Annotated in this window: 66 protein-coding genes and 3 pseudogenes; 46 read left to right on the top strand and 23 right to left on the bottom strand. The window is 71.6% G+C overall.

Annotated elements, in window-relative coordinates; genetic code table 11:
• Together ACIBNA_RS37425 and ACIBNA_RS37420 are read left to right on the top strand one after the other, a co-directional pair.
• Positions 1-1,010, top strand: a 1,010-nt coding sequence (locus ACIBNA_RS37425) for a hypothetical protein (protein ID WP_399169675.1), incomplete at its 5' end; no start/stop codon positions are given.
• On the top strand, positions 902-1,633 hold the full coding sequence (locus ACIBNA_RS37420; protein ID WP_399169674.1) for a tetratricopeptide repeat protein: 732 nt from the start codon (positions 902-904) through the stop codon (positions 1,631-1,633). The genes ACIBNA_RS37425 and ACIBNA_RS37420, both read left to right, overlap by 109 nt.
• A 66-nt stretch (positions 1,634-1,699) precedes the next feature.
• Here ACIBNA_RS37420 and ACIBNA_RS37415 read toward each other — a convergent pair whose 3' ends face one another.
• Entirely contained in the window at positions 1,700-2,992 is a 1,293-nt protein-coding gene (locus ACIBNA_RS37415) for a DUF1015 family protein (RefSeq protein WP_399169670.1), read from the bottom strand.
• Between the two features lie 72 nt (positions 2,993-3,064).
• Between ACIBNA_RS37415 and ACIBNA_RS37410 the strand changes: the two genes are divergently transcribed.
• From ACIBNA_RS37410 to ACIBNA_RS37395, 4 genes are all read left to right on the top strand, one after another.
• Positions 3,065-4,096 (top strand): HAD hydrolase-like protein, encoded by a 1,032-nt coding sequence (locus ACIBNA_RS37410; protein WP_399169669.1) that lies wholly within the window; start codon positions 3,065-3,067, stop codon positions 4,094-4,096.
• A 107-nt stretch (positions 4,097-4,203) separates the two neighbouring features.
• Complete coding sequence (locus tag ACIBNA_RS37405; RefSeq protein ID WP_399169667.1) at positions 4,204-5,247, top strand: FecCD family ABC transporter permease; 1,044 nt, start codon at positions 4,204-4,206, stop codon at positions 5,245-5,247.
• Positions 5,244-6,284 carry a FecCD family ABC transporter permease gene (locus tag ACIBNA_RS37400; protein ID WP_399169666.1) on the top strand — a complete coding sequence of 347 codons (1,041 nt, stop codon included), beginning with the start codon at positions 5,244-5,246 and terminating at the stop codon, positions 6,282-6,284. Before ACIBNA_RS37405 ends, ACIBNA_RS37400 begins: the two co-directional genes overlap by 4 nt.
• Positions 6,281-7,132: an ABC transporter ATP-binding protein gene (locus tag ACIBNA_RS37395; RefSeq protein WP_399169665.1), complete on the top strand. Its 852-nt coding sequence runs from the start codon at positions 6,281-6,283 to the stop codon at positions 7,130-7,132. Before ACIBNA_RS37400 ends, ACIBNA_RS37395 begins: the two co-directional genes overlap by 4 nt.
• Here the strand turns inward: ACIBNA_RS37395 and ACIBNA_RS37390 are convergent.
• Positions 7,125-7,472 (bottom strand): SCP2 sterol-binding domain-containing protein, encoded by a 348-nt coding sequence (locus ACIBNA_RS37390; RefSeq protein WP_399169664.1) that lies wholly within the window; start codon positions 7,470-7,472, stop codon positions 7,125-7,127. The two genes, ACIBNA_RS37395 and ACIBNA_RS37390, sit on opposite strands and share 8 nt — an antisense overlap.
• 42 nt (positions 7,473-7,514) lie before the next feature.
• Here ACIBNA_RS37390 and ACIBNA_RS37385 point away from each other — a divergent pair, with 42 nt between their 5' ends.
• The 5 genes from ACIBNA_RS37385 (at position 7,515) to ACIBNA_RS37365 (ending at position 12,778) form a co-directional block, all read left to right on the top strand.
• Complete coding sequence (locus tag ACIBNA_RS37385) at positions 7,515-7,811, top strand: hypothetical protein (protein WP_399169663.1); 297 nt, start codon at positions 7,515-7,517, stop codon at positions 7,809-7,811.
• Positions 7,812-7,818: 7 nt separating this feature from the next.
• The gene (locus tag ACIBNA_RS37380; protein ID WP_399169662.1) at positions 7,819-8,634 is read left to right on the top strand and encodes a TlyA family RNA methyltransferase; all 816 of its coding nucleotides are present in this window, start codon (positions 7,819-7,821) and stop codon (positions 8,632-8,634) included.
• Positions 8,631-9,536, top strand: coding sequence for an NAD kinase (locus ACIBNA_RS37375; RefSeq protein WP_274815293.1), 906 nt, complete (start codon positions 8,631-8,633; stop codon positions 9,534-9,536). Before ACIBNA_RS37380 ends, ACIBNA_RS37375 begins: the two co-directional genes overlap by 4 nt.
• Positions 9,537-9,702: 166 nt before the next feature.
• Positions 9,703-11,421 carry a DNA repair protein RecN gene (gene recN, locus ACIBNA_RS37370; protein WP_399169673.1) on the top strand — a complete coding sequence of 573 codons (1,719 nt, stop codon included), beginning with the start codon at positions 9,703-9,705 and terminating at the stop codon, positions 11,419-11,421.
• Positions 11,422-11,632: 211 nt separating this feature from the next.
• Complete coding sequence (locus ACIBNA_RS37365; protein WP_399169661.1) at positions 11,633-12,778, top strand: glycosyltransferase family 4 protein; 1,146 nt, start codon at positions 11,633-11,635, stop codon at positions 12,776-12,778.
• 55 nt (positions 12,779-12,833) lie between these two features.
• On the opposite strand, the gene ACIBNA_RS37360 is transcribed toward ACIBNA_RS37365, so the two are convergent.
• Entirely contained in the window at positions 12,834-14,477 is a 1,644-nt protein-coding gene (locus ACIBNA_RS37360) for a PucR family transcriptional regulator (RefSeq protein ID WP_399169660.1), read from the bottom strand.
• A 104-nt stretch (positions 14,478-14,581) separates the two neighbouring features.
• On the opposite strand from ACIBNA_RS37360, the gene ACIBNA_RS37355 reads away from it, so the two are divergent.
• A complete protein-coding gene (locus tag ACIBNA_RS37355) occupies positions 14,582-15,538 on the top strand; it encodes an LLM class F420-dependent oxidoreductase (protein ID WP_399169659.1) in 957 nt (318 codons plus the stop codon).
• Here the strand turns inward: ACIBNA_RS37355 and ACIBNA_RS37350 are convergent.
• Complete coding sequence (locus ACIBNA_RS37350) at positions 15,525-16,907, bottom strand: FAD-binding oxidoreductase (RefSeq protein ID WP_399169658.1); 1,383 nt, start codon at positions 16,905-16,907, stop codon at positions 15,525-15,527. The two genes, ACIBNA_RS37355 and ACIBNA_RS37350, sit on opposite strands and share 14 nt — an antisense overlap.
• A gap of 70 nt (positions 16,908-16,977) precedes the next feature.
• Positions 16,978-18,780 (bottom strand): glycoside hydrolase family 15 protein, encoded by a 1,803-nt coding sequence (locus tag ACIBNA_RS37345; protein ID WP_150480027.1) that lies wholly within the window; start codon positions 18,778-18,780, stop codon positions 16,978-16,980.
• A gap of 520 nt (positions 18,781-19,300) precedes the next feature.
• Here ACIBNA_RS37345 and ACIBNA_RS37340 point away from each other — a divergent pair.
• The 10 genes from ACIBNA_RS37340 (at position 19,301) to ACIBNA_RS37295 (ending at position 32,072) form a co-directional block, all read left to right on the top strand.
• On the top strand, positions 19,301-20,959 hold the full coding sequence (locus ACIBNA_RS37340) for a CTP synthase (protein WP_399169672.1): 1,659 nt from the start codon (positions 19,301-19,303) through the stop codon (positions 20,957-20,959).
• Positions 20,960-21,075: 116 nt separating this feature from the next.
• The gene (locus ACIBNA_RS37335) at positions 21,076-21,702 is read left to right on the top strand and encodes an NUDIX hydrolase (RefSeq protein ID WP_274815289.1); all 627 of its coding nucleotides are present in this window, start codon (positions 21,076-21,078) and stop codon (positions 21,700-21,702) included.
• A 579-nt stretch (positions 21,703-22,281) separates the two neighbouring features.
• Positions 22,282-24,366 carry a tetratricopeptide repeat protein gene (locus tag ACIBNA_RS37330; RefSeq protein ID WP_399169657.1) on the top strand — a complete coding sequence of 695 codons (2,085 nt, stop codon included), beginning with the start codon at positions 22,282-22,284 and terminating at the stop codon, positions 24,364-24,366.
• A gap of 136 nt (positions 24,367-24,502) precedes the next feature.
• The gene (gene ald / locus ACIBNA_RS37325) at positions 24,503-25,627 is read left to right on the top strand and encodes an alanine dehydrogenase (protein WP_399169656.1); all 1,125 of its coding nucleotides are present in this window, start codon (positions 24,503-24,505) and stop codon (positions 25,625-25,627) included.
• Positions 25,628-26,039: 412 nt separating this feature from the next.
• Positions 26,040-27,167 carry a ParA family protein gene (locus ACIBNA_RS37320; RefSeq protein ID WP_078602950.1) on the top strand — a complete coding sequence of 376 codons (1,128 nt, stop codon included), beginning with the start codon at positions 26,040-26,042 and terminating at the stop codon, positions 27,165-27,167.
• Complete coding sequence (locus ACIBNA_RS37315; RefSeq protein ID WP_399169655.1) at positions 27,152-27,733, top strand: hypothetical protein; 582 nt, start codon at positions 27,152-27,154, stop codon at positions 27,731-27,733. The genes ACIBNA_RS37320 and ACIBNA_RS37315 overlap by 16 nt, the downstream gene beginning before the upstream one ends.
• Before the next feature lie 486 nt (positions 27,734-28,219).
• Positions 28,220-29,236 (top strand): segregation and condensation protein A, encoded by a 1,017-nt coding sequence (locus ACIBNA_RS37310; RefSeq protein ID WP_399169671.1) that lies wholly within the window; start codon positions 28,220-28,222, stop codon positions 29,234-29,236.
• Positions 29,233-29,919, top strand: a complete 687-nt coding sequence (scpB, locus tag ACIBNA_RS37305; RefSeq protein WP_399169654.1) for an SMC-Scp complex subunit ScpB — start codon at positions 29,233-29,235, stop codon at positions 29,917-29,919. The genes ACIBNA_RS37310 and scpB overlap by 4 nt, the downstream gene beginning before the upstream one ends.
• Entirely contained in the window at positions 29,919-30,980 is a 1,062-nt protein-coding gene (locus ACIBNA_RS37300) for a pseudouridine synthase (RefSeq protein ID WP_399169653.1), read from the top strand. Before scpB ends, ACIBNA_RS37300 begins: the two co-directional genes overlap by 1 nt.
• A 72-nt stretch (positions 30,981-31,052) precedes the next feature.
• The gene (locus ACIBNA_RS37295) at positions 31,053-32,072 is read left to right on the top strand and encodes an ADP-ribosylglycohydrolase family protein (protein WP_399169652.1); all 1,020 of its coding nucleotides are present in this window, start codon (positions 31,053-31,055) and stop codon (positions 32,070-32,072) included.
• Here ACIBNA_RS37295 and ACIBNA_RS37290 read toward each other — a convergent pair whose 3' ends face one another.
• Together ACIBNA_RS37290 and ACIBNA_RS37285 are read right to left on the bottom strand one after the other, a co-directional pair.
• Positions 32,073-32,765, bottom strand: coding sequence for a DNA polymerase beta superfamily protein (locus ACIBNA_RS37290; RefSeq protein ID WP_399169651.1), 693 nt, complete (start codon positions 32,763-32,765; stop codon positions 32,073-32,075).
• A gap of 22 nt (positions 32,766-32,787) precedes the next feature.
• On the bottom strand, positions 32,788-33,216 hold the full coding sequence (locus tag ACIBNA_RS37285; RefSeq protein ID WP_399169650.1) for a Rieske (2Fe-2S) protein: 429 nt from the start codon (positions 33,214-33,216) through the stop codon (positions 32,788-32,790).
• A gap of 178 nt (positions 33,217-33,394) precedes the next feature.
• Between ACIBNA_RS37285 and aroH the strand changes: the two genes are divergently transcribed.
• The 5 genes from aroH (at position 33,395) to der (ending at position 37,861) form a co-directional block, all read left to right on the top strand.
• Complete coding sequence (gene aroH, locus ACIBNA_RS37280) at positions 33,395-33,757, top strand: chorismate mutase (RefSeq protein WP_274815279.1); 363 nt, start codon at positions 33,395-33,397, stop codon at positions 33,755-33,757.
• Complete coding sequence (locus tag ACIBNA_RS37275) at positions 33,754-34,839, top strand: prephenate dehydrogenase (protein ID WP_399169649.1); 1,086 nt, start codon at positions 33,754-33,756, stop codon at positions 34,837-34,839. The genes aroH and ACIBNA_RS37275 overlap by 4 nt, the downstream gene beginning before the upstream one ends.
• A gap of 117 nt (positions 34,840-34,956) precedes the next feature.
• Positions 34,957-35,637: a (d)CMP kinase gene (gene cmk, locus ACIBNA_RS37270; protein ID WP_399169648.1), complete on the top strand. Its 681-nt coding sequence runs from the start codon at positions 34,957-34,959 to the stop codon at positions 35,635-35,637.
• Complete coding sequence (locus ACIBNA_RS37265; protein ID WP_399169647.1) at positions 35,634-36,284, top strand: lysophospholipid acyltransferase family protein; 651 nt, start codon at positions 35,634-35,636, stop codon at positions 36,282-36,284. The genes cmk and ACIBNA_RS37265 overlap by 4 nt, the downstream gene beginning before the upstream one ends.
• Positions 36,285-36,364: 80 nt before the next feature.
• Entirely contained in the window at positions 36,365-37,861 is a 1,497-nt protein-coding gene (der, locus tag ACIBNA_RS37260) for a ribosome biogenesis GTPase Der (RefSeq protein ID WP_399169646.1), read from the top strand.
• Between the two features lie 59 nt (positions 37,862-37,920).
• Here der and ACIBNA_RS37255 read toward each other — a convergent pair whose 3' ends face one another.
• Positions 37,921-38,310 carry a hypothetical protein gene (locus ACIBNA_RS37255; protein WP_274815274.1) on the bottom strand — a complete coding sequence of 130 codons (390 nt, stop codon included), beginning with the start codon at positions 38,308-38,310 and terminating at the stop codon, positions 37,921-37,923.
• Positions 38,311-38,395: 85 nt separating this feature from the next.
• On the bottom strand, positions 38,396-39,178 hold the full coding sequence (locus ACIBNA_RS37250; protein WP_399169645.1) for a hypothetical protein: 783 nt from the start codon (positions 39,176-39,178) through the stop codon (positions 38,396-38,398).
• A 545-nt stretch (positions 39,179-39,723) separates the two neighbouring features.
• Here ACIBNA_RS37250 and ACIBNA_RS37245 point away from each other — a divergent pair.
• Positions 39,724-40,365: a transglycosylase family protein gene (locus ACIBNA_RS37245; RefSeq protein WP_399169644.1), complete on the top strand. Its 642-nt coding sequence runs from the start codon at positions 39,724-39,726 to the stop codon at positions 40,363-40,365.
• 70 nt (positions 40,366-40,435) lie between these two features.
• Here ACIBNA_RS37245 and ACIBNA_RS37240 read toward each other — a convergent pair whose 3' ends face one another.
• From ACIBNA_RS37240 to ACIBNA_RS37230, 3 genes are read right to left on the bottom strand one after another with little or no spacing between them, the layout of a single operon-like run.
• The gene (locus tag ACIBNA_RS37240) at positions 40,436-41,077 is read right to left on the bottom strand and encodes an ABC transporter ATP-binding protein (protein ID WP_399169643.1); all 642 of its coding nucleotides are present in this window, start codon (positions 41,075-41,077) and stop codon (positions 40,436-40,438) included.
• On the bottom strand, positions 41,074-43,998 hold the full coding sequence (locus tag ACIBNA_RS37235) for an ATP-binding cassette domain-containing protein (protein WP_399169642.1): 2,925 nt from the start codon (positions 43,996-43,998) through the stop codon (positions 41,074-41,076). The genes ACIBNA_RS37240 and ACIBNA_RS37235 overlap by 4 nt, the downstream gene beginning before the upstream one ends.
• Before the next feature lie 9 nt (positions 43,999-44,007).
• A complete protein-coding gene (locus ACIBNA_RS37230) occupies positions 44,008-44,496 on the bottom strand; it encodes a hypothetical protein (protein ID WP_399169641.1) in 489 nt (162 codons plus the stop codon).
• Positions 44,497-44,639: 143 nt separating this feature from the next.
• Between ACIBNA_RS37230 and ACIBNA_RS37225 the strand changes: the two genes are divergently transcribed.
• Genes ACIBNA_RS37225 through ACIBNA_RS37215 form a run of 3 tightly spaced genes read left to right on the top strand, consistent with a single transcriptional unit; the run spans position 44,640 to position 47,541 of the window.
• Positions 44,640-45,200 (top strand): hypothetical protein, encoded by a 561-nt coding sequence (locus ACIBNA_RS37225; RefSeq protein WP_399169640.1) that lies wholly within the window; start codon positions 44,640-44,642, stop codon positions 45,198-45,200.
• Positions 45,175-46,461 carry an ABC transporter substrate-binding protein gene (locus tag ACIBNA_RS37220; protein WP_399169638.1) on the top strand — a complete coding sequence of 429 codons (1,287 nt, stop codon included), beginning with the start codon at positions 45,175-45,177 and terminating at the stop codon, positions 46,459-46,461. The genes ACIBNA_RS37225 and ACIBNA_RS37220 overlap by 26 nt, the downstream gene beginning before the upstream one ends.
• A gap of 39 nt (positions 46,462-46,500) precedes the next feature.
• Positions 46,501-47,541 carry a helix-turn-helix transcriptional regulator gene (locus ACIBNA_RS37215; RefSeq protein ID WP_399169637.1) on the top strand — a complete coding sequence of 347 codons (1,041 nt, stop codon included), beginning with the start codon at positions 46,501-46,503 and terminating at the stop codon, positions 47,539-47,541.
• Between the two features lie 43 nt (positions 47,542-47,584).
• Here the strand turns inward: ACIBNA_RS37215 and ctaD are convergent.
• A pseudogene (gene ctaD, locus ACIBNA_RS37210) lies at positions 47,585-49,111 on the bottom strand (cytochrome c oxidase subunit I); the annotation flags it as partial.
• 430 nt (positions 49,112-49,541) lie between these two features.
• Between ctaD and ACIBNA_RS37205 the strand changes: the two are divergent.
• Positions 49,542-49,757, top strand: coding sequence for an I78 family peptidase inhibitor (locus tag ACIBNA_RS37205; protein WP_086604522.1), 216 nt, complete (start codon positions 49,542-49,544; stop codon positions 49,755-49,757).
• A 101-nt stretch (positions 49,758-49,858) separates the two neighbouring features.
• Here the strand turns inward: ACIBNA_RS37205 and ACIBNA_RS37200 are convergent, their stop codons facing one another.
• The gene (locus tag ACIBNA_RS37200; RefSeq protein ID WP_399169636.1) at positions 49,859-50,848 is read right to left on the bottom strand and encodes a phosphatase PAP2 family protein; all 990 of its coding nucleotides are present in this window, start codon (positions 50,846-50,848) and stop codon (positions 49,859-49,861) included.
• Positions 50,849-51,075: 227 nt separating this feature from the next.
• Positions 51,076-52,272 (bottom strand): hypothetical protein, encoded by a 1,197-nt coding sequence (locus tag ACIBNA_RS37195; protein ID WP_399169635.1) that lies wholly within the window; start codon positions 52,270-52,272, stop codon positions 51,076-51,078.
• A gap of 263 nt (positions 52,273-52,535) precedes the next feature.
• On the opposite strand from ACIBNA_RS37195, the gene ACIBNA_RS37190 reads away from it, so the two are divergent.
• Both ACIBNA_RS37190 and ACIBNA_RS37185 read left to right on the top strand, forming a co-directional pair.
• Positions 52,536-54,137, top strand: a complete 1,602-nt coding sequence (locus ACIBNA_RS37190; protein ID WP_399169634.1) for an MFS transporter — start codon at positions 52,536-52,538, stop codon at positions 54,135-54,137.
• Between the two features lie 428 nt (positions 54,138-54,565).
• The gene (locus tag ACIBNA_RS37185; RefSeq protein ID WP_399169633.1) at positions 54,566-55,756 is read left to right on the top strand and encodes an acyl-CoA dehydrogenase family protein; all 1,191 of its coding nucleotides are present in this window, start codon (positions 54,566-54,568) and stop codon (positions 55,754-55,756) included.
• 51 nt (positions 55,757-55,807) lie between these two features.
• On the opposite strand, the gene ACIBNA_RS37180 is transcribed toward ACIBNA_RS37185, so the two are convergent.
• Positions 55,808-56,245 carry a cell division protein SepF gene (locus ACIBNA_RS37180; RefSeq protein WP_114251168.1) on the bottom strand — a complete coding sequence of 146 codons (438 nt, stop codon included), beginning with the start codon at positions 56,243-56,245 and terminating at the stop codon, positions 55,808-55,810.
• 289 nt (positions 56,246-56,534) lie between these two features.
• Here ACIBNA_RS37180 and ACIBNA_RS37175 point away from each other — a divergent pair, with 289 nt between their 5' ends.
• The 3 genes from ACIBNA_RS37175 to ACIBNA_RS37165 all read left to right on the top strand — a co-directional run bounded on the left by ACIBNA_RS37175 (position 56,535) and on the right by ACIBNA_RS37165 (position 60,406).
• The gene (locus ACIBNA_RS37175) at positions 56,535-57,755 is read left to right on the top strand and encodes a DUF5685 family protein (protein ID WP_399169632.1); all 1,221 of its coding nucleotides are present in this window, start codon (positions 56,535-56,537) and stop codon (positions 57,753-57,755) included.
• 261 nt (positions 57,756-58,016) lie between these two features.
• Positions 58,017-58,922, top strand: coding sequence for a S1 family peptidase (locus ACIBNA_RS37170; RefSeq protein WP_399169631.1), 906 nt, complete (start codon positions 58,017-58,019; stop codon positions 58,920-58,922).
• 401 nt (positions 58,923-59,323) lie between these two features.
• Complete coding sequence (locus ACIBNA_RS37165) at positions 59,324-60,406, top strand: S1 family peptidase (RefSeq protein WP_399169629.1); 1,083 nt, start codon at positions 59,324-59,326, stop codon at positions 60,404-60,406.
• Between the two features lie 271 nt (positions 60,407-60,677).
• Here ACIBNA_RS37165 and ACIBNA_RS37160 read toward each other — a convergent pair.
• Positions 60,678-61,007, bottom strand: a pseudogene (locus ACIBNA_RS37160) (DUF3533 domain-containing protein); the annotation flags it as partial.
• 165 nt (positions 61,008-61,172) lie between these two features.
• Between ACIBNA_RS37160 and ACIBNA_RS37155 the strand changes: the two are divergent.
• Positions 61,173-63,155 (top strand): annotated as a pseudogene (locus tag ACIBNA_RS37155) (PHP domain-containing protein); the annotation flags it as partial.
• Between the two features lie 373 nt (positions 63,156-63,528).
• Here the strand turns inward: ACIBNA_RS37155 and ACIBNA_RS37150 are convergent.
• The 5 genes from ACIBNA_RS37150 to ACIBNA_RS37130 all read right to left on the bottom strand — a co-directional run bounded on the left by ACIBNA_RS37150 (position 63,529) and on the right by ACIBNA_RS37130 (position 68,009).
• Positions 63,529-64,293 (bottom strand): thioesterase II family protein, encoded by a 765-nt coding sequence (locus ACIBNA_RS37150; protein ID WP_399169628.1) that lies wholly within the window; start codon positions 64,291-64,293, stop codon positions 63,529-63,531.
• 94 nt (positions 64,294-64,387) lie between these two features.
• Positions 64,388-65,599 carry a cytochrome P450 gene (locus ACIBNA_RS37145; RefSeq protein WP_399169627.1) on the bottom strand — a complete coding sequence of 404 codons (1,212 nt, stop codon included), beginning with the start codon at positions 65,597-65,599 and terminating at the stop codon, positions 64,388-64,390.
• Positions 65,600-65,626: 27 nt separating this feature from the next.
• Positions 65,627-66,463 carry a phytanoyl-CoA dioxygenase family protein gene (locus tag ACIBNA_RS37140; protein ID WP_399169625.1) on the bottom strand — a complete coding sequence of 279 codons (837 nt, stop codon included), beginning with the start codon at positions 66,461-66,463 and terminating at the stop codon, positions 65,627-65,629.
• Between the two features lie 71 nt (positions 66,464-66,534).
• A complete protein-coding gene (locus ACIBNA_RS37135) occupies positions 66,535-67,764 on the bottom strand; it encodes a beta-ketoacyl-[acyl-carrier-protein] synthase family protein (protein WP_399169624.1) in 1,230 nt (409 codons plus the stop codon).
• Complete coding sequence (locus ACIBNA_RS37130) at positions 67,761-68,009, bottom strand: phosphopantetheine-binding protein (RefSeq protein WP_399169623.1); 249 nt, start codon at positions 68,007-68,009, stop codon at positions 67,761-67,763. The genes ACIBNA_RS37135 and ACIBNA_RS37130 overlap by 4 nt, the downstream gene beginning before the upstream one ends.
• 529 nt (positions 68,010-68,538) lie before the next feature.
• Between ACIBNA_RS37130 and ACIBNA_RS37125 the strand changes: the two genes are divergently transcribed.
• The 6 genes from ACIBNA_RS37125 (at position 68,539) to sbnA (ending at position 77,604) form a co-directional block, all read left to right on the top strand.
• Entirely contained in the window at positions 68,539-69,600 is a 1,062-nt protein-coding gene (locus ACIBNA_RS37125; RefSeq protein ID WP_399169622.1) for a cytochrome P450, read from the top strand.
• Positions 69,601-69,882: 282 nt separating this feature from the next.
• Positions 69,883-71,832, top strand: a complete 1,950-nt coding sequence (locus ACIBNA_RS37120) for a BTAD domain-containing putative transcriptional regulator (protein WP_399169621.1) — start codon at positions 69,883-69,885, stop codon at positions 71,830-71,832.
• A gap of 96 nt (positions 71,833-71,928) precedes the next feature.
• Positions 71,929-74,517: an amino acid adenylation domain-containing protein gene (locus ACIBNA_RS37115; protein WP_399169620.1), complete on the top strand. Its 2,589-nt coding sequence runs from the start codon at positions 71,929-71,931 to the stop codon at positions 74,515-74,517.
• A gap of 6 nt (positions 74,518-74,523) precedes the next feature.
• Positions 74,524-75,513 carry a TauD/TfdA family dioxygenase gene (locus ACIBNA_RS37110; RefSeq protein WP_399169619.1) on the top strand — a complete coding sequence of 330 codons (990 nt, stop codon included), beginning with the start codon at positions 74,524-74,526 and terminating at the stop codon, positions 75,511-75,513.
• 40 nt (positions 75,514-75,553) lie between these two features.
• A complete protein-coding gene (gene sbnB / locus ACIBNA_RS37105) occupies positions 75,554-76,591 on the top strand; it encodes a 2,3-diaminopropionate biosynthesis protein SbnB (protein WP_399169618.1) in 1,038 nt (345 codons plus the stop codon).
• 14 nt (positions 76,592-76,605) lie between these two features.
• A complete protein-coding gene (gene sbnA / locus ACIBNA_RS37100; protein WP_399169617.1) occupies positions 76,606-77,604 on the top strand; it encodes a 2,3-diaminopropionate biosynthesis protein SbnA in 999 nt (332 codons plus the stop codon).
• Here sbnA and ACIBNA_RS37095 read toward each other — a convergent pair.
• Complete coding sequence (locus ACIBNA_RS37095; RefSeq protein WP_399169616.1) at positions 77,586-77,834, bottom strand: hypothetical protein; 249 nt, start codon at positions 77,832-77,834, stop codon at positions 77,586-77,588. The two genes, sbnA and ACIBNA_RS37095, sit on opposite strands and share 19 nt — an antisense overlap.
• A 467-nt stretch (positions 77,835-78,301) precedes the next feature.
• Here ACIBNA_RS37095 and ACIBNA_RS37090 point away from each other — a divergent pair, with 467 nt between their 5' ends.
• Both ACIBNA_RS37090 and ACIBNA_RS37085 read left to right on the top strand, forming a co-directional pair.
• Positions 78,302-78,517 (top strand): MbtH family protein, encoded by a 216-nt coding sequence (locus ACIBNA_RS37090; protein WP_399169615.1) that lies wholly within the window; start codon positions 78,302-78,304, stop codon positions 78,515-78,517.
• Positions 78,518-78,671: 154 nt separating this feature from the next.
• The coding region (locus ACIBNA_RS37085; RefSeq protein ID WP_399169614.1) for a condensation domain-containing protein at positions 78,672-83,138 on the top strand (4,467 nt) is incomplete at its 3' end.

The raw sequence follows: 83,138 nt of genomic DNA, 5'->3' as shown, positions 1-83,138 counted from the left end.
TGATCGTGGTGACCGTCCCTCGTTCCGGCGTGATGATCGTGGTGACCGTCCCTCGTTCCGGCGTGATGATCGTGGTGACCGTCCCTCGTTCCGGCGTGATGATCGTGGTGACCGTCCCTCGTTCCGGCGCGACGACCGTGGGGAGCGTCGGGACGAGCGTGGAGATCGGGGCGATCGGGGCGGGTTCCGGCGTGACGACAACCGTGGTGGCGGCTACGGCCGGCGCGACGACCGTGACCGAGGGCCGCGCAGGGACGACGACCGTGGGCAGCGCGGTGGCTTCCGACGGGATGACCGTCGGGACGACAGGCGTGACGACCGTCGTGATGACAGGCGTGAGGGCGACCGCGGCGGGTTCCACCGCCGTGACGACCGCGGAGAGCGCCGGGACGACCGGGACCGTGGCTTCCGCAGTGACGACCGGGACCGTGGCTTCCGTGGCGACGACCGGGATCGCGGATTCCGGCGCGACGGTGACCGCGGTGGTTTCCGGGGTCGTGACGACCGTCGGGATGACCGCCGTGACGACCGCCGAGACGACCGTCGGGATGAGCGTCGTGACGAGCGCCGTGGGGACGACCGCGGTGACCGTGGCGGTTTCCGGCGCGACGATGCCCCCCGGGGCGGGCGTGGCGATTTCCGGCGGGACGACGGTCCTCGTCGCGAGCGTGGTGAGTTCCGTCGGGACGACAGCCGTGGCGACCGCGACACCCGTGGCGACCGTGGCGGCTTCCGGAGCCGGGACGACCGTGGTGGGCGCGGGCCGCGCCGCGACGATCGCGGTGGGCGGCCCGGGGGCTTCCGGGGCCGTGACGACCGGCGTGACGACAGGCGCGACGACCGGCGTGGCGGTGGCCGCTTCCGTGACGAGCGCGAGCGGGATCGGGAGCCCATCAAGCGGCTGCCGATCCCTGAGGACGTCACGGGCGAGGAGATCGACAAGGACGTACGGCAGGAGCTGCAGAGCCTGCCCAAGACGCTCGCCGACGACGTCGCCAAGAACTTGGTGATGGTCGCCCGGCTCATCGACGAGGATCCCGAGGGGGCGTACGCCTACTCCAAGGTGGCCCTGCGACTGGCTTCGCGTGTCGCCGCCGTACGGGAGGCGGGCGGCTTCGCCGCGTACGCGAACCAGAAGTACAGCGAGGCTCTCGCCGAGTTCCGGGCCGCTCGGCGCATGACCGGGAACGCGGACCTGTGGCCTGTCATGGCCGACTGCGAGCGCGGTCTCGGGCGGCCGGAGAAGGCGCTCGACATGGCCGGGGCACCCGAGGTGCACAAGCTCGACAAGGCCGGGCAGGTCGAGATGCGGCTCGTCGCGGCCGGTGCGCGGCGGGATATGGGGCAGCTGGACGCGGCCATCGTGACGCTTCAGAGCCCGGAGCTGGCCTCCAACTCCATGCAGCCGTGGACCGCTCGGCTTCGGTACGCCTACGCCGACGCGCTGCTGGCCGCCGGCCGGGAGCCTGAGGCGCGGGAGTGGTTCGCGAAGGCCGTGGAGGCCGACCGGGACGGCAGCACGGACGCCTCGGACCGGCTCGCCGAGCTGGACGGCGTGGAGTTCATGGACGCCCTGGCCGAGGACGAGGACGAGGGTGAGCGCGGCGACGCCGCCGAGGAGGAGAAGGACTGACGTTGCGTAAGAGGGGGCGGATTCCGGTCGGGATCCGCCCCCTTCGCGTGTCAGAGGTCCAGCGCTTCAGAGGTCCAGCGCGCGCAGCACCAGGCCGGAGGCCGGCTTCGGGCCGAACGACGTCGACTTGCGCGGCATGGTGACGCCCTGCCGGGCCAGGTCGCGGACAACATCCTCGTGGACCGGGTGCATCAGGATGGCCGTACCGCCGTCGCGTTCCGCCTTCGCGACGGTGGCGGCCGCGTCGTGGATGTAGGTGATGTGCGCGGGGGAGTCCTCGGGGATGCGCCAGACGTGGTCGAGGAGCGTGGCGTGCAGGACCGTCGCGTCGAGGGTGCGCCAGGCGGTGGGACGGTCGGCGGGGATCGTACGGGCCAGGAGATCCGGGTCCGGGTGGTCGACGATGTGGAAGGAACCGTCGCCGGCCAGCAGGAACGCGTTGCCCGCGCAGGCCGCGTCCGCCAGTGTCTCCAGGGCCTCGGACAGCGGGAGTTCGAGGCGGCGCACGCGGAAGTGGCCGTCCAGGGCGGCCACGGCGTCGCCGACCGGCAGGTCGTGGAGGAGGCGGTGGATGGCGCGGACGCGGAGGGGATAGCGGGCCGTGTCCACCAGCAGGACCAGGCCGTGGTCCCACGGGCTGGGGGAGGGGTGCTCCGTGCGGAGGCGGCGGTAGGTCGCCCAGCGGTGGTGGCCGTCGGCGATGAGGGCCTGGTGACGGGACAGGTCGGTCTGGACGGTGGCCAGGTCGGCGGGGGCGGTGACCGACCACAGGCGGTGGCTGAAGCCGTCCTCCGTGGTGGTCGCGAGGAGCGGGGGCTTTTCGGCGGTGCGCTCGATCAGGTCCGCCGTGGCGGTCGTCGAGTCGTCGCCGCGGTAGGTGAGCAGGAGGGGTTCGAGGTTCGCGGAGGTGGCCCGCATCAGGGCCGCGCGGTCGGCGACGATGTGCGGCATGACGTCCTCGTGCGGCAGCACCACCTGCTCGGCCGGATCCGACACACGCAGGGCGCCGATGACGCCGCGTTGGAGCATGCCGTTGCCGTCCCGCTGCTCGTAGACGTACAGGCCGGGGTCCGGGTCGGTGGTCAGGACCCCCTCGGACAGCCAGCGGCGCAGGGTTTCGGCGGCCTGGTCGTTGCGGGCGCTCGGGGTGGCGGCCTGGGGGAGGATCAGACGGACGATGTTGTGCGGGTCGGCGGACTCGAGATGGTGGACTCCGTCGGGGCGGACGACGACGTCGTACGGCGGGGACGTCACTGCGGCCAGGCTGCCGACCCGGTCGGGGTCGTATCGAAGGCCTCGGAACGGGGTGAGTTCCAGGCCTCGGCGTTCCGTTGCTTCCGAGTGACCTGCTGTGTTCATCCCGGCATCGTACGGGTGTCAGTGGCATGGGGGATGATCGGGGGAAAGCCGTCGAACGAGGAGCGATGCGGGATGAGCCGGAGCGTCAGGACGAGGCCCGAGGGCAGTGGGCAGGCCCTGAGCGAGGCGTACGACACGGCGCTGCTCGATCTGGACGGTGTCGTGTACGCGGGCGGGAGCGCGATCGCGCACGCGGTCGAGTCGCTGGCCACGGCCCGGACGGGCGGGATGCGTCTGGCGTACGTCACCAACAACGCGCTGCGCACTCCGGACACGGTGGCCGAGCACTTGACCGAGCTCGGCATACCGACGGGCGCGGACGACGTCATCACCTCGGCGCAGGCGGTCGCGCGGCTGATCAGCGAGCAGGTGCCGCAGGGCGCCCGCGTGCTGGTGATCGGCGGTGAGGGGCTGCGGGTGGCGCTGCGCGAGCGCGGGCTCGTGCCCGTGGAGTCGGCGGACGACGATCCGGCGGCGGTTGCGCAGGGGTACGGCGGTCCCGAGCTGCCGTGGGGTCGTTTCGCGGAGGCCAGTTACGCCGTCGCGCGCGGTGTGCCCTGGTTCGCCTCGAACACCGACCTGACGATTCCGAGCGGGCGGGGCATCGCGCCGGGCAACGGCGCGGCGGTGGAGGTCGTGCGGATCGCCACGGGCGCCGAGCCGCAGGTCGCGGGCAAGCCGCTGCCGCCGATGCACCGGGAGACCATCCTGCGGACCGGGGCGAAGCGGCCGCTGGTGGTGGGGGACCGGCTGGACACGGACATCGAGGGCGCGTTCAACGGGGACGTCGACTCGCTGCTCGTCCTGACCGGGGTGACCGACGGCGCGCAGCTGCTGGCCGCGCCGCCGCAGCACCGGCCGACGTATGTGGACGCCGATCTGCGGGGGATGCTCAGCGGCCAGCCGGTCGTCGCCGTGGCGGACGGCGGTGGGTTCCGGTGCGGTGGCTGGACGGCGACGGCCGGTACCGACCGGCTGGAGCTCGACGGGGACGGCGAGGCGCTGGACGGGCTGCGTGCCTTGTGTGCCGCGGCGTGGACGGCGGCCGGTGCGGGTGTGTGTGAGCTGGACGGGGGGAAGTCGCTGGCGAGGCTGGGTCTTTGAGTGCCGGTTGGATCCGCGGTGCGCGGGCACGCTCCGGCCGGGCGTCCGTGGCGGCGGCCGGGTTCCGGAATCGAGATCGGATGGCAGGGTAGGCTAACCTAACCTGCGTGTTGGTCGACAGTCCCCCCGAACAGCGCGCGGAGACCGCCCCCGCGCCCCCGACCCGACGGGCGATACGGGCCTTCGGGCTCCTCCTGGTCGTCGCGATCCTGGTGCTCGTCGCGCTGGCGAGTATCGCGATCGGAGCGAAAGAGCTGTCCCTCGGGCAGGTCTGGCACGGCTTGTTCGAGGACTCGGGGACGTACGGCGACGTGGTCGTAGCGGAGCGGCTGTCGCGGACCGTGCTCGGGCTGCTCGCCGGCGCCGCCCTCGGTCTGGCGGGAGCCGTTCTCCAGGCGCTCACACGCAACCCGCTGGCCGACCCCGGACTGCTCGGCATCAACGCGGGCGCGTCCGCCGCGGTCGTCACGGCCATCACGTACCTCGGGATCACCTCGCTCAGCGGCTACGTCTGGTTCGCGTTCTTCGGCGCGGCAGCGGTCGGGGCGCTGGTGTGGTTCCTCGGCGGCAGCCGGGGCGCGACGCCGGTGCGGCTCGCGCTCGCCGGTACGGCGATCAGCGCCGCGCTCTACGGCTACCTCCAGGCCGTGATGATCATGGACGACGCGGCGCTCGGCAAGATGCGGTTCTGGACGATCGGTTCGCTGTCCGCGGCGAACGACTCGACCATCCGGCAGGTCCTGCCGTTCCTGTTGGCCGGTGTGGTCCTGGCGCTGGCCCTGTCCCAGCCGCTCAACGCCATGGCCATGGGCGACGACACCGCCAAGGCGCTCGGCGCCAACCTGAACCGGACGCGGGCGCTGTCCATGCTGGCCGCGACCGTGCTGTGCGGGGCGGCGACCGCGGCCTGCGGGCCGATCGTGTTCGTCGGGCTGATGGTGCCGCACGTCGTGCGTTCCTTCACCGGGCCCGACCTGCGCTGGATCCTGCCGTACGCGGCGATCCTGTCGCCCGTGCTGCTGCTCGGTGCCGATGTCCTCGGCCGGATCGTGGCCCGGCCCGCGGAACTCCAGGTGGGCATCGTCACCGCGATCCTCGGCGGACCGGTGTTCATCTATCTCGTACGACGGCGGAGGACGGCGCAGCTGTGAAGACCACCAACCGTGCTGTGAGGACCCCGGGCGGGCTCTCCGTACGCCTGGACGTGCGGGCCTTCACCGTCGTGCTCCTGCTGCTGGTCGCGGCGCTCACGGCGAGTGTCGTGCTCATCGGCACCGGCGACTTCCCGATCCCGGCAGCCGACGTGCTGCGGACGCTGTTCGGCGAGGGCAACACGGGCCAGGAGTTCATCGTCAACGAACTGCGGCTGCCGCGGGTCCTGGTCGGGCTGCTGGTCGGCGCCTCGCTCGGGCTCGGCGGCGCGCTGTTCCAGTCCATCTCCCGCAATCCGCTGGGCAGTCCGGACGTGCTGGGCCTCGGGCAGGGGGCGACGGCCGGCGCGCTCACGGTGATCGTGCTGTTCTCCGGGAGCGCGAACCAGGTCGCCGCCGGCGCGCTGGTGGGCGGCCTGGTGACCGGCCTCGCCATCTATGTGCTCGCCTGGAAGCGGGGCGTGCACGGATACCGGCTGGTGCTGGTCGGTATCGGCGTCTCCGCGATCGTCACGGCGGTCAACGGCTATCTGCTCACCAAGTCCGACATCGTGGACGCGGCCCGCGCGGTGGTGTGGATGACCGGATCCCTCGACGGCCGTGACTGGGCCCAGGTCTGGCCGCTGCTCGGGCTGTGCGCCGTGCTCGTGCCGCTCGTCCTGGTCAACGCGCGCGGGCTGCGGATGATGGAGATGGGCGACGACGTGTCGTACGCCCTCGGGGTGCGGGTGGAGCGGGTACGGCTGCTGCTGATGGTGGCGGCCGTGCTGCTGACCGCGTCCGCGACCGCCGCTGCCGGTCCCGTCAGCTTCGTCGCGCTCACCGCGCCGCAGCTGGCCCGGCGCCTGACCCGTGCGCCCGGCCCGAACCTGCTGGCCTCCCTGTTCATGGGTGCCGCCCTGCTGGTCATCGCCGACTGGCTCTCGCAGCGGGCGTTCGGCGCCGAGCAGTTGCCCGTGGGCGTGGTCACCGGCGTGCTCGGCGGTGTCTACCTGCTGTGGCTGCTGGTCACCGAACGCAAGGCGGGCCGGATATGAGCAAGAACCGAAGGAGCACCGTGAACCGTCTGTCCGCCGAGAACGTCACCCTCGCCTACGACCAGCGGGTGATCGCCGAGCAACTGTCGGTGGAGATACCCGACAACTCCTTCACCGTGATCGTCGGCCCCAACGCGTGCGGCAAGTCGACGCTCCTGCGGGCGCTGTCGCGGATGCTCAAGCCCAGCGAGGGCCGGGTGCTGCTCGACGGTCAGGCCATCCAGTCGATGCCCGCCAAGAAGGTCGCGCGGACCCTCGGTCTGCTGCCCCAGTCGTCCATCGCGCCCGACGGCATCACCGTCGGCGATCTGGTGGGCCGCGGCCGCTACCCGCACCAGGGCATCCTGCGCCAGTGGTCGACCGAGGACGAGCGGGTCGTTCAGGAGTCCATGCGGCAGACCGGCGTCGCCGAGCTGGCCGAGCGTTACGTCGACGAGCTCTCCGGCGGTCAGCGCCAGCGCGTGTGGATCGCCATGGCACTCGCCCAGCAGACGCCGTTGCTGCTGCTCGACGAGCCCACGACGTATCTGGACATCCAGCACCAGATCGATGTGCTGGACCTGTGCGCGGAGCTGCACGAGGAACAGGGGCGCACGCTCGTCGCCGTGCTGCACGACCTGAACCACGCCGCCCGTTACGCCACGCACCTCATCGCCCTGCGCGAGGGCCGGGTCATCGCCGAGGGCGCGCCGAAGGACATCGTCACGGCCGAGCTGGTCGAGGAGGTCTTCGGGCTGCGCTGCCAGGTCATCGACGACCCGGAGACGGGCACGCCGCTGGTCGTGCCGGCGGCGCGGAAGGCACGCGTCGGGGCAGGGGCCGGGGCCGGGAAGGTGGCCGCTACATAAGCTTCCTGAGCTGGAGCAGGTCTCGCACGCCCGCGTGCAGTTTCACCCGGCCCGAGCCCCAGGCCTTGGCGAAGTTCAGCTCGCCGTCGACCAACGCGACCAGGTCGTCACCGGTCATGGCCAGCCTGATCTCGGCCTTGTCGGGCGGCGGGCCCTGGACCGTGTCGCGCACCTCGATCCGCCCGCTCCGCATACGGCCGACGAAGGTGACGTCCAGGTCCGTGATGTGGCAGCTCACCGAACGGTCCAGGGCCGCGGCCTCGCGGACGTTCCCTTCGGCGTGCTGCATGTTGTCGGAGAGCTTGTCGAGTGCGCTGCGGCACTCCTCGATCGTGGCCATCGCGATCGACGGTACCGCAGCGGTTCGCGGTAGCGTCGGGGCATGGAAGACGCAGTTCCCGAAATGCCGGTGGTGGAGGAAGAGCCCGAGCCGGCGCCGGAGCCGGCGCCCGAGGACGACCCCGCCGCCCCCGCCCCGCTGAACGTGCCCCGCACCCCCACGGGCGACGCCGACGTGGACGCGGCCCTGGACCGGCTCGGTGACGCGGACCACCTCGCCACGGACGGACACGTCGAGGTGTACGAGGATGTACACCGGGGGCTGCGCGACGCGCTCACCGCGCTCGACGCCCGCCCGGGACCTCCGGCGCCCCCATCGACGTACCGACAGGGGAGCTGAACCGAACGTGGCAGGAGTCGCACGCCGCCGTCTCGATGCGGAGCTGGTCCGCCGGAAGCTCGCGCGCTCGCGTGAGCATGCCGGCCAGCTGATCGCCGCCGGGCGGGTCTCCGTCGGCAAGACCGTCGCGACCAAGCCCGCCACGCAGGTGGAGACCGCGGCCGCGATCGTCGTCGCGACCGACGACAGCGATCCCGACTACGTGTCGCGCGGCGGCCACAAGCTCGCCGGCGCGCTGGCGGCGTTCGTGCCGCAGGGCCTGGTCGTCGAGGGGCGCAGGGCGCTCGACGCCGGCGCGTCCACCGGCGGTTTCACCGATGTCCTGCTGCGGGCGGGCGCCGCCCATGTCGTCGCCGTGGACGTCGGATACGGACAACTCGCATGGTCTCTTCAAAACGATGAACGCGTCACCGTCAAGGACCGTACGAACGTACGCGAATTGACACTTGAAGAGATCGATGGGAAGCCTGTGGATCTTGTCGTGGGGGATCTGTCCTTCATCCCGCTCGGGCTGGTCCTGCCCGCCCTGGTGCGGTGCGTGAAGCCGGACGCGGACCTGGTGATGATGGTCAAGCCGCAGTTCGAGGTGGGGAAGGAGCGGCTGGGCAGCGGGGGAGTCGTACGCAGCCCCCAGCTGCGGGCCGAGGCGGTGACGGGGGTGGCCCAGAAGGCCTGGGGACTGGGGCTCGGGGTGAAGGGCGTGACGGCCAGTCCGCTGCCCGGGCCGTCGGGGAATGTCGAATACTTTCTGTGGCTGCGGGCCGGGGCACCGGAACTGGACCCGGCCGATGTCGACCGTGCAGTTGCGGAGGGGCCGCGTTGACCGAGAACCGAGCTCGTACTGTTTTCCTGCTCGCCCACACAGGCCGGCCCGCGGCCGTGCGCAGTGCCGAGCTCGTGGTGAAGGGGCTGTTGCGCTCCGGGCTGGGCGTGCGCGTCCTGGAGGCAGAGGCGCGTGACCTGCCGCTGCCGGACGAGGTGGAGCTGGTCGGGGAGGCCACTCCGCAGTGTCTCGACGGGTGTGAGCTGCTCATCGTGCTGGGCGGTGACGGCACGCTGCTGCGCGGTGCCGAGTTCGCGCGGGCGTCGGGCGTGCCGATGCTCGGCGTCAACCTCGGGCGGGTCGGGTTCCTCGCGGAGGCCGAGCGGGACGACCTCGACAAGGTCGTCGACCGGGTGGTGACCAAGGCGTACGAGGTCGAGGAGCGGATGACCGTCGACGTCGTGGTGCACCGCAACGGGGACATCGTGCACACGGACTGGGCGCTGAACGAGGCGGCCGTGCAGAAGGTGTCCGCCGAGCGGATGCTGGAGGTCGTCCTCGAGATCGACGGGCGGCCGGTGACGGGCTTCGGCTGTGACGGGATCGTGTGCGCGACGCCGACCGGGTCGACCGCGTACGCGTTCTCCGCGGGTGGGCCGGTGGTGTGGCCGGAGGTCGAGGCGCTGCTGATGGTGCCGATCTCGGCGCATGCCCTGTTCGCGAAGCCGTTGGTGACTTCGCCGGATTCTGTGTTGGCTGTGGAGGTTCTGCCACATATTCCGCCGGGGGTTCTGTGGTGTGACGGGCGGCGGACTGTGGAGTTGCCGCCGGGGGCGCGGGTCGAGGTGCGGCGGGGGGCTGTGCCGGTGCGGCTGGCCCGGCTGCATCATGCGTCGTTCACGGATCGGCTGGTGGCGAAGTTCGCATTGCCGGTTTCCGGGTGGCGGGGGGCTCCTCACTAGCGGTTTGTGGGGGGTGGTTGCGAAGCGTCGGCGGGTGCGGGTGGTTTGTGGTTGTTCGCGCAGTTCCCCGCGCCCCTTTTGGGCGATCCACTCTCGTGGGTGACAAGGGCAGGCCAGTCGCAATCCTTGGCTCGGACCTCGTAAGGTCGTGTCCGTGTTGGAGGAGATGCGGATACGGTCGCTCGGTGTGATCGACGACGCCGTTGTCGAGCTGTCGCCCGGGTTCACCGCGGTCACCGGTGAGACGGGTGCGGGCAAGACCATGGTGGTCACCAGCCTCGGGTTGCTGCTGGGCGGGCGCGCGGACCCGGCGCTCGTGCGGATCGGGGCCGGGAAGGCCGTCGTGGAGGGGCGGATCACCGTCCCCGACGACGCCACGGCCGCCGTACGCGCCGAGGAGGCCGGGGCCGAGCTCGACGACGGGGCGCTGCTGATCAGCCGTACCGTTTCCGCCGAGGGGCGCTCGCGGGCGCACCTGGGCGGGCGCAGCGTGCCCGTGGGGGTGCTCGCCGAGCTCGCCGACGAGCTGGTGGCCGTGCACGGGCAGACCGACCAGCAGGGGCTGCTCAAGCTGTCCCGGCAGCGGCAGGCGCTCGACCGGTACGCGGGCGACGCGGTCGCCGTGCCGCTGGCCAAGTACGGCGAGGCGTACAAGCGACTGCGGGCCGTCTCCGACGAGCTCGACGAGATCACCACGCGCGCGCGTGAACGGGCCCAGGAGGCCGACATGCTGCGCTACGGGCTCGACGAGATCGCCGCCGTCGAGCCCCGGGCCGGTGAGGACGTGGAGCTGGCCGAGGAGGCCGAGCGGCTCGGGCACGCCGAGGCGCTGGCGTCGGCCGCCGCGGTCGCGCACGCCGCGCTCGCGGGCAATCCGGAGGACCCCGAGGGCGTCGACGCCGGGACGCTCGTCGCGGGCGCGCAGCGGGCCCTGGACGCCGTACGGTCGCACGACCCGGCGCTGGCCGCGCTCGCCGACCGCATCGGGGAGATCGGGATCCTGTTGCGCGACGCGGCCGGGGACCTGGCCGGTTATGCCGACGATCTGGACGCCGATCCGCTGCGGCTGGCGGCCGTCGAGGAGCGGCGGGCCGCGCTGACCGGGCTGACTCGGAAGTACGGCGAGGACATCGCCGCCGTGCTGGCCTGGGCCGAGCGGAGCGCCGCCCGGCTGACCGAACTCGACGGCGACGACGAGCGGATCGGGGAGCTGACCGCCGAGCGGGACGCGCTGCGGGCCGAACTGGGCGGGCTCGCACAGGCGTTGACGGACGCACGGACGGAGGCCGCCGAGCGGTTCGCCGCGGCCGTGACCGCCGAACTGGCCTCGCTCGCCATGCCGCACGCGCGCGTGTCCTTCGACATCCGGCAGACCGAGGACCCGGACGGCGTCGAGGTCGGCGGCCGTCCGGTCGCGTACGGGCCCGCGGGTGCCGACGAGGTCGAGCTGCTACTGGCCCCGCACCCGGGCGCGCCGCCGCGGCCGATCGCCAAGGGGGCGTCCGGTGGTGAGCTGTCCCGCGTGATGCTGGCCGTGGAGGTCGTGTTCGCGGGGACGGATCCCGTGCCGACGTATCTCTTCGACGAGGTCGACGCCGGTGTCGGTGGCAAGGCGGCGGTCGAGATCGGCCGGCGGCTCGCGCGCCTGGCGAAGACCGCGCAGGTCGTGGTCGTGACCCATCTCCCGCAGGTCGCCGCCTTCGCCGACCGGCAGTTGCTGGTCGAGAAGACGAACGACGGGTCGGTCACCCGTTCCGGTGTGAAGGTGCTGGAAGGGGAGGAGCGGGTCCGGGAGCTGTCCCGGATGCTCGCCGGCCAGGAGGACTCGGAGACGGCCCGGGCGCACGCGGAGGAGCTGCTGGCGACGGCTCGGGCGGATGTGTAGCGCGGGAGCGGTCGCGTAGCTGTCGTGGGATGCGCCGATCTTCACTCGTGTGGGTGACCCGGACCGGCGCATCTTCCCGATGACGCGCCCCACTGTCGCGCCGCCGGGCTTCGGGCGTTCCCGGAACCGGCATATGTCCTGGCATCCTTGGCGGAGGACGCGTGGGAATCCTGCGCGGTGACCGCCCGACCCGAACCAGGAGCCCGGCCACGTGACCCCCGTGAGCAGCCACTCACCGCATGGCCAGTCGCCGTTGCGCACCGTGCAGGTGCTGGGCGGAGGCAATGCGGCCAGCAGTGCGCATGTCCGCTCCCTGGCCGCGGGGCTCGTCGCACGGGGCGTGAAAGTCACGGTGTGCGCCCCCTACGAGGCGGATCGCGCCTATGACTTCAGCGGTGTCGGGGCCGACCATGTGCATGTGCCGCGCAGCAGTGACCCGGTGTCGGTGGCGGCCCTGCGGGCGGCCTGTGCCGACGCCGATCTGGTGCACGCGCACGGGCTGCACGCCTCGTTCCGTACCGTCCTCGCGCTCAGCGGGCGGCGCGTGCGGACCCCGTTCGTCGTGACGTGGCACGACCGGGCGCATGCCGACGGGGCCCGCGCCCATCTGCTGCGGGTACTGGAGCGCCGGGTCGTGAAGGCGGCCACCGTGGTGCTGGGGACGACCTCGGCGCTCGTGGACCGGGCGCGGCGGACAGGGGCGCGGGACGCACGGCTCGCTGCCGTCGCGCTGCCCGGCCCCCGCAGGCCCGTGGAGCCCGACGACCCCGACCGGCTGCGGCCCAAGGTGCGTGCCGAACTCGGCGCCATCGGAGGGCCGTTGCTGATGGCCGTCGGCTCCCTGGAGCGGCACCGCGGGTACGACGTGCTGCTGGACGCCGCGCGGGCGTGGCGCCGGCTCGACCCCGTGCCCCTGGTAGTGATCGCGGGCGAGGGGTCGCTGCGCGGCGAACTCCAGGAGCGGATCGAGAGCGAGGGGCTGCCCGTCCGGCTCATCGGGCGGCGCGACGACATCTCCGACCTGCTCGCCGCCGCCGACCTCGCCCTGCTGCCGAGCCGGCGGGAGGAGGCGCGCTCCGTCCTCGCCCAGGAGGCCCTCCACGCGCGCGTGCCGCTCGTCGCGACCGACGTCGGCGGCATCCCCGAACTCGTCGGTGACGCGGCCGAACTCGTCCCGCGCGGGGACGCCGAGGCGCTCGCCGGGACAGTCGTACGCCTGCTCGGCGACCCCGAGCGCCGGGAGCTGCTGAAGGGCAAGGGCACCCGGCAGGCGGCGACCTGGCCGAGCGAGGACGAGACGGTCGCCCAAGTGCTGAGCGTCTACGACGAGTTGACCCAGCCCCGGCCCCTCGCATAGCGCCCTCGGCTCCCTCGCCTGGAGCACACGGCCCCTCGCCCGGAGCCCCCGGGCTCTAGAGAACGTGCCTGCGGGCCCGCAGGGCGAGGCTGAGGGCCAGTACCGTCTGCGGGTCGTCGAGGTCCGTGCCCAGCAACTCCCCGATGCGCGCCAGGCGGTTGTAGAGGGTCTGCCGGTTGAGGTGGAGCTCCCGGGCGGTCTCCGCCTTGCGTCCCGCGTGGGCAAGGTAGGTCGACAGGGTGGGCAGCAGCGGGGGCCGGGAGCGCCGGTCGTGCTCCAGGAGCGGGCCGAGGGCCCGGTCGACGAAGGCGGCCAGGTCCGGATGGTCACGCAGCCGCCACAGCAGCAGGTCGATGTCCAGGCGCCGGGCGTCGTACCACGGCCGGTCCGGCAGGCCCTGGGCCGCCGTGGCCGTCTCGGCCGCGTGCCGCAGGCCCGACGCCGCGGCCGTCCAGCCGCCGGCCACCCCCACGACCACCACGGGCGGCGGCCCGCCCGGCCGCAGCATCCCGGCCCGTTCGACACCGGCCCGCAGCGCCGCCGCCACCCGGTCCGCGACCGTCGCCCGCTCCGGCTCCGAGCGCAACCCCAGCAGCACCAGCACCCGGCCCTCCGCCGGCCGTACCCCGAGCAGCACCGGCAAGCCCACCGAGGCCAGTTCCTCGGACACCGCCCGGGCCAGCACGGCCCAGCCTCCCCCCGGGGACAGGGCGTCCCCGAGCCGCATGACGACCGGCAGCAGCGGGCCGTCGCCCGGCCGGAAGCCCAGCACGCGCCCCTGCGCCGGGGCGTCCTCCGCCGTGACCCGCCCCTCGGCGAGATCCGTGAGGAAGTCGCCGCGCCCGCGCGCCGCCAGCTCCTCCTCCTGCCGTGCCTGCATCAGCACCACGGCCAGGATGCCCGCGGCCCGCTCGGCCGCCATCCGGTGCACCGGTGCCAGGGCAGTCCGTACGGGAAGCAGGACGAGCCGCGCACGCACGCCCCCGCTGCCGGGCCCGCCGCCCGGCACGTCCACCAGGACCGAGCCCGCGAGCGGCGGCTCGTCCCTGTGCTGGCCGCGCAGCCCTTCCCACACCTGGAGCGGATCCGCGCCCTCGGGACCGGCCCCGGCGGCGTACAGCAACTGCCCGTCCGCCGTCTCCAGGAAGACGGGGTTGCCGCCGAAGTCACCCAGGATGCCGAGGACTTGGGGCACCCCGCCGCCGCCCAGCAGGGCCTCGGTACACCGCCGGTGCACCTCCTCGGCCCGCTGGAGCAGTGCGTAGTGGCCGTTGACGATCTCGGTGTGGATCTCCTCCGTGACCGTGACGAAGGGCACCTCGCGGTGCAGCTGGACGAGCGGCAGTCCGGCTGAACGGGCCGTGTCGACGAGGGCGGCGGGCAGCCGGGTGAAGCGCGGGCCGAGCTCCACGACCAGGGCGGCGATGCCGCGCTCGGCCAGCGTGCGCACGAACGCCCGCTGTTCGGCCGGGCGGGTGCCGAGGCCGTAGCCCGTGGTCAGCAGCAGCTCGCCGCCCTTGAGGAGCGAGGCGATGTGCGGCACCTCACCGGCGTGCACCCAGCGCACGGTCCGCCCGAGCCGGTCGGCGCCCGCCAGCACCTCCGGCAGCCCGCTGCGCAGACCCGGCAGCTCCAGTGCCCGCTGCACGGTGATTCCAGCGCCTCGGGTGTCGTAGCCGCTGTCCGTCCCGCTGTCCATGTGCCGGACGCTACCCGCGCGGGTGCCTTCCGGACATCTCCGGAGCGGCCCCGGGACGATCACGCACGGGATTACCGCGTGATCGATCGGGTACGGGCGCGGTCATGGACATGAGCGTGGTCGCGGTAGGGCGGGAGGACGACAGTCCGGTCGAGGAGCCGTTGCGGGTCGCGATGCTCGCCGACCGGCTCGGCTACCGGGAGGTGTGGGCGGGCGAGGGACCGACGTGGGACTCGTTCGTTCTGGCGACGGCGATCGGCGCGGCCACCGGACAGGCGACGCTGACGGCCGGGCCCGTGCCGGTGTCGGTGCGCGACCCGCTCACCATCGTCCGGGGCGCAGCGTCCACCGCGGCCGTCACCGGCCGGCCCGTCGGCGTGGCCCTGGGCACGTCCAGCAAGAGGGTCGTCGAAGGCGTGCACGGCAGGCCGCGGACCCGGCCCGCCACCGCCCTCGCGGAATCGGCGGCGGCCGTGCGCGCGCTGATGGACAGCCGGCCGGGCGAGCCGATCGTGCCCGGCAGCGGCTTCCTACGCCGGCTTCCGCCGCCCGGAGGCATGCTCACCGTCGCGGCGTTCGGTGAACGCGCGGTCGCCGCGGCCGCGGGGCACGCCGACCGGATGCTGCTCGACCTCGTCTCCCCCGAGCAGGTCCGCATGCTGCGGGCCCGGATGCTCGCCGCCGCCGAGCGGGCCGGGCGCAGGCCGCCCCGGCTGGCCGCGTGGCTGCCCGCCGCCGTGGACCCGGAGCCGGAGACGCTCACGCAGGTCCTGCGCAGCGTCGTCGGCTATCTCACCGTGCCGGGCTACAGCGACATGTTCGTCGAGGCGGGGCTCGCCGCGGTCGTCGAACTGGCAGCCAAGGGAGCCGACCCGGACACCCTGCTGCGGGCCCTGCCGCCCGAGGCCGCGGACACGGTCGCCCTCGTCGGCGACCTCGACACCGTCCTCGCTCGCATCGACGCCTACGCCGAGGCCGGCCTCGACGAGATCGCCCTGGTCCCGGCCACGGCGGGAGACCCGGCGGGGGAGCGGACCCTCACGGCCCTCAGGCCGGCGTGATGTTGTGGTTGAAGCGGAACACGTTGTCCGGGTCGTGGCGCCGCTTCAGCTCCGCCAGCCGCCGGGTGTTCTCGGCGCCCAGACCCGCGACCACCCGCTCGGTGCCCTCTTCGCCGATGAAGTTCAGGTAGACAGCGCCGGTGCTCCACGGCCGCACGTCGGCGCGCACGTCCCGCACCCACCGCACGCACCGCTCGTCGTCCGCCGGGTCCTCCCAGATGCCGAAGGGATGCACCGCCCAGGGCGCGTGGCGGTAGGGCACGGGATACTCGCCCGGGCCGCCGGCGACCGCCCCGCCCTGCGGGAACAGCACGTGCTGGGTGCCGGTCGGCACCGGCATGGACTCGGCCCGGGCGCAGAAGACGTCCACGAAGTCGTCGGGCGCGCCCGTCAGGTACTCCGCCGACCAGTGGTTCCGCATCCCCGGCGGGTCGTCGATCATGCACTGGACGTCGGCGTAAGGCATCGCGCCGACGATCTCGGCCTCGTGCGGCAGCGCCAGCAGGGGCTGGGCGACCTTGCGCATGTCGTCCTCGCCGCCGGCGTACGTCAGCAGCAGACCGCACACGAGCCCGCCCACGAGGTGCTCGGGGACGAACTCCTCCGGCTGGCCGGTGAAGTAGATGACGCCACCGCCCGCCTCGTCGGGCCCGTTCGTGATCAGTTCGCGGTAGGTGCGCACCACCTCCGGGCCGTGTTCCGGCAGGTACAGCACCATCGCGATGGAGAACTCGGGCAGTTCGTGCAGCCGCAGCGTCATCGCCGTGGCGATGCCGAAGTTCCCGCCGCCGCCGTGCAGGGCCCAGAACAGGTCCGGGTTCTCGTCGGCATTGGCGTGGACAAAGGTGCCGTCGGCGGTGACGAGTTCCACGCCCAGCAGGTTGTCGACGGCGAGCCCGCAGCAGCGGTCGAGCCAGCCGGTGCCGCCGCCCAGCACGAAGCCGCCGACGCCGGTGGTGGAGGCACGGCCGCCGGTCGTCGCCAGTCCGTACGGCTCGGTGGCCCGGTCCAGGTGGCTCATCGTGGCCCCGCCGGCGACCCGGACCGCCTGGGCCGCCGGATCCACGATCACCTCGTGCATCCGGCGCAGATCGACCACCACGCTCCCGTCGCCCACGGCCATGCCCGCCACGCTGTGCCCGCCGCCACGGACCGCGACGGGCAGATCCAGCTCCCTGGCGAACCGCACCGCCCGCGCGACGTCGTCCTCGTCGGCGCACTGCGCGAGCACGGCGGGCCGCCGGTCGATCATGGCGTTGAAGACGGCCCGGGCCTCGTCGTAGCCCGGGTCGTCCGGAGCGAACACGTCGCCGGTCAGATCCTCGCGGAGCGCGGTGAGGGCCGCGCCCGCCTTCGAGAGGGAAGCCATGGCCGCCCCCTTCCGAAAAGGGGGTGATTGTCCGGTTCCAGTCTAGGGGGCCGCGACCGGTCGGGCCCGTTCAGCCCCCGTAGGCCCCCGAAGCCGTCAGACGCAGCGCCGTGTCGATCAGCGGCACGTGGCTGAACGCCTGCGGGAAGTTGCCGACCTGGCGCTGGAGGTGCGGGTCCCACTCCTCCGCCAGCAGGCCGAGGTCGTTGCGCAGCGACAGCAGCTTCTCGAACAGCTTGCGGGCCTCGTCCACGCGGCCGATCATCGCCAGGTCGTCGGCCATCCAGAACGAGCAGGCGAGGAAGGCGCCCTCGTCGCCGGGCAGGCCGTCGACGCCCTCGTTGTCGCCCTGCGTCGGGTAGCGCAGGATGAAGCCGTCCGGCGTGGACAGCTCCCGCTGGATCGCCTCGATGGTGCCGATGACGCGCTTGTCGTCCGGCGGCAGGAAGCCCATCTGCGGGATCAGCAGCAGCGACGCGTCCAGCTCCTTCGAGCCGTACGACTGCGTGAAGGTGTTGCGTTCCTTGTCGTAGCCCTTCTCGCACACGTCCCGGTGGATGTCGTCGCGCAGTTCCTTCCACCGCTCCAGCGGCCCGTCGGCGTCACCGGACTCGATCAGCTTGATCGTGCGGTCGACGGCGACCCAGGCCATCACCTTGGAGTGCACGAAGTGGCGGCGCGGGCCGCGCACCTCCCAGATGCCCTCGTCCGGGTCCTGCCAGTGGTCCTCCAGGTAGCGGATCAGCTTCAGCTGGAGCAGCGAGGCGTAGTCGTTGCGCGCGAGGCCCGTCATGTGGGCCAGGTGCAGGGCCTCGGTGACCTCGCCGTAGACATCCAGCTGGAGCTGGTGCGCGGCGCCGTTGCCGACCCGGACCGGGGTGGAGTTCTCGTAGCCGGGCAGCCAGTCCAGCTCCGCCTCGCCGAGCTCGCGCTCGCCGGCGATGCCGTACATGATCTGCAGGTTCTCCGGGTCGCCGGCCACGGCCCGCAGCAGCCACTCGCGCCAGGCGCGGGCCTCCTCGCGGTAGCCCGTGCGCAGCAGCGAGGACAGGGTGATCGCCGCGTCGCGCAGCCAGGTGTAGCGGTAGTCCCAGTTGCGGACGCCGCCGATGTCCTCCGGCAGGGAGGTGGTCGGCGCGGCGACGATGCCGCCGGTCGGGGCGTACGTCAGGGCCTTCAGCGTGATCAGCGAGCGGACCACGGCCTCGCGGTACGGCCCGTGGTAGGTGCAGTGGTCGACCCACTCGCGCCAGAAGTCCTCCGTCGCCTCCAGCGACTGCTCGGGCTCGGGCAGCGGCGGCGGCTCCTTGTGCGAGGGCTGCCAGGAGATCGTGAACGCGATCCGGTCACCCGGCGCGACCGTGAAGTCCGCGTACGTCGTCAGGGACTTGCCGTAGGTCTCGGCGGATGTGTCGAACCACACGGAGTCGGGGCCCGCCACGGCCACCGTGCGCCCCTCGTGCTTGTGCACCCACGGCACCACCCGCCCGTAGGAGAACCGCATCCTCAGCGCCGAGCGCATCGGGACGCGGCCCGAGACGCCCTCCACGATCCGGATCAACTGCGGGGCGCCGTCACGGGGCGGCATGAAATCGGTCACGCGGACCGTGCCCCGCTGGGTGTCCCACTCGGATTCCAGGATCAGCGAGTCACCGCGGTAGCTGCGCCGGGCCGCGGTGGGCGGCTGCTGGTCGGAGGCGTACGCGGGCCCGAGCCGCCAGAAGCCGTGCTCCTCGTTGCCCAGCAGGCCGGCGAAGATGGCGTGCGAGTCGAAGCGGGGCAGGCACAGCCAGTCCACTGTGCCGTCCCGGCAGACCAGGGCAGCGGTCTGCATGTCTCCGATGAGTGCGTAATCTTCGATGCGCCCGGCCACGTGCAACTCCAGTCGAACGGCCACGTCACCCCACGAGGGGGCTGTCGCTAGTGCGGTCAAGGGGGGTTTTCAGCAGTCTTGCAATCCGCCGTTGAGCGATGAAGCAAAACAGGTCGCTCTGCCGTGATGCAAAGTGCCAATTGTTGCTCAACGAACTGACGAGCTCACGTTGTTCCGGTGCTTACGGGCGGGGGGTGATTGCCGTGGGGCCGGGCGGGCTCGGCAGCGAGTGTCCGAGCAGGATACGACCTATGCAGATGATCTGGGTGCCGCTCCGGGCAAGGTGAGTACGCCGAAGGAGTGAGCAACGGGTGAGAGACCGGTGAGGGCGACCGTCTCCGTGTCGGCGCGTGCGCGGAGCGTGGCCGGAAGCCATCTCCCCGCGGCGCTGATACGCTGGTAGCCCGTGGACCGGTGGGCAGCAAACCCCCGAACCGCAGCGACGGCAACCCCCGGAAACTTCTCCGCAGGCAGCCGCACCGCACCCCCAGACCGCGACCACGGGAGCCCCGTCTTGGCCATGCCGCCCGCTGCTTTTCGTAACTCGACGACCAAGCACATCTTCGTCACCGGGGGTGTCGCCTCCTCGCTCGGCAAGGGCCTGACGGCCTCCAGCCTCGGCATGCTGCTCAAGGCCCGCGGTCTGCGCGTCGTGATGCAGAAGCTCGACCCGTACCTGAACGTCGACCCGGGCACGATGAACCCCTTCCAGCACGGTGAGGTGTTCGTCACCAACGACGGCGCCGAGACCGACCTGGACATCGGCCACTACGAGCGCTTCCTCGACCGCGACCTGGACGGCTCGGCCAACGTCACCACCGGCCAGGTGTACTCCACCGTGATCGCCAAGGAGCGGCGCGGCGAGTACCTGGGCGACACCGTGCAGGTCATCCCGCACATCACGAACGAGATCAAGCACCGCATCCGCCGCATGGCGACGGACGAGGTCGACGTCGTGATCACGGAGGTCGGCGGCACGGTCGGCGACATCGAGTCGCTGCCGTTCCTGGAGACCGTCCGCCAGGTGCGGCACGAGGTCGGCCGTGACAACGTCTTCGTCGTCCATATCTCGCTCCTGCCGTACATCGGCCCCTCGGGTGAGCTGAAGACGAAGCCCACCCAGCACTCGGTTGCGGCCCTGCGCAACATCGGTATCCAGCCGGACGCGATCGTGCTGCGCTGCGACCGCGAGGTGCCCACCGCGATCAAGCGCAAGATCTCCCTGATGTGCGACGTCGACGAGGCCGCCGTCGTGGCCTGCCCCGACGCCCGCTCGATCTACGACATCCCGAAGACCGTGCACGGCGAGGGCCTGGACGCCTACGTCGTCCGCAAGCTCGACCTGCCCTTCCGCGACGTCGACTGGACGACCTGGGACGACCTGCTCGACCGCGTCCACAACCCCGACCACGAGATCACCCTCGCCCTGGTCGGCAAGTACATCGACCTGCCAGACGCCTACCTGTCGGTCACCGAGGCGCTGCGCGCCGGCGGCTTCGCCAACCGCGCCCGCGTGAAGATCAAGTGGGTCACCTCCGACGACTGCAAGACCCCGGCGGGCGCCGCGGCGCAGCTCGGCGACGTCGACGGCATCTGCGTCCCCGGCGGCTTCGGCGACCGCGGTGTGCTCGGCAAGGTCGGCGCGATCAAGTACGCCCGCGAGAACAAGATCCCGCTGCTCGGCCTCTGCCTCGGCCTGCAGTGCATCGTGATCGAGGCGGCGCGGAGCCTGGCCGACATCGGCGACGCCAACTCCACCGAGTTCGACCCGGCCACCGCCCACCCGGTCATCTCCACGATGGCCGAGCAGCTCGACATCGTCGCCGGTGAGGGCGACATGGGCGGCACCATGCGGCTCGGCATGTACCCGGCGAAGCTGGCCGAGGGCTCGATCGTGCGCGAGGTGTACGACGGCAAGGAGTACGTCGAGGAGCGCCACCGGCACCGCTACGAGGTGAACAACGCCTACCGCGCCGAGCTGGAGAAGCGGGCGGGCATCCTGTTCTCCGGTACGTCCCCGGACGGCAAGCTCGTCGAGTACGTCGAGTACCCGCGCGACGTCCACCCGTACTTGGTCGCCACTCAGGCGCACCCGGAGCTGCGCTCGCGCCCGACGCGCCCGCACCCGCTGTTCGCCGGGCTCGTCAGGGCCGCGGTCGAGCGGAAGACTTCGAAGTAACACACCAGTTGTACGGTGGCCGGGGTGCATCCCTTCAAAGGGTGTGCACCCCGGTTTCTCTTTCGGCACGTCGGGCCCGGCACGTTCAGTCGTGCCGGGCACCTGGAAGGACAGGCATGACGATCAAGGACACCCCGGAGGAGTGGGAGATCCGGGCGACGGACACCCCCTTCGTGGGCAACAAGACCTCCGTCCGCACCGACGACGTGGTCATGCCCGACGGCACCGTGGTCGGCCGCGACTACCAGGTTCACCCCGGCTCCGTGGCCGTCCTCGCCCTCGACGAGGCCGACCGCGTCCTGGTCCTGCGCCAGTACCGCCACCCCGTGCGCCACAAGCTGTGGGAGATCCCGGCCGGTCTGCTCGACGTCCCCGGCGAGAACCCGCTGCACGCCGCGCAGCGCGAGCTGTACGAGGAGGCGCACGTCAAGGCCGAGGACTGGCGGGTGCTGACCGACGTGTACACCACTCCCGGCGGCTGCGACGAGGCCGTCCGGATCTTCCTCGCCCGCGATCTGTCCGAGGCCGAGGGCGAGCGCTTCGCGGTCGAGGAGGAAGAGGCCGACATGGAGCTCGACCGGGTGCCGGTCGAGGACCTCGTCCGGGGCGTGCTGGCCGGAGACCTGCACAACACCTGCCTCGTCGTGGGCGTCCTCTCCCTGGTCGCCGCCCGAGCCGGCGACGGCCTGGACGCCCTGCGCCCGGCCCAGGCGCCGTGGCCGGCGCGTCCGTTCGAGGCGTGAACCCGCCGGGGGTGGGGCGGAACTGGGTGGCGGATCCGGGTCGGGTGGTGGATGCGGCCGCTGGCACGCTGCCTGGGTGACGGGCCCTGCCGCCTCGGTGGCAGCGGCGCCTGCGGCGGCAGGGCGGGTGGTGTTGCGCAGTCTGGTGCGACGGCCGCCGCACCCCCGAGCTCTTCGCTTCGCTCGAGGAGAGGCCCCGGTCGCCCCAGGCGTGCCGACGTACTCGGCGCGGTGGCGGACCCCGGCCGGCGCGAGCGCCGAGCGGTCAGTGGCGGCCCGGGCGCTGCTGCACATCGTGTGCGCATCGCCGTCATCGCCGCCCACGGGCAGCAGATGCTCCGTGGCCGTCAGACCGCCCCGCCGGTTCGCCGCACCCACCGGGCGGCACGAGGGCCGCTGACGGTTGACCGGGAGCCCGCCCCGCTTGTGGTGTGAAGATCGGCTGATCCGATCGGGGGATGTGCCCGCCGTGCCCGTCGTGCTCCGGCCGGGGCGTTGCAGAGCGTGAACTAGGCTCTGTTCACGCCCGGACCGGAGTCCCGGCGGGCTTGTGCGTGTGGTGGGACGGGAGTGTGGCCCGTGACGGATCAGGTCGTGGAGACAGGCGCCGTGCGGCTGACCGGACACGCTTCCGGGGAGAGCCGGTTCCTGGGCCGCACACGGGAGTTGAAGGAACTGCGCGCCGACATCGAGCGCGCCGGTCTCGACACCCTCGCCGGCCGCAAGCCCCCACGCGCGCGCGTGCTGCTCATCGCCGGCCGGCCCGGCTCGGGGCGCACCGCACTCGCCGAGGAGCTCGTACGGCAGGTCGCCGACCGTTACCCGGACGGGGTGCTGCGCGCCCGCCTGAGCGACCCCGACGGCGCCCCCGTGCCGGTCGAGCACACCGCCCGGGAGCTGCTCGCCGCCCTGGGCCGGCAGGCCCCGGCCGGCGCCTGCGAAGACGACCTCACCGATGCCCTGCGCACCGCCCTGGCCGACCGCCGGGCGCTGCTCCTGCTGGACGACGCGGCCGACGCCGAGCAGGTCGACGCCCTGCTGCCCGACACCGCGGACTGCCTGGTCGTCGCGGTCTCCGAGGGCCCGCTGACCGGCATCTCGGACGTCCGCCCGTGCACGCTGGGCGGCCTGGACGCCAAGTCCGGGGTGGAGCTGCTGTCCCGGCACACCGGCTCGGTCCGCATCACCGTCGACCCCCGGGCCGCCGAGGGCCTCGCCGAGGAGTGCCAGGGGCAGCCGGCCGCGCTGATGCTGGCGGGCGGCTGGCTCGCCGCCCGCCCCAAGGCGGCCGTCTCCGACCTCGCCAAGCAACTGCGCGCCGAAGACGCCGAGGGGACCGCGCTGAACCGGGTCTTCCGCCTCGCCTATGCCGCCCTGCCCGCCACCGCCGCCCGGATGCTGCGCCTGCTCGCCCTCGCCCCGGCCGGACTCGTCGACCCGCAGACCGCCTCCGCGCTCGCCGGCTGCTCGGTCGCCGGCGCCCGCACGACCCTGGACGACTTCGTCGCCCTCGGCTTCCTGCACGCGGTGGACTCGCCGCTGCCGCAGTACGAGGTGCCGGGCTGTCTGCACGACCGGCTCCGCGTCCTCGCCGAGCGCCACGAGCGCCCGGCCGAGCTGCAGCTGGCCCGCGCCCGCATGCTGGAGCGGACCGTACGCCTGCTCCAGGCCTGCCGGGCGATCACCGAGACCGACAGCCCCCAGGCCCGCCAGAAGCTCCTCGACCTGCCGCGTGCCCTGCGCTTTCCCACGCCGCGGGCGGCCGCCGAGTGGCTGCGCGTGACCCGGCCCGCCCTGCTGGCCTCGGCCCGGCTCGCGGTCGCCGACGGACAGCTGGACACCCTGGCCCGGCGGCTGATGTCCCAGCTGGTGCGGGCCATGGTGGCGCATGTCGGCACCCAGGCGGCGGCGCCCGACCTGTACGTCATCCACAGCCTGGTCCTCGATGTGGCCGAGCGCCGGAACCTGCCCCGCGAGCGGGCCGCCGCCCTGCTGAACCTCGGCGATCTCGACGCCCGGACCGGCCGCACGGCCGACGCCCTGGCCCGCTACCGGGCCGCGCTGGACGCCGGACGCGAGGTGAACGATCCGTACGCGACCGGCCGCGCGATGGAATCCGTAGGCGGTGCGCATCTGGAGCTCGGCGACTTCGACCGGGCCGCCGACTGGTTCGGCCGGGCCCTGGTCGAGCGGCTGGCCCGGGACGAGCGCGCCGACGCCGCCCGGCTGTACGGGCGGATCGCCGCCGCCCACACCTACGCGGGCCGCTACGGCGAGGCCCTGCGGAACTGGCGCGCGGCGATCGCCGGGCACCGCAAGGACGGCGACGTGGGCGCCCAGGCGCGCGCCCTGAGCGAGTTGGCGCGGGTCCAGGAGTACGCGGGCCGCCCCGAGGAGTCCTTGCGCACCTGCCGGGAGGCCGTGGAGTGGGCGCGGCGGGCCGAGGACACGCGGTTGCAGGCCGCGCTGCATCTGCGGGTCGCCGACACCCTGGAGCACCTCGGCGACCCCGCGTCGGCCCGGCTGCACCGGGGCACCGCCGAGCGGATCCTCGGCGAGCACCAGGAGGACGAGGAAGAGCCCGTAGCGGGCTCCCACGGCGACTCACACCTGAAATCGGAACCTGACGCCTGCGAAATCCGTAGCGCATCCGCTGAAGATTGATGCAATGAAAGGCTAGACAGCGGGAACGCCTTCATTAGACTGGCCGTGCCGCACGTTCTCCTGCGGTCTCTCCCGGTGTGCCCGTGTGCGCCCGGGTATGTCTAGTAATGCGCCCATACCCTCTGAGCCAAGGACCGTGATCGACGTGAAGGTCGGCATCCCCCGCGAGGTCAAGAACAACGAGTTCCGGGTGGCCATCACCCCCGCCGGCGTGCACGAGCTGGTACGTCATGGCCACCAGGTCGTCATCGAGCGCGGCGCCGGTGTCGGCTCCTCGATCACGGACGAGGAGTACGTCGCCGCCGGTGCGCGGATCCTGGACACCGCCGACGAGGTGTGGGCCGGCGCCGACCTGCTGCTGAAGGTCAAGGAGCCCATCGCCGAGGAGTACCACCGCCTCCGCAAGGACCAGACGCTCTTCACCTACCTGCACCTGGCCGCCTCCAAGGAGTGCACGGACGCCCTGCTGGAGTCCGGCACCACGGCGATCGCCTACGAGACGGTCGAGCTGCCCGGCCGCGCGCTGCCGCTGCTCGCCCCGATGTCCGAGGTCGCGGGCCGGCTGGCCCCGCAGGTCGGCGCCTACCACCTGATGCGCGCCAATGGCGGCCGCGGCGTGCTGCCCGGCGGCGTCCCCGGCGTGCCGGCCGGCCGGGCCGTCGTCATCGGCGGCGGCGTCTCCGGCTGGCAGGCGGCGCAGATCGCCATCGGCCTGGGCTTCCACGTGACCCTGCTCGACAAGGACGTCAACAAGCTCCGCGAGGCGGACAAGATCTTCGGCACGAAGATCCAGACCGTCGTCTCCAACGCGCTGGAGCTGGAGAAGGCCTGCTTGGAGGCCGACCTCGTCATCGGTGCCGTCCTGGTCCCCGGCGCCAAGGCTCCCAAGCTGGTCACCAACGAGCTCGTCTCGCGGATGAAGCCCGGAAGTGTCCTTGTCGACATCGCGATCGACCAGGGCGGCTGCTTCGAGGACTCCCGTCCGACCACCCACGCCGAGCCGACCTTCCAGGTCCACAACTCGGTCTTCTACTGCGTCGCCAACATGCCCGGCGCGGTGCCGAACACCTCCACCTACGCGCTGACCAACGCCACGCTTCCCTACATCGTGGAGCTCGCCGACCACGGCTGGGCTCAGGCCCTGCGCCGCGACCCGGCACTGGCCAAGGGTCTCAACACCCATGACGGCAAGGTCGTTTACAAGGAGGTCGCCGAGGCGCACGACGTGGAACACGTGGAGCTGTCCTCGCTGCTCGGCTGAGCCCGTCGGCCGGTAAGTCGGCTAAGTCACCAACAGGTAAAGGCGATACGTCAACACAGGTCGTCAATGCCGCGCACCCGGCCGGACCTTGCCCGACAAGGTCCGGCCGGATGTGTGTATGGTCACTTCGCGATTCTCGGGCAACTCGCCTCGAACGTAACCCTTCAACCGATTCGCACACCGGTGAAACCTGCCGTGCGACGGCCGTACGCCCTTGACAGAGGGATGTTTCATTGCCGACACATCGGGCCGGGTCCGGCGGATTGTGTTGCTGCGGACGCCCGACACGCCATAGAGTCGCCAATCGTCGGCATGGTGCCACGCTGACCTGTCTAGAAGTTTCCTGGTCACCAAGGAGGTAAGACGACTTGTGAATGAGTCGACATTTACTCCCGGGGGTGGTCAACCAGGAATGCCTGCACGGGGCCAGGGTCCCGCGGGGTTCGCTGCTGTCGGCTCCGTCGCTGTGCGCACCTTCGCAGCCCACCAGAGTCAGCAGGCGACTCACACAGCACACCAGAAGATGGATGGCCATCACGTGAACGCCATGGCCGGCGACGGAAGTGGCGCGCCCCACAACCACTTCGCCGACTACGACGAACTGCCCGAGGGGCACTTCTACGACCCCGACGCGGAGTACGAGCCCGACCCCGAGTACGCGGCCACTCTCGCGCCCGACGCGGCCAGACAGCGCCGGGAGCGCATCGGTCCGACCGGGCGCCCGCTGCCGTACTTCCCGATCCCGGGCCCGCTGACCGACCACGGACCCGCGAAGATCATCGCGATGTGCAACCAGAAGGGCGGCGTCGGCAAGACGACGTCGACCATCAACCTGGGTGCCGCGCTCGCGGAGTACGGACGCCGGGTTCTGCTCGTGGACTTCGACCCGCAGGGCGCGCTGTCGGTCGGACTCGGCGTCAACCCCATGGAACTCGACCTCACCGTCTACAACCTGCTCATGGAGCGGGGGATGGCGGCCGACGAGGTGCTGCTGAAGACGGCGGTCCCCAACATGGACCTGCTGCCCAGCAACATCGACCTGTCGGCGGCCGAGGTCCAGCTGGTCTCCGAGGTCGCCCGCGAGTCGACCCTGCAACGCGCCCTGAAGCCGCTGCTGGACGACTACGACTTCATCGTCATCGACTGTCAGCCCTCGCTCGGCCTGCTCACGGTCAACGCGCTGACGGCCGCGCACAAGGTGATCGTGCCGCTGGAGTGCGAGTTCTTCGCGCTGCGCGGTGTGGCCCTGCTGACCGAGACCATCGAGAAGGTCCAGGAGCGGCTCAACCCCGAGCTGGAGCTCGACGGGATCCTCGCCACGATGTACGACTCGCGCACTGTGCACAGCCGTGAGGTGCTCGCGCGTGTTGTCGAGGCGTTCGACGACCACGTCTACCACACGGTCATCGGGCGCACGGTCCGCTTCCCGGAGACCACGGTCGCCGGTGAACCGATCACCACGTACGCCTCCAACTCCGTCGGTGCCGCCGCCTACCGCCAGCTCGCCAGGGAGGTGCTCGCCCGGTGTCACGCCGAGTGAGTCTGCCGGGGGCCGACGAACTCTTCCGTACGACAGGGGGGATGGCGCTTCAGTCGTCCACGCCCCGGCGTCAGGCCAACGGCGACGCCCGGGTGCCCGCTCCGGCGGGGGAGGGCGACGCGGTGGCGGCAGCGGCCGCGGAGGACGTGCCGCAGTCGGTGCCCGCGCAGGGCGGTGACGGCGAGGGCGCGGAGCATGTCGCGGCGGACGCGGAGTCGGCTGAGGCCGGGGAGTCCCGCAGCCGCTCCGGCTCCGCCCGGCGGCAGGCGGCGCAGGAAGGTTCTGCCGCGGGTGCGGCCGGTGCCGCCGCGGCGGCACCGCGCAAGCGCGGGCGGGCCGCAGCGCGCCGTCCCAGCGGCCGTGAGCGGCACGACGAGAAGATCACGGTCTACGTGTCGGCCGAGGAGCTCATGGACCTGGAGCACGCCCGTCTCGTGCTCCGTGGCGAGCACGGCCTGGCCGTCGACCGCGGCCGTATCGTCCGCGAGGCGGTCGCCGTGGTCCTCGCCGACCTGGAGACCCGCGGGGACGCCAGCATCCTCGTACGACGGCTGCGCGGGCGGTAGCGGTAGCCTGCGGAGGTCATGACCTCGAACGCTTCCCCACCGCCCGTCGGCGGCCCGTCCGGCCGCCGACGCGCGCTGGGGCGCGGGCCGGGGGCTCCGCCGGTTGAGCCGACGGATGTGGTCGGGCCCGGTGAGCTGCCCGAGGACACCGCCGAGTCCGGCGGGACCCCCGAGGAGACCGAGGCTGCCGGGTCGGGTGCCTGGTGCGAGGAGGAAGCGGCCGGCGCGCAGGCGTTGGCTGCCGATGAGCCGCCCGGCGTTGTGGAGCGACAGGTCCCCGTCGAGCCGGGGACGGCGGCCGGAAGGCCTCGACCGGGGCGTGCGGCAGGGGCAGCCGGTCCCGGGGCGGGCCGCGAGGGCGCTTCTCCGGACGTGGACGACGCCTCCAGGCCAGGGACCGGGGCCGGTCATCCGGAGGCGGGGCGTGAGCGTCCCGCCCCCGGGCCGGTGGCTGCGGCCGAGACCGCCGCCCCGGCTGCCGAGTCCGTGGAGACCGGGTTCCGGCGCGAGGCGCTTCCTTCCGCCCCCGGGGCCGCTGCCGACGCCGGGGTCGCCGTTGCGGAGCCGGGAGCCGAGGCGGTGTCTCCACAGGCCCTGGCCGAAGCCGGGGCGGCCCCCGGAGCGCGGGCCCCGCAGGACCGGAGCGAGTCGGGGGGCACCGCCCAGCCCCCGGCCGGCGGTGCCGACGGCGATGACGGGGTCTTCAAGGTCCGGCTCGCCAACTTCGAGGGGCCCTTCGATCTGCTGCTCCAGCTGATCTCCAGGCACAAGCTGGACGTCACCGAGGTCGCGCTGTCGAAGGTGACCGATGAGTTCATGGCGTACATCCGGGCGATGGGGCCGGACTGGGACCTGGACGAGACGACCGAGTTCCTCGTCGTCGCGGCCACGCTGCTCGATCTGAAGGCGGCACGGCTGCTGCCCGCCGCCGAGGTGGAGGACGAGGCCGACCTCGCGCTGCTCGAAGCCCGGGACCTGCTGTTCGCCCGGCTGCTCCAGTACCGCGCGTACAAGCAGATCGCGGACATCTTCCGCGGGCGGCTCGACGACGAGGCCCGGCGCTATCCGCGTACCGTCGGGCTCGAACCCCACCATGCCGAGCTGCTGCCCGAGGTGGTCATCAGCATCGGTGCGGAAGGGTTCGCCAAGCTCGCCGTGAAGGCGATGCAGCCCAAGCCCAAGCCGCAGGTGTACGTCGACCACATCCACGCCCCGCTGGTCAGCGTGCAGGAGCAGGCCGGGATCGTCGTCGCGCGGCTCAGGGAGCTCGGCGAGGTCAGCTTCCGGGAGCTCGTGGAGGACACCGACGACACACTGACCGTCGTGGCCCGGTTCCTCGCGCTGCTGGAGCTGTACCGCGAGAAGGCCGTCGCGCTGGAGCAGGAGGCCGCGCTCGGTGAACTGCTCGTGCGGTGGACCGGCGGAGACGGGGACGAGACACCGACCGTCACCGACGAGTTCGACCGGCCGCCCGAGCCGCCGAAGGAGGAGAAGAAGGCATGAGCCAGCAAGCCACCGAGGTGCCGGCCGGGCTGCGTGCCGTCGCCGACCTCGATCTCAAGCCCGCGCTGGAGGCCGTCCTCATGGTCGTGGACGAGCCCGCGACCGAGGAGCACCTCGCGAAGATACTGGAGCGGCCGAAGCGCCAGATCGCGGACGCGCTGCGCGAGCTGGCCGACGAGTACACCGTCCAGGGCCGCGGCTTCGAGCTGCGGTTCGTGGCGAACGGCTGGCGGTTCTACACCCGCGCCGAGTACGCGCCCGCCGTCGAGCGTTTCGTGCTGGACGGCCAGCAGGCCCGCCTCACCCAGGCCGCCCTGGAGACCCTGGCCGTCGTCGCCTACCGGCAGCCGGTCAGCCGCGGCCGGGTCTCCGCCGTACGCGGAGTCAACTGCGACGGCGTCATGCGCACCCTCCTCCAGCGCGGTCTGATCGAGGAGGCGGGCACGGAACCCGAAACAGGTGCGATCCTGTACACGACGACGAACTACTTTCTGGAGCGGATGGGCCTGCGCGGTCTGGACGAGCTCCCGGAACTCGCGCCCTTCCTCCCGGAGGCGGAGGCGATCGAGGCCGAGACCCAGGAAGGCGTACCGTCGTTCGACCCGGACGCGCCTGATGACGACGTGCCGGGCCGCCCGGTCACCCCGGGTACCGACGACGAAGACGACCAGACGGAACTTTGATGCGAAGCAGCGGCAGCGGCAAGAGCGGCGGACGCGGTAACCACCGCGGTGCCGGTAACAACAGGGACCAGAAGCAGGGGCAGGGCCGCCCCCGCAAGCCCCGCCCCGAGGAGCGCCGCTACGACGTGGGCCCCGGAGCGACGAAGGACGGCCCCAAGGCCGGGCGCGGCGGTGCGGCGCGCGGCGGAGCCAAGGGCGGGCCCAAGCAGCCCCAGAAGGACGGCCGTACGGCCCCGGCGCGCCCCCGCGAGTACGAGGCGCAGGTCGAGGAGCGCAACCGCGACCGGTACGCCGGGAAGAAGGAGGTCAAGCTCCCGAAGACCTTCCCGGGCGCCGAGCAGGAGGGCGAGCGGATCCAGAAGGTCCTCGCCCGCGCGGGCTTCGGTTCCCGGCGCGCCTGCGAGGAGCTGATCGAGGAGGCCCGGGTCGAGGTCAACGGCGAGATCGTGCTGGAGCAGGGGCGGCGGGTCGACCCGGAGAAGGACGAGATCAAGGTCGACGGACTGACCGTCGCCACCCAGAGCTACCAGTTCTTCGCGCTGAACAAGCCCGCCGGGGTCGTCTCCACCATGGAGGACCCGGAGGGCCGGCAGTGCCTCGGTGACTACGTCACCAACCGCGAGACCCGGCTCTTCCACGTCGGACGGCTCGACACCGAGACCGAGGGTGTCATCCTGCTCACCAATCACGGTGAGCTGGCCCACCGGCTGACCCACCCCAGGTACGGCGTGAAGAAGACCTACCTCGCGCACATCGTCGGCCCCATCCCGCGCGACCTGGGCAAGCAGCTCAAGGACGGCATCCAGCTGGAGGACGGCTACGCGCGCGCGGACCACTTCCGGGTCGTCCAGCAGACCGGCAAGAACTACCTCGTCGAGGTCACCCTCCACGAGGGCCGCAAGCACATCGTGCGGCGGATGCTCGCGGAGGCCGGTTTCCCGGTCGACAAGCTGGTCCGCACCGCGTTCGGCCCGATCACCCTCGGCGACCAGAAGTCCGGCTGGCTGCGGCGGCTGTCCAACACGGAGGTCGGCATGCTGATGCAGGAAGTCGATCTCTAGGCTTACGCGTACACCGCGAGTGCCGTGAGTTCCCCGTGTCCTTCCGGGCGCGGGGACGGAAGGACTTCTGACATGACCACGCTGGTCTACAAGCAAGCCGCCACCGGAGCGCTGACCGGGCTCGCCCTGGGGGACGCGCTGGGGTATCCGACCGAGTTCAACGACGTGCCGACGATCCTCGCCAAGCACGGACCGTGGCGGGAACTGGCGTTGCCGAAGAGGGCTTACGTCTCCGACGACACGCAGATGACACTGGCGCTCGGACGGGCGGTGCGGACGGCGATGGACCGGGGGCTGCTCACCCCCTCGCGACTGACCCGGCCCCTGCGTGAGGAGTTCGTGGACTGGTACCAGTCGCCGGAGAACAACCGGGCTCCGGGCCGCACCTGCCTGAAGGCCTGCTCGCTGCTGAAGGACGAGTCCCGCCCCTGGCAGGACGCCAGTCAGATCCACTCCAAGGGCTGTGGCGCCAACATGCGCGTCGCGCCCCTGGGGCTGGTCCCCGGCCTGAGCGACGAACAGCGCGCGGGTGCCGCCCAGTTGCAGTCCGCCCTCACCCACGGGCACCCCACCGCGCTCGCCGCGTCCGACCTGACCGCGCACGCCGTACGGCTGCTCGCGGAGGGCGCCGAGCCGGCCGGGCTGATCGACCTGCTCCGCTCGTACGCCCTGGAGAACCGCAGCCACTACCACGAGCGCTGGCTCGGCGACCTGTGGCGCCGGGCCCAGGACCCGAGCCCCGAGCAGTTCATCGCGCGCGGCTGGGACGAGTGCCTGGCGATCCTCGACCGGCTCCGGCACGCCGTGGGCACCGTCTCGCCCGAGTCCGACCCGTGCCTGGCCACCGGTGAGGGCTGGATCGCCGAGGAGGCCCTGGCGACCGGGCTGCTGTGCTTCCTGCTCTTCGCCGACGAGCCGCTCACGGCGCTGCGCCGTGCCGCCTGCACCGCCGGCGACTCGGACTCCATCGCCTGCCTGGCCGGTGCCTTCGCGGGCGCGTACCTGGGCGCCGAGGCCTGGCCGAGCGAGTGGGCCGACCGCATCGAGTACCGCAGCGACCTGCTGACCCTCGGGGCGCTCTGGGACGCCTGATCAGGTGCTCGGCCCGAGGACGCAGGCGCGGCGGGCGCGGGCGAGGAAGTCCTCCACGCGCCGCCGGTCCGGTGCGGCCGGGAGCGGGCTGCGGCGGGCGGCCTCCTCGGCCTCCCGTTCCAGGCGGGTCATCCACGTCTCGACCTCGGACCAGGGCACCTCGCCGCGCTTCACCGCGAGCAGGCACTCCCGCTGCTCGCCGACGTCGACCGTGAGCGTGCCCGTGTGCAGCAGGTCGCGGGCGCTGGTCAGCAGGCGGAGCAGGTGCATGGCGTGCTTCCAGCGGGGGGTGCCGTGGTTGCGGATGTGGGTTTCCAGCTTGCGGCGCTGGCCGTACGCGTAGCGCGTGAACGTGTCGTGGACCCGACGGGAGAGGAACGCCCCCCGCAGGGCGAGCAGTTCGCGGCCGGTGTCGTCGGTGTACTCCACGAGCGGGGAGTGCAGGCACTCCAGGATGTTGGGGTTGGCGCGCAGGGCCAGCTCGCAGAAGCGTTCCAGCTCCCAGCTGAACTGCTCCTCGGCCGGGCCCTCGACGTGCGTCGGCGGCTTGTCGAAGCGCCAGAACAGAGGCGTGGGAGCCAGGAACACGCCACGGCGGTCGGTGTCGCTGTCGTCCGTCGCCAGTCCGAAGGCGCGCGAGCCCATCACACAGGCATAGATCGTGTGATCGCGTACCAGGGCCTCCGGCTGCATGTCCGGGAGCGTACGCGGACCCTTACGCCAGGCGAACCGAGTTTCCCTCCACGGTGATCTTCTCGGCGGGCAGCGGCCGCGTCGCCGGGCCGCCTGCCACCGAGCCGTCGGCGATACGGAACTTGCTGCCGTGACAAACGCAGTTGATGGTGCCGTCGGAGACGGACGCCACCGTGCAGCGCTGGTGGGTGCAGATCGCCGAGAAGGCCTTGAACTGGCCCTGCTCGGGCTGGGTCACCACGACTTCTTCCTCCTTGAAGATCTTTCCGCCGCCGACGGGGATCTCGTCCGTGGCGGCCAGATCCCGACCGGCCGTCTCCTGGCCGGTCGGTGAGCTCGTCGACGCGGAGCCGTTGTCGTCGCCGCCCCCGCCGCAGGCCGCGACGAACGCCACCGCTCCCGTCGCTCCCGTCGCGAGGAGGACCGTGCGGCGTGTGGTCTCGTAGGTCATGTCGTCACTCCGAAGGTGCCGATGAGGGATAAATAGGAAGTATCTGCATCTTGGCACCGAAAATACCCAAGAGGCGGCAATGCCGGTGTCTCATCGGATGGGCGCCGTGCACCCCGGCCGCGTGGGCTGACTAGGCTTGACACACAGAGCGACACGCACGTCAGCAAGGAGCAACGCCGTGGCGGTACGAGCGGTCCGGGGCGCCGTCCAACTCGAACGGGACGAGGCCGGGCACATGGACGAGCAGGTCGGGGCCCTGCTCACGGCCATCCTGGAGCGCAACGACCTCACCGCCGAGGACCTGATCAGCGTCTGGTTCACGGCCACGCCCGACCTGCACAGCGACTTCCCGGCGGCAGCCGCCCGCAAGCTCGGCATCGTCGACGTCCCGCTGATCTGCGCCCAGGAACTCGACATCGAGGGCGCCATGCCGCGTGTCGTCCGCGTCCTCGCGCACATCGAGTCCGACAAGCCCCGTGCCGACATCGCGCACGTCTACCTCGGCGCCGCGGGCGCCCTGCGCAAGGACATCGCCCAGTGAGGACCGCACTCGTCATCGGAACCGGGCTGATCGGCACGTCCGCCGCCCTGGCCCTGTCCCAGCGCGGCGTCACCGTGCACCTCGCCGACCACGACCCCGAGCAGGCCCGCACGGCGGCCGCGCTCGGCGCCGGGACGGACGAGGCGCCGGACGGGTCCGTCGACCTCGCGATCGTCGCCGCCCCGCCCGCGCACGTGGCCGACGTACTCGCCGACGCCATGGGCCGCGGTGTGGCGCGCGGCTACCTCGACGTCGCCAGCGTCAAGGGCGGGCCGCGCCGCGAGCTGGAGGCACGCGGCCTCGACCTGACGGCGTACCTCGGCACGCACCCCATGTCGGGCCGGGAGAAGTCCGGCCCGCTCGCCGCCACCGGCGACCTCTTCGAGGGCCGCCCCTGGGTGCTGACCCCGACCCGGGACACCGACACCGAGGTGCTGAACCTCGCCCTGGAGCTGGTCTCGCACTGCCGTGCCGTGCCGGTCGTGATGGACGCCGACGCCCACGACCGTGCCGTCGCTCTCGTCTCCCACATGCCCCACCTGGTCTCCAGCCTGGTCGCCGCGCGCCTGGAGCACGCCGAGGAGGCCGCCGTACGGCTGTGCGGGCAGGGCATCCGGGACGTGACCCGGATCGCCGCCTCCGACCCCCGGATGTGGATCGACATCCTCTCGGCGAACCCCGGGCCGGTCGCCGACCTGCTCACGGACGTCGCCGCCGACCTGGAGGAGACCGTGCGGGCCCTGCGCGCCCTGCAGGCCTCCGACGAGGACAAGCGCCGCGACGGCACCACCGGCATCGAGGACGTCCTGCGACGCGGCAACGCCGGGCAGATCCGCGTCCCCGGCAAGCACGGATCCGCTCCGCGTGCCTACGAGGTCGTGGCCGTGCTCATCGACGACCAGCCGGGACAGCTGGCCCGGATCTTCGCGGACGCGGGCAGGGCCGGGATCAACATCGAGGACGTGCGCATCGAGCACGCGACCGGGCAGCAGGCCGGTCTGGTGCAGCTGATGGTGGAGCCGAAGGCGGCACCCGTGCTGAGTGCCGCGCTGCGGGACCGGGGCTGGGCGATCCGGCAGTAGTGCATGCTGGATGTGGCTGACCGACGCGCGGCCGGACGAGTGACCCGCACCCAGTAACCTTGTGCGGGGCCGTCGCGCCCTCAGCCCCGCCAGCCCGGTTCAGGAAGGTCCCCCACTGTGGAAAGCGCCACGCCAGTGATTGTCGCCATCGACGGCCCCGCCGGCACCGGCAAGTCGAGCACGTCGAAGGCCGTGGCGGCACAGCTCGGCCTGAGCTACCTGGACACCGGCGCCCAGTACCGGGCGATCACCTGGTGGATGGTGAACAACGGCATCGACATCGACGACCCCGCCGCGATCGCCGCCGCGGCCGGCAAGCCCGACATCGTCTCCGGTACCGACCCCGAGGGGCCGACCATCACGGTCGACGGCGTCGACGTGTCCGGCCCGATCCGCACCCAGGAGGTCTCCTCCAAGGTCAGCGCGGTCAGCGCGGTGCCCGAGGTGCGCGCCCGGATCACCGATCTGCAGCGCTCGATCGCGGCCTCCGCGGAGAGCGGCATCGTGGTCGAGGGCCGTGACATCGGCACGACCGTGCTGCCGGACGCCGACCTGAAGATCTTCCTCACCGCCTCCCCGGAGGCGCGTGCCGCCCGCCGCAGCGGTGAGCTGAAGGGCGCCGACGTGCACTCCACCCGCGAGGCCCTGATCAAGCGGGACGCGGCCGACTCCAGCCGCAAGACCTCGCCGCTCGCCAAGGCGGACGACGCGGTCGAGGTGGACACCACCGAGCTCACGCTGGTCCAGGTCATCGAGTGCGTCGTCACCCTCGTCGAGGAGAAGCGGGCCGGGAAGTGACCGACCAGCTGCCTTCACTGCGGGGCGCCGACGTCGGGCGGCGCATCGGCGTCGGCCTGATGTACGGGCTGTGGAAGCCGCGCGTGCTCGGTGCCTGGCGGGTGCCCACGACCGGCCCGGTGATCCTCGCCGTCAACCACTCCCACAACATCGACGGCCCGATGGTCATGGGCGTGGCGCCCCGGCCGACGCACTTCCTGATCAAGAAGGAGGCGTTCATCGGCCCGCTCGACCCGTTCCTGACCGGCATCGGCCAGCTCAAGGTGGACCGCGACACCACCGACCGCACGGCGATCACCCGGGCGCTCGGCGTGCTGGAGAACGGCGGCGTGCTCGGCATCTTCCCGGAAGGCACCCGGGGCGAGGGCGACTTCGCCTCGCTGCGCGCCGGGCTCGCGTACTTCGCGGTGCGCAGCGGCGCCCCGATCGTGCCGGTCGCCGTGCTGGGAAGTTCCGAGAGGCGGGGACGGTTGATAAAGGGGCTGCCTCCGCTGCGGTCCCGCGTCGACGTCGTCTTCGGGGAGCCCTTCGAGGCGGGTGACGGCAGCGGGCGCCGTACGCGCACGGCGCTGGACGAGGCGACCGGGCGCATCCAGAAGCAGCTCGCCGCCCACCTGGAAAACGCCAGGCGCTTCACCGGGCGCTAGACAACACTGAGTAGTGGATCAGCCCGTGAGACAGCGGGTACTCCACCGACCACCACGATGAACGACGAGGTACGGACTTCATGAACGACCAGACCCAGCCCGACGGCTCGGACGCGCACGAAGGCGCGCCCGAGCACGACCACGGGGCGCTCGGCGACGCCGAGTACGCGGAGTTCATGGAGCTCGCCGTGGAGGAGGGCTTCGACCTCGAGGACATCGAGGGCGCGATCGAGGCGGCCGGGCACGGCCCGCTGCCCGTCCTCGCCGTGGTCGGCCGCCCCAATGTCGGCAAGTCGACACTGGTGAACCGCGTCATCGGCCGCCGCGAGGCCGTCGTCGAGGACAAGCCCGGCGTCACCCGCGACCGGGTGACGTACGAGGCCGAGTGGGCGGGCCGCCGCTTCAAGGTCGTCGACACCGGCGGCTGGGAGCAGGACGTCCTCGGCATCGACGCCTCCGTGGCCGCCCAGGCCGAGTACGCCATCGACGCGGCCGACGCGGTGGTCTTCGTCGTCGACGCCAAGGTCGGCGCCACCGACACCGACGAGGCCGTCGTCCGGCTGCTGCGCAAGTCCGGCAAGCCGGTCGTGCTGTGCGCCAACAAGGTGGACGGCCCGAGCGGCGAGGCCGACGCGGCCTACCTGTGGTCGCTGGGCCTGGGGGAGCCGTACCCGGTCTCGGCGCTGCACGGCCGGGGCACCGGCGACATGCTCGACCAGGTCCTGGAGGTGCTGCCGGAAGCGCCGCGCGAGACGTTCGGCGGGGGCGGCATCGGCGGGCCGCGCCGCATCGCCCTGATCGGCCGCCCGAACGTCGGCAAGTCCTCGCTGCTGAACAAGGTGGCGGGCGAGGAGCGCGTCGTCGTCAACGAGCAGGCGGGCACCACCCGTGACCCGGTCGACGAGCTGATCGAACTGGGCGGCGTCACCTGGAAGTTCGTCGACACGGCGGGCATCCGCAAGCGCGTCCACCTCCAGCAGGGCGCCGACTACTACGCCTCGCTGCGCACCGCCGCCGCCGTCGAGAAGGCGGAGGTCGCGGTCATCCTCATCGACGCCTCCGAGTCCATCTCGGTGCAGGACCAGCGGATCGTCACCATGGCCGTCGAGGCGGGCCGTGCGATCGTCCTCGCCTTCAACAAGTGGGACACCCTCGACGAGGAGCGCCGCTACTACCTGGAGCGGGAGATCGAGACCGAGCTGGGCCAGGTGGCGTGGGCCCCGCGCGTCAACGTCTCGGCGCGTACCGGCCGTCACATGGAGAAGCTGGTCCCCGCGATCGAGACGGCCCTGGCGGGCTGGGAGACCCGGGTCCCGACCGGCAGGCTGAACGCGTTCCTCGGCGAGCTGGTCGCCGCCCATCCGCACCCGGTCCGGGGCGGCAAGCAGCCGCGCATCCTGTTCGGCACGCAGGCGGGCACCAAGCCGCCGCGGTTCGTGCTGTTCGCCTCCGGCTTCATCGAGGCGGGCTACCGGCGCTTCATCGAGCGCCGCCTGCGCGAGGAGTTCGGCTTCGAGGGGACGCCGATCCACATCTCGGTGCGGGTGCGCGAGAAGCGCGGCGCGAAGAAGAAGTAGCAGGTACAGCGGAAGGGCGGCCCCGGCAGGGGCCGCCCTTCCGCTGTACGGTGCTCGCTTCAGACGCCGCTTCGCCGACCCGGCGGCAGTGCGGCCGGCACGTGGTGCATCCCCGTGTCGTGCGAGCCGATGGTCCCGACGCGCTGCCACTGCGGCTGCTGTCCGGCAGCATGGCGGGCGCTCTGGGCACCCGCGCTGTAGGCACTGTACGAGCTGCTGTGCGAACCGCTGTACGAGCCCGTACTGTGCGGGATGTTCCAGAAGGCGGTGAAGCCGAATTTCTCCTCGCCGCTGCGGTCGCCGGGAAGTGCGCGGAAGGACTTGACGTACTCGGCGTAGAGCGCGTCGTAGATCGGCGTGGCCGATGGGCCGCTCTGGGAGTCCTGAGCCGAGCGTGCGGAGGGGATCGACGAGTAGGACTGGCGGCGGGGAACGTCGTATGCGTGCACGTATGTCCAAACGACCCCGCGGGTCAAGGGATGCGGGGCCGGTACGGCTTTCGCAGGGGTGCGGCCCGCGCGGGTGCCGCGCCGCTCAGGTGCCGGCCAGCGGCAGCGCCGCGGCGACCAGCTTTCCGGTCGCCGCCGCCTTGTCCAGCGCGTCCCGCAGCAGGTCCTCGCGCGGCTGGCGGCCGATCGAGCCGACCGGCGCGGCGAACATCAGCACCTGCTGGTGCTTGTTGGCGGCCGCGCGCCAGCCCTCGCTGACCTGGAGCGGCTGGTGCGCCTGCCACCAGGCCACCGGCTGGCCGCCGTTGCTGCCCGGCTGGAGCACCGCGTGCAGCCGGCCCACGGCGAGCAGCACGGACCAGCCGTGCAGCACGGGCGGTACGGCGGACAGCTCGGTCAGCGGCATGAAGCCCTGCTCGATGAGCAGCGGCAGGAAGTCGTCGCCGGAGCCCGTGGTGCCGGGCCGGGCGATGGGCGCCGTCGGCTCCACCACCAGGGCCGGGTGCAGCTCCCCGGCGATCAGCACGAGCCCGCTGGTCACGCCGAGCATCGCCTGCTCGGGCACCACCTTGTCGGGCTCCAGGTCGACGGTGTCGCCGGTGATGGACTTCACGGCGCCCCGGAGCTGTTCCTCGGTGACCTGGACGACCTGCGAGGGCAGGCAGCCGGCGTGGGCGAAGGCGAGGACGGCGGTCTCGTCACCGACGAACAGGACGGTGCTGGTGCGCTCCTGCTCGGAGTCGCCCGGAGTGCGGCAGGACGTGCAGTCGTAACTGCCCGGGGCGGTCTCTCCGGCGAGCAGGCGGTCGGCTTCTTCGTCGCCGATCTCGGCGCGTACCTCGTCGCTGACGTCGAGCATGCGCGGCACGGGTGACTCCCTCGGGGATGCGGTGCGTGGCAAGACCGGGTGGCTCCCGGCCCGTGGTCCGGGTGGGCCCCGGCTCATGAAGAAGACAACGGGTGATCTGTGGCGGGAGTCACGCCCCAGAGCGAACGGAATCGAACCATCCAGCGCACAGGGTCACGCTCGGCGCGGAATCGCGCACTCACCGTCAAGTCACCGTTCTGTAAAGGACGTTGAGGGGGTGAGGTGGCTCACATGCTGTCAGGCGGGGTGGTAGATATATCAGGAAATCAAGGAATGAAGTGGGTGTCCGGAAATAGCCGTTACCTGGGGTATCGGGGAACTGGCCTGGCATGACGGGCAACCGGTTGATGACGGCCGGTCAACCTCCTTAGATTCCTCGGCCGTGTGCAGCGAGCACCGCTCGGGTACGTCCGCCGGCCGCGTGATTCTCCGGAACCACGCGCAGCGCCACACCGGCGGACGGGGCGAGCGCGACCCACGCGCCCCATGGCGCGGTGAGTGGCGTTCCGCCTTGGGGGACCCCGAGTGCTTCGAGAGGGAACTACATGTCCGAATGTGCCGATACCACTCGCGACAACGCTCGGAAGAACCAGGTTCGTACGACGGCGGTCCTCGCCGGGGCGGCACTGCTCGCGCCCCTCGGACTGCTCGCCGCGACCGGAAACGCCGCGGCGGCTGACAGCGGAGTGTGGGACCGCATCGCCCAGTGCGAGAGCGGCGGCAACTGGCACATCAACACCGGTAACGGCTACTACGGCGGACTCCAGTTCGCCGCCTCCACCTGGCGCGCCTACGGCGGCACGGCCTACGCGCCCACCGCCGACCAGGCGAGCAAGTCCCAGCAGATCGCCGTCGCCACCAAGGTCCAGCGCGCCCAGGGCTGGGGCGCCTGGCCGACCTGCTCGGCACGCGCCGGGGCCAGCGGCGGCGCACCCGCGGCGTCCGCGGCCGACCCGGTCACCTCCGCCAAGCCCGCTCCGGCGAAGCCCTCGAAGACGCCGGCGCGTTCCACGGCACACCCCGACCGCGGCTCCTCCCGCGGCGACTACACCGTCCGCGAGGGCGACACCCTGAGCGGCGTCGCCGCCCGGCACGGGACCACCTGGCAGCACCTCTACGCCGCCAACAAGGCCGCCATCGGCGGCGATCCCGACGTGATCGTGCCCGGCCAGCGCCTCGAACTCTGACCCGTTCCCCCTCGCCGGGACACGCGGGCCCCGTCCGGCCGGCCGGACGGGGCCTCGGCGTGTCTGAGGCTCACTGTCCGAGCTCGCTCGCCTCCCCGGCGAACACGACGGCCCCGCGGCGCAGTTCGTACACCAGGACCGGCCGGTCCCGCAGGGCAGGCGGCAGGCGCTGCTCGGCGACCACCACGCACGCGTCGAGCGTGCTCAGCAGCCCGTAGGTGCGGGCCGCGACCGAGGGCGACATGCCCTGGACCGGCTCGTCGACGAGCACCACGCGCGCGCGTGCCAGCAGCGCCCGGGACAGGGCGAGCATGCGCTGCTCCCCGCCGGAGAGGGTGCCGGCCCGCCGCTCCAGCAGGGGGCGCAGCTGCGGATAGGCGTCGAGGGCCGGGCCGTGGTCCGGGGCGGCGAGTTCGAGGTTCTCGCGCACGGTGAGCGAGCCGAACACGGCCTGCCGCTCCGGCACCAGGCACAGTCCGCGCCGGGCCCGCTCGTACGCCGGTACGCGGGTCACGTCGGCGCCGTCCCACACCACGGCGCCGCCCGACAGGGGCACCGTTCCGGCCAGGGCGCGCAGGGCGGTGCTGCGGCCGGAGCCGTTGCGGCCCAGCAGCACGGTCAGGCCCGGGCCCGGGGCGGCGAGGGTGACGCCGTGCAGGGCCTCCAGCGGGCCGTAGCGCACGCGCGCGTGGCGCAGGGAGACGACGGTCATCGCCCGGCCGCCGTTCCCAGGGCGTCCAGGACGCGCTCGGGCGGGCCGGAGGCGACGATCCGGCCGGCCGTCATCACGTGCACGACGTCGGCGAGGCCGGCGACCAGGTCCAGATCGTGCTCGACGACGAGCAGGGCCGTGCCGTCGGCGGCCAGGGCCTTCAGGACCCGGGCGAGAGCGGCCACTTCGGCGGTGTCGAGGCCGGCGGCGGGCTCGTCGAGCAGCAGGACGCGCGGGGCGCCGGCGAGGGCCCGGGCCAGTTCGACGCGGCGCAGCGTCCCCGTGGGCAGCCCGGCGGCGGGCAGCGCCCGCACCGGCCCGTCCAGACCGAGCAGTCTGAGTGTTCGCTCCACGGCGCCCGGGTCGGTCACCCGGCCCTGTTCGGCGCCCACCCGCACGTTCTCGGCCACGGTCAGCGACGGGAAGACGGCCAGTTGCTGGAAGGTCCGCGCGACACCGAGCCGGGTGCGGGCGTGCGCGGGCAGGGCGGTGATGTCCCGCCCGCCGAGGCGCACCGACCCGCGCGCGGGCCGCAGCGTCCCGGCCAGACAGTGGAACAGGGTGCTCTTTCCGGCTCCGTTGGGGCCCACGACCGCGGTGATCCGCCCGGGGAAGACGTCCAGGTCGACCCCGTCGAGGGCGGTGAAGCCGCCGTAGTGGGCGTGCAGGCGGCGGGCGGTCAGGACGGGGGAGGCTGTGGTGGCCGGGCCGGTGGGTGGTCGGGGCGCCCCCGGCGGCGCTGCCGCACGCGGCGGGGAGTCCGGGGCGGGCTCGGCGGCGGCCTCGCGCGCTGCCGTGGCGGCTTGGGGGGCCGACGGGCGGCTGCCGCCTGGGCGTGCCGCGTCGGGTGAGCCGTGGCGGTCCGCCGGGGCGGGCCCGTGCGTCCCGTCCGCCGAGGCGACCGGCGGGCGGTGGGAGGCCGGGCCCGAGGGACCGCGCTCCGTGTCCCCCTCGCCGCTTCGGGGCTCGCGTCGTCCGGCCGCCCCCGTGCCCTTTGCTCCCCGCACCACGCCGGTCGCCGTCGCCCCCGTCGGCACGGGCGCCCTGCGGGCCGCCCGCGGCTCCGCCGGACGCAGCAGCCCGCGGGCCCGGGCTCCCACCGGAGTGAGGGCCGGTGCGCCGCGGCGCAGGCACAGGCGTTCCGCCGCTGTCCGCAGGGCCTCGTACGGGCCGCCGGGGAAGCGGCCCACGAGGACCGCCAGGACGCCGATCAGGGCCGCCGCCACGCCACCGCGCGTGCCCGCGTCCAGGCCGACCAGGAGGGCCGCGGCGGCGAGGGCGCCGAGGGTGCTGTCGGCGCCCAGCACCACGACCGCCGCGAACCACAGCAGACCGCGCACCGGGTCGTAGGCGGCGGGGTCGAAGGCGCGCAGGCCCATGCCGAGCATGCCGCCGCCCAGTGCGGCGAGCGCGGCGCCCGCAACGAAGGCGAGCAGCTTGAGGGACGGCACCCGGACGCCCGCCGCCTGCGCCCCCGCCTCGTGGTCCCGCATGGCCGCGAGGGCCCGGCCCGTCCGCCCCCGGCGCAGCGCGTGCGCCGCCAGCAACGCCACCGCCAGCAGGAGCAGTTCCAGGAGGTAGTACGCGCGGTCCCCTTCGAAACCCGCCGGGCGGCCCAGCGACAGGCCCGCCGTGGCGTACGGCTGGGCGAAGACGAAGCGGCTCACGCCCACGCCGACGGCGAACGTCGCCAGCGCCAGCGCCAGGCCCCGGCGGCCGATCGCCGGCCAGCCCGTGAGCAGGCCGAGCGGTGCCACCAGGACGACCGCCACCGCGAGGGCCGCCAGCTCCGGCATGTCCGGCAGGCCCGGGAAGCGGCCCGCCGCCAGCAGCGCGGTGAACAGGGCGCCCAGACCCGCGTACGCCGCCTGCCCCAGCGAGATCTGGCCGCCGCGGCCGGTGACCACCACCAGGGACAGCAGGACGACGGCCAGCGCCGGCACCTGGATCGAGGTGTGCAGGTCACGGCCTGCCAGGCCCAGCGGCAGCAGGAACAGCACGGCCGCCACGATCCACGCGCCGGGCGGCGTCGGAACCCGGGCGGTGGCCGTGCGTGGCAGCGCGTCACGCGTGCCCACACCCGGCAGGACCAGGGCCGCGACCAGCAGGGCGACGACGAACAGGTTCGTGCCGGCCGCCTGGAGCAGCGGCGCGCCCCACCCGGACGGGTGCAGCCGCGTGAGCTGGCTCTGCGCCACACCGACGCCCAGCGCCACCACCACCGCGACCGGCAGGCTCCGCATCCGCGCGGCCACCGCGACCGCCACGACCTCCATCACCAGCAGCGGCAGCCCGTACGGGTCCAGACGCACGTACGGCGCCAGCAGTACACCGGTCAGGCCCGCCGTGAAGGAGCCGAACGCCCAGCCCGCCGCCGCGACCCGGTCCGCGTCGATGCCGCCCAGCACGGCGAGCTGCCGGTCGTCGACCACGGCCCGCAGCTCCCGCCCGAAGCGCGTCCAGCGGACGACCGCCGCGACCCCGGCGGCCAGCACCAGCACCACCGCCAGCTGCCCCCACGGCTCGTCCGGCACCAGCTCCGGCGCGTCGTCCCGTGCCCCCTGCCCCCACAGCAGCGCCGCACCGCCCACCAGCAGCACGAACACCCCGATGGACGCCACCAGCGTCTGCGCCGGGTCACCGCCGAGAACCGCCAGGGGCCGGAAGACGAACCGTTCCAGTACGACACCCAGCCCCGGAGCCAGCACCAGCAGCGTCACCGCGGCCCCGAGCCACAGCGGCCAGCCCCACTCGACCACGCACTGCCGCAGCGCGTAGGCGCACACCATCGCGATCGCGCCGTGCGCGAAGTTCAGCACGCCGGTCGCCCGGTACGTCACGATCAGGCCGATCCCCGTCAGCGCCGCCGCGCTGCCGACCGCCAGGCCGGCCAGGGTGAGGTCGTACGTCAGGGAGGACATCGGCCGGGCTCAGTCGGTCTCTTCGGCGGGCTCGCAGATCGGGCACGGGCCCAGTTCGCCGCTCGCCACCAGCTTGGAGTCCACCGGAACCGCTTCCGCCTTCCCCGCGACCAGCGGGCAGTCCGCGCGGTGCCACAGCGTGCCGCCGGGCACCATCCGCAGCTCGCCGCTGACCGCGAGGGGCGCGAGGGAGGCCTGCCCGGTCTCGGCGGTCCGCTGACCGGCATCGTCGGGCCCGGCCGCCACCAGCAGGCCGTACAGCTCCTCCACGCGCGCGGCGGCGATCGAGCTCCGCCCGTGGGCCAGCAGCACCGCCCCGGAGATGATCAGCGCCGCGCCGGGGACCGTGCAGGAGGCGAGGTAGGGCAGCTGCCGTTCGGCGAAGCGCTCCCCGGAGACGCCGTACCAGCCGACGACGCACAGCACCGATCCGGCGGCCAGCGCCACCCAGCCGGCCCAGAGGACGGGATGCACGGTCCGCAGTCGGCTTGTCCGCATCGCTGGCTCCCACACGTCGGTTGTCCGGGCACGCGCCTGGCCGCCTGTTCAAGTCCGCCGATCGCTTGCACTATGCCCCTTGGAAGCTGACCCTGAAAGCACCGGGCGCACGTGGCCCGGACCGACACCCGGTGGTGAGCCAGATGGTTCTCGGCAGCGACCTCAGGCGAGGGAACGCGACACGGGGCCCACGAGCCGCGGGACGGGGTACGGCGATCACGGCCGCCCTGCTCCTGGCCCTCGCCCCGGCCCTCGCGGCATGTGGCGACGACAATGGCGGCGGCGAGGCCACGCCACCCCAACCGACCGTGGATCGGACCGCGACCGCACCTGCCAGCGCGCCGGCGGACCGTGCCGCGGCCGAGCGGGAGATCAGGCAGAACTGGGAGAAGTTCTTCGACCCGAAGACCTCGACGCAGGACAAGCAGGCCGTCCTGGAGAACGGCGACCGGATGGGCCCCGTCCTTGAGGCCTTCAGCGGTGACGAGCGCGGCGGGCAGGTCCAGGCGAAGGTCACCAAGATCGAGTTCACCTCGGCGACCGAGGCGGACGTGACGTATACGCTCACCCTGAAGGGCGCCACCGCCCTGCCGGACGCCTCCGGGACGGCCGTCGAGCAGGACGGCACCTGGAAGGTGTCCGCCAAGACGCTGTGCGCGCTGGTGCAACTGAGCGGCAATGCGTCGCCGGTCCCGGGCTGCTGAGGCCCTCGCCGCGGTGCTGCTGCTCGCCCTGAGCGCGGCCTGCGGCAGCCGGCTCCCGGAGAGCGACTTCGAGCACGACGACCGCACCCCCGCGCCCCGCGACGCCGCGCCCCTGCGGGTCGGCATCATCGCCAGCGCCACCAGCCCGGTCGGCGGCGCCGCCTTCACCGGCCCGCGCGACGGCGCCAAGGCGTGGTTCGACCGGCTCAACGCGCGCGGGGGCATCGACGGCCGCCGCGTTCAGGTACGCCTGTGCGACGACGGCGGCAGCGGCGTCGGCAACAACGAGTGCGTGCACCGCCTGGTCGAGGAGGACAAGGTGGTCGCCCTCGTCGCCACCACCGCCCTGGACTACGCGGGCGCCTCCCGCGTCTCACGCGCGCGCGTGCCCGACATCGGCGGCCAGCCCATCGGCAGCGCCTACGACACCTACCCGCACCTCTACGGCATCTACGGCAGCCTCGCGCCGCGCGACGGCACCACCGGCTGGGACGGCAAGCTCTACGGGGGCACCGAGGTCTACCGCTACTTCGCACGCGAGCACGGCGCCCGGACCGCCGCCGTCGTCTCCTACAACCAGTCCGCGTCCGCCGCCTACGCCCGGCTCGTCGAACGGGGCCTGCGCGCCGAGGGCTATGAGGTCGTCACCGAGCAGGTCGACTTCGCCCTGCCCAACTTCCGCGCCGTCGCCGCCGACCTGAAGGAGCAGGGCGCCGACCTCGTCTTCGACGCCATCGACAGCCACGGCAACGCCCGGCTGTGCCAGGCCATGGACGAGGTCGGCGCCGACGTCACCGCCAAGGTGACCAACGTGCAGAACTGGGCGTCCACCGTCGCCGACGCCTACAAGGACGCCCCGCGCTGCCGCAACGCCCTCTGGGCGACCGGCTCCAGCCGCAACTACGACGACACCGGCCACCCGGCCGTACGGGAGTTCCGCGAGGCGACGAGGGACCTGAAGACGCACTCGCAGTGGCAACTGGAGGGCTGGGCGGCCGCGCGGTGGTTCACGGACGCCGCCAAGTCCTGCGCGAGGACGGGCATCACGCGCGCGTGCGTCGACGCCTACATGAACCGCAGCGACGGGTACACCGCGGGCGGACTGCTCCGGCCCGTCGGGTTCGAGCGGCGCGCCGAGCCGCCGAGGACCAGCCGGACCTGCCTGTCGGTGGCCCGCTGGCGGGACGGCAAGGGCTGGGTCGCCCAGGGGGACATGAACCGCACCTGCTTCGACGTCCCCCAACTGGCCTACGAGCCTTGAGGACAGCGGCTGTCCGCAAGGGCTGGCAGACTCGCCCCCATGTTGGAGACCTCGGCACGCCTGCTGCGCCTGCTGTCCCTGCTCCAGGCCCACCGCGAGTGGTCCGGCCCCGACTTGGCGCAGCGGCTCGGCGTCAGTGCCCGCACCCTGCGCCGGGACGTGGACCGGCTGCGCGAACTCGGCTACCCGGTCAACGCCAGCCCCGGCACGGGCGGCGGCTACCAGCTGGGCGCGGGCGCCGAGCTGCCGCCGCTGCTCCTGGACGACGACGAGGCCGTCGCCGTGGCGATCGGGCTGCGCACGGCGGCCGGGCAGGGCATCGAGGGCATCGGCGAGACCTCGGTACGGGCCCTCGCCAAACTGGAACAGGTGCTGCCCGACCGGCTGCGCCGCCGCGTGGGTGCCCTCAACGCCTTCACCGTGCCGATGCTGCGCGGTCCCCTGCCCGACGCCGTCGACCCGGCCGTGCTGACGGAGCTCGCCCACCTCTGCCGGGACGCCGAGCGCCTGCGCTTCGAGTACCGGGGACACGACGGCACCAGCGGCCGCCGCAGTGTCGAACCGCACCGCCTGGTGTGCACCGAGCGCCGCTGGTACCTGGTCGCCTGGGACCTCGACCGGGAGGACTGGCGCACGTTCCGCGTGGACCGCATCACGCCCAGGCCGCCGCACGGCCCGAGCTTCGAGCCGCGCGAGTCGCCCGCCGAGGACCTCGCCGCCTACGTCTCCCAGGGCGTCTCCACACGCGTGTACGCCACCCACGCCGTCGTGCGGCTCCTGGCGCCCCTGGAGGAGGCCGCCGCGCACATCTCGCCCAGCGCCGGGGTGCTGGAGGCGGAGGGCCCGGACAGCTGCCTGCTGCGGTGCGGCGCCGGGAGCCTCGACGTGATGGTGATCCACGTGATGATGCTGGGCTTCGAGTTCGAGGTGCTCGAACCCGACGGGCTGATCGAGGCGATCAGGAGGACTCGGGACCGGCTTGATGGCGCTTTGGCTCGGGCTGCGCAGTCACCGCCGCGTACTGCGGATGGTGCAGGTCGAACGCCGGCGACTCCGACCGGATCCGGGGCAGCGTCGTGAAGTTGTGCCGGGGCGGCGGGCACGAAGTCGCCCACTCCAGGGAACGGCCGTAGCCCCAGGGGTCGTCGGCCTCGACCTTCTCGCCGTACTTGGCGGTCTTCCACACGTTGTAGAGGAACGGCAGCGTCGACATGCCGAGCAGGAACGCGCCGATCGTCGAGACGGTGTTGAGCGCCGTGAACCCGTCCGCGGCGAGGTAGTCCGCATACCGGCGGGGCATGCCCTCGGCGCCCAGCCAGTGCTGCACCAGGAACGTGGTGTGGAAGCCGACGAAGAGCGTCCAGAACTGGATCTTGCCGAGCCGCTCGTCGAGCATCTTCCCGGTGAACTTCGGCCACCAGAAGTAGAAGCCGGCGAAGATCGCGAAGACGACCGTGCCGAACACGACGTAGTGGAAGTGCGCCACCACGAAGTACGTGTCCGTCACGTGGAAGTCCAGCGGCGGCGACGCCAGGATCACCCCGGTCAGCCCGCCGAGCAGGAACGTCACCAGGAAGCCCGTCGCCCACAGCATCGGCGTCTCGAAGGACAGCGAGCCCTTGATCATGGTGCCGATCCAGTTGAAGAACTTCACACCGGTCGGCACCGCGATCAGGAAGGTCATGAAGGAGAAGAACGGCAGCAGTACCGCGCCCGTGGCGAACATGTGGTGCGCCCACACCACCACCGACAGGCCGGTGATCGCCATCGTCGCGCCGACCAGCGTCAGATAGCCGAACATCGGCTTGCGGCTGAAGACCGGGATGATCTCCGTGACGATGCCGAAGAACGGCAGCGCGATGATGTACACCTCGGGGTGCCCGAAGAACCAGAACAGGTGCTGCCACAGGATCGCCCCGCCGTTGGTCGCGTCGAAGATGTGCGAGCCGAACCGCCGGTCCGACTCCAGGCACAGCAGCGCCGCCGCGAGCACCGGGAACGCCATGAGGATCAGGATCGACGTGAACAGGGTGTTCCAGGTGAAGATCGGCATCCGGAACATCGTCATGCCGGGGGCGCGCATCCCGATGATGGTCGTGACGAAGTTGACCGCGCCGAGGATCGTGCCGAAGCCGGCGAGCGCCAGCCCCATGATCCACAGGTCGGCGCCGATGCCCGGCGAGCGTTCGGCGCTGTTCAGCGGGGCGTAGGCGAACCAGCCGAAGTCCGCCGGGCCCGACGGCACCAGCAGCGAGCCCAGCACGATCAGCCCGCCGAACAGGAACAGCCAGTACGAGAGCATGTTCAGCCGTGGGAAGGCGACGTCCGGCGCGCCGATCTGCAACGGCATCAGCTCGTTCGCGAAGCCCGCGAAGGTCGGCGTCGCGAACAGCAGCAGCATGATCGTGCCGTGCAGCGTGAACGCCTGGTTGAACTGCTCGTTGGTGATGATCTGCAGTCCGGGGCGGGCCAGCTCGGCGCGCATCAGCAGCGCCATCACTCCGGCGATCAGGAAGAACACGAAGGACGTGACCAGGTAGAGGTGACCGATCTTCTTGTGGTCCGTCGTGGCCAGCCAGTCGACCACCACCCGCCCGTGCTTCCTCCTCGGCACGGGCCGCGCCGTCGCCTGTTCGGTCTGCGTCCCCATCGCTCGCTCGCCCCTTCGCTCATCGCGTGCCGGGCCCGCCGAAGCCCGCGCCACACGTACCCGCGAGCTCACGCCATGGTGCTCGCGTCACCGAGCGCTCCGACAGGGGGCGTATCGGCCTCTGTGTGCCGAAGCCATGCATTTCCTGTGCGGCGGCGGCTGAGCCGGCCCGGTGCGGCGCCGGAATGGAATGGGGCCCCGAGGTCACTTCTCCCGGAACTCTCCGCTGGGCTTTTCCATGGGCTCATGTGACACGCGGAAATTGCGTTCGAATGCCTGCGGAAGGCCTAGGAAACCGCTCGTCCGTGTGACGGACAGCGTCCGAAACACCTGTCATGATCTTGTGACAGAAGTGTGACAGGGGAAGGACAGAGGCAAGGGTTACCGGCCCGGACTTCCGTGGTCGCCGGGCACGACATAGCGTGGCGGCATGGCACCGATTCCGACACCTTCCGCGGAACCCGACGACAGCCCGGACACCTATGTCGGCCTGGAGGCCGGCCGGGCCGAACACCTCGCGCGTGAGCGCGGCTGGTCGACGGTGCGCTCGCTGCCGCCGGGGGCGATCATCACCATGGAGTACCGCGTGGGCCGACTGAACTTCGAGGTGAAGGGCGGCCGGGTGGCGCGGGCCTGGAAGGGCTGAGACACCGCGAAGGCCCCGGTTCCGCTGAGGAACCGGGGCCTTCGCCGTGCGGGACGGGGTGTGCGCACCGCCTCCCGCCGTCCGTCCTGGTCAGCCGCCCGTCAGGGGCGGGCCGAGGAGGCCGAGCCGCGGGGGTGCCGCTCCGTGTGCGGCGGGCGGCGGCTGCCCGCGGGGGTGATCGGCGTGCGCTCCGAGCGGGCCGTGTGCGGTCCCGGCGCCAGGTAGACCGGGGCCCGGGGCGAGCGGGCCGCGACGTCGTCCCGGTCGGCGGGCAGCGGCGTGACCACCACGGGCGGCGCGCTGACCGGGGCGGCAGTCGACGCCGTACGGCTCCGGCGGGCCCGCCAGCGGTCGCGCAGATCGAAGATCCTGGCCTCGGAACGGGCGATCAGCGGCTCGAACCACGGCAGGGCGAGCAGGATCAGCAGACCCGCGGCCCAGCCCAGCAGCACATCGCTCAGCCAGTGCGTACCGAGGTAGACGGTGGCCATCCCGACACCGAGCGAGGTCACCGCGGACACGGCGGACAGCCAGCGGCGCGCTCTCGGGGTGGAGGCCATGTAGGCCAGGATTCCCCAGGTCACCACGGCGTTGGCGGTGTGACCGCTCGGAAATATATCGCCGCCGCGCCACATCTCGTTCGAACCGATCACGGTCGCGTAGTGCGGTCCCAGCCGGCCCATGCCGTACTTGGCGGCGCCGACCGTGATGTTCAGCAGGAGCAGCGAGACGCCGAGGGCGAGCAGCGGGCGCAGGGTGTGCTGCCGCCAGGAGCGCCAGCCCAGCCAGGCCGCGACCATCACCGCGGTCGGACCGCGCTGGCCGAGCACCACGTAGTAGTCGACGAACCAGTGGATCTCCGACCACTGCTGGTACGGCCGGAAGAACATGACCTGCCAGTCGAGCCGGACGAGCCAGGACGTGATGATCACGGCCCACACGATCGCGCCGTAGAAGGCCAGGGTCGCCGCGAGGAGCACGACGCGGTGCCTGCTCATCTTCGGCACATCGATGTGGGCCGGTCGTTCCGGCTCACGGTCCAGCCGGGCGAACACCCGGTCCAGACGGGTGAGCTTCGGTTCGGTACGCACCCAATCGACGTTACAGCGAGTGAGCTCGGATCCCCGTCGAATCAACGGCTTTGTGATGACGATGTGATGTGGGATTCCTCTCAGGAGGAGGTTTATTTCCAGCGAATCCGTAATCGCCGGGGCCTGCGGCCTTCAATTCCTTTGATCATTTCGGATGGCGGTTTTATTGCACTTTTGAATTCGTTCACCGGAGCATCGTGCGTAATTCTCCCGGCGCTCACAGCGGGTCAGGGCGGACCCGAGCCGTTCAGCCAGAACGCCCCGTACACCGCAGAGGCGACCGCGACCGGCCCGAGCACCAGCGCTGACCTGCGCATACGCAGCCGGGCCAGGGCCAGGGCGAGGGGCAGCAGCAGCGGGAAGGCGGGCATCAGCAGGCGCGGTTTCGAGCCGAAGTAGCTCGACGCGCACAGGCCGAGCGCGGTGACGACTCCGGTGTAGACCAGCAGCGGGAGCGGCTGGCGCTGACGTACGCCGACCAGATACAGCCAAACGACTGACACGACCCCGGCGATCAGCCCGGCACCGGCCAGGGCCGAGGGGAACGACGTGAACTTTTCGGCGACGAACCGGGCGAAGGCGTACCCCCCGTCGAACCCGTTGCGCCATCCCGCCTGGACGTCGAGATAGCCGAGCGGACCCTTGCCGGTGCGGTGGCCGACCCACAGCACGTATCCCGCGGTGCCGAGGGGGGCGAGCAGCATGCCGAGGACACGGCGGGTGCGCGGCACGGGGCCGTCGGCGTGACCCGCGCGCCGCTCCCGTGCGGAAGGACCCGCGCGCCGCTCCCGTGCGAAGGAGGCGATGCCCGCCACCCACACGGCGGCCACCACGGCGATCCCGACCGGGCGGGTCAGCCCCGCCAGCAGGGCCAGCGTGCCCGCGGTCACCCAGCGGCCGGTCAGAACCGCGTACAGCGACCACGCGGCGAGCGCCGTGAACAGCGACTCGCTGTACGCCATCGACTGCACGATCCCGACCGGGAGCACCGCCCACAGCAGCACCGCGCACACCCCGGCCCGGCGTCCGTACACATGGTCCGCGACCGCGAAGACCCCCCAGGCCGCGGCGAGGGAGGCGAACAGGCTGACGAGGAAACCGCCGTCCGCGTACGACAGCGGGGACACCGCCGCCACCAGCCGCTCCAGCCAGGGCAGCAGCGGGAAGAACGCGAGGTTGGAGTGCACGTCCCCGTTCGCCAGACGCACCTCGTAGCCGTAGCCGAGTTCGGCGACCCTGGTGTACCAGAGCGCGTCCCAGCGAGCGGTCAGCAGCGTGTACGCGCTCTTGTCGCGCGTCGCGCTCCACAAGGCCAGGGCGAGGAGGCCCAGGGCGCGGACGGCCGCGTACCCGAGGAGCGCCGGGGCCGCCCGGCGCAGCGCCCCGGCGCGGGACGGGGCCGCGCGCGTCTCAAGATCGGTCACGGGCCCGATTATCGACCCGGGCCGGAACCGGCCGGCCGCCCGGGGCGTGGACGACGGTGGGGGGAGTGGCGTACGCCACATCTTTCCGCCGGACGGGTGAGAGGTCCGCCACTCGGCTCCCGCGCGGACTCGCGTACTCTGACGTGTCACTCGCTTTTCGTTTGCGCGGGCCGGAGACCACCGCTCCTCTCCGGCCGAGTCGCGGGGGCGTCCCCCACCCCGTGAGCCCGCCGATCGCGAGGGAACATCTGGGAGGTACGTACATGTCCGGGACGACCACGGCCGCTGCGCTGCGCCGTCGGGCGGCCGGGGCCGGTGCCAACCGCTGGGTGGTTCTCGTCGTCCTCTGCGTCAGCCTGCTGCTGGTCGCCGTCGACGCCACCGTGCTGCACGTGGCGGTCCCCGCTGTCACCGAGGACCTGAAGCCCGGCGGGATAGAGCTGCTCTGGATCGTCGACGTCTACCCGCTGGTCTGCGCCTCGCTGCTGATCCTGTTCGGCACGCTGGGCGACCGCGTCGGCCGCAGAAGGGTCCTGCTCCTCGGGTACGCGCTGTTCGGCGTCGCCTCCGGTCTGGCGGCCCTGGCGGACAACGCCCAGGTACTGATCGTGGCGCGGGCGCTGCTCGGCGTGGGCGGCGCGATGATCATGCCGGCGACCCTGTCGATCCTGCGGCAGGTCTTCCCGGACCGGCGCGAGCGGGCGCTCGCGATCGGCATCTGGAGCGCCGTGGCCGCGGTGGGCGCGGCGGTCGGACCGCTGCTCGGCGGCTTCCTGCTGGAGCACTTCTGGTGGGGCTCGGTGTTCCTCGTCAACATCCCGTTGATGCTGGTCAGTCTCCCGGTGGGGCGACTTCTGCTGCCCGAGTCGAAGGGTGACGGCGAAGGGCCCTGGGACGTGGTCGGCGCGCTGATGGCGGCCATCGGACTGTTCGGGGTGGTGCTGGGCGTCAAGCGGCTCGGCGGCGGGGAGTCGGTGGGGAGCCTGCTCACCGTGCCGCCGCTGGTCGTGGGCGCGGCGCTGCTGGCCGCCTTCGTGCGGCGGCAGCGGCGGCGGGCGCAGCCGCTGGTCGACCTCAAGATGTTCGCGCGGCCGGCGTTCAGCACGTCCGTCGGGTGCATCGTGCTGGCGATGCTCGCGCTGGTCGGACTCGAACTGATCGCCGCGCAGTACCTCCAGCTGGTGCTCGGCCTGTCGCCGCTGGAGACGGGGCTGCGGCTGCTGCCGCTGACGTTCGCCGCGATGGCGGCCGGGCTGGCCGGGGCGCGGATGCTGCGGCGGCTCGGGCCGCGGTGGATGGTGTGCTTCGGGTTCTGTCTGACGGCGTTCGCGGTGGTGCTGCTGACGGCGCTGGGCCGGACGGACGACTGCGCGCTGATGCTGACCGGGTTCGTGCTGCTGGGCTTCGGGCTGGAGACGACGCTGTTCGGGGCGTACGAGTCGATGCTGAGCGAGGCGCCGCAGGAGCAGGCGGGAGGCGCGGCGGCGATCGGGGAGACGTCGTACCAGCTGGGGGCGGGGATCGGGATCGCACTGCTCGGCACGGTGATGAACGCGGCGTACGCGCCCGGGCTGTCGGACGTGCCGGGCGTTCCTGCGTCGGCGTCCGCCTCGGCGGGGCATTCGCTGGGGGAGGCGTACGAGGTCGCTGCGCAGCTGGGCGGGACGGCGGGTGTTGCTCTGCGGCATGCCGCCCGGGATGCGTTCGTGCACGGGCTGCATGTGACGTTGCTGGTGAGTGCGGGGTTGTTGCTGCTCGGGGCGGTGATGGCGTTGCGGTTGCCGCGGGTCATGCAGTGTGAGGGCGCTGGTGAGGTGGAGTTGCCAGCGCCCAGGGACGCTGCGGAGTCGCGCGTCTCGGTGTGACGTCCTTTGCCCACCCACGCGCCAACCGTATCTGCCGGTCGAGGGGTGGAGGTCGCCTGTGGGGGTGGGGCGCCGGTGGCGGCTTGCGGTAGTCGGGGTGGCGGCACGGGCTGTTTGGCGGGCGTGGCGGGCGGCCACGGGCTGCCGTGGCGCGGAGCGGCTGCCGCCGGGCTGTGCGCGTAGCGGGCGGACGTCCGCGCTGCGCAGGGAGCAGTCGCCGACCTCCGCCGACGTCGTCGGACGCCGTCGGCGATGGCATCGGCTGGACGCGGTTGCCTGCTGGGGGGGGACTGAGGGCGGGGCGGCTGGAGCTGTGGCGACTGGTTCGCCCGCGTCGGCGCGAGGCAGCTACGGGTGGTGCGTGGGTGGGTGGACACCGTAGCGTCTTGGCTAGCGGTGCTAGTTAAAGAGTTTCGGAGGGTTCCCCCATGTCCGAGTCGTCCAAGCTTCCTTCCTTCGACCCCACCGACCCCCTCGGCCTCGACGACCTCCTGGAGCCGGAGGATCTCGGGATCAGGGACACCGTGCGGGCCTGGGCCGCGGACCGGGTGCTGCCGTACGTCGCCGAGTGGTACGAGAAGGGGGAGCTGCCCGGGATCCGGGAGCTGGCCCGGGATCTGGGGAGCATCGGTGCCCTTGGGATGTCCCTGGAGGGGTACGGCTGCGCCGGCGCGTCCGCCGTGCAGTACGGGCTCGCCTGCCTGGAGCTGGAGGCCGCCGACTCCGGGATCCGGTCCCTCGTCTCCGTGCAGGGCTCCCTCGCCATGTACGCCGTCCACCGGTTCGGCAGTGAGGCACAGAGGCAGCAGTGGCTGCCCCGGATGGCCTCCGGCGAGGTCATCGGCTGCTTCGGGCTGACCGAGCCGGACCACGGATCCGACCCGGCCTCCATGCGGACGTACGCCAAGCGCGACGGCACCGACTGGATCCTCAACGGCCGCAAGATGTGGATCACCAACGGATCGGTCGCCGGCGTCGCCGTCGTGTGGGCGCAGACCGAGGACGGGATCCGCGGATTCGCCGTGCCGACGGACAGCGCCGGGTTCTCCGCCCCCGAGATCAAGCACAAGTGGTCCCTCAGGGCCTCCGTCACCAGCGAACTCGTCCTCGACGACGTACGGTTGCCCGCCGACGCCGTACTGCCGGAGGTCACCGGCCTGCGCGGACCGCTCAGCTGTCTGTCGCACGCCCGGTACGGAATCGTCTGGGGCGCCATGGGCGCGGCCCGCAGCAGTTTCGAGGCCGCGGTCGACTACGCGAAGTCGCGGGAGCAGTTCGGGCGGCCCATCGGCGGCTTCCAGCTCACCCAGGCCAAACTCGCCGACATGGCGGTCGAACTGCACAAGGGAATTCTGCTCGCCCATCATCTGGGGCGGCGTATGGACGCCGGCCGCCTGCGTCCCGAGCAGGTCAGCTTCGGCAAGCTCAACAACGTTCGAGAAGCGATCGAGATCTGCCGCACGGCCCGCACCATTCTCGGGGCCAACGGGATCTCGCTCGAATACCCCGTGATGCGGCACGCGACCAACCTCGAGTCGGTGCTCACCTACGAGGGCACCGTCGAGATGCACCAGCTCGTGCTGGGCAAGGCGCTCACCGGGCTCGACGCCTTCCGGTAGACCCCGTCCGGTGAACCCTGCGCGGGGGCAGGGCCGGTGAGCGGCCCTGCCTCAGCTCTGGTTGAAGAAGCCGTCCGTGCGGTGCGCGGCCGGGTCGCCGTTCACGATCTCCGTGTTGGCCGGGGTCAGCAGGAACACGCGGGTCGACACCCGCTCGATCGAACCGCGCAGACCGAAGATCAGCCCGGCCGCGAAGTCGACCACGCGCTTGGCGTCGCCGGCGTCCATGGCCGTGAGGTTCATGATGACCGGCACACCCTCGCGGAACAGCTCGCCGATGGCGCGCGCGTCCCGGAAGCTGTCCGGGGTCACCGTGCCGATGCGGCGGCCCTTCTCCTCGGCGACGTCCGAGGCCACCTTGACGCGCGGATCGGTGACCCAGGCCTCCCCGGGCTCGGTCCCGTCGGAGTAGTCGTCGTCGTAGTAACGCTCGTCTTCGTTGTCGTCGACGAGGCCAAGCCAGGCACTTGCCTTGCGTACCGATCCCATGGACGCCTCCTCTCACAGCGGTCTTTCTGCTTTCCGCATCCCTATGGTCGTCCATGATGCGGATGGCGCGCCAAGTGGATAGACGCCGCACGGGGGGTTTGTGACGGTACTGGTGCACAGCGAATCCGTCGAGAGTCCGTGTTTCCCAAGGGTCTTGCCGTAAACGGCTGCTGACTGTGAGTGAAATATGATTCTTCGCGGCGTACGGGTGATGAGCGGTGCGTACGGGTGAACGCGATGGCCGATATCATGCGGCGCCAAACGTCGTACGGAGCACGGGGGGGATGTCGTGTTCGGAATGGTCAGGCCCTGTCGGCACCGGCTCGGTGAGAGCCTCACGGCCCAGTGGATGGCGCATTTGTGTGGGCTGTGTCTCGCATTGCGCGGGGACCACGGGCAGCTCGCGCGCATCGTGACGAACTATGACGGGCTTCTCGTCTCCGTGTTGACGGAGGCTCAGGTGGAGCGGACGCCCGGCACGTCGAGTGGTGTGGGGCGGCGTACGGCGGGGCCGTGCCCGCTGCGCGGGATGCGCACCGCGTCCGTCGCGCACGGTGAGGGAGCGCGGCTCGCGGCGGCCGTGTCGCTGGTGCTCGCCTCCGCCAAGGTGCGCGACCACGTCGCCGACGGCGACGGACTGCTGGCCCGCGCGCCGCTCGCGCGCGCCGCGCGCCGGGTCGCCGCGGGCTGGGACAGCGCCGGGGCGCGCACCGGCTCCGCCGTCGGGTTCGACACGGCCGTCCTGGTCGACGCCGTGGACCGGCAGGGCGGCATCGAGGCGCTCGCCGGGCCCGGCACGCCGATCCTCACGGTCACCGAACCGACCGAGACCGCGACCGCCGCCGCCTTCGCGCACACGGCGGTCCTCGCCGGCCGGCCGCACAACGCCGGGCCGCTCGCCGAGGCCGGACGGCTCTTCGGACGGCTGGCCCACCTGCTGGACGCCGTGGAGGACCTGCACGCTGACGCCGCGTCAGGCGCCTGGAACCCGATCGCCGCGACCGGCACCTCCCTCGCGCAGGCCCGGCGGCTCGCCGACGACGCGGTGCACGGGGTGCGGCTCGCGCTGCGCGAGGCCGAGTTCACCGACGCGAAGCTCGTGCATCTGCTGCTCGTGCACGAACTGCGGCGCTCGGTGGACCGGGCGTTCGGCACGGTGCCGGTGTGCGCGTCACACCAGGGCGGACCGTACGGGCAGCAGCCGCCTCAGGGTCCGTACGCCCAGGGGCCGCACGGTGCTCCGCAGAACCCGTACGCGGCCGGTGGCGGAAACCCGTACGCCGGTGGGGGAGGAGGGTACGGCGGCGGTGGTTTCGGTGGCGGCGCGCCGGTGCCCCAGCCGCCCCGGGGCCGGCGCGGGTTCTGGGCGGGCTGCGGGATGTTCTGGCTGCTGTGCTGCACCTGCAAGCTGTGCTGCGCCAAGGAGTATGAGGGGCCGTGGTCCCGGAAGAAGCGCGAGGGCTGCTGCCGGGATTGCGACTGCGACGGGTGCGACTGCTGCTGCCCCTGAGGCGGCTGACCCGTCCCGTATCCGTCGCGCGCTGCTGACCGCCGGGGCGCGTTCGCCCGCCCTTTCGCGGCTTCGTGACAGCCCTTCAAAAGGGCGCGGCCGAAAGGCCCTCTTGCGCCTACCGTCCGTTCGGCCGAATACTCCCACCAGCGCTTGTCAGGGGCACGGCGGGTTCGGAATCCGAACAAGCCGGTCCCGGACTGCGCCTCACGGGCCCAAACCCCACGAGGGCCCCCTACTTCCTTTGTGGAGGAACGAGAAGTGAGGATCAAGCGCACCACCCCCCGCAGCGGCTTTTCGAGACGGACACGGCTGATCGCCGTTTCCACCGGCCTCGTCGCCGCCGCCGCGATCGCGATCCCCAGCGCGAACGCGTCCGACACCCCCGCCACCTTCAGCGCCACCGAGCTCAAGAGTGCCAGCGGCTCGATCCTGAAGGCCGACATCCCGGGCACCGCCTGGGCCGTCGACAGCAAGACCAACCGCGTGCTCGTGACCGTCGACAGCACGGTCACCCAGGCCGAGATAGCGAAGATCAAGCAGCAGGCCGGCGCCAACGCCGACGCGCTCACGATCAAGCGCACCCCCGGCAAGTTCAACAAGCTGATCCAGGGCGGCGACGCCATCTATGCGAGTAGCTGGCGCTGCTCCCTCGGCTTCAATGTCCGCAACAGCAGTGGCCAGCAGTTCTTCCTGACCGCCGGTCACTGCACCGACGGCGCGGGCACCTGGTACTCCAACTCCGGCCGCACCACGGTCATCGGCTCGACCGCCGGCTCCAGCTTCCCGGGCAACGACTACGGCCTCGTCCGCTACAGCGGCTCCGTCAGCCGTCCCGGCACCGCGAACGGCGTGGACATCACGCGCGCGGCCACCCCGAGCGTGGGCACCACCGTCATCCGCGACGGCTCCACGACCGGTACGCACAGCGGCCGTGTCACCGCCCTCAACGCCACCGTCAACTACGGCGGCGGGGACATCGTCTCCGGCCTCATCCAGACCACCGTCTGCGCCGAGCCCGGTGACTCCGGCGGTTCGCTCTACGGCAGCAACGGTGTCGCGTACGGTCTGACCTCCGGCGGCAGCGGCAACTGCTCCTCCGGTGGTACGACGTTCTTCCAGCCCGTCACGGAGGCCCTGAGCGCCTACGGGGTCAGCGTGTACTAGACCGGTCGGTCCCGGTCGGTAGCAGGCTGAGTTCTGTACCCCCGCACGCATTGCGTGCGGGGGTTTCCCTTTTTCGGTGGGCTGTTGTCTTTTCGGTGGGGTTGTCGTGGGCTGACCGGGCAGACGGTTTTCAGCCACGGTCAGACGTCACAGAGTGGGCACACATTACTCACGCGTAATGTTTGCAGTGTGAACGCGCGTGAAGCGGGTGTGAGTTGGGTCCGATTTGACCGTGGACGGTCAAAATGGGAGGGCGTGCGATCCGCAATCTACGCGCGTCCTGAACTCGACCTTGTGTGCTCCCCGTTGTCCTCGGAATAGTGGGCGCTCGTCAACAAAGCCTTCCGGTTCGCGAGGTCCCCACAACCTCTCGGGCCGACCCCCCCACAGGAGGACGTGAGTTGAAGCACCGACGCATACCCAAGCGACGTGCAGCCGTGGCAGGTGCGGGTATCGCCGCACTGGTCGCCGCGGGAGTCACCTTCCAGACTGCGAACGCGAGCGAGACCCCGGAGGCCTCCGCGCCCCAGACCCTGTCGGTCACGGCGGCCGGAAAGCTCGCCTCGACGCTGGCCGAGGACCTGGGCGCCGACGCGGCGGGCACGTACTACGACACGAAGAGCAAGAACCTCGTGGTGAACGTGCTCGACGAGGCCGCGGCCAAGGCCGTCGAGAAGGCCGGAGCCAAGGCGAGAGTCGTGGCGAACTCTCTCGCCGAACTGAAGAGCGCCCGCGGCACGCTGAAGCAGGACGCGACGATTCCGGGCACCTCCTGGGTGACCGACCCGACCACCAACAAGATCGTCGTCACCGCCGACCGTACGGTGTCCAAGGCCGAGTGGGCCAAGCTGACGAAGGTCGTCGACGGGCTCGGTGCGAAGGCCGAACTCAAGCGGACGAAGGGCGAGTACAAGCCCTTCATCGCCGGTGGCGACGCGATCACCGGTGGCAGTGGCCGCTGCTCGCTCGGCTTCAACGTGGTCAAGGGCGGCGAGCCGTTCTTCCTGACCGCCGGGCACTGCACCGAGGGCATCTCGACGTGGTCGGACTCCAGCGGCAAGGAGATCGGCACCAACGCGGACTCCAGCTTCCCGGGTGACGACTACGGGCTGGTCAAGTACACCGCGGATGTGGCTCACCCGAGCGAGGTGAACCTCTACAACGGCTCCACGCAGAAGATCACGGGTGCCGCCGAGGCGACGGTCGGCATGGAGGTCACGCGGAGCGGTTCGACGACGCAGGTGCACGACGGGAAGGTCACGGGGCTGGACGCCACCGTGAACTACGGCAACGGCGACATCGTGAACGGTCTGATCCAGACCGACGTGTGCGCGGAGCCCGGTGACAGTGGTGGCTCGCTCTTCTCGGGCAGCAACGCGATCGGGCTGACGTCCGGTGGTAGCGGTGACTGCACGTCCGGTGGGGAGACGTTCTTCCAGCCTGTGACGGAGGCGCTGTCGGCTACCGGGACCGAGATCGGCTGAGTTCCGGGTTCTGGGTTTGTGAAGTCCCGTGAAGTCCCGCCCCTTGTGTGAGGGGCGGGGCTTTCGCGTGTGCCTCCGGCGGTTGAGCGGGGTGCCGCCTGCCTCCGGCGGTTGAGCGGGGTGCCTGCGGCGGCCTGTTCGGGTTCGGTGGGGGTGCGCGCCTTGGCCTACGCGGCGGTGGTGGGTCGGGCCGCGTCGGGGGGTGTCCGTCCTCGGAACGGCGCGTGGGGTCGGACGCCGACTGACTCGTCGACCAGGTGCCGGCGCTCAGGGCGCCGCCTGCGCTCGGGTTGCCCAGGATCACCGCCAGCAGGATGACCAGGCCGATGCCGATCGTGCCGAAGGTGCCCTGGAGGGCCAGGGTGGGCCGCGCCCACGGCGAAGATGATCAAGGTGCCCAGGCCCCAGAGGGCTGCTGTGCTGCCGGGGAGGGCGTCCAGGATCGGGCCGGCGATGAGGGCTCGCCGAGGCCGCCGAGGATCGCGACCAGGGCCATGACCGCGAGGCGGATCGCGGCGCGCTGGGGGTTCGACGGCTTGGCTCCGGTGCTGATGGCCAGGGCCGCGGTGCCCAGGTAGCCGCCCACGCACCAGCCGACCACCTGTGCGGCATGCCGCCACGGTCGGGGGCGGTGCGGTGTTTCCGCAGGTGGGGCGGGGTCGAACGGATGTCGCACATACATTCGAGAATTGGTCTATGGTGGGGGTGGGATAGCTGGGAACAGATGTTCGAGATCCGGTGTGGTTCACGAGTGCGGGAGGTGCGTGTGCCGGGGTTCACGCATCTGCACACCGTCTCCGGGTTCTCGTTGCGGTATGGAGCCTCGCACCCGGAACGGCTGGCCGAGCGTGCCTCCGAGCGGGGCATGGATGCCCTGGCTCTCACTGATCGCGACACGCTCGCCGGTGCCGTCCGGTTCGCGAAGGCCTGCGCGAAGGCGGGGGTCCGTCCGGTGTTCGGGGCGGATCTATCGGTGGCGGGAGCGGAGCCCCCTGAGCCCGGGGCGGGGCGGGGGCGGCGCCGGACTCCTGTGCGCGGTGGCGCCTTCGTCGACGAGTCCGCCCCCCGGGTGACCTTTCTCGCCCGGGACGGTGCCCGTGGGTGGGCCGGGCTGTGCCGGCTCGTCTCGGCGGCGCATGAGGGGGAGGGGCCGCCCCTGCTGCCCTGGGAGCGCAATCATGCCGAGGGTGTGACCGTGCTGCTCGGGCCTGACTCGGATGTGGGGCGTGCCTTGGCCGCCGGGCGTCCCGACCGTGCGGCGCGGCTGCTCGTGCCCTGGCGGGAGGTCTACGGCGACGCCCTGCGGCTGGAGGCCGTCTGGCATGGCCGGAAAGGTACGGGGCCCGGCTCCCTGCGACTGGCCGCCCGGACCGTCGGGTTCGCCGCCGAGCAGCGGATCCGGCCCGTGCTCAGCAACGCCGTACGGTACGCCGACCCGGGGCTGGGGCCGGTCGCCGACGTGCTGGACGCCGCGCGCCGGCTGGTGCCCGTCGACCCGACCAAGGAGCTGGACTCCGGCGAGGCCTGGCTCAAGGGCGCGGGGGCCATGCTCGGGGTGGCGGAGCGGATCGTGGAGGCCGCCGGGTTCCGACGGGACACCGCTCATCGGCTCGTGGAGCAGACCGAGGTCACGGCCGCCGAGTGCCTGGTCGATCCCGAGGGCGACCTCGGGATCGGTACCGTCCACTTCCCCGAGCCGCATCTGGTCGGCGCCGGCCGCCGTACCGCCCAGCGGACGCTGGCCTCGCGGGCGGCGGCGGGGATGGTGCTGCGCGGGTACGACCGGCGGCGGGAGTACTGGGAGCGGATGCACCACGAGCTGGACATCATCGCCCACCACGGCTTCGCCTCCTACTTCCTGACCGTGGCCCAAGTGGTCGACGACGTACGGGAGATGGGCATCCGGGTCGCCGCCCGGGGCTCCGGTGCGGGGTCGCTCGTCAACCATCTGCTCGGGATCGCGAACGCCGATCCGATCGAGCACCGGCTGCTGATGGAGCGGTTCCTGTCGAAGGAGCGGGTCGTGCTGCCCGACATCGACATCGACGTGGAGTCCGCGCGCCGGCTGGAGGTCTACCGCGCGATCATCGACCGGTTCGGCACCGAGCGGGTCGCGACGGTCGCGATGCCGGAGACGTATCGCGTGCGGCATGCGATCCGCGACGTGGGGGCGGCGCTGTCCATGGATCCGGCCGAGATCGACCGGGTCGCCAAGTCCTTTCCGCACATCCGGGCGCGGGACGCCCGTGCGGCCCTGGAGGAACTGCCCGAACTGCGGGCGCTGGCGGGGGAGAAGGAGAGGTACGGGAGGCTGTGGGAGCTGGTCGAGGCGCTGGACGCGCTGCCGCGCGGGGTGGCCATGCACCCGTGCGGGGTGCTGCTGTCCGACGCCTCCCTGCTGGCGCGTACGCCGGTCATGCCGACCAGCGGCGAGGGCTTTCCGATGTCGCAGTTCGACAAGGACGACGTCGAGGACCTCGGGCTGCTGAAGCTGGATGTGCTGGGGGTGCGGATGCAGTCGGCCATGGCGCACGCGGTGGCGGAAGTGGAGCGGGTGTCGGGGGTCAGGGTCGATCTGGACGCGCTGCCGCCGGGGGATCCGGAGACGTACCGGCTGATCCGGTCCACCGAGACGCTCGGCTGCTTCCAGATCGAGTCGCCGGGACAGCGGGACCTGGTCGGGCGGCTCCAGCCGGCCGGCTTCCACGATCTCGTCGTCGACATCTCGCTGTTCCGGCCCGGGCCCGTATTGTTTCCGCACTCACTGTGTCCCGCACTGGTCGTGTCTCTTTGCGACGAAATTACGTCGCGGGCCGAGTCCCAGCCGTTCAGTCAAGAATGTTGCTCTGGAGTAGCAGGAGCTTGCCTACGTCGAGATGGCCTTCCGGTTCACCGAAACCGTGCTGCTCGGTTTCGACATCATTGCCGTACACGACCGAGTCAAGTGATAGCGACGTCTGGCCGCATGTGATGAACGCAAGGAACGCGTGGGTGGCGCTGCGGGCGCGGTAAGTAGGCAACTGAACATGTCTTCAGGCTCACTCGACCGTAACGGCGGTCTGAGCGGGTGCGGATCTGGTCGAAGGCTTGCGGGAGTCCGCCCAATTGGGCTCGGAAGTGGGTTAGGCGCGCTGTCTGATGTTCGGTTCCGGCAGCACGGAGGTGATGAGGTCCGCGAGGTACGGCATGTGGTCGTCGAGGAAAAAGTGGCCCCCTGCCAACACGTGGAAAGAGAAAGCAGCCTGTGTTTCGCTCCCCCAGGCTCGCGCGGCCTCGACCGTGACACCTGGGTCCTTGTCACCGGTCAGGACCGTTATCGGGCAGTCGAGCGGGGGCGCGCTCCGGTAGATGTAATCTTCCACGATCCGGTAGTCGGCGCGTACTGGTGGAAGGGCGAGGCGCAGGAGATCGGGGGAGGACAGCAGTTCGTCTGCCGTTCCGGACAACTGCCTTATGTCCTCGATGAGTTCGGAGTCAGACATCTCGCCCACTGGCTTCCTCCTGGCGGGCCACTGCGGCAGCGAGGGGCCGCGTCGACCGGAGACGAACAGAGCGGCGGGCGGCTGTCCCTCGGCCGCCAGGCGTCGCGCAGCCTCGAATGCCAGGAGCGCGCCCATGCTGTGCCCGAACAGGATCGTCGGCGTCCCATCGACGGGCGCCGGAAGTGCGGCGAGTGCGGCTGCGACCATCTCTTCGGCTCGCTCGGCGAATGGCTCTCCGAACCGCTCCTGGCGGCCTGGGTACTGCACGATCAGTGGCTCTATGGCGCCAGCAACGGCGGCCGAGAGCGCGTGGTAAGCGCTAGCCGAGCCGCCTGCGTGTGGAAAACAGAGCAGGCGGCTTCCAGCATTGGGTGCGGAATGAAAGCGACGTATCCAGTCGCTCACGAGTGTGTCCTCCCTTTTCGGGTCGCGGTTCGTGCTCTCTGTCGCGCAGCCACTCGAGTTCAGTTGGGCCAGGCGGCGAATGGTGGTGTTCCTGTCACATTGCGGTTAGGGAGACGGATAGTTGCTCAGGGCCATTGACGACGATGGAGCTCAGCAGAGTCGGCTCGCCGTCGAGCTCTACGTTGATCGACTGAGTAAGCAACTCGTTGTAGAGATGGCGTAGTTCGACGCGAGCGAGCATGCTACCGATGCAGAAATGCTCCCCGAAGCCCAGGGCCAGGTGGCGGTTGGGGTTGCGGCGGATGTCGAAGCGATCGGGATCGGGGAATACTGCCTCGTCGCGGTTGGCCGAGGGCAGCCAGAATGTGACGCGGTCGCCGGCGGCTATCTGGTGTCCGCGGATCTCCACCGGCCGGGTCGCGGTGCGCATGATGTGCGTCGCGGTCGAGGTCCAGCGCAGTACCTCCTCGACCGCGGAGGGCAACAGGGCCGGGTCCTGTCTGAGGTCCTGCCATTGGCCGGGGTGGCGCAAGAACGCCAGCATGCCCCCGGACGCTGCGATGCGGGTGTTCTCGGTGCCGCCGACGAGAAGGTTGTTGCAGTTGAGGATCACGTCGTCCGGGGTGAGCGGCTCGCCGTCGACCTCGGCCGTGGCGAGGATGCTCACCAGGTCGTCCGAGGGGTTCTTCGCCTTGTCCGTCCGCAGAGTGTCGAAATACCCCAGGATGTCCAGGTGTGCGAGGCGCTGCGTCAACGGGTCACCGGCCCCGAAGGCATCACTGGTCAGCGTGAACAGTCGTTCCCAGTCGGCACCGGGGATCCCCATCATCTTGCAGATCACATAGAGCGGGACGCGGGCGGCGACGTCCGCCACGAAGTCGCAGGTGCCCCGTTCGAGAGCCTCGCCCACCACACGCCGCGCCACCCCCTGGATGTCCTGCTCGATGGCGCGTACCGAACGGACCGAGAACCACTCGTCGACGAGCCCGCGCAGCTGTTTGTGTCGTGGCGCGTCGGTCAGCGCGAGGGTGCGCCCGCCGCCGGGGTCGGCGCCGTGGCTGTCGGGGCGCAGCAGAATCCCCTGGGCAGAGCTGAAAGTGGCCGCGTCCCGGTAGGCGGTGCGCACGTCGTCGTACGTCGTCAGGGCCCAGAAGCCGGGGAGGTCGGTCGGCTCGTGCCAGTACACGGGCGCGTGGGCGCGGAGCCAGCGCCACTGGGCGAACGGGTCGCCTGTCGCGTACAGCTCCGGGTCCACGAGGTTGATCTGCGGTTGCTGTTCGGCTGCTCGGATCGGCTCGGTCGCCATGCGGATGTCTCGCAACTCTGCTCGGCTTCAGTACGACACCAGGTCGAGGCGCTCGTCGGCGCGGCGCTCCACCGGTGCGGTGTCCCGGGAGACCAGGAAGGCTGGGCGGGTGGGGCGCGCGGGGGCGTTGGTGATGGCGTTGTACGTGATGAGCAGTAGCGCGCGGCGGTCCGCCGACCGGTTGTTGGACGAGGAATGGACGATGCTCGGGTGGAAGACCTGGATGGAGCCGCGCGGCCCCGTGAAGACCTTCCGGCCGTTCTCGTCGGCCAAGTGCCGCGCCCGGTCGCCGTCTACGGTGTAGGCGAGGTCGGCCGACACGTGCGAGCGCCAGTCGGACTCCGCGCCGTCCGCGCGGCCCTCGGGAAGGTCGAGCAGGCCCAACCGGTGCGAGCCTGGTATGGCGGTGAGTGGTCCGTTGCCCTCGTGGACGTCGTCCAGGGAGACGGCGATGTTGACGGCGGCGGGGCTCGGCATGCCGTCCTCCTCGTGCCAGAACGCGAAGTCCTGGTGCCACGGCCAGGCCGCCCCCTCGTGGGCCTGCTTAAGGTTGACCTTGAACTGGTAGACGTAGACGGGCCCGCCGACGAGCTCCTCGGCGAGCTCCACCAGCCGGGGCAGGCGGACGAGGGCCGCGCACACCTCGTCGAAGGCATGGCAGCCGTGGAGGGCGCGAACCGTACCGCTGTCCTTCTCGTACACGACCTCGGGCCGGCGCTCGTGGCTGATGGAGACCACGCGCTCCCGCAGCAGTGCGACGGCGTCGTCGCTGAAGTGGAACGGCGGCTCGCACCAACCGTCCGTCTCGTAGGCGGACTTGAGGTCGGCGAGCGAGGTGGCAGTTCCTGCCGCGGTGCTGGCCATGGACACGAATCTCCTGGGTGACGTAGGGAAGGGGCCTGATTCGGCCGTGGGCCGTGCGGGGCCGGTGCGAGTCAGGCGGAGGTGAGGACGAGCGCGGCGTTCTGGCCGCCGAAGCCGAAGGACGTGCTGAGCGCGCTGGTCGTGACCACGTCCCTGGGCTTGTCGGTCACCAGGTCGAGCCCGGCCGCCGCGCCATCCACCCGCTCCACGTTGGCAGTGGGCGGCACCTGTTGGTTGGCCAGCGTCAGCAGGGTGAAGGCCGCCTCCAGGGCTCCGGCCGCGCCCAAGGTGTGTCCCGTCAGGCTCTTGGTGGCTGTCACCGGCGGGGCGTGCGGGAACACGCGGGTGAGCATGCTTGCCTCCGCGGCGTCGCCGAGCGGAGTCGCGGTGCCGTGGGCGTTGATGTGTCCGATGTCGGCCGCCGCCAGACCGGCGTCGGCGAGGGCGGTGCGCGTGGCGAGCTCCGTGCCGCGGCCCTCGGGGTCGGGAGTTGTGTAGTGGTGGGCGTCGGCCGAGGCGCCGTACCCGGCGACATGGCCCCGGACGCGCGCCGAGCGGGCCCGCGCATCTTCGGCGCGCTCCAGGACGAGCATGCCCGCGCCCTCGCCGAGCACGAAGCCGTCCCGCTCCGCGTCGAACGGGCGGGAGGCCTCGGCGGGAGCCGTGCCGCGCGTCGACAGTGCGCCCATGCGGCTGAAACCGATGCTGGCGATCCTGGCGCGGCCGGATTCGGCGCCGCCGACGACGGCGATGTCGCAGCTGCCGGCCCGCAGCAGATCCCGCCCTAGGCCAATGGCCGTGGCACCGGAGGCGCAGGCCGTACTGACGCTCAGGCTGGGGCCGAACGCGCCCAGGTCCGTGCTGATCTCGCCGGCCGTGATGCCGGTCAGACAGCGCGAGATGAACAACGGCGAGACACGGGAGTGGTTCTCGGCGGCGAAGTGCTTGGACTGCCGGTCCCAGTGTTGCGTGCTGGTGCCGCCCACGCCCAGGATCACCGCGACCCGCGCCCCGTCCCAGGACTCCGGGTCGAGCCCGGCGTCGGCCACGGCCTGTCGGGCCGCGACAACCGCCATCTTCGCGTAGGGCTCCAGGCGCCAGGAGAGCGCGCGGCCGAGCAGGGCGTCCCCATCGAAGCCGGGCACGGCGCAGCAGAAGTCGACGGCCAGGCCTTCCAGAAGGGGGTCGGCGGCGGCGGTCGAGGCGCCGGCGAGCAGCCCCGCCCAGTTGGCTTCGACGCCGATGCCGAGCGGCGAGACCAGGCCGAGGCCGGTCACGGCCACCACGGGGGAGGCGTTCACGAGGAGACCTCGGTCCGGCTGCTCATCGCTGCCTCCACCACAGCCACCGCGTCACTGATGGTGCTGTCCGGCGTCAGTTGCAGCGGCGGAACGCCGTACTCCTCGTCCAGGATCACCGAGAACTCGACGAGAGCCAACGAATCGATCTTGAGCTCTACGAAGGTGATGTCGGGGGTGATGAGCGACTTCTCGATGCCCAGAGCATCGGAAAGGCGCTGGACGATCTCGTCATGGGTACTGGACATCGGGAGTTCCTTCCAAGAATGGCCGGACAGGATGCGCGTCATCGACTTCCGGTGCGTACGGGTTCCGGTTGGAATTTCGTTGGAGCTCCGGCATTTCAGGGGCCTGTACGCAAATAGGCAAGGGTAGTGTCTGGCTCGCCTCCGACAATTCACGCATGAGTCGTTACGTAGCCATTAATATGGTGCTCGATCGTATACTGCCGCCTCCGACCCGGTGCGGTCACGATAATTGCGACCCTAGGCCACGGATCTCCGCCATGGCAAGCGGCAACTTACCAAGATATTCGGCGTTATCAGTCGCCTGCTTCATTTACCAGGCATGACCGGCTGCCGGGTCGTTCCGGTTTCATTCATTGATATATGAATGAAAACGAAGTGATAGATCGCGGGTGCATCGTGCCATCGACATGTCGCGATGGGGGGATGTACAGGGATGCCGAATTCCAGAGATGTGCTCGACGGGTTGCCGGTTGGCCCGCTGCCTCTTCCCTGCGACCCGGAGGGCACGTCCCCTGTCCAGTGGGTGCACATGCCGAACGGTGTGGGGGTCTGGGCCGTGTCCGACTACCACCTCGCCCGCCAGGTGCTGGCTGACCCGCGGTTCAGCCGCGCGGCCGCCGTCGCGCCCGACGTACCGAAGGTCGCCAGCATCGACCCGTCGCCCGACTCCATCGTCAGTCTCGACGGCAAGGCGCACGCCCGGCTGCGCAGAATCGTGGCGGGGGCCTTTACTGAGCGACGCATCAGCGCGCTCGGCCCGTTCATCGAGACCCGCTCGAGCGAACTCCTGGACGCCATGGCTGACGGCGGGCGGTCGGCAGACCTGGTCGCCGGGCTCGCCGCGCCGCTGCCGCTCAGCGTGCTCTGCTACATGCTCGGCGTTCCCGAGGCCGACCGGGAGAGCTTCCGGGAGTGGGTGCCGGTCCTCTTCGACCTCGATGGCGAGGGCGCCGAGAGTCGCACCCGGGCGTTCCTCCTCACCCACTACATGACGAAACTCATCAGCGGCAAACGCAAGGAACCCGGCGGCGATCTCATCAGCGCTCTGATCCAAGCGGCCGACGAGGAAGGCAAGCTGACGAACCGTGAGCTCGTTACCCTCTCCCTGGCGCTCCTCATGGCCGGCTACGACTCCACCGCCGACCAGATCACCCTCGCCTTCCTGAGCCTGCTGCACGACCCCGCTCGTGCCGCCGCCCTGCGCGCCGACCCCTCTCTGGTCCCCGCCGAGGTCGAGGAGCTCCTGCGTATCAACCCCTCGGCGCCCCTCAGTTTCAGTCGCGCGGTAACCGAACCCGTCCAGCTGGCGGATGTCACCATTTCCCCGGGAGAACCGGTCCTGGTATTCCTCATGGGCGCAAACCGAACCCGCGACGATTCCGGAAACCCCGCCGGAATCCCCCATCTCACGTTCGGCCGCGGAGTGCACCGCTGCCTCGGCGCCCCGCTGGCCAGACTTCAGCTGGCGACGGTCATCCGTTTGACTCTGGAGCGCTTCCCGAACCTCGCGCTCGCCGACGACGTCGACCGCCTCGACTGGAAGCCCGCGGCGGCGACCCGCGGCCTCAAGTCCCTGAGTGTGCACTGGTGAACGGCCTACCGACGGGCCTGTCGTACACACCTGAAGCCCGCGCCCGTCCCGGATGAACGGTCGTGCCTATAGTGTGCTGCGCCATTGATCTCGTCGTTGGCTCCTGGCACCCCAGCGCTGCCGACTCGCCCGAGTACCCCGAGGCCGGGGCCGGACGAGCAGCTGACCAAGCGCTAGGGCCGGGCGCGAATCCACCGACGAACTTCGGGCGCTGCGCAATAGTGATCACCAGATAGTTCCACTTGCGACGGGGGTAACAGGGTGGTTTTAGGGAGTGACCGCATGGCTTCCTCCGATGCCGCGCACGAGGGCGCGGGCGAAGCCAAGCACGAAAGAATTGCAATAAGGGTTCTGGGCGCCCTGTCGGCGACCGTGAATGGACACCCTGTTGTGATAGCGGGTCCACGGCAGCGCACCATCTTCGCGATGCTCGTCCTGGCCGGGGGGCACGTCGTCTCCGTGGACAGCCTCGTGGACGCGGTGTGGGGAGGCCGACCGCCGAACACGGCACGGACCCAAGTGGCCATCTGCGTCGGGGCATTGCGCAAGGCATTCCGGGCGTCATTCTTCGCCGCCCCGGTCATCGAGACCACCCACCCCGGATACCGGATCCTGACGCGGGCGTGCACCTTAGACGCCCGCGACTTCGCAACCATCTCCGCGGAGGCAGCCGAAAGTATCCGCCTCGGCCACGTTGACGAGGGCGTCGGGCTGTACCGGAAAGCCCTGGAACTGTGGACCGGGCGCGCCCTGTCCGGTGTCGCGGGGCAGGTGATCGAGGACGAGGCGACGCGCCTGGAGGCGGAGCGCCTCGCCGCCTACGAAGCGCTTTTCGACGCGGAGCTCACGCTCGGCCGGCACCAGGACGTGCTGCCTGAGCTCTCGGCGCTGGCCGACGACCAGCCCCTGCACGAGAAGCTGCGGCATAGCCTGATGCTCGCTCAGTACCGGTCCGGGCGGCGGGCGGAGGCGGCGGAGGGCTTCCGCAACTGGCGCAGGCGGTTCGTCGAGGAGATCGGGATGGAGCCGAGCGCGTCCATCCACGAGCTGCATCGCGCCATCCTCCAAGACGCCCCCGAACTCTCCCTCTTCGGCGACGACGAACCCCAGTCCGGGCGGCGCGCCTCGCCAGCAGAACTGCCCGCCGACGTACCAGATTTCCTGGGACGAGAGACAGAACTCGCCGTCCTGGACACCCTGGTGGCCGACGCGGGCGACAAGGAGCCGTCCGGCGCTGCCCGGCCGCGCGCGGGCGTCGTCGCCGGCGCCGCCGGAGTCGGCAAGACGAGCCTCGTCGCTCACTGGGCGCACCGCGTCTTGCAGCACTTCCCCGACGGGCAGCTCTACGCCGACCTGTCCCAGTACGAGTGGACGCAGCCGAGTGCCACCGTGCACGCGCTGCTCGGCCGCTTCCTGCGGGTCCTCGGCGTCGCAGCGGAGCTGGTCCCCGAGCGCCTCGACGAATGTGTCTCGCTCTACCGCAGCCTGCTGGCCGACCGGCGCGTCCTGGTGGTCCTCGACAACGCCTCCAGCCTGGCACACATCCAGCCGTTCCTGCCGGGCAGCGGCCCCTCGCGGGTCGTGGCGACCACCGGCGGACGCCAGGACCCGATGGCCGTGGGCAGCGGCGCGGTCCGGGTCGACCTCGGCCCGCTGCCCGACGCGCAGGCGGTGGAACTGGTGGCGCGGATCATCGGCGAGCGCCGCGTCCTCGAAGACGCCTCGGCCGTCTACGAGTTGGGCCGCCTGTGCGGCAGGCTTCCCCTCGCGCTGCGGGCCGCCGCGGGCCGGCTCGCCGTCAAACCCCACTGGTCCGTACGGCATCTGGTGTACCGCCTGACCAAGGGACGCCGCCTCGACGAACTCAGCGCGGGCGGCCTGGAGGTGCGGCAGGGCTTGGAGCGCGGCTACCGCAGCCTGTCCGAGGAGGCGGCCCGTATGTGCCGGATGCTGGGCCTGCTGGACGCGCCGGACTTCACGGCCCACGCCGGAGCCACGCTGCTCGCCGTGGACCAGGTGGCGGCGGAGGACGCGATGGAGCAGCTCTTCGACATGCATCTGCTGACAGTGGTCGGCACGGACGCCGGCGGGGCACTGCGTTATGCCTTCCACGAGCTGGCGCGGCTCTTCGCCCGTGAGCGGGCGCTGGCCGAGGAGTCCGACCAGACCCGGCAGGCCGCGCTCAACCGCCTCTCCGGGATGCATCTGACCGGTCTGTCGATATCCCGCTGATAAGGGCGACATCTAGCGTCTTGCGTGTCATGTGAAGGAAGCGACGATTCCGCAGGAGTGGCTGCAGGAGTGGCTGCGCGCACGGAAGGTACTGGTGTGGAGACTGCGCCTCTGGCGTTTTGGCAGCGCGTGCTCACCGGCGGCGGTTTCACGCCTCTGCCCCGGTGGCCGGTGCGCTCGGCGGACCCCGTCGGAGCCGTCGGCGGCCCCGTGCCGCAGAGCGCCCCGGACGCGACCGCCGTCTGGCGGGCCGCGGTTCCCGAGCCGGTCGCGCACGCGCTACTGCGCCTGTGCGAGCGCTCCGGTGCGTCCCTGGACAGCGCGGTCCTCACCGCCTACGCCAAGGTCCTGGCGCAGGTCACCGCCGAGCCAGTGGTGGTTCTCGGCCAGCTGCCGCCGTCGGCCGCCGGCGCCGGGGACGCGGTGCCCTGCCGGGTGGACGTCGGGGACGGCACCTGGGCCCGGCTCCTCGACGACACAGCCCGGATCCACGCCGACGTCCTGCGCCACCTCCCCGACTTCCCGGAGGAGAGCCGCACCGGTGGGGGCGGCCCGCTCTACGACACCCTGTTCGTGCCCGGTCGTGCCCCCGCCGCCCAGGACCTCGCGCCGGACACCGTTCTCGCGCTGGGCCTGTCCCAGGACGGCGACCGGCCGGCGCTCGTGCTCCGCTACCGCCCGGAGGCCGTGGGCGCCGACCAGGCAGGCCGGATCGCCGGATATCTGCTCGCCGCCCTGGACGCGCTGAGCGGTGCGTCGGACACGGACCATCACACATGGAGCCCCCTCACACCCGACGAAGTCACCTACCAGACACTCGGGTTGGCCGGACCGCCGCGCGAACTGCCCGACCTGCGCGTCCACGAACTCTTTGAGGAACAGGTGCGCCAGCGCCCCGACGACGTCGCGGCCGTCCACAATGGCACCTCGTGGACGTACCGCCTCCTCAACCAGCGCGCCAACCGCGTCGCCCACGCGCTCCTCGACGCCGGGCTGCGCCCCGAGGACGTGGTCGCCGTGGTGACCGAACGCGACCTGGAGTGGCTGGCGGCCGTCCTCGCCGTCCTCAAGGCGGGCGGCGTCTACCTCCCCGTGGAACCGCAGTTCCCCGCCGACCGCGTCACCGACATGCTTCAGCGCAGCGATTGCCACCACGTGCTCACCCGACGGGGCGTCTCCCGCAGCCTGGACGAGGCGTCGGCGCGGCTGCCCGGCGTACGCGTCGACGATCTCGACGACCTGTCCTCGGGACCGGACACCGACCCCGGCCTGCCGGTGACGGCGGACCAGAGCGCGTACATCTACTTCACGTCCGGCTCGACCGGCACACCGAAGGGCGCCGTGTGCGAGCACGCAGGCTTCCTCAACCACGTCTTCGCCAAGATCGACGACCTCGGCATCATGGCGGGCACGGTGGTGGCGCAGACCGCGCCTCAGTGCTTCGACATCTCCCTGTGGCAGCTCGTGGCGGCCCTCGTGGTCGGCGGGCGCACCGTGGTCGTCGACCAGCCAGCCGTCGAGGACGTCGCCCGTCTGCTTGAGACCCTCGCTGAGGAGAACGTCGAGGTCCTGCAGGTCGTGCCCTCCTACCTGGAGACGATGCTGACCGAACTCGACCACACCCCGCGCCCGCTGCCGCGGCTGCGCTGTGTGTCAGCGACCGGCGAGGCGCTCAAGAAGGAGCTGACCGAGCGCTGGTTCGCGGCCTTCCCAGACAAGGCGCTGGTCAACGCGTACGGACTCACCGAGACGTCGGACGATACGAATCACGAGGTGATGACGGGCGTCCCGGAGGCCGCGTCAGTGCCGCTCGGCAGGCCGGTCGCCAACGTACGCGTGTACGTGGTCGACGAGGCGCTGCGGCCCGTCCCGCTCGGCTCGCCCGGCGAGATCGTCTTCTCCGGCGTGTGCGTGGGCCGCGGCTACGTCAACGACGAGGAGCGCACCCGCGCCGCCTTCGTCCCTGACCCGCACGTGTCCGGCGCCCGTTTGTACCGCTCCGGCGACATCGGGCGCTGGCTGCCCGGCGGACGCCTGGAGTTCCTCGGGCGGCGTGACGCGCAAGTGAAGATCCGGGGCTTCCGCATCGAGATCGGAGAGATCGAGAACCGGCTGCTGACCGTCCCCGGCGTGCGCGACAGCGCCGTCATCGTGACCGGCAGCGGCGGCTCGGGCCAACTCGTGGCCTTCTGGACTGGATCCGCGGATCTGACCGCGGACGCGCTCGCGGCGGCGCTCGGCCAGGCCTTGCCCGCGTACATGGTGCCGAGCCATTTCCACCGTCTGCCCGAGCTGCCGCTGACCGGCAACGGCAAGACCGACCGCAAGGCCCTGACCCGTGTCGCCGGCGAACGCGCCACGGACGACGGCGCGTCGGGTACCGGGGACGCCCCGGGCGAGGCACCGCGGACGGCCGCCGAGCGGCGGGTCGCCGCACTGTGGGCCGGGGTCCTCATGGTGCCCGCTGAGCGCATCGGACGCGACGCCGACTTTTTCGGCCTCGGCGGTACCTCGCTCTCCCTCGTCCGCCTGGCCATCGCGCTCGACCGCTCGCTCTCCCCCCGGGAACTGCGGAACACCCCGCGGCTCGCGGACCTCGCCGCGCTCCTCGACGGCCGCAGCGCCCAGACCCCGGCGCACCAGGCCGCGACCGCGGCGCCCGACAGCACGAAGACGGACGGCTGAACCCCCATGACCGACACCACTTCGCCCGGCGAAACCCTCGCCGATGGCTCCCGCCTCGTCCTCGGCGAGGGACGGACACCGGTCCTCGAATCGCCCGGCCGCGACGTGCCCGCGAAAGACGTACGCGAAGCGCTCGGCCGGCACGGCGCGGTCCTCGTCCGCGGCCTCGGCCTGAGCGCACCGGCCGACCTGGCCGCCGTGGCCCACGCGCTCGACGTGACGCCGATGCGTGAACGCGAGAGCTTCGCCGCCCGCCACGACCTGGGACACGGCGTGTACTCGGCGTCGCTCTGGCCGGTCGACGAGCCGATGTGCATGCACCACGAGCTTAGTTACGCCGCCGAGGTCCCCGCCATCGCCCTCTTCGGCTGCCTGCGGGCCCCTGGCAGCGGCGGCGCCACCGGCGTGGCCGACGCGCGGGCCGTCCTCGACGCCCTGCCCATCGAACTGGTCGGGCCCTTCGAACGGGACGGCTGGCTCCTCGCCCGACACTACGGAGACGTCGGCCTGAGCTGGGCGGAGGCGTTCGGCACCGAGGACGCCGACGAGGTGTCCGCGTACTGCCGCGCGCACGACCTCGACCACCAGTGGCTGGCGGACGGCTCGCTGCGCACCCTGCAGCGCAGGTCGGCCGTCGTCCGGCACCCCGTGTCGGGCGAGCGCCTCTGGTTCAACCAAATCGCGTTCCTCAACGAACTGACGTTGGACCCGGCGATCCGGGAGTACCTGCTCGCCCTCTACGGCCCGGACGCGCTGCCCTTTACCACGCGTTACGGCGACGGCACCGCCATCCCGGAATCCGTGATCGATACCATCAACGCCACCTATGCGGCGGCCACTTCGCGCGAGCCGTGGCAGACCGGCGACGTGCTCGTCGTGGACAACCTGCGCATGGCGCACAGCCGCGAGGCCTACGAAGGCGAACGCGAGGTCGTCGCGCTCTTCGGCGACCCGACACGGCTGCCCGGCCACACGCGGCCCGTGCCGGCCCGCTGACACCTCAGGAACCCCCAGGAACCCCTCAGGGAGCTTCTCCATGCCCGAGCAGTACGCGACACCATCGTTCTCCGTAATCTCCGGGGTCCAGGTGCATCACGTCCTCGATGGCCGGCACCGGGAGGTGGTCGACCTCATCGAGGCCGCCTACCGGTGGCACGGCGAAGGACAGACCGTGAACCCGCCCTCATACTTCCTGCGGTTCCCCGACCGGCCGTCCTCTCGCATGATCGCCCTGCCCGCGTCGGTCGGCGGCGACGCCCCCACCGACGGGCTGAAGTGGATCTCCAGCTTCCCGTCGAACGTCGAGCGCGGCATCCCCCGGGCCTCCGCGGTCCTCATCCTCAACGACCACGACACCGGCTACCCACTGGCCTGCCTGGAGAGCTCCATCATCAGCGCCGCGCGCACCGCGGCCTCGGCAGCGCTCGCCGCCGACCGGATCGCGGTGGCCCGTGGCGGCCGCCCGGCCCGCGTCGGCTTCTTCGGTGTCGGCCTGATCGCACGCTACGTCCATGCCTATCTGGCGGGCACGGGCTGGTCGTTCGACGAGATCGGCGTGCACGACCTCTCCGCGGAGCACGCCGCCGGGTTCGGGGACTATTTGCGCCGCGCCGGTGAGCCGGGGCCGGTCACGCTCCACGACGACGCCGAGTCGCTGATCCGCTCCTCCGACCTGGTGGTCTTCGCGACGGTGGCCGGGACGCCGCACGTCACCGAACCCGCCTGGTTCGCGCACAACCCGTTGGTCCTCCATCTGTCGCTGCGAGACCTCGCGCCGGAGGTGGTGCTCGCGGCCACCAACATCGTCGACGACGTCGACCACTGCCTCAAGGCCGATACATCGCCGCACCTGGCCGAACAGCAGGTCGGCAACCGGAACTTTGTCGATGGCACGCTCCATGACGTCCTGACCGGCACCCTGCGGCCGGACACCGAACGGCCCGTCATCTTCTCGCCGTTCGGACTCGGCGTGCTCGACCTGGTGCTCGGCCGACACATCTACGACGCGGTCGCGGCAGCCGGCGAACTGCACGTCGTCGACGGCTTCTTCCACGAGATGCGACGCTACGGCTGAGGCGGGGAGGCCACGTGCCGGTCATCTCGGCGCCCCAGGAGTTCAACCAGGACGACTTGTACGTCGATCTCGGTGCCGTGCTCGACATGCCCCTGTTCCTCAAGTGCGAGGGCTTCAATTTCACCGGGTCCATCAAGCAGAAGGCCGCCGTGGAGATGGTGGAGGCCGCCGAACGGGACGGCCTCATCGCGCCGGACTCCGTCCTGGTCGAGTCCTCCTCGGGAAACCTCGGCATCGCGCTGAGCGTCATCGCCGCCGCCAAGGGATACCACTTTGTCTGCGTCACCGACCCCCGCTGCAACCTGGCGGCCAAGCGCCTCATGTCGGTGCTCGGCGCCACGGTGCACACCGTCACCGAGCCCGACGGCGAAGGCGGATTCCTCGCCGCGCGCATTCGCCACGTGCGCGGCCTGTGTGCGGCGGACGACCGGTACGTGTGGCTCAACCAGTATGAGAACGAAGCCAATTGGCGAGCCCACTACCGGCACACCGCGCCCGCCGTCGACCGCATCTTCCCCGACCTCGACGTGCTCTTCGTCGGGGCGGGCACAACGGGCACGCTGATGGGGTGCGCGCGCTGGTACCGGGAACACCGCCCGCACGTACGCGTCGTGGCCGTGGACAGCGTGGGATCCGTGGCGTTCGGGCATCCGCCGGGGCCGCGCATGATCCCGGGGCTCGGCTCCGGTGTCCGACCGCCCCTGCTGGACGAGGAGTTCGTCGACGAGGTGATCCTCGTGCCCGAGCGGGAGACGGTGCGGATGTGCCACCGCCTCGCCGGGGGCGGATTCGTCTTCGGCGGGTCCACCGGTACCTTGGTCAGCGGCGCCGGGCAGTGGCTCGACGCGAACGCCCGCCGCACCGGGCTCACCTGCGTGGCAATATCGCCGGACATGGGCGAGCGCTATCTCGACACCGTCTACCAGGAGAACTGGGTGGAGGGGATCTACGGCCGCGAGGCGCTGGGGCCGAGGCGGCCGGATCCGACCGAGCGTCAGATCAACCGGATCTGACTCCGTTCGGCGTCACCCAGGGTGGCCGCGTAGCAGTACGAGGCACGGCCCGTGGAGAGCAGCGGCGCGTGGTGCACGCCCGCCACGTACGAGGAGTGGCAGGCCGCGAGGACTTCGGGGCCCTCGATGTGCCGGTCCACCGCCCTGGCGTACAGCCTGCCCGCCGACGTCGCGTCCTGCGGCGTCAGCTCCAGCAGTTCGACGCCGTCGCGGTCGAGCAGATCCTGCACGGCCGTACCGACGCCGGACTGATGGGATTTCGTACAGTATTCGTCCCAACACGTGCGCATGGCACAGGAAACCGCGAACGTGACCGCGGGTATCACAAGACGGAGTTCCCCGGCGCTCATGGCGGCTTTGACGGAGGACGCGGCCGAGGAGTGGCCGACCGCGATCTCGTATAGGGCAAAGGAATCGGGTACTGCGCACCCATCTGATGTTCCCAGAAGGTCGTGCAGCTTCACTGATGCTCCTCTCGGTCTCAGGGCAGTTTGTGTGACGGAAGGCCAAAGGATAGCCGCTGAAGGTGCCGAGAAGACCCTCGCCCGCGCATGAGAATCCGGGAATGACCGCACGATATCGAAGTGATGAAAGCCCGTGATGGGGTGGGGTCCTCGGGCTTGTGAACACGGTCGAGCCAGCCGAGGGGCCGCCTTCTCCACGTCGCCGGCCCCACTATCGAAAACGAGGTTGTGGTGTGACGAACCCCTTTGACGACACTGAGGGAAAGTTCCTCGTCCTCCTGAACGAGGAGGAGCAGTACTCGCTGTGGCCCAGCTTCATCGAGGTGCCCGCCGGCTGGCAAACCGTCCTTGAGGAGACGGACCGGAACACCTGTGTCGAGTTCATCGAGAAGAACTGGACCGATATGCGGCCCAAATCCCTCCGGGACGCAATGGACACGCACGCCTGAGGAAGGAACGCCGAGCCAGGACGGGCCGCCCGGGCGGTGACGCCCGCCCTGGCTCGATTCTCTTTCCTCCCCTTCCCTCTGTTCCTTCCTTTTCCGTCGTTCCCAACTCATGGGCAGGTAGCAGGTGTCTGACGCTCAAGCCACTCGTCGACCGTTGTCCGCCGCGCAGCACGGCGTCTGGTTCGCGCACCAGCAGGGCCTCACCGACCTGGACTTCAGCCTCGCGCAGTGCGTCGACATCCGTGGCGCTGTCGACGCGGACCTCTTCAGGGCCGCCGTCGGCGCGGCTCTGACCGAGGCCGAGGCCCTGCGTGTCCGCTTCACCGAGGACGGCGACGACGTGTGGCAGACCCCCATGCCCGTCCCTGAGGATGCCCTGACGTGCCGCGACGTGTCGACGGAGCCCGACCCGGCGGAGACCGCCCTGAGCTGGATGCGCGAGGACCGCGCCCGCCCAGTCGACCTGCTCGCCGATCGGCTCTACGACCTCGCCCTGTTCCGCCTCTCGCCCGACCGCCACCTCTGGTACACGCGCGCCCACCACGCCGTCATCGACGGCCACGGCGCCGCCCTGTTCACCCGCCGCGTCGCCGAGATCTACACCGCCCTCGCCGAACAACGCCCCTGCGGCGACTCGACGTTCGCAACCCTCGCCGCCCTCGTCGAGGAGGACGAGGAGTACCGCGCGTCGCCGGACTTCGCCGAGGACCGGACGTACTGGGAGGACCGACTCGCCGACCGGCCGCAGCGCTTCAGCCTCGCGCGCCGCACCGCCACCTCGCGCGGTTCCTCGCTGCGCGCCACCACCCGCCTCGCCACGGACCTCAACGACGACCTGGTCGCCGCCGCCCGCACTGCCCGCACCCACTGGTCCGTGGTCCTCACGGCCGCCGTCGCGCTGTACGCCCACCGCATGACCGGCGTCGACCACATCACGCTCGGTTTCCCCGTCACCGCCCGCGTCACCCTCACCGCCCGCCGCACCCCCGGCATGACCGCGAACGTCGTGCCGCTCCGGCTCACGGTGGGCGCGGACGACGACTTCGGGCAGCTCGTCGCGCGCACCACTCGGGCCGTCAAGGAGGCGCTGCGCCACCAGCGGTACCGCCAAGAGGACCTCCAGCGCCACTTCGCGCCGTCCCCTGATGCCTCCGGTTCCTTCGGACCGCTGGTCAACATCATGGGCCTGCAGGACGGCCTGGCCTTCGGCGAGCACCCCGGCAGGCTCCTCAACCTCGGCAACGGCCCCCTCGACGACCTGGCCTTCGACGTCTACGGCACGGCACGCGGCGAACAGCTCGTCATCCACCTCGACGGCAATGAGACGCTCTACACCGTCGACGAACTCACCTGGCATCTAGCCCGGTTCGAGCACACCCTGGCCGCGGCCCTGGCCGAGCCGGCCTGTGCCGTCGGTGAACTGGACGTGGTGCCCGCCCAGGAGCGCAAGCTGCTCCTCGACGCCTGGAACGCCACGGCCGCGCAGGAGCGGACCGCGGCGCCGGCGGAGCGGATCGCCGAGCCGGTGCGGCGCACCCCGGAGGCGCCCGCGGTCGTTGCGGAGGACGGTGTCCTCTCGTACGCGGAGCTGAACGCCCGCGCCAACCGTGTCGCCCGGCTCCTCATCGAGCACGGCGCGGGTCCGGAGCGCGCCGTCGCGGTGGTCGAGAACCGGTCGGTCGACTGGCCCGTGGCGCTGCTCGCGGTGGCGAAGGCGGGGGCGGCGTGTCTGGTGCTGGAACCCGAGGCCGACGGGGGTTCTGAGGCGGAGGCGGCTGTCCTGGCGGGGGCGCGGGTGGTGTGCGTGCTCACCTCCGGCCGCGCGCCAGAACTGCCGGTGGAGCCAACGCTGCCCCGCATCGTCCTGGGCGAACCGTGCACCGAGGAGGCACTGGCCGGGCGGTCGGACGCCGACGTCACCGACGCGGAACGCACTGCTCCGCTGCTGCCCTCCCACCCCGCACACATCACCCGCACGGAGGGCCTGACCACAACCTACGCGGCCCTCGCCGACCAGCTCGCCTGGCTGCCGGCCCGCCATCCGCAGGGTCCCGGCGACCGCGTCCTTCAGGGGACCGCGCCACTGTGGGACTTCCACTGGGCGCTGGGCGGCGGAGCGACGCTCGTCCTCCCCGAGCGCGGGGCGCCCTCATACGAATCGGCCCCGCACGACGCGGCCCGCGCCGCCGCCGGCCTCGCCGCGGACATCGCCACTCGGCGGATCACGGCCCTGCACACCACCCCCACCGTGCTCGCCGCCCTCCTCGCCCGCCTCGACGAGCCGGGCACCCAGACGTACTCCTCCCTGCGCACCGTCGTCTGCGACGGCGAACCCCTTCCGGCTCAGCTCGCCGCACGCTTCCGTGACGTACTGGGCGACGTCGCTCTCAGCACCGCGTACGCGCCCGTGCAGACCGGCGTGCACGCCACGGCCGGGGACGCCGAGACCACGGCTCAGCCCGACGGCGCCTCGATCGGCAAGCCCGTGCCCGGAAGCCGGGTGTACGTCCTGGACGCTTCGCTGCGCCCGACACCCGTCGGCGTGACCGGTGAACTGTACGTGGCGGGCGCACAGTTGGCGCGCGGCTACACGGGCCGTCCCGGACCGACCGCCGAGCGCCTCGTCGCCGACCCGCACGGCGCACCGGGGGAGCGGATGCACCGCAGCGGCGATCTCGCGCGATGGCGTGCCGACGGAAGCCTCGAACTCGTCGGTATCGCAGCGAAGTTCGGAAACATCGCGGAACTACGTACAGATACCACCAGCGTCGTCGCCGCCCACCCGCACGTCGGCCAGTCGGTGGCCGTCGTCCGCGAGGACCCGGACGGGACCGTCGTCACCATCGCCTACGTCGTGCCGCCCCCTGGCATCGAAGCCGACCCGGAGGCGATCCGGCGCCACGCCGCCGAACGCCTGCCCGAGGCGCAGACGCCGACGGCCGTGGTCGTGCTCGACGCATTGCCCGTCACCGCCCGGCACACCCTGGACCGCGCGGCGCTGCCGTTGCCGCTGCCGGCCCCGGCGGCCGAACCGATCCGGCGCACCGCGCGTACCCCGCGCGAGGAAGCCCTCTGTCGCGCGTTCGCCGAGGTCCTCGGCGTCGACACGCCCGGCATCGACGACAACTTCTTCGAGCTCGGCGGCCAGTCCCTGACGTCGGTCCGGCTGCTCAGCCGGGTCCGCACCGAACTCGGTGTCGAACTGCCCGTGCGCGCCCTTTTCGAGGCGCCCACCGTGGCCCGGCTGGCGCGGCGCATCGACGAGGCCGAACAGGCCACCCGCGTCGGCCTCGTCCCCGCGCAGCGCCCCGACCGGCTACCGCTCTCCTTCGCGCAGCGCCGGCTGTGGTTCCTCAACCGCCTCGAAGGACCGGCATCGACCGCGTACAACATGCCGTTCGCCGTACGCCTCACCGGCGACCTGGACCGGGAGGCGCTGGCCGCCGCGCTGCGAGACGTCGTCGTCCGGCACGAGTCGCTGCGCACCGTCTTCCCCGAAGGGCCGGACGAAGCGCCCCACCAGAAGATCCTGGACCCCCACGAGGTCCCCGCCGACCTCCTGATCACCGCTTCCGCGACTACCGACCAACTGCCGGACCTGCTCACCCGCGGCGCCGCCGACACCTTCGACCTGACCCTCGAACTCCCGCTGCGTGCCACGCTGTTCCCCCTGGGGCCGATCGAGCACGTGCTGCTCCTGGTGATGCACCACATCGCGGGCGACGGCTGGTCGATGGTCCCGCTGGCGAGGGACCTGGTGACGGCGTACGAGGCGCGTGTGGCGGGGGAGTCCCCGGACTGGAAGCCGTTGGCGGTGCAGTACGCGGACTACACCTTGTGGCAGCACCGCACCCTCGGCGACGAGGACGACCCGACGAGCCAGCTTTCACGTCAACTGGCCTATTGGGCATCGACGTTGGAAGGCCTGCCAGAGCACCTCGACCTGCCCGCGGACCGGCCCCGTCCGGCCCTGGCCTCCCACCGGGGCGAGAGCGTGCCGGTCGAGATCGACCCCCAGACGCACCGGGGCTTGGCCGCCCTTGCCCAAGAGGGCGACGCCAGCCTCTTCATGGTGGTCCAGGCCGCACTCGCCACGCTGTTGTCGCGGATGGGTGCGGGGACGGACATCGCGATCGGTACGCCGATCGCGGGGCGTACGGATGAGGCGCTGGACGAGCTGGTCGGCTTCTTCGTGAATACGTTGGTGCTGCGGACGGATCTGTCGGGTGATCCGACGTTCCGTGAGCTGGTGGAGCGGGTGCGGGAGACGGACCTGGCGGCGTATGCGCACCAGGATGTGCCGTTCGAGCACCTCGTGGAGGTCCTCAACCCGGTCCGCTCCATGGCGTCCCACCCGCTGTTCCAGGTGATGCTCGCCTTCCAGAACAACGCCGCACCGCACTTCGAGCTCCCCGGCCTGGCCACGGAGATCGACCAACTGAACACCCAGACGGCCAAGTTCGACCTGCTCGTGAACATCACGGAGCAGCACGATGAAGACGGCGCGCCCGCCGGGCTGACGGGATTCCTGGAGTTCTCCACTGATCTGTTCGATCGGGGGACGGTCGAGGGGTTGGTGGAGCGGTTCGGCCGGGTGCTGGCCGGGGTGGTGGCCGATGCC

It is taken from the genome of Streptomyces sp. NPDC050164 (assembly GCF_044459945.1).
Taxonomy (GTDB): Bacteria; Actinomycetota; Actinomycetes; order Streptomycetales; family Streptomycetaceae; genus Streptomyces; species Streptomyces coeruleorubidus_A.
This window is presented reverse-complemented; position numbering and strand designations above follow the sequence as displayed.

Bases quoted from the DNA above. Each gene is read 5' to 3' on its own strand.
- ACIBNA_RS37415 (WP_399169670.1), bottom strand. From the start codon at position 2,992: ATGAACACAGCAGGTCACTCGGAAGCAACGGAACGCCGAGGCCTGGAA.
- ACIBNA_RS37410 (WP_399169669.1), top strand. From the start codon at position 3,065: ATGAGCCGGAGCGTCAGGACGAGGCCCGAGGGCAGTGGGCAGGCCCTG.
- ACIBNA_RS37395 (WP_399169665.1), top strand. From the start codon at position 6,281: ATGAGCAAGAACCGAAGGAGCACCGTGAACCGTCTGTCCGCCGAGAAC.
- ACIBNA_RS37390 (WP_399169664.1), bottom strand. From the start codon at position 7,472: ATGGCCACGATCGAGGAGTGCCGCAGCGCACTCGACAAGCTCTCCGAC.
- ACIBNA_RS37385 (WP_399169663.1), top strand. From the start codon at position 7,515: ATGGAAGACGCAGTTCCCGAAATGCCGGTGGTGGAGGAAGAGCCCGAG.
- recN (WP_399169673.1), top strand. From the start codon at position 9,703: ATGCGGATACGGTCGCTCGGTGTGATCGACGACGCCGTTGTCGAGCTG.
- ACIBNA_RS37360 (WP_399169660.1), bottom strand. From the start codon at position 14,477: ATGGACAGCGGGACGGACAGCGGCTACGACACCCGAGGCGCTGGAATC.
- ACIBNA_RS37355 (WP_399169659.1), top strand. From the start codon at position 14,582: ATGGACATGAGCGTGGTCGCGGTAGGGCGGGAGGACGACAGTCCGGTC.
- ACIBNA_RS37350 (WP_399169658.1), bottom strand. From the start codon at position 16,907: ATGGCTTCCCTCTCGAAGGCGGGCGCGGCCCTCACCGCGCTCCGCGAG.
- ACIBNA_RS37340 (WP_399169672.1), top strand. From the start codon at position 19,301: ATGCCGCCCGCTGCTTTTCGTAACTCGACGACCAAGCACATCTTCGTC.
- ACIBNA_RS37335 (WP_274815289.1), top strand. From the start codon at position 21,076: ATGACGATCAAGGACACCCCGGAGGAGTGGGAGATCCGGGCGACGGAC.
- ACIBNA_RS37320 (WP_078602950.1), top strand. From the start codon at position 26,040: ATGCCTGCACGGGGCCAGGGTCCCGCGGGGTTCGCTGCTGTCGGCTCC.
- scpB (WP_399169654.1), top strand. From the start codon at position 29,233: ATGAGCCAGCAAGCCACCGAGGTGCCGGCCGGGCTGCGTGCCGTCGCC.
- ACIBNA_RS37300 (WP_399169653.1), top strand. From the start codon at position 29,919: ATGCGAAGCAGCGGCAGCGGCAAGAGCGGCGGACGCGGTAACCACCGC.
- ACIBNA_RS37295 (WP_399169652.1), top strand. From the start codon at position 31,053: ATGACCACGCTGGTCTACAAGCAAGCCGCCACCGGAGCGCTGACCGGG.
- ACIBNA_RS37290 (WP_399169651.1), bottom strand. From the start codon at position 32,765: ATGCAGCCGGAGGCCCTGGTACGCGATCACACGATCTATGCCTGTGTG.
- ACIBNA_RS37285 (WP_399169650.1), bottom strand. From the start codon at position 33,216: ATGACCTACGAGACCACACGCCGCACGGTCCTCCTCGCGACGGGAGCG.
- der (WP_399169646.1), top strand. From the start codon at position 36,365: ATGAACGACCAGACCCAGCCCGACGGCTCGGACGCGCACGAAGGCGCG.
- ACIBNA_RS37245 (WP_399169644.1), top strand. From the start codon at position 39,724: ATGTCCGAATGTGCCGATACCACTCGCGACAACGCTCGGAAGAACCAG.
- ACIBNA_RS37240 (WP_399169643.1), bottom strand. From the start codon at position 41,077: ATGACCGTCGTCTCCCTGCGCCACGCGCGCGTGCGCTACGGCCCGCTG.
- ACIBNA_RS37235 (WP_399169642.1), bottom strand. From the start codon at position 43,998: ATGTCCTCCCTGACGTACGACCTCACCCTGGCCGGCCTGGCGGTCGGC.
- ACIBNA_RS37230 (WP_399169641.1), bottom strand. From the start codon at position 44,496: ATGCGGACAAGCCGACTGCGGACCGTGCATCCCGTCCTCTGGGCCGGC.
- ACIBNA_RS37225 (WP_399169640.1), top strand. From the start codon at position 44,640: ATGGTTCTCGGCAGCGACCTCAGGCGAGGGAACGCGACACGGGGCCCA.
- ACIBNA_RS37220 (WP_399169638.1), top strand. From the start codon at position 45,175: ATGCGTCGCCGGTCCCGGGCTGCTGAGGCCCTCGCCGCGGTGCTGCTG.
- ACIBNA_RS37215 (WP_399169637.1), top strand. From the start codon at position 46,501: ATGTTGGAGACCTCGGCACGCCTGCTGCGCCTGCTGTCCCTGCTCCAG.
- ACIBNA_RS37205 (WP_086604522.1), top strand. From the start codon at position 49,542: ATGGCACCGATTCCGACACCTTCCGCGGAACCCGACGACAGCCCGGAC.
- ACIBNA_RS37190 (WP_399169634.1), top strand. From the start codon at position 52,536: ATGTCCGGGACGACCACGGCCGCTGCGCTGCGCCGTCGGGCGGCCGGG.
- ACIBNA_RS37185 (WP_399169633.1), top strand. From the start codon at position 54,566: ATGTCCGAGTCGTCCAAGCTTCCTTCCTTCGACCCCACCGACCCCCTC.
- ACIBNA_RS37180 (WP_114251168.1), bottom strand. From the start codon at position 56,245: ATGGGATCGGTACGCAAGGCAAGTGCCTGGCTTGGCCTCGTCGACGAC.
- ACIBNA_RS37145 (WP_399169627.1), bottom strand. From the start codon at position 65,599: ATGGCGACCGAGCCGATCCGAGCAGCCGAACAGCAACCGCAGATCAAC.
- ACIBNA_RS37140 (WP_399169625.1), bottom strand. From the start codon at position 66,463: ATGGCCAGCACCGCGGCAGGAACTGCCACCTCGCTCGCCGACCTCAAG.
- ACIBNA_RS37130 (WP_399169623.1), bottom strand. From the start codon at position 68,009: ATGTCCAGTACCCATGACGAGATCGTCCAGCGCCTTTCCGATGCTCTG.
- ACIBNA_RS37125 (WP_399169622.1), top strand. From the start codon at position 68,539: ATGCCGAACGGTGTGGGGGTCTGGGCCGTGTCCGACTACCACCTCGCC.
- ACIBNA_RS37120 (WP_399169621.1), top strand. From the start codon at position 69,883: ATGGCTTCCTCCGATGCCGCGCACGAGGGCGCGGGCGAAGCCAAGCAC.
- ACIBNA_RS37110 (WP_399169619.1), top strand. From the start codon at position 74,524: ATGACCGACACCACTTCGCCCGGCGAAACCCTCGCCGATGGCTCCCGC.
- sbnB (WP_399169618.1), top strand. From the start codon at position 75,554: ATGCCCGAGCAGTACGCGACACCATCGTTCTCCGTAATCTCCGGGGTC.